Origin of the sequence: Bacillus sp. FSL K6-1003 (assembly GCF_037964945.1) — a bacterium.
GTDB classification, from domain to species: Bacteria; Bacillota; Bacilli; order Bacillales; family Bacillaceae; genus Bacillus; species Bacillus mojavensis.
In genome coordinates, this window is sequence record NZ_CP150176.1 from 3910783 (window position 1) to 4026125 (window position 115343).

General features: G+C 41.8%; 111 protein-coding genes, 4 tRNA genes and 5 pseudogenes (2 of these 120 only partly in view). 44 read left to right on the forward strand and 76 right to left on the reverse strand.

What is annotated here, in order from left to right:
- Nucleotides 1-244, forward strand: the end of a protein-coding gene (locus NSU16_RS19930) for an aldehyde dehydrogenase family protein (protein WP_168749231.1). It extends 1094 nt beyond the left edge of the window; only the last 244 of its 1338 coding nucleotides appear in the window; its start codon lies beyond the left edge, outside the window; the stop codon is at nucleotides 242-244.
- A gap of 123 nt (nucleotides 245-367) precedes the next feature.
- Here NSU16_RS19930 and NSU16_RS19935 read toward each other — a convergent pair whose 3' ends face one another.
- Nucleotides 368-793, reverse strand: a complete 426-nt coding sequence (locus NSU16_RS19935) for a DUF5391 family protein (protein WP_326331377.1) — start codon at nucleotides 791-793, stop codon at nucleotides 368-370.
- 212 nt (nucleotides 794-1005) lie between these two features.
- Nucleotides 1006-1179 carry a MerR family DNA-binding transcriptional regulator gene (locus tag NSU16_RS19940; RefSeq protein WP_339191797.1) on the reverse strand — a complete coding sequence of 58 codons (174 nt, stop codon included), beginning with the start codon at nucleotides 1177-1179 and terminating at the stop codon, nucleotides 1006-1008.
- 157 nt (nucleotides 1180-1336) lie between these two features.
- On the opposite strand from NSU16_RS19940, the gene NSU16_RS19945 reads away from it, so the two are divergent.
- Nucleotides 1337-1792, forward strand: a complete 456-nt coding sequence (locus NSU16_RS19945) for an RDD family protein (RefSeq protein WP_010332551.1) — start codon at nucleotides 1337-1339, stop codon at nucleotides 1790-1792.
- 48 nt (nucleotides 1793-1840) lie between these two features.
- Here NSU16_RS19945 and NSU16_RS19950 read toward each other — a convergent pair whose 3' ends face one another.
- The 3 genes from NSU16_RS19950 to yxaF all read right to left on the reverse strand — a co-directional run bounded on the left by NSU16_RS19950 (nucleotide 1841) and on the right by yxaF (nucleotide 4873).
- Nucleotides 1841-3046 carry a DUF418 domain-containing protein gene (locus NSU16_RS19950; protein ID WP_339191798.1) on the reverse strand — a complete coding sequence of 402 codons (1206 nt, stop codon included), beginning with the start codon at nucleotides 3044-3046 and terminating at the stop codon, nucleotides 1841-1843.
- Nucleotides 3047-3194: 148 nt separating this feature from the next.
- On the reverse strand, nucleotides 3195-4208 hold the full coding sequence (locus NSU16_RS19955) for a quercetin 2,3-dioxygenase (RefSeq protein WP_339191799.1): 1014 nt from the start codon (nucleotides 4206-4208) through the stop codon (nucleotides 3195-3197).
- A gap of 89 nt (nucleotides 4209-4297) precedes the next feature.
- A complete protein-coding gene (yxaF, locus tag NSU16_RS19960) occupies nucleotides 4298-4873 on the reverse strand; it encodes a transcriptional regulator YxaF (protein ID WP_168749239.1) in 576 nt (191 codons plus the stop codon).
- A 131-nt stretch (nucleotides 4874-5004) separates the two neighbouring features.
- On the opposite strand from yxaF, the gene NSU16_RS19965 reads away from it, so the two are divergent.
- Nucleotides 5005-6072 (forward strand): SDR family oxidoreductase, encoded by a 1068-nt coding sequence (locus NSU16_RS19965; protein WP_339191800.1) that lies wholly within the window; start codon nucleotides 5005-5007, stop codon nucleotides 6070-6072.
- A gap of 37 nt (nucleotides 6073-6109) precedes the next feature.
- Here NSU16_RS19965 and NSU16_RS19970 read toward each other — a convergent pair whose 3' ends face one another.
- Nucleotides 6110-6628, reverse strand: a complete 519-nt coding sequence (locus NSU16_RS19970; RefSeq protein WP_326219503.1) for a DUF1433 domain-containing protein — start codon at nucleotides 6626-6628, stop codon at nucleotides 6110-6112.
- A 59-nt stretch (nucleotides 6629-6687) separates the two neighbouring features.
- Between NSU16_RS19970 and NSU16_RS19975 the strand changes: the two genes are divergently transcribed.
- Together NSU16_RS19975 and NSU16_RS19980 are read left to right on the forward strand one after the other, a co-directional pair.
- Nucleotides 6688-8160 carry a lipase gene (locus tag NSU16_RS19975; RefSeq protein ID WP_339191803.1) on the forward strand — a complete coding sequence of 491 codons (1473 nt, stop codon included), beginning with the start codon at nucleotides 6688-6690 and terminating at the stop codon, nucleotides 8158-8160.
- A 14-nt stretch (nucleotides 8161-8174) separates the two neighbouring features.
- Nucleotides 8175-8585: a hypothetical protein gene (locus NSU16_RS19980; RefSeq protein WP_010332560.1), complete on the forward strand. Its 411-nt coding sequence runs from the start codon at nucleotides 8175-8177 to the stop codon at nucleotides 8583-8585.
- Between the two features lie 148 nt (nucleotides 8586-8733).
- On the opposite strand, the gene NSU16_RS19985 is transcribed toward NSU16_RS19980, so the two are convergent.
- Together NSU16_RS19985 and NSU16_RS19990 are read right to left on the reverse strand one after the other, a co-directional pair.
- Nucleotides 8734-9765, reverse strand: a complete 1032-nt coding sequence (locus NSU16_RS19985) for a polysaccharide pyruvyl transferase family protein (RefSeq protein WP_286059222.1) — start codon at nucleotides 9763-9765, stop codon at nucleotides 8734-8736.
- Between the two features lie 88 nt (nucleotides 9766-9853).
- Entirely contained in the window at nucleotides 9854-11002 is a 1149-nt protein-coding gene (locus tag NSU16_RS19990; protein WP_339191804.1) for a glycerate kinase, read from the reverse strand.
- 193 nt (nucleotides 11003-11195) lie between these two features.
- Here NSU16_RS19990 and gntR point away from each other — a divergent pair, with 193 nt between their 5' ends.
- From gntR to ahpF, 6 genes are all read left to right on the forward strand, one after another.
- Nucleotides 11196-11927 (forward strand): gluconate operon transcriptional repressor GntR, encoded by a 732-nt coding sequence (gene gntR, locus NSU16_RS19995; RefSeq protein WP_339191805.1) that lies wholly within the window; start codon nucleotides 11196-11198, stop codon nucleotides 11925-11927.
- On the forward strand, nucleotides 11920-13461 hold the full coding sequence (gene gntK, locus NSU16_RS20000) for a gluconokinase (RefSeq protein WP_339191806.1): 1542 nt from the start codon (nucleotides 11920-11922) through the stop codon (nucleotides 13459-13461). Before gntR ends, gntK begins: the two co-directional genes overlap by 8 nt.
- A gap of 28 nt (nucleotides 13462-13489) precedes the next feature.
- A complete protein-coding gene (gntP, locus tag NSU16_RS20005) occupies nucleotides 13490-14836 on the forward strand; it encodes a gluconate permease GntP (protein ID WP_168749245.1) in 1347 nt (448 codons plus the stop codon).
- A 23-nt stretch (nucleotides 14837-14859) separates the two neighbouring features.
- Nucleotides 14860-16272, forward strand: a complete 1413-nt coding sequence (gnd, locus tag NSU16_RS20010) for a decarboxylating NADP(+)-dependent phosphogluconate dehydrogenase (protein WP_326330095.1) — start codon at nucleotides 14860-14862, stop codon at nucleotides 16270-16272.
- Between the two features lie 289 nt (nucleotides 16273-16561).
- A complete protein-coding gene (gene ahpC / locus NSU16_RS20015) occupies nucleotides 16562-17125 on the forward strand; it encodes an alkyl hydroperoxide reductase subunit C (protein ID WP_010332567.1) in 564 nt (187 codons plus the stop codon).
- Nucleotides 17126-17138: 13 nt separating this feature from the next.
- Nucleotides 17139-18668: an alkyl hydroperoxide reductase subunit F gene (gene ahpF / locus NSU16_RS20020; protein ID WP_151174649.1), complete on the forward strand. Its 1530-nt coding sequence runs from the start codon at nucleotides 17139-17141 to the stop codon at nucleotides 18666-18668.
- 105 nt (nucleotides 18669-18773) lie between these two features.
- Here the strand turns inward: ahpF and bglA are convergent, their stop codons facing one another.
- Nucleotides 18774-20213, reverse strand: a complete 1440-nt coding sequence (gene bglA, locus NSU16_RS20025) for a 6-phospho-beta-glucosidase BglA (protein ID WP_326334094.1) — start codon at nucleotides 20211-20213, stop codon at nucleotides 18774-18776.
- A gap of 13 nt (nucleotides 20214-20226) precedes the next feature.
- On the reverse strand, nucleotides 20227-22095 hold the full coding sequence (locus tag NSU16_RS20030) for a beta-glucoside-specific PTS transporter subunit IIABC (RefSeq protein WP_339191807.1): 1869 nt from the start codon (nucleotides 22093-22095) through the stop codon (nucleotides 20227-20229).
- 157 nt (nucleotides 22096-22252) lie between these two features.
- Here NSU16_RS20030 and NSU16_RS20035 point away from each other — a divergent pair, with 157 nt between their 5' ends.
- The 3 genes from NSU16_RS20035 to fbp all read left to right on the forward strand — a co-directional run bounded on the left by NSU16_RS20035 (nucleotide 22253) and on the right by fbp (nucleotide 25357).
- Nucleotides 22253-22963, forward strand: coding sequence for a GntR family transcriptional regulator (locus tag NSU16_RS20035; protein WP_339191809.1), 711 nt, complete (start codon nucleotides 22253-22255; stop codon nucleotides 22961-22963).
- Nucleotides 22964-23032: 69 nt separating this feature from the next.
- Nucleotides 23033-23194 carry a hypothetical protein gene (locus NSU16_RS20040; protein WP_019259985.1) on the forward strand — a complete coding sequence of 54 codons (162 nt, stop codon included), beginning with the start codon at nucleotides 23033-23035 and terminating at the stop codon, nucleotides 23192-23194.
- Between the two features lie 237 nt (nucleotides 23195-23431).
- A complete protein-coding gene (fbp, locus tag NSU16_RS20045; RefSeq protein ID WP_268370108.1) occupies nucleotides 23432-25357 on the forward strand; it encodes a fructose-1,6-bisphosphatase in 1926 nt (641 codons plus the stop codon).
- A gap of 1174 nt (nucleotides 25358-26531) precedes the next feature.
- On the opposite strand, the gene NSU16_RS20050 is transcribed toward fbp, so the two are convergent.
- The 7 genes from NSU16_RS20050 to NSU16_RS20080 form a co-directional block, all read right to left on the reverse strand.
- Nucleotides 26532-27680, reverse strand: coding sequence for a lantibiotic dehydratase C-terminal domain-containing protein (locus NSU16_RS20050; protein ID WP_339191810.1), 1149 nt, complete (start codon nucleotides 27678-27680; stop codon nucleotides 26532-26534).
- Between the two features lie 44 nt (nucleotides 27681-27724).
- Complete coding sequence (locus NSU16_RS20055; RefSeq protein WP_339191811.1) at nucleotides 27725-28654, reverse strand: thiopeptide-type bacteriocin biosynthesis protein; 930 nt, start codon at nucleotides 28652-28654, stop codon at nucleotides 27725-27727.
- Between the two features lie 5 nt (nucleotides 28655-28659).
- Nucleotides 28660-31374 (reverse strand): lantibiotic dehydratase, encoded by a 2715-nt coding sequence (locus NSU16_RS20060; protein WP_339191812.1) that lies wholly within the window; start codon nucleotides 31372-31374, stop codon nucleotides 28660-28662.
- Entirely contained in the window at nucleotides 31364-32950 is a 1587-nt protein-coding gene (locus NSU16_RS20065) for a hypothetical protein (RefSeq protein ID WP_339191814.1), read from the reverse strand. Before NSU16_RS20065 ends, NSU16_RS20060 begins: the two co-directional genes overlap by 11 nt.
- A 69-nt stretch (nucleotides 32951-33019) precedes the next feature.
- The gene (locus NSU16_RS20070; RefSeq protein WP_339191815.1) at nucleotides 33020-34963 is read right to left on the reverse strand and encodes a YcaO-like family protein; all 1944 of its coding nucleotides are present in this window, start codon (nucleotides 34961-34963) and stop codon (nucleotides 33020-33022) included.
- A 123-nt stretch (nucleotides 34964-35086) separates the two neighbouring features.
- Nucleotides 35087-35254 (reverse strand): thiopeptide-type bacteriocin, encoded by a 168-nt coding sequence (locus tag NSU16_RS20075; RefSeq protein WP_326191335.1) that lies wholly within the window; start codon nucleotides 35252-35254, stop codon nucleotides 35087-35089.
- A 169-nt stretch (nucleotides 35255-35423) separates the two neighbouring features.
- Nucleotides 35424-37181: a hypothetical protein gene (locus NSU16_RS20080; RefSeq protein ID WP_339191816.1), complete on the reverse strand. Its 1758-nt coding sequence runs from the start codon at nucleotides 37179-37181 to the stop codon at nucleotides 35424-35426.
- A gap of 314 nt (nucleotides 37182-37495) precedes the next feature.
- On the opposite strand from NSU16_RS20080, the gene NSU16_RS20085 reads away from it, so the two are divergent.
- Nucleotides 37496-38095, forward strand: coding sequence for a response regulator transcription factor (locus tag NSU16_RS20085; RefSeq protein ID WP_326191333.1), 600 nt, complete (start codon nucleotides 37496-37498; stop codon nucleotides 38093-38095).
- A gap of 822 nt (nucleotides 38096-38917) precedes the next feature.
- Here NSU16_RS20085 and rlmH read toward each other — a convergent pair.
- Nucleotides 38918-39397: a 23S rRNA (pseudouridine(1915)-N(3))-methyltransferase RlmH gene (rlmH, locus tag NSU16_RS20090; RefSeq protein ID WP_106021845.1), complete on the reverse strand. Its 480-nt coding sequence runs from the start codon at nucleotides 39395-39397 to the stop codon at nucleotides 38918-38920.
- 80 nt (nucleotides 39398-39477) lie between these two features.
- Nucleotides 39478-39648 carry a CxxH/CxxC protein gene (locus NSU16_RS20095; RefSeq protein ID WP_003236479.1) on the reverse strand — a complete coding sequence of 57 codons (171 nt, stop codon included), beginning with the start codon at nucleotides 39646-39648 and terminating at the stop codon, nucleotides 39478-39480.
- Between the two features lie 184 nt (nucleotides 39649-39832).
- On the opposite strand from NSU16_RS20095, the gene NSU16_RS20100 reads away from it, so the two are divergent.
- Nucleotides 39833-40246 carry a hypothetical protein gene (locus tag NSU16_RS20100; RefSeq protein ID WP_326331364.1) on the forward strand — a complete coding sequence of 138 codons (414 nt, stop codon included), beginning with the start codon at nucleotides 39833-39835 and terminating at the stop codon, nucleotides 40244-40246.
- A 32-nt stretch (nucleotides 40247-40278) separates the two neighbouring features.
- Here the strand turns inward: NSU16_RS20100 and fdhA are convergent, their stop codons facing one another.
- The 6 genes from fdhA to NSU16_RS20130 all read right to left on the reverse strand — a co-directional run bounded on the left by fdhA (nucleotide 40279) and on the right by NSU16_RS20130 (nucleotide 44731).
- Nucleotides 40279-41505, reverse strand: a complete 1227-nt coding sequence (gene fdhA, locus NSU16_RS20105) for a formaldehyde dehydrogenase, glutathione-independent (protein ID WP_326331363.1) — start codon at nucleotides 41503-41505, stop codon at nucleotides 40279-40281.
- Nucleotides 41506-41567: 62 nt separating this feature from the next.
- The gene (locus NSU16_RS20110; RefSeq protein ID WP_010332581.1) at nucleotides 41568-41738 is read right to left on the reverse strand and encodes a hypothetical protein; all 171 of its coding nucleotides are present in this window, start codon (nucleotides 41736-41738) and stop codon (nucleotides 41568-41570) included.
- 195 nt (nucleotides 41739-41933) lie between these two features.
- A complete protein-coding gene (locus NSU16_RS20115) occupies nucleotides 41934-42182 on the reverse strand; it encodes a DUF2651 family protein (protein ID WP_326331362.1) in 249 nt (82 codons plus the stop codon).
- Nucleotides 42183-42200: 18 nt separating this feature from the next.
- Entirely contained in the window at nucleotides 42201-43364 is a 1164-nt protein-coding gene (locus NSU16_RS20120) for a hypothetical protein (RefSeq protein WP_339191817.1), read from the reverse strand.
- A gap of 10 nt (nucleotides 43365-43374) precedes the next feature.
- Complete coding sequence (locus NSU16_RS20125) at nucleotides 43375-44112, reverse strand: YiiX/YebB-like N1pC/P60 family cysteine hydrolase (protein ID WP_229148257.1); 738 nt, start codon at nucleotides 44110-44112, stop codon at nucleotides 43375-43377.
- A gap of 148 nt (nucleotides 44113-44260) precedes the next feature.
- Nucleotides 44261-44731: a GNAT family N-acetyltransferase gene (locus tag NSU16_RS20130; RefSeq protein ID WP_268445065.1), complete on the reverse strand. Its 471-nt coding sequence runs from the start codon at nucleotides 44729-44731 to the stop codon at nucleotides 44261-44263.
- Between the two features lie 109 nt (nucleotides 44732-44840).
- On the opposite strand from NSU16_RS20130, the gene NSU16_RS20135 reads away from it, so the two are divergent.
- Nucleotides 44841-45938: a Rap family tetratricopeptide repeat protein gene (locus NSU16_RS20135; RefSeq protein ID WP_339191818.1), complete on the forward strand. Its 1098-nt coding sequence runs from the start codon at nucleotides 44841-44843 to the stop codon at nucleotides 45936-45938.
- Complete coding sequence (locus NSU16_RS20140) at nucleotides 45939-46055, forward strand: Phr family secreted Rap phosphatase inhibitor (protein ID WP_339191819.1); 117 nt, start codon at nucleotides 45939-45941, stop codon at nucleotides 46053-46055.
- 38 nt (nucleotides 46056-46093) lie between these two features.
- Here NSU16_RS20140 and rocF read toward each other — a convergent pair whose 3' ends face one another.
- The 3 genes from rocF to rocD all read right to left on the reverse strand — a co-directional run bounded on the left by rocF (nucleotide 46094) and on the right by rocD (nucleotide 49890).
- A complete protein-coding gene (gene rocF / locus NSU16_RS20145; protein ID WP_339191820.1) occupies nucleotides 46094-46984 on the reverse strand; it encodes an arginase in 891 nt (296 codons plus the stop codon).
- Nucleotides 46985-47057: 73 nt separating this feature from the next.
- On the reverse strand, nucleotides 47058-48461 hold the full coding sequence (locus NSU16_RS20150) for an amino acid permease (protein WP_168749264.1): 1404 nt from the start codon (nucleotides 48459-48461) through the stop codon (nucleotides 47058-47060).
- A gap of 223 nt (nucleotides 48462-48684) precedes the next feature.
- On the reverse strand, nucleotides 48685-49890 hold the full coding sequence (gene rocD, locus NSU16_RS20155) for an ornithine aminotransferase (protein WP_024123511.1): 1206 nt from the start codon (nucleotides 49888-49890) through the stop codon (nucleotides 48685-48687).
- A gap of 241 nt (nucleotides 49891-50131) precedes the next feature.
- On the opposite strand from rocD, the gene rocR reads away from it, so the two are divergent.
- Nucleotides 50132-51514, forward strand: a complete 1383-nt coding sequence (rocR, locus tag NSU16_RS20160; protein ID WP_168749266.1) for an arginine utilization regulatory protein RocR — start codon at nucleotides 50132-50134, stop codon at nucleotides 51512-51514.
- 163 nt (nucleotides 51515-51677) lie between these two features.
- On the opposite strand, the gene NSU16_RS20165 is transcribed toward rocR, so the two are convergent.
- The 13 genes from NSU16_RS20165 to dnaB form a co-directional block, all read right to left on the reverse strand.
- Entirely contained in the window at nucleotides 51678-52874 is a 1197-nt protein-coding gene (locus tag NSU16_RS20165) for a S1C family serine protease (RefSeq protein ID WP_268449230.1), read from the reverse strand.
- 81 nt (nucleotides 52875-52955) lie between these two features.
- Nucleotides 52956-53750: an MBL fold metallo-hydrolase gene (locus tag NSU16_RS20170; RefSeq protein ID WP_010332595.1), complete on the reverse strand. Its 795-nt coding sequence runs from the start codon at nucleotides 53748-53750 to the stop codon at nucleotides 52956-52958.
- A gap of 14 nt (nucleotides 53751-53764) precedes the next feature.
- Complete coding sequence (gene yycI, locus NSU16_RS20175) at nucleotides 53765-54610, reverse strand: two-component system regulatory protein YycI (protein WP_010332596.1); 846 nt, start codon at nucleotides 54608-54610, stop codon at nucleotides 53765-53767.
- Nucleotides 54597-55964 carry a two-component system activity regulator YycH gene (gene yycH, locus NSU16_RS20180; protein ID WP_268449227.1) on the reverse strand — a complete coding sequence of 456 codons (1368 nt, stop codon included), beginning with the start codon at nucleotides 55962-55964 and terminating at the stop codon, nucleotides 54597-54599. Before yycH ends, yycI begins: the two co-directional genes overlap by 14 nt.
- The gene (walK, locus tag NSU16_RS20185) at nucleotides 55954-57789 is read right to left on the reverse strand and encodes a cell wall metabolism sensor histidine kinase WalK (RefSeq protein WP_010332598.1); all 1836 of its coding nucleotides are present in this window, start codon (nucleotides 57787-57789) and stop codon (nucleotides 55954-55956) included. The genes yycH and walK overlap by 11 nt, the downstream gene beginning before the upstream one ends.
- Nucleotides 57790-57795: 6 nt before the next feature.
- A complete protein-coding gene (gene walR / locus NSU16_RS20190; RefSeq protein WP_010332599.1) occupies nucleotides 57796-58503 on the reverse strand; it encodes a cell wall metabolism DNA-binding response regulator WalR in 708 nt (235 codons plus the stop codon).
- 384 nt (nucleotides 58504-58887) lie between these two features.
- Nucleotides 58888-58960: transfer RNA gene (locus tag NSU16_RS20195), tRNA-Phe, on the reverse strand.
- A 35-nt stretch (nucleotides 58961-58995) separates the two neighbouring features.
- Nucleotides 58996-59072 (reverse strand) — tRNA-Asp (locus NSU16_RS20200).
- An 82-nt stretch (nucleotides 59073-59154) separates the two neighbouring features.
- Nucleotides 59155-59226: transfer RNA gene (locus tag NSU16_RS20205), tRNA-Glu, on the reverse strand.
- Nucleotides 59227-59236: 10 nt separating this feature from the next.
- A tRNA-Lys gene (locus NSU16_RS20210) sits at nucleotides 59237-59312 on the reverse strand.
- Between the two features lie 221 nt (nucleotides 59313-59533).
- Nucleotides 59534-60826 carry an adenylosuccinate synthase gene (gene purA, locus NSU16_RS20215; protein ID WP_010332600.1) on the reverse strand — a complete coding sequence of 431 codons (1293 nt, stop codon included), beginning with the start codon at nucleotides 60824-60826 and terminating at the stop codon, nucleotides 59534-59536.
- A gap of 206 nt (nucleotides 60827-61032) precedes the next feature.
- Nucleotides 61033-61452 carry a VOC family protein gene (locus tag NSU16_RS20220; protein WP_339191821.1) on the reverse strand — a complete coding sequence of 140 codons (420 nt, stop codon included), beginning with the start codon at nucleotides 61450-61452 and terminating at the stop codon, nucleotides 61033-61035.
- 119 nt (nucleotides 61453-61571) lie between these two features.
- The gene (dnaB, locus tag NSU16_RS20225; protein ID WP_010332602.1) at nucleotides 61572-62936 is read right to left on the reverse strand and encodes a replicative DNA helicase; all 1365 of its coding nucleotides are present in this window, start codon (nucleotides 62934-62936) and stop codon (nucleotides 61572-61574) included.
- A gap of 170 nt (nucleotides 62937-63106) precedes the next feature.
- Here dnaB and NSU16_RS20230 point away from each other — a divergent pair, with 170 nt between their 5' ends.
- Nucleotides 63107-63307 carry a DUF2188 domain-containing protein gene (locus NSU16_RS20230; RefSeq protein ID WP_339191822.1) on the forward strand — a complete coding sequence of 67 codons (201 nt, stop codon included), beginning with the start codon at nucleotides 63107-63109 and terminating at the stop codon, nucleotides 63305-63307.
- Between the two features lie 51 nt (nucleotides 63308-63358).
- Here the strand turns inward: NSU16_RS20230 and NSU16_RS20235 are convergent, their stop codons facing one another.
- Nucleotides 63359-63562: a hypothetical protein gene (locus tag NSU16_RS20235; RefSeq protein ID WP_010332605.1), complete on the reverse strand. Its 204-nt coding sequence runs from the start codon at nucleotides 63560-63562 to the stop codon at nucleotides 63359-63361.
- Between the two features lie 120 nt (nucleotides 63563-63682).
- On the opposite strand from NSU16_RS20235, the gene NSU16_RS20240 reads away from it, so the two are divergent.
- From NSU16_RS20240 to NSU16_RS20250, 3 genes are all read left to right on the forward strand, one after another.
- Nucleotides 63683-63823, forward strand: coding sequence for a YycC family protein (locus tag NSU16_RS20240; protein ID WP_003242786.1), 141 nt, complete (start codon nucleotides 63683-63685; stop codon nucleotides 63821-63823).
- A gap of 72 nt (nucleotides 63824-63895) precedes the next feature.
- The gene (locus NSU16_RS20245; protein ID WP_339191823.1) at nucleotides 63896-65092 is read left to right on the forward strand and encodes an MFS transporter; all 1197 of its coding nucleotides are present in this window, start codon (nucleotides 63896-63898) and stop codon (nucleotides 65090-65092) included.
- A 147-nt stretch (nucleotides 65093-65239) separates the two neighbouring features.
- Nucleotides 65240-67339, forward strand: a complete 2100-nt coding sequence (locus NSU16_RS20250; RefSeq protein ID WP_339191824.1) for a glycosyltransferase family 39 protein — start codon at nucleotides 65240-65242, stop codon at nucleotides 67337-67339.
- Between the two features lie 37 nt (nucleotides 67340-67376).
- Here NSU16_RS20250 and rplI read toward each other — a convergent pair whose 3' ends face one another.
- The 4 genes from rplI to NSU16_RS20270 form a co-directional block, all read right to left on the reverse strand.
- Nucleotides 67377-67826 carry a 50S ribosomal protein L9 gene (gene rplI, locus NSU16_RS20255; protein ID WP_010332608.1) on the reverse strand — a complete coding sequence of 150 codons (450 nt, stop codon included), beginning with the start codon at nucleotides 67824-67826 and terminating at the stop codon, nucleotides 67377-67379.
- Nucleotides 67823-69802 carry a cyclic-di-AMP phosphodiesterase GdpP gene (gene gdpP, locus NSU16_RS20260; RefSeq protein ID WP_010332609.1) on the reverse strand — a complete coding sequence of 660 codons (1980 nt, stop codon included), beginning with the start codon at nucleotides 69800-69802 and terminating at the stop codon, nucleotides 67823-67825. The genes rplI and gdpP overlap by 4 nt, the downstream gene beginning before the upstream one ends.
- Nucleotides 69803-69838: 36 nt before the next feature.
- Entirely contained in the window at nucleotides 69839-70768 is a 930-nt protein-coding gene (locus NSU16_RS20265) for a YybS family protein (RefSeq protein ID WP_339191825.1), read from the reverse strand.
- A 224-nt stretch (nucleotides 70769-70992) separates the two neighbouring features.
- Nucleotides 70993-71142 carry a hypothetical protein gene (locus NSU16_RS20270; protein ID WP_010332611.1) on the reverse strand — a complete coding sequence of 50 codons (150 nt, stop codon included), beginning with the start codon at nucleotides 71140-71142 and terminating at the stop codon, nucleotides 70993-70995.
- 144 nt (nucleotides 71143-71286) lie between these two features.
- Between NSU16_RS20270 and NSU16_RS20275 the strand changes: the two genes are divergently transcribed.
- On the forward strand, nucleotides 71287-71772 hold the full coding sequence (locus NSU16_RS20275; RefSeq protein ID WP_010332612.1) for a spore coat protein: 486 nt from the start codon (nucleotides 71287-71289) through the stop codon (nucleotides 71770-71772).
- Nucleotides 71773-71800: 28 nt separating this feature from the next.
- On the opposite strand, the gene NSU16_RS20280 is transcribed toward NSU16_RS20275, so the two are convergent.
- Nucleotides 71801-72178 carry a winged helix-turn-helix transcriptional regulator gene (locus NSU16_RS20280; protein ID WP_010332613.1) on the reverse strand — a complete coding sequence of 126 codons (378 nt, stop codon included), beginning with the start codon at nucleotides 72176-72178 and terminating at the stop codon, nucleotides 71801-71803.
- Nucleotides 72179-72387: 209 nt separating this feature from the next.
- Between NSU16_RS20280 and NSU16_RS20285 the strand changes: the two genes are divergently transcribed.
- A complete protein-coding gene (locus tag NSU16_RS20285) occupies nucleotides 72388-73317 on the forward strand; it encodes a manganese-dependent inorganic pyrophosphatase (protein ID WP_010332614.1) in 930 nt (309 codons plus the stop codon).
- 33 nt (nucleotides 73318-73350) lie between these two features.
- Here NSU16_RS20285 and NSU16_RS20290 read toward each other — a convergent pair whose 3' ends face one another.
- Nucleotides 73351-73800 (reverse strand): DUF6376 family protein, encoded by a 450-nt coding sequence (locus tag NSU16_RS20290; RefSeq protein WP_339191826.1) that lies wholly within the window; start codon nucleotides 73798-73800, stop codon nucleotides 73351-73353.
- A gap of 11 nt (nucleotides 73801-73811) precedes the next feature.
- Nucleotides 73812-74132 (reverse strand): hypothetical protein, encoded by a 321-nt coding sequence (locus tag NSU16_RS20295; protein WP_339191827.1) that lies wholly within the window; start codon nucleotides 74130-74132, stop codon nucleotides 73812-73814.
- Nucleotides 74133-74236: 104 nt separating this feature from the next.
- Here NSU16_RS20295 and NSU16_RS20300 point away from each other — a divergent pair, with 104 nt between their 5' ends.
- Both NSU16_RS20300 and NSU16_RS20305 read left to right on the forward strand, forming a co-directional pair.
- A complete protein-coding gene (locus tag NSU16_RS20300) occupies nucleotides 74237-75547 on the forward strand; it encodes an MFS transporter (protein WP_168749532.1) in 1311 nt (436 codons plus the stop codon).
- 58 nt (nucleotides 75548-75605) lie between these two features.
- Nucleotides 75606-75824: pseudogene (locus NSU16_RS20305) on the forward strand (MerR family transcriptional regulator); the annotation flags it as partial.
- A gap of 33 nt (nucleotides 75825-75857) precedes the next feature.
- Here the strand turns inward: NSU16_RS20305 and NSU16_RS20310 are convergent.
- Together NSU16_RS20310 and NSU16_RS20315 are read right to left on the reverse strand one after the other, a co-directional pair.
- Entirely contained in the window at nucleotides 75858-76652 is a 795-nt protein-coding gene (locus NSU16_RS20310) for a hypothetical protein (protein ID WP_339191828.1), read from the reverse strand.
- Between the two features lie 345 nt (nucleotides 76653-76997).
- Nucleotides 76998-78196, reverse strand: a pseudogene (locus NSU16_RS20315) (MFS transporter).
- A gap of 189 nt (nucleotides 78197-78385) precedes the next feature.
- On the opposite strand from NSU16_RS20315, the pseudogene NSU16_RS20320 reads away from it, so the two are divergent.
- From NSU16_RS20320 to NSU16_RS20330, 3 genes and pseudogenes are all read left to right on the forward strand, one after another.
- Nucleotides 78386-79287: pseudogene (locus NSU16_RS20320) on the forward strand (LysR family transcriptional regulator).
- On the forward strand, nucleotides 79284-79727 hold the full coding sequence (locus NSU16_RS20325; protein WP_326191307.1) for a GNAT family N-acetyltransferase: 444 nt from the start codon (nucleotides 79284-79286) through the stop codon (nucleotides 79725-79727). Before NSU16_RS20320 ends, NSU16_RS20325 begins: the two are co-directional and overlap by 4 nt.
- 82 nt (nucleotides 79728-79809) lie before the next feature.
- Nucleotides 79810-80289, forward strand: coding sequence for a DUF2798 domain-containing protein (locus NSU16_RS20330; RefSeq protein WP_168749282.1), 480 nt, complete (start codon nucleotides 79810-79812; stop codon nucleotides 80287-80289).
- 45 nt (nucleotides 80290-80334) lie between these two features.
- Here the strand turns inward: NSU16_RS20330 and NSU16_RS20335 are convergent, their stop codons facing one another.
- The gene (locus NSU16_RS20335; RefSeq protein ID WP_339191829.1) at nucleotides 80335-81222 is read right to left on the reverse strand and encodes a LysR family transcriptional regulator; all 888 of its coding nucleotides are present in this window, start codon (nucleotides 81220-81222) and stop codon (nucleotides 80335-80337) included.
- Nucleotides 81223-81342: 120 nt separating this feature from the next.
- Here NSU16_RS20335 and NSU16_RS20340 point away from each other — a divergent pair, with 120 nt between their 5' ends.
- The gene (locus tag NSU16_RS20340; RefSeq protein ID WP_339192729.1) at nucleotides 81343-81921 is read left to right on the forward strand and encodes a LysE family transporter; all 579 of its coding nucleotides are present in this window, start codon (nucleotides 81343-81345) and stop codon (nucleotides 81919-81921) included.
- Between the two features lie 81 nt (nucleotides 81922-82002).
- A pseudogene (locus NSU16_RS20345) lies at nucleotides 82003-82119 on the forward strand (VOC family protein); the annotation flags it as partial.
- A 142-nt stretch (nucleotides 82120-82261) separates the two neighbouring features.
- On the opposite strand, the gene NSU16_RS20350 reads toward NSU16_RS20345, so the two are convergent.
- Nucleotides 82262-82942, reverse strand: a complete 681-nt coding sequence (locus NSU16_RS20350) for a winged helix-turn-helix domain-containing protein (RefSeq protein WP_339192730.1) — start codon at nucleotides 82940-82942, stop codon at nucleotides 82262-82264.
- An 88-nt stretch (nucleotides 82943-83030) separates the two neighbouring features.
- Between NSU16_RS20350 and NSU16_RS20355 the strand changes: the two genes are divergently transcribed.
- Nucleotides 83031-83654: a flavin reductase family protein gene (locus NSU16_RS20355; RefSeq protein WP_339191830.1), complete on the forward strand. Its 624-nt coding sequence runs from the start codon at nucleotides 83031-83033 to the stop codon at nucleotides 83652-83654.
- A 188-nt stretch (nucleotides 83655-83842) separates the two neighbouring features.
- Entirely contained in the window at nucleotides 83843-84136 is a 294-nt protein-coding gene (locus NSU16_RS20360; RefSeq protein ID WP_339191831.1) for a hypothetical protein, read from the forward strand.
- A gap of 481 nt (nucleotides 84137-84617) precedes the next feature.
- Here NSU16_RS20360 and NSU16_RS20365 read toward each other — a convergent pair whose 3' ends face one another.
- The 6 genes from NSU16_RS20365 to NSU16_RS20390 form a co-directional block, all read right to left on the reverse strand.
- Entirely contained in the window at nucleotides 84618-85631 is a 1014-nt protein-coding gene (locus NSU16_RS20365; protein ID WP_339191832.1) for an NADP-dependent oxidoreductase, read from the reverse strand.
- Between the two features lie 265 nt (nucleotides 85632-85896).
- On the reverse strand, nucleotides 85897-86646 hold the full coding sequence (locus tag NSU16_RS20370; RefSeq protein WP_339191833.1) for an SDR family NAD(P)-dependent oxidoreductase: 750 nt from the start codon (nucleotides 86644-86646) through the stop codon (nucleotides 85897-85899).
- Between the two features lie 58 nt (nucleotides 86647-86704).
- Nucleotides 86705-87280, reverse strand: coding sequence for a TetR/AcrR family transcriptional regulator (locus tag NSU16_RS20375; RefSeq protein ID WP_024123547.1), 576 nt, complete (start codon nucleotides 87278-87280; stop codon nucleotides 86705-86707).
- A 574-nt stretch (nucleotides 87281-87854) separates the two neighbouring features.
- Entirely contained in the window at nucleotides 87855-90029 is a 2175-nt protein-coding gene (locus NSU16_RS20380) for an MMPL family transporter (RefSeq protein ID WP_339192731.1), read from the reverse strand.
- Nucleotides 90030-90145: 116 nt separating this feature from the next.
- The gene (locus NSU16_RS20385) at nucleotides 90146-90787 is read right to left on the reverse strand and encodes a response regulator transcription factor (RefSeq protein ID WP_268504155.1); all 642 of its coding nucleotides are present in this window, start codon (nucleotides 90785-90787) and stop codon (nucleotides 90146-90148) included.
- Entirely contained in the window at nucleotides 90780-92000 is a 1221-nt protein-coding gene (locus NSU16_RS20390; RefSeq protein WP_339191834.1) for a sensor histidine kinase, read from the reverse strand. The genes NSU16_RS20385 and NSU16_RS20390 overlap by 8 nt, the downstream gene beginning before the upstream one ends.
- Before the next feature lie 444 nt (nucleotides 92001-92444).
- Between NSU16_RS20390 and NSU16_RS20395 the strand changes: the two genes are divergently transcribed.
- From NSU16_RS20395 to NSU16_RS20415, 5 genes and pseudogenes are all read left to right on the forward strand, one after another.
- A complete protein-coding gene (locus NSU16_RS20395; RefSeq protein ID WP_081720807.1) occupies nucleotides 92445-92615 on the forward strand; it encodes a hypothetical protein in 171 nt (56 codons plus the stop codon).
- A gap of 160 nt (nucleotides 92616-92775) precedes the next feature.
- A pseudogene (locus NSU16_RS20400) lies at nucleotides 92776-92883 on the forward strand (DUF255 domain-containing protein); the annotation flags it as partial.
- A 117-nt stretch (nucleotides 92884-93000) separates the two neighbouring features.
- Nucleotides 93001-93357, forward strand: coding sequence for an MmcQ/YjbR family DNA-binding protein (locus NSU16_RS20405; protein WP_010332635.1), 357 nt, complete (start codon nucleotides 93001-93003; stop codon nucleotides 93355-93357).
- Between the two features lie 159 nt (nucleotides 93358-93516).
- On the forward strand, nucleotides 93517-94083 hold the full coding sequence (locus NSU16_RS20410) for a dihydrofolate reductase family protein (RefSeq protein ID WP_268471999.1): 567 nt from the start codon (nucleotides 93517-93519) through the stop codon (nucleotides 94081-94083).
- Between the two features lie 323 nt (nucleotides 94084-94406).
- Complete coding sequence (locus NSU16_RS20415; protein WP_339191835.1) at nucleotides 94407-94568, forward strand: DUF255 domain-containing protein; 162 nt, start codon at nucleotides 94407-94409, stop codon at nucleotides 94566-94568.
- Nucleotides 94569-94752: 184 nt separating this feature from the next.
- On the opposite strand, the gene NSU16_RS20420 is transcribed toward NSU16_RS20415, so the two are convergent.
- A complete protein-coding gene (locus tag NSU16_RS20420; RefSeq protein ID WP_010332646.1) occupies nucleotides 94753-95589 on the reverse strand; it encodes a helix-turn-helix transcriptional regulator in 837 nt (278 codons plus the stop codon).
- A 103-nt stretch (nucleotides 95590-95692) separates the two neighbouring features.
- Here NSU16_RS20420 and fabF point away from each other — a divergent pair, with 103 nt between their 5' ends.
- Nucleotides 95693-96925, forward strand: coding sequence for a beta-ketoacyl-ACP synthase II (gene fabF / locus NSU16_RS20425; RefSeq protein ID WP_339191836.1), 1233 nt, complete (start codon nucleotides 95693-95695; stop codon nucleotides 96923-96925).
- Between the two features lie 171 nt (nucleotides 96926-97096).
- Nucleotides 97097-99166, forward strand: a complete 2070-nt coding sequence (locus NSU16_RS20430) for a thioredoxin domain-containing protein (protein WP_339191837.1) — start codon at nucleotides 97097-97099, stop codon at nucleotides 99164-99166.
- Here the strand turns inward: NSU16_RS20430 and NSU16_RS20435 are convergent.
- Nucleotides 99163-100062: a type II CAAX endopeptidase family protein gene (locus NSU16_RS20435; protein WP_339191838.1), complete on the reverse strand. Its 900-nt coding sequence runs from the start codon at nucleotides 100060-100062 to the stop codon at nucleotides 99163-99165. The genes NSU16_RS20430 and NSU16_RS20435 overlap by 4 nt on opposite strands.
- Nucleotides 100063-100290: 228 nt before the next feature.
- On the opposite strand from NSU16_RS20435, the gene NSU16_RS20440 reads away from it, so the two are divergent.
- Nucleotides 100291-101643 carry an MFS transporter gene (locus NSU16_RS20440; protein ID WP_326330133.1) on the forward strand — a complete coding sequence of 451 codons (1353 nt, stop codon included), beginning with the start codon at nucleotides 100291-100293 and terminating at the stop codon, nucleotides 101641-101643.
- A gap of 31 nt (nucleotides 101644-101674) precedes the next feature.
- On the opposite strand, the gene NSU16_RS20445 is transcribed toward NSU16_RS20440, so the two are convergent.
- From NSU16_RS20445 to NSU16_RS20495, 11 genes are all read right to left on the reverse strand, one after another.
- On the reverse strand, nucleotides 101675-102229 hold the full coding sequence (locus NSU16_RS20445) for a maltose acetyltransferase domain-containing protein (protein WP_339191839.1): 555 nt from the start codon (nucleotides 102227-102229) through the stop codon (nucleotides 101675-101677).
- An 18-nt stretch (nucleotides 102230-102247) separates the two neighbouring features.
- Nucleotides 102248-102628, reverse strand: coding sequence for a VOC family protein (locus NSU16_RS20450; protein ID WP_326218755.1), 381 nt, complete (start codon nucleotides 102626-102628; stop codon nucleotides 102248-102250).
- 51 nt (nucleotides 102629-102679) lie between these two features.
- Nucleotides 102680-103621: a LacI family DNA-binding transcriptional regulator gene (locus tag NSU16_RS20455; RefSeq protein ID WP_339191842.1), complete on the reverse strand. Its 942-nt coding sequence runs from the start codon at nucleotides 103619-103621 to the stop codon at nucleotides 102680-102682.
- Between the two features lie 58 nt (nucleotides 103622-103679).
- Complete coding sequence (xth, locus tag NSU16_RS20460; RefSeq protein ID WP_010332655.1) at nucleotides 103680-104438, reverse strand: exodeoxyribonuclease III; 759 nt, start codon at nucleotides 104436-104438, stop codon at nucleotides 103680-103682.
- A 60-nt stretch (nucleotides 104439-104498) separates the two neighbouring features.
- Nucleotides 104499-104738, reverse strand: coding sequence for a 30S ribosomal protein S18 (gene rpsR, locus NSU16_RS20465; RefSeq protein WP_010332656.1), 240 nt, complete (start codon nucleotides 104736-104738; stop codon nucleotides 104499-104501).
- Nucleotides 104739-104780: 42 nt separating this feature from the next.
- A complete protein-coding gene (ssbA, locus tag NSU16_RS20470; RefSeq protein ID WP_010332657.1) occupies nucleotides 104781-105299 on the reverse strand; it encodes a single-stranded DNA-binding protein SsbA in 519 nt (172 codons plus the stop codon).
- Nucleotides 105300-105337: 38 nt separating this feature from the next.
- Nucleotides 105338-105625, reverse strand: coding sequence for a 30S ribosomal protein S6 (rpsF, locus tag NSU16_RS20475; RefSeq protein WP_010332658.1), 288 nt, complete (start codon nucleotides 105623-105625; stop codon nucleotides 105338-105340).
- 110 nt (nucleotides 105626-105735) lie between these two features.
- On the reverse strand, nucleotides 105736-106836 hold the full coding sequence (gene ychF, locus NSU16_RS20480) for a redox-regulated ATPase YchF (protein WP_326130499.1): 1101 nt from the start codon (nucleotides 106834-106836) through the stop codon (nucleotides 105736-105738).
- Between the two features lie 126 nt (nucleotides 106837-106962).
- On the reverse strand, nucleotides 106963-108966 hold the full coding sequence (locus NSU16_RS20485; protein WP_339191843.1) for a molybdopterin-dependent oxidoreductase: 2004 nt from the start codon (nucleotides 108964-108966) through the stop codon (nucleotides 106963-106965).
- A 50-nt stretch (nucleotides 108967-109016) separates the two neighbouring features.
- Complete coding sequence (locus NSU16_RS20490) at nucleotides 109017-109223, reverse strand: DUF951 domain-containing protein (protein ID WP_010332661.1); 207 nt, start codon at nucleotides 109221-109223, stop codon at nucleotides 109017-109019.
- Nucleotides 109224-109316: 93 nt separating this feature from the next.
- Nucleotides 109317-110333, reverse strand: a complete 1017-nt coding sequence (locus tag NSU16_RS20495) for a membrane protein (protein WP_032731139.1) — start codon at nucleotides 110331-110333, stop codon at nucleotides 109317-109319.
- Nucleotides 110334-110888: 555 nt separating this feature from the next.
- Between NSU16_RS20495 and yyaC the strand changes: the two genes are divergently transcribed.
- The gene (yyaC, locus tag NSU16_RS20500; RefSeq protein WP_268504137.1) at nucleotides 110889-111506 is read left to right on the forward strand and encodes a spore protease YyaC; all 618 of its coding nucleotides are present in this window, start codon (nucleotides 110889-110891) and stop codon (nucleotides 111504-111506) included.
- A 38-nt stretch (nucleotides 111507-111544) separates the two neighbouring features.
- Here the strand turns inward: yyaC and spo0J are convergent, their stop codons facing one another.
- Together spo0J and soj are read right to left on the reverse strand one after the other, a co-directional pair.
- On the reverse strand, nucleotides 111545-112393 hold the full coding sequence (gene spo0J, locus NSU16_RS20505) for a stage 0 sporulation protein Spo0J (protein WP_168749326.1): 849 nt from the start codon (nucleotides 112391-112393) through the stop codon (nucleotides 111545-111547).
- Nucleotides 112386-113147, reverse strand: a complete 762-nt coding sequence (gene soj, locus NSU16_RS20510; protein ID WP_010332665.1) for a sporulation initiation inhibitor protein Soj — start codon at nucleotides 113145-113147, stop codon at nucleotides 112386-112388. Before soj ends, spo0J begins: the two co-directional genes overlap by 8 nt.
- 248 nt (nucleotides 113148-113395) lie before the next feature.
- On the opposite strand from soj, the gene NSU16_RS20515 reads away from it, so the two are divergent.
- The gene (locus NSU16_RS20515; RefSeq protein ID WP_326191284.1) at nucleotides 113396-113836 is read left to right on the forward strand and encodes a PH domain-containing protein; all 441 of its coding nucleotides are present in this window, start codon (nucleotides 113396-113398) and stop codon (nucleotides 113834-113836) included.
- 43 nt (nucleotides 113837-113879) lie between these two features.
- On the opposite strand, the gene noc is transcribed toward NSU16_RS20515, so the two are convergent.
- Both noc and rsmG read right to left on the reverse strand, forming a co-directional pair.
- The gene (gene noc / locus NSU16_RS20520; protein WP_003219249.1) at nucleotides 113880-114731 is read right to left on the reverse strand and encodes a nucleoid occlusion protein; all 852 of its coding nucleotides are present in this window, start codon (nucleotides 114729-114731) and stop codon (nucleotides 113880-113882) included.
- Nucleotides 114732-114852: 121 nt separating this feature from the next.
- Nucleotides 114853-115343: the 3' portion of a 16S rRNA (guanine(527)-N(7))-methyltransferase RsmG gene (gene rsmG / locus NSU16_RS20525; protein WP_010332667.1), read on the reverse strand. Its footprint extends 229 nt past the window's final position; 491 of the gene's 720 nt are visible here — the last part of the coding sequence; the start codon falls outside the window, past its right edge; its stop codon occupies nucleotides 114853-114855.

Here is a 115343-nt window from a genome sequence, read left to right on the forward strand (position 1 = left end):
CGTAAATGACCGCGATAAACCGCTCGCGCTTTATGTATTCAGCCACAACCAAGACCTGATCGACAATGTCCTTCAGCACACCACATCAGGAAATGCAGCCATCAATGATGTCGTCGTTCATTTCAGTGACGTCAACCTGCCATTCGGCGGCGTGAATACAAGCGGAATCGGCTCTTACCATGGGGTATACGGATTTAAAGAGTTCTCCCATGAAAAAGGTGTGTTTATTCAAGCAGCTAAATAAACATGGTTCAGAGAATCTGCATCCCTTGCAGATTCTCTTTTTCTATCATCCCCAGTTCAGTCATTTCCAGTTTGTGAATAAATGTAGTTCACAGAAAAATCATGCATCAACAAAAATAGAAAACTATGTAAAATCCCTTGTGGCAGGTTTCTTTGACGAAGAACGAAAAGCGGCAAAAAACCAAATGATGTTTACAGCCGCTGAAGCGATACAGAGCCCCATCACAGTAATCACATCAGAAAGCGGATGGTCACCGAATATACTCACCATCAGCACAATGGCAGCAGTAGATAAGTGAATCAGCAAACCCATGCCGCAAAGCGCCGCCATCACAAATCTCATTGCATCCACACCCAGCATGTACATGAGGATAGGAATGAAATAGAAAACAAGTATCATACCAATTGCCGACCACATACCGATAGAGTTGAACTGATTGGCTGAGGACCCCGTGTCTGCCAGCGGAGAAAGTGAAGCCGCAGCAATCATAGCGCAAAAAAGGAATGCAGAAATCACAGTCAAGATCACCACGCGATTTTTTCTGGACATGATCAATTGACACCTCCTAAAATAGAAATATTAACCTTTATTATCATAAAGGAAAAACTAATAGAAATCGATGGTGTTTCTACCTTAATTTCAGTGTTGTGTTCTATGCCAAAACCTGGTGTAAATACCCAGTATGCGAGGGTCCAAACCCTTCCTCGCTCTCCAGATTCGCTTCAATTAGCTCCCATACCTGCTTGCAGCTCGTGCTCATATCATCCAACCCGTCTGTCGATCAACAGCAGACGTTTCTTGTCGTCCTCACTAAACACCCGATGACCGTTCGCCTTTCGTTTAACCGGCGGAAGCAAGTCGATTTTCTCATCATAACGAACTGCATCCTCAGTCATTTGGCACTGCTTTATGGCTTCTAATAATGTATAAGACATGCTTTTTAATGATCTCTGGTATATTTATATAGTAGAAAAGAAAGGATAAAAGACTCATTTTTTAGTAATATCAGGATTTTATCACCATATCATATTGCAAAAGCTTTTTTTACAAAGTATACTGTTCCAGATTAATTCAAAGGAGAGAGAAATATACATGGAAAAACCGGCAGGATTTTGGATTCGTGTTTTAGCTTATTTGATTGATGGCATTATTGTATCTGTTCCTAGCTATATTATTCTATTTATTATCAATTCTGTATTTATCGCTGGATCCATCGCAACAGACCCATACATGACAAAAGACGAATATATGGTGAAATACTTAACGCTTGCCTTTTTGCCAACCATGCTGATCATGATCGTCATCAGTGTGTTATATTACGGGCTGCTTACAGCTTCTAAAATGCAAGGCACGCTCGGCAAAAAAATTCTCGGGCTGAAAGTAGTCAATGAACAAGGCGGACGCGTGTCTATCGGGCAGGCAATCGGCCGTTACTTTGCGTACATATTATCTGGAATTATCTTTTATATCGGTTTTATCATGGTGGCATTCGGAGAGAAAAAAGGCCTGCATGACATCATTTGCCGCACACGGGTTGTATATAAATAATTGAAAACATGAAAAAGTCTAGACTCCAATATGAGTCTAGACTTTTATTTATCTTGATTTCTTCAAGATCGGCTGCCATTTCATATACGTAAGGCTCCTCCAAAGCCACTCAAACGGCCCCATTCGGAATGCCCGAAGCCAAAGATGGCTGAAAATCATTTGAAGAGCACATACCGCGATCGTGATCAGCACGCCCGCAGCCGGATACACTTTGCCGTATAACCCCAACCCGTAATGATAGAAAATCAACGTACAGATGATCGATTGCATGAGATAGTTGGTAAATGCCATTCTCCCGACTGCGGAAAAGTATTGCAGCGGCTTAGCCAGTCTTGTCTTATGATATAGATACACAATCGTAGTGACGTAGAAAAACATAAGAAAAGGCGCTCCAACCAGCAAACATACTTCTTTTTCGGTCACACTGTACAATATATGAGCGCTGATGCCAATGACCAGACCAGACAGCCATACTCTTTTTAACGCTTTGCGGTGCTTTTCCGGCTGATGCAGCAATCTTGATTTTGCCGCCGCGGCGCCCAGCAAAAACATACTGAAATATGGGATGGAGGCAAAAAAGAAATTCAGCGGATTATAGGTCAGCATGCCATTCATTGACATATAAACGAGACGGTCGTGGATTCGCTGTTCCGCAATGTCTTTCAGGCTGCCGTTTCCGTAAGCATGCAGCGCCTGCTTCGCCTGCTGAATGGCCGCTTGTGCCCATTCTTGACCGTTTGCTTGATGAAAGCTTGCCAAAATGAACGGAAGCGAAAACAGGAGATACAAAGAGACTGCCCATATCAACAGTGTTTTCGGCTTTGCTTTTCTGAACAAAAGGAAAACCAAACCAAGCAGGGCGTATTCCGTTAAGATATCCCCGTCCCATATCAAAAAAGCATGAATGGTGCCAAAGATGAAGAGTGCCAATAATCTTCTGATATAAAGCGGGACAAAACGTTTTCCTTTGCTTAACGCTCTCTCCATCATCACCACCATGCCAAACCCAAATAAAAATGAAAACAGTAAAATACATTTGGTTTGAATCAAAAATTTCAATATGTCTGCTGCAGCAAAATCTGCATCAGACCACTTTTCCGTGAAAAAATTATCCTTTCCAAGCATAGACAAATACATATCCGGATAACTGAAGTGCGCCAAATTCACAAATAGGATGCCGAAAATGGCAATTCCTCTTAACACGTCAAGCACACCAATCCGCTCATTTGACAGAGTCGGCTGTAATGAAGCCATATGAATCACGCTCCTTTTTTTCTATACCTCAAGCGTATGAAAAATAGAAGCGAAGAAACATCGATTTAGATGGCAACACAAAGGAAAAACCTTACAATCCTGTCACCTTCACAATAAAAAGCCAGGCTTCATAGGAAGCCCGGAGATATTATGGTTTCATGACCTTTAAATCTAATGTGTCGATATTCTGCAAGACACGGTCGAATCGCAAAGCTTGAGGTTCACTCGGGAAGATATGCCCCTCATACGGATCTCCTAACGTGCGGAAAAACGGCTCGAATAAGCCCGGAACCAATACCCCCACCATTTTTGTATAGTGAGAATCCAAGCGATAGGAGTGTACAGTGTTGGCAGGAACATGCAGAAAATCTCCTGGATTAAGCTGAATTTCTTCACCATCGGCCCACATCGTCATTTGCCCTTCAAGGCAATAGAAAGTTTCTGTATGATGCTCATGGTAATGATCAACGATGCGATCGCCTTTAGGGCCTTCAGATGATACAACGATAAATTGCCCGTCTGTATTCTTTTGCGCAGCCACTATCCGGTGTAGCTGATCGCCCGTCAACAAACGGTCTCCTTCTCCAGACTCAAGCACATATGGAACAACGCCATCCGGAAGTTCTGTTTTCTCCACTAGTGTTGGAGCACCGGCAGGGTTTTCATCCTCCGCAAACATAATGTCCGCCACCTCAGCCGCTTTTTCAAAACGCTCTTTTGACACTTCTTCGCTTGCGTGCGGCGGATGTTCAGCGTGATCATATGGCGTTCCAAGCACGGAATACATATGTGCGACATTTCCTTTCATTGTGTAAGACACCAGCCGTGTTCTGTGGCTCTGCATCCGGTAGCTGTGCGGCGTTCCGGCCGGAATATTCGCATAATCACCAGCTACTAAAAGATAATGTTCACCATCAAGCGTCAGTTCAAGCTTACCGTCCAGAACAAGAAGCCCTTCATGTGTATTTTTGTGAATATGAAGCGGAAAGGCATCCCCTTTCCCCCCAGAAAGCAGCACGATCTCGAACAAGTCTCCCGTGCTCTTTCCGTTTGCCATCACTGTCGCGACCTGTCTGCCGAACAAGTAGCGCTCTCCCTCTCCGCTGCGGAGCAAGTAAGGCACTTTTTCTTTGGGCAGTGAATGTTTACTTAACGTTTTCATGTTGTTTCCTCCAATTTAGACCAGTCTATATATTTTAGGTTTCTGACTAGACCGTTCTATATAATTGTAGGGGAAAGGATAACAAATTGCTACCCTTTTTTCCTCACCAATACTGGAATTTGTTCGGCAATGAGAAGAAGGGGCGTTTTGTCTTTATTCGTTAACGAAAGCATAATACCGCCTTCAATCATCGAATTGATCAGCATCCCAAGCTGATTTGCTTCTTCTTCTGCAAATCCGTTTTCCATTAATTTTCTGGCGAAAACCGCTTCCCAGCTTTTAAACACCTTCATGCAAACCGTGCGCAGCGGCTCGCTGATTAACGCCGTTTCACTCGCCAGCAAGCCGACTGGAATCCCTTGAATGCTTTCCGTATTGTCAAACTGGCTGGCGGTTTTTTTGATAAAATGCTGAATCGCTTCTGTTGGATCAGAGGATTCATCCATACTTTGCTGTATCACATGTTCAACGATCTTTCCTGTATATGAAACCGCTTCAATCGCTAATTCTTCTTTGCCATTCGGAAAAAAGTGATAAAGCGATCCCTTAGGAGCACCGCTTTCTTTCACAATCTGGTTTAAGCCCGTCGCGTGATATCCTTGCAGCTGGAACAGACGTGACGCTGTGTGAAGGATTTTTTCACGTGAATCTCCTCTGCTAGTCATTGAAACATTCCCTCCTAGGTATGGTAGAGCGACTTATATAATATAAAAAAGAACCTTGGGATTGTCAAAAAGGGGTAGTGGCCTGCCGGTTGGGGTAAATGTAGACAAACATGTCTAGGAGGGGATTCTCGATGCCAAATGATGATACGGTCACCAATACTGAACAGCTTGAAAAACAGCAAAACCCGAAAACGAAGCTCAAACTGAAAAAAGTAAAGGATCAAGTCATCGTCATTACCGGTGCTACAAGCGGAATCGGCCTCGTCACCGCGAGAATGGCAGCCGAAAAAGGAGCAAAAGTCGTCGCAGCAGCCCGAAATGAAGAGGCCCTTCAGGAGCTCGTTGGCGAAGTAAAGAAAAAAGGGCACGAAGCCATCTATGTAAAAGCGGATGTGGGGAAAGAAGAAGACGTCAACCGCATCGCAGAAACCGCGATCAGCACATTCGGCCATTTTGACACATGGGTTAACAACGCTGCTGTTTCGGTTTTCGGACACGCCATGGATGTGACCACCGAAGACATGAAGCGCGTGTTTGACACCAATTTCTGGGGTCCGGTCTATGGAACAAGGGCAGCCGTCAAACACTTTACAAGCAGAGGCGGTTCGGGTGCTCTCATCAATGTAGGAAGCCTATTCGGCGACAGAGGAACCGTCATTCAATCCACCTACGCGTCTGCGAAATTCGCGCTTCACGGATGGACAGAAAGCATTCGAATGGAGCTTGAAAAAGAACAGGCACCCGTCTCGGTCACACTCATCCATCCAGGCAGAATCGACACACCCTACAACGAACACGCCAGAAGCTACCTGGACAAACAGCCGGCTCATTCCCGCTCTATGATCTATCCGCCGGAAGCTGCAGCCGAAGCCATCCTGTTTGCCGCTGAACACCCGAAACGCGACATATACATCGGCTCGCAGGCAAAAGCCATCGCCATGCTGGGTGCACTCTTTCCCCGGCTGACCGACAGGCTGATGGAAAAAATCATGTACTACAGCCAGCATGCGGAAAGACCGTCCAAACCGCGTGAAGAAAGCGCGCTTTACCATGCGGGCTACGGCATGCATGACAGGGGGACAAATAAAGGGTGGCTTCGGTCAAGAAGCTATTATGCAAAGGCCACAAAGCGCTCGGCGGTAACTGCGGCAGTTATTGCCGGACTGGCGGCTTGGGGGATAATGAAGCGAAGGAAGTAAGCCGGTCTCGAAAAAATAAACAGGTATTTTGGCCTGTTTATTTTAATTCTCCTATGTCTTTTAAGTATTGTTCACGCTCTTTTTTATCAGGATATGCGGTTTTGATGTATTCTTCTTTTTCTTTCTTGCTGTATTTGCTCCAGTCAGTAAAACGGTCTCCCACTTCTTTAGAATATCCAATTGAATCTACTTCATTCGATTTATAATATAAAGAGGCATCAAATGTGAACTTTTCCGGCTCATTATTTATATAACCAGTAACTTCAATCATTCCCATTGGACTTATCGTAACTTTCTCATTAAACTTAATATCCTTTATAAAATGGTGTATGTCTTCTTTCTTTAGTTCTTCTTTTATTTTAGGTTTCATTTTTTCAGCGTATGCTTCAGCTTTTTCTTGCTCACTTTTTTCATCCAAATTCATAGTTTGCTTGCCCCCAGACCTTTGCGATGATTGGTCAACTGTATTAGTGTTCTTATGATTCAAATAAAAAATGCCTACTCCGATTACTAATACAATCGCTCCGCAAATTAGTATTTTTTTGGTAAATGACATGGTATTTCATCCTTTTTTATTTTATTATACTAGATATGTAAAGTTTAGGAGTGATGAGTTTGCCTCGAAATAACAACTCTTTGAAATTATCTGATAAGGATTTTAATTTACTTTCCAACAACGCTTACAAAATAAGCAAATATGAAATTGGCGAAATCATAAAAGTAAGCAATGGCCAAATTTTGTATGTTGTGGATTATACAAAAACTGAAAAAGGTCTCAATGCTTTAACTCTTGTCACTGAGGAGGATTACAAACTTTCTAATCATGGCAAACACCCTGAAAAAATCCAAAACGCCATCATCGCATACCGCGGATCGGAACCTATCAGCACTAACCAATTAAAAGAAACGATTAAGGAAACAAACCAGCGTGGAAAAAGAGAAGAGCTCATTAAAGAACTTGAGAAAAAAGGGATCAATATCCCAGCTGATGAAGATGGGTCTTCTTTTGACTCAGTAACAGGTTTCTCTGAATATGCAAATGAAATCATCCAAGATTGGCTTCACATGGATACTAGTTATCTAGTTGGCAAAAAGCCGTTTGATGATGGAACAGATAATCAGGCCATTCAGGCAGATCAATATGCAAAAACAATACATCAAAATTTTAAAAATGCTGACATTCAAGTAACGGGTCACTCATTAGGCGGTTCTAATGCAGGCTATGTCGTAGTGATGAATGACTTTATAGAACGCGGTGTCACTTTCGAGAATCCTAACATATATGAAAACCTGCCTGAGGATGTAAAAGCCCGAGCGTTAAAGGGAGAGTTTCGCAGCCGTTTAACAGAATATATTAATTTAAATGATGGATTATCCTTGCTGAATCGGGATGCTGCTGAAGTAGGCAAAGTAAAAGTGATGTATGACGAAGCTTTGCCGAATGGTGTACAGAATAATAGCCTCCCTGATGAAGTGAAAATGCTGGGCCTTGGACTTAAACATTATGGCAATCAATCTCTTGATATTACACTATTTGCTGAAGCCTTGATGGGAAGTCACGGCTTGGATCGATACAACTTCCATTCAGATGGCTCTGTCCAAACTGTGGATGATGTTTTAAAGAACAACCCTGACTTTGCATTAGCGATGCTTAAGCAAATGAAATCAACGAATGTGAAGGCCAATACAGGTGTTTCGATACTGATCAAATCACATGTATTAATGAATACAAGTACTCAGTTGAAGCATATTGCCGAAACGGAATGGTCAAAAATGATACGCCAGATTGAAAGAATTGATGACAAAGTAAAGGATTCAATTGAGGATGTCAGGAATATGCATGCACGAATGGTTGGTTTTGGCGCCTATGATGAATTATCAGTTTCCGATGTCGATGATCTGATCAATAAGATCAAAATGAACAAACCGCACCACCTTTTTTACTCAAAAGAAAAATATGATCAGGCAGTAGATGCAGCGCTCAATCTGCAACACTTTCTACAGATGATTGCAGATGATCTCGGACATATGGGACATGCGTATCATGATGCAGATCTGGCAGCGGCCAGTCGAATGGGGATTTCATAAGGAGAGAAAGAAACATGGATTTTATGAATAAGAAACCAACAGACGCTGACCGTTTTATGCAAAGAATGACGAGTCAGCATTCAAGCACTTCGATTTTTTCAAATGCTGGTGTAAATACCTCTGAAATGACACCTGAACAATTGGCTGCGTTCAAAGAGAGGAAGAGACAAGAACAAAAATTGGCGTTAATGAATTCAATCAAAAAACAATTAAGCTATGCATTCCAGGAAGACCGTAAGAATTTGTCTTCGATCCTTGAAAACATTACAGATGCCGAGCAGGCTATAAAGACAAAACGAGAAATCCTCAACCATCATATGTCTGGAAAAGCAATAGATAGTGTCACTGATAAAATGAAAGATCACCTTTCATTTGATAAAGTTCATTCTGATGTTTCGAGTGTAATCAATTCCATTGGCTTATAAGGTAGAGAGTCCATATAGCTTAAAATAAGGAAGATATTATCTCCGACAAAGTGGCGCAGCGAGAACGAATCACGAATGAAACTGTGCGTCTGGAAAACGATCATTAGCACAGAAAAAAAGCAGACTGTTCCCAGTCTGCTTTTTTCCATTACGATCTAAAGAAATCAACCAGCGGCTGAAAATCCTTAGACAAATCAACATCATTCGGCTCTGCTTGAAGCAGGCGGTCAATCATTTGCTCTAATTCCTCAATATCATTTTTATCTGTGTATTCAATGAAGTTTAAGCTTTCAAGCCAATCCCGGTAGGAATGTTTAGCTTTGCCGTAGCTATTTCCAAAGACGAGGCATGGTGTTTTGGTGATAATCGAGAAAATCATTGCGTGAAGGCGGTCGGTAATGACCAATTTACTTGAACCGATGCGGTCAAGCATCTCCATAAAATGCTTTTCCCGATCCTCGTAATCAATCATATCGACCGTATCAAGCACCGTGTCTGTACGCTCCGCGTAGGTTGTTTTTTCTGCCCATTTCATCATGTGTGAAATAAAATCTTCATCGGTTACCTTCTCCTTGTCCGCTCTTAAAATAAAAAGAACGCCGTCCCGTTCAAGCTCTTTCGGTACGATATCCAAAGACAGCACCATATCTGGTGTAAAGATCACATTTGAATTGAAGGTTTCTTTCACAACATCGAGCGTCTGCGTCTCCCGCGCGGCAATCGTTAAATGTGGATTTTGGTGGTACGCATCCTGTGTTTTTTTCTTTTCTTTGTTTCCGTCCTCTGTATCTTCAAAATAAACGGATTGAGGAAGAGAAATGGATTTATAGTCTTTAAACGCTGCAAAGACCTTCCTTCTGTCCTCTTCAATATCGAGATAAAGATTGCCTAAATTTCCTCCGCCGGTAAAGCAGACAATATCGTCTTCACGGATGATTTCCTTCACCAATTCGATGCCTTCATCCGTCGCATAGTCCATAATTTCAATATATTCATAGTACGGAAAACGATTTTTAATAAATTTCTCTTCCGCATACGCAATCGCTTGGTCTCCGATGTTTGTGTAACTCGGGGAACCAAACAAAAATACTTTTCGTTTATCATTTAATAAGGCTTCGGGTTTTACATTCGGCGCGATCCCTTTACCTAGTTTTTTGCCTTTGATTTCTTGTACAGTCATGTCTGCGTCCTCCTTCTAGGTTGTGCTTGTTACCTGTCTGTACCCAGAAAGGAGGGTGAATATGCACGGGCATGTGCTTGCCCCGGCTTTATATCAGATACATCGTTTTCGCCAGTTTTAAGGATGCCGCAATGTTTCTTGCCGTTCTTTCCATATTCTCGGCTGCATGCCCAAGTGCGTCTGCAAGGGGCACGGCTCCCGGCACGATGCTAAAAAGGGCATCCATCCCGTGTGCATAGACTGCATCACTGTCTCGCGAAACGGATCCCGCAAGTCCAATGACAGGCACATCGTATGCCTTAGCCGCTTTGGCCACGCCAATCGGCGTCTTTCCGTAAACTGTCTGGCTGTCAATCCGCCCTTCGCCGGTAATCACAAGATCTGCATCCTGAACCTCGCTTTCAAACTGGACCGCATCGAGGACGATGTCAATGCCTCTCTTCAAATCAGCACGGAGAAAAGCAAGAAGACTCCATCCGAGACCGCCTGCTGCACCGGCGCCCTCTGTTTCCCTGAAGCTTGTTTCAAGCGTTTTCTCTGCCACATCCGCAAAGCGGGACAGATTCTGGTCAAGGATACGCACCATGTCAGGCGTGGCGCCTTTTTGAGGACCGAAAACAGCGGAAGCCCCTTTTGGCCCTGTTAACGGGTTATCCACGTCGCAGGCGACTTCGATTTTTACATTTCGTAATCTGGGATCAAGTCCTGCCAAATCTATTGAAGAAAGCTGAGAAAGCGCACCGCCTCCGGTTCCAATTTCATGGCCTGATTCATCAAGAAGCCTCCCGCCCAGCGCCTGAACCATCCCGGCTCCGCCATCGTTTGTGGCGCTTCCGCCGATTCCGATGATCAAATGCTCTGCACCCGCATCAAGAGCGGCTCCGATTAATTCTCCCGTTCCTTTAGTAGATGTGGCAAACGGATTTCTCTTCTCTGCGGGCACAAGGTGCAATCCCGATGCGGCAGCCATCTCAATCACAGCCGTTTTTCCGTCTCCCATTAGGCCAAAAAACGCTTTTACTGGTTCCCCGAGCGGACCCGTAACCATCTGCTCTTTTATGATTCCGCCTGTGGCATCGATTAATGACTGTACCGTTCCCTCACCGCCGTCCGCCATCGGCAGCTTCCGATATTCAGCATTCGGGAAAACTGTTTTGAAGCCTCTTTCTATGGCGTGAGCCGCCTCCAACGCTGATAAGCTTTCCTTAAAAGAATCTGGTGCAATAATGATTTTCATCCAATCGCCTCTTTCAAAAAGTGATGATTTACAGTGTCTTTTCTTCAATTTACCATAATTACATTTGGCGATATATACCAATTTACAAGGAAAAATTTTATTAAAAATTAGAAATGAAAGTGTTTGCATTAATAAAACATTCACGTTATCATACTTGTATACAAGTATACTCCTTAGTGAAGAAGGTGAGCGTATGCTAGACTCCAAGGACCTGTTATATCCCGCAAAATGGCTTTCAAAAGCGTCAACCGGCGTTCGCGTTGCATGCGAGCTGAGAATGCGAATTATTTCAGGCATGATTGAAAGCGGTACCATTCTATCAGAAAATACAATCGCGGCTGAGTTTTCAGTAAGCCGTTCGCCGGTTCGCGAAGCGTTAAAAATACTGGCTTCCGAAAAAATCATTCGTTTAGAACGAATGGGAGCGGTTGTGATTGGGTTAACTGAAAAGGAAATCGCAGAAATATACGACGTGCGTTTATTATTAGAAACGTTTGTCTTTGAACGGCTTGTCAAAATCGACGTTGAGCCTTTAGTCAAAGATCTCAGCAAGATTCTAGAAATCATGAAAGTCTCCATCAAATACGAGGACGCGGACGAGTTTTCATTTCAGGATGTGTTATTCCATGAAACGATTATCCGCGCCATTGAGCACTCATACATTCAGATGATCTGGAACAATCTAAAACCCGTAATGGAAAGCTTTATTCTTTTATCAATGCGGGTACGGTTAAAGGAAAAGTACGAAGATTTCTCAAGGATTCTGGACAACCATGAGCTATATATTCAAGCGATCAAAACAAAGGACAGGGCGCTGATGGTTCAGTCTCTGCACCAGAATTTTGACGATGTGCAAGAAAAAGTAGAGGACCTCTGGCTCTCACAACAAATGCTGGCAAAAGGAGCTGAACACCAAAATGACTAGTTATATGTTAGGAATCGATATCGGTACGACCAGCACAAAAGCTGTATTATTCACTGAAAACGGAGAAGTGGTACAGAAAGAAAGCATCGGCTACCCGCTCCATACACCGGACATCTCAACAGCTGAACAAAATCCGGAAGAGATTTTTCAGGCTGTCATCCATACAACTGCAAAAATCACGAAACAGCACCCGGAAAAACAAATCTCATTTATTTCCTTCAGCAGCGCCATGCACAGCGTCATTGCCATGGACGAAAATGATCAGCCGCTGACGCCATGCATCACGTGGGCAGACAACCGAAGCGAAGGCTGGGCGCATAAGATTAAAGATGAGCTCAATGGGCATGAGGTTTACAAACGAACAGGAACACCCATTCATCCGATGTCACCGTTAAGCAAAATTACATGGATCACAAACGAACGAAAAGAAATTGCTTCTAAAGCCAAAAAATATATCGGCATCAAAGAGTACATTTTTAAACAGCTATTTAATGAGTATGTAATCGATTACTCATTGGCATCAGCGACAGGGATGATGAACCTGAAAAGCTTGGATTGGGACGAGGAAGCACTGACGATCGCAGGCATTACGCCGGATCACTTATCCAAACTCGTGCCGACAACCCAGATCTTTCAGCACTGCAGCCCGAAATTAGCGATACAGATGGGAATCAATCCGGACACACCTTTTGTCATCGGCGCAAGCGACGGCGTACTGTCCAATCTCGGTGTGAATGCCATTAAAAAAGGAGAAATCGCCGTTACGATCGGTACGAGCGGCGCTATCCGAACCATTATCGACCAGCCGCAAACCGACGAAAAGGGGAGAATTTTCTGCTACGCGTTAACGGACAAGCATTGGGTCATCGGCGGTCCGGTGAACAATGGGGGCATCGTTCTTCGCTGGATCAGAGATGAATTTGCTTCATCAGAAATCGAAACAGCGACAAGACTGGGAATTGACCCGTATGACGTGCTGACAAAGATTGCTGAACGCGTCAGACCGGGTTCTGACGGCCTGCTGTTCCATCCGTATCTCGCCGGGGAACGCGCTCCCTTATGGAACTCGGATGTACGCGGCTCATTTTTCGGCCTGACCATGTCACATAAAAAAGAACATATGATACGTGCAGCATTAGAAGGGGTCATTTACAACCTGTACACTGTGTTCCTGGCACTAACAGAATGCATGGACGGACCGGTCACCCGAATTCAAGCGACTGGCGGCTTTGCAAGATCAGAGGTTTGGCGGCAAATGATGTCGGATATCTTTGAATCAGAGGTTGTCGTTCCGGAAAGCTATGAAAGTTCATGTCTCGGCGCCTGCATTTTAGGCCTGTATGCGACAGGGACAATCGATTCGTTCGATGCCGTGTCCGACATGGTCGGCAGCACGTACAGACATACGCCAATTGAAGATTCGGCCAAAGAATATAGAACATTAATGCCAATTTTCATTAATCTATCAAGATCATTAGAAAATCAATATACCCAAATTGCAAATTATCAAAGAAGCCTAATTACACACAAATAGCACATGACATGAAGGGGAGGGCATTACCATGCCGTTAATCATTGTTGCACTTGGGATCCTAGCTTTACTGATTTTGATTATGGGCTTAAAATTAAACACATTTATCTCATTACTGATCGTATCATTCGGCGTGGCACTGGCACTTGGGATGCCGTTTGATAAAGTTGTCAGTTCCATTGAAGAAGGTATAGGGGGGACACTTGGCCACATCGCACTCATCTTCGGACTCGGTGCGATGCTGGGCAAGCTGATTGCTGATTCAGGCGGCGCACAGCGTATAGCAATGACGCTCGTCAACAAATTCGGCGAGAAAAATATACAGTGGGCTGTTGTGATTGCTTCATTTATTATCGGAATCGCGTTGTTCTTTGAGGTAGGATTGGTTCTCTTAATCCCGATTGTATTTGCGATTTCTAGAGAATTGAAGATTTCTATTTTATATCTCGGTATTCCGATGGTCGCAGCATTATCCGTCACACACGGTTTCCTGCCGCCGCACCCGGGACCGACAGCGATTGCCGGGGAATACGGCGCAAACATCGGTGAAGTGCTGCTGTACGGCTTCATTGTTGCTGTTCCGACAGTTCTGATTGCAGGGCCAATATTTACAAAGTTAGCGAAAAAAATCGTTCCTGCATCATTTGCGAAAAACGGGAATATTTCGTCACTCGGCACACAAAAAACATTCAAGCTTGAAGAAACACCAGGCTTTGGAATCAGTGTATTTACAGCAATGCTTCCGATTATCATCATGTCGATCGCTACCATCATTGATTTGCTTCAGGAAACAATAGGATTTGCGGATAACAGTTTCCTGGCTTTCATCCGTTTAATCGGAAATGCATCGACTGCCATGATCATCTCACTGCTCGTTGCTGTTTACACAATGGGAATCGCACGCAACATTCCAATCAAAACCGTCATGGACTCTTGTTCTACAGCCATCTCGCAAATTGGCATGATGCTGTTGATCATCGGGGGAGGCGGCGCCTTTAAACAAGTGTTAATCAACGGCGGTGTCGGCGACTACGTAGCAGATTTATTCAAAGAAACGGCATTATCACCGATTCTGCTGGCATGGCTCATTGCAGCGATCCTGCGCATCTCCTTAGGATCAGCAACCGTTGCCGCATTAAGCACGACGGGGCTCGTCATTCCATTGCTGGGACAGTCCGATGCCAACCTTGCATTAGTGGTGCTCGCAACTGGCGCGGGAAGCGTCATCGCTTCACACGTCAACGATGCCGGCTTCTGGATGTTCAAAGAATATTTTGGATTAAGCATGAAAGAAACATTTTCCACATGGACCTTACTGGAAACAATTATCTCCGTTGCTGGACTAGGATTTATTTTATTGTTAAGTTTAGTTGTATGAAATTATTGAAGGAGATGTAACACATGTTCAATACAATTGGTGTCATAGGCTTAGGCGTAATGGGAAGCAATATCGCCTTAAACATGGCAAATAAAGGCGAAAAAGTCGCCGTCTATAATTACACCAGGGATTTAACGGACCAGCTTGTGAAAAAGCTGGATGGACAATCGTTAAGCCCGTACTACGAGCTTCAAGATTTTGTTCAATCACTAGAAACACCAAGAAAAATCTTTCTGATGGTCACAGCGGGAAAACCGGTCGATTCCGTCATCCATTCGTTAATGCCTTTGCTTGAAGAAGGAGACGTCATTATGGACGGAGGCAACTCCCACTACGAAGACACAGAAAGAAGATATGACGAGCTGAAGGAAAAAGGAATCGGCTACTTAGGAATCGGCATTTCCGGCGGGGAAGTCGGCGCATTACAAGGGCCTTCCATCATGCCGGGCGGAGATCGAGACGTCTATGAAAAAGCCGCTCCGATCCTGACCAAAATCGCAGCGCAAGTCGGAGAAGACCCTTGCTGTGTCTACATCGGGCCAAAAGGGGCAGGGCACTTTACAAAAATGGTGCACAACGGCATTGAGTATGCAGATATGCAGCTGATTGCAGAAGCCTATACATTTCTTAGAGAAACGCTTCGTCTGCCGCTCGAAGAAATTGCCAGCATCTTTGAAACATGGAATCAAGGTGAGCTGAAAAGCTATTTAATAGAGATTACAGCGGAGATTTTACGGAAAAAGGACGAACATACAGGTCAGCCGCTGATCGATGTCATTCTTGATAAAACCGGCCAGAAAGGCACAGGAAAATGGACAAGCATGCAAGCCATTGATAACGGCATTCCATCCGCTATTATCACCGAGTCCTTGTTCGCCCGCTACCTGTCGTCCTTAAAAGAAGAACGTATGGCGGCTGAACCATTGTTAGCCGGTCCGGAAACAGAGGAAAAACATTACGATAAGGACCTCTGGATTGAATACGTCAGACAAGCCTTATACATGGGAAAAGTATGCGCCTACGCACAAGGCTTTGCTCAATATAAAATGTCATCTGAGCTTTACGGATGGAACCTGCCGCTGAAAGACATCGCTTTGATTTTCCGCGGCGGCTGCATCATCCGCGCGGATTTCCTAAATGTCATCAGTGAGGCATTCCAAGAGCAGCCAGATCTCTCAAACCTGCTGATTGCACCTTATTTTTCAGAAAAATTGAAAGCCTATCAGACAGGCATGCGAAAAGTCGTTTGCGAGGGCATCAGCGCCGGCAGCGCGTTCCCATGCTTAAGCACCGCGCTCTCTTACTACGACGGCTACCGTACAGGGCGTTCCAACGCCAACCTATTACAGGCGCAGCGCGATTATTTCGGCGCCCATACGTACGAGCGGACAGATATGGATGGCGTTTTCCATACCAATTGGTCTGATGCAAACTAATAGATAAAGCTGACAGCTGGAGCTTTTATACCAGCTGCCAGCTTTTTTTATAGGATAAACTCACATATCACAACTAATTGAGAATCAAACATATAAAATTTAATATGTGTCAAAGTGCAATTTATGCTGATCACACCAGCACTTTCCTTCACGATGAGTGGAAAAAGAGAAAATAATTAAGGGGTTTTGTCTTGACAAAAAATATATATTAATTAATAATTCATATATAATTAGAATTATTATTGAAAGCACTATTGCTTTCTAAACCATTTTTAGGAGGAATAACATTATGTCTTTAATCGGTAAAGAAGTACAACCATTCGAAGCAAAAGCATTCAAAAACGGTGAATTCATCGATGTAACAAACGAATCTCTAAAAGGTCAATGGAGCGTATTCTGCTTCTACCCAGCAGATTTCTCTTTCGTATGCCCAACTGAGCTTGAAGATCTTCAAAACCAATACGCTGCACTTAAAGAATTAGGTGTTGAAGTGTACTCTATCTCTACAGATACTCACTTCGTACACAAAGGCTGGCATGACAGCTCTGAAAAAATCGGCAAAATCACTTACGCAATGATCGGTGACCCATCTCAAACGATCTCTCGCAACTTCGATGTGCTTGACGAAGAAACTGGTCTTGCTGACCGCGGAACATTCATCATCGATCCAGATGGCGTGATCCAAACTGTTGAAATCAATGCAGGCGGTATCGGCCGTGACGCAAGCAACCTGATCAGCAAAGTAAAAGCAGCACAATACGTTCGTCAAAATCCAGGTGAAGTTTGCCCGGCTAAATGGGAAGAAGGCGGCGAAACGCTTACACCTAGCCTTGATCTAGTAGGTAAAATCTAAGGAGTGCATTCAATTGGTACTTGATCCAAATATCAAAGCACAATTAAATCAATACATGCAGCTAATTGAGAACGACATTGTTCTCAAAGTGAGTGCAGGTGAAGATGACACTTCTAAGGACATGCTGGCTCTCGTTGATGAGCTGGCTTCCATGTCATCTAAAATCACTGTTGAAAAAGCTGAATTGAACAGAACGCCAAGCTTCAGTGTGAACCGCGTCGGAGAAGACACTGGCGTCACTTTCGCCGGTATTCCTCTTGGACACGAATTCACTTCTTTAGTGTTGGCATTGCTGCAAGTGAGCGGCAGACCGCCTAAGGTAGATCAAAAAGTCATTGATCAGGTGAAGAAGATCAGCGGTGAATACCACTTTGAATCTTATATCAGCCTGACATGCCATAACTGTCCTGACGTTGTACAAGCTTTAAACATGATGAGCGTGCTGAACCCGAACATCACTCACACCATGATTGACGGTGCGGCATACAAATCAGAAGTTGAAAGCAAAAACATTATGGCAGTGCCAACGGTTTATCTAAACGGCGAATCCTTCGGAAGCGGCCGTATGACCCTCGAAGAGATTCTTGCGAAAATGGGCAGCGGCGCAGATGCATCTGAGTTTGCTGACAAAGATCCTTACGACGTTCTTGTTGTCGGCGGCGGACCTGCCGGCGCAAGTGCAGCCATTTATACGGCGCGTAAAGGAATCCGCACAGGTGTTGTCGCTGAACGCTTCGGCGGACAGGTTCTCGACACACTGAGCATCGAAAACTTCATCAGCGTAAAAGCAACTGAAGGACCGAAGCTTGCTGCAAGTCTTGAAGAGCACGTGAAGGAATATGATATTGATGTCATGAACCTTCAGCGCGCAAAACGACTTGAGAAAAAAGATCTGTTCGAACTTGAACTCGAAAACGGTGCTGTCCTGAAAAGTAAAACAGTCATCCTTTCAACAGGTGCCCGCTGGCGCAATGTCAACGTACCTGGTGAACAAGAGTTCAAAAACAAAGGTGTCGCATACTGCCCGCACTGTGATGGCCCATTGTTTGAAGGCAAAGACGTAGCCGTTATCGGCGGCGGAAACTCTGGTATCGAAGCAGCGATTGATCTTGCAGGTATTGTCAATCACGTCACTGTGCTAGAGTTCGCGCCGGAACTGAAGGCAGACGAAGTCTTGCAAAAACGTCTCTACAGCCTGCCAAACGTCACTGTACTCAAAAATGCACAAACAAAAGAAATCACAGGCGATCAGAGCGTAAACGGCATCACATACGTAGACCGCGAAACAGGCGAAGAAAAACACGTTGAACTCCAAGGTGTATTCGTCCAAATCGGTCTCGTGCCAAACACTGAATGGTTAGACGAAACCGTTGAACGCAACCGCATCGGCGAAATCGTAGTCGACAAACATGGCGCTACAAGCGTCCCAGGCTTATTCGCTGCCGGCGACTGCACAGACGGCCCTTACAACCAAATCATTATTTCAATGGGATCAGGAGCAACTGCCGCTTTAGGCGCGTTTGATTACCTTATCCGTAACTAATATGAAAAGCCGCTATGCTGCTCGAGCTGCAGTATAGCGGCTTTTTTGCCCATCAAAAACCCGAACCAGGCACTTCGGTTAAGTGCTCGATTCGGGTCATCTGCTTTATAATTCCTCACCATTCGTTTGAATGACGTTTTTGTACCACTCAAATGAATCCTTCTTATACCGCTTCATGGATCCGTTTCCTTCGTTGTCACGATCAACATAGATCATGCCGTAGCGTTTTTTCATTTCGCCTGTTGTAAAGGAAACGATATCAATAATGCCCCACGGCGTGTAGCCGATTAAATCTACACCGTCATAAGTGACCGCTTTTTCCAGTGCTTCAATATGTGATTTCAAATATTGAATACGATCCGGATCATGGATAGTACCGTCCTCTTCAAGAGTATCAACCGCCCCAAAGCCGTTTTCAACGATGAATAATGGAATTTGGTATCGATCATAGAGACGATTTAATGTGTATCTTAAACCAGTCGGATCAATTGCCCAGCCCCAGTCACTGGATGTGATGTACGGATTTTCAACACTATTCGGCAATCCGCCGTTTACGACATCTCCCGTATTGTCATTTTCGACATCGCTTTTCACAGTTGTCGACATATAATAACTGAAGCCCAAATAATCGACTGTCCCATTTCTCAAAATCTCGTCATCGCCATCTTCGAACGTGATATTGTATCCTTCTCTTTCAAACTCTTTTAACGCATACTTTGGATAATAACCGCGAACCTGCACATCCGGGAAGAAATAACGCTGTCTCATTTCTTCTTCAGCAAGCATCACATCTTCCGGATTAGAGGAGTAAGGATAAATCGGCACATGTGACACCATGGCCCCAATTTGGAACTCAGGGTTGATTTCCTTTCCTTTTGCCACTGCCAATGCGCTTGCAAGTAACTCATGGTGCGCCGTTTGGTACATGACTTCCTTGGCATTTTCATTTTCTCCGACCACAACTCCTGAGTTCGTCCATAGGAACAGAGGGTTGTTCACATCCATCTGGTTGTTGATCTCGTTAAACGTCATCCAATACTTCACTTTATCTTTATATCGGTTGAAGCAAACCTCAGCAAATTTGACGAAAAAGTCTGCGACTTTTCGATTTCTGAAGCCGCCGTATTCTCTTGCAAGATGCAGCGGCAGTTCAAAATGAGACAGGGTAATCACCGGCTCGATTCCATGCTTCAGCAATTCATCAAATACATTATCGTAGAACTGCAAGCCTTCTTCGTTCGGTTCAGCCTCATCGCCTTTCGGGAAAATCCGGCTCCAGCCGATGGACGTCCGCAAGCATTTTAATCCCATTTCCGCAAACAAAGCGATATCTTCCTTGTATCTGTGATAAAAATCAATGGCTTCATGGTTTGGATAAAATTCGTTCTCTTCAATGGACTCCGTGATTTTTCTCGGTACGCCGTGCGCACCCGCTGTCATCACATCGACGACACTTGGCCCTTTACCGCCCTGATTCCATCCTCCTTCAAATTGGTGGGCAGCTAAAGCGCCGCCCCATAAGAAATCCTTCGGCATTTTTTCCATGTTATATTCCTCCCTAGCTTACGACTGTAAATAATTTTTGATTTAACGCACTTACTTCAAGATCCTCGATGAGAATTTCCTGATACGCATGTGAATTCGTGATGATGACTGGGGTAATCGTTGTTAACCCTTTCTGTTCAATGAGTGCTTTATCAAATTCGGCAAGCACCTCGCCTTTTTTGATTGCATCTCCCTCTTTCACCTTTAAGGCAAAAGGAGTTCCGTCTAACGTCACTGTATCCAGCCCGATGTGCACAAGCAATTCGACGCCAGACGCCGAACGAAGGCCGATCGCATGCTTTGTAGGCGCGACCATGACGACGGTTCCGTCAAACGGAGCATAGAGCTTATTATCGGTTGGCTCGATCGCCAAGCCTTGTCCCATGGCACCTGAGCTGAATACCTCATCAGGCACCTTAGAAAGCGGAATGACCTTGCCGCTAAACGGAGCATATACGGTTTCTTCATTTGCCTGTGCCGTTTGAAGACTTTCCTTTTCCGGCTGTGCAGCTGTATCTTCACCATAGCCAAAGATCTGAATCAGCACAACAGGAAGAACCACCGCAATCGCAGCACCGATTAAAATACCCCAGATGGACGTCGGGAATTGTTCATTGATGCCATTCACCATCGTTAGAGGTCCCGGAAGTCCGGCATATGCAAAGTAATACGGATTAAAGAAACTGGCCGTGATGGCACCAACCGCCCCGGAAATACAGCCAAAGATAAACGGCTTCTTAAATCTCAAGGTCACACCGTAGATCGCCGGCTCAGTAATGCCAAACAGTCCGGTGACCCCAGCTGACACACTGACTTTTCTCGTTTCCTTATTTCTCGCCTTTAAGATAACGCCAAGCACTGCGCCAACCTGTGCAACCACCGCAATCGTTTGATACGCCTGGAATGAATCCCGTCCGTATAGATCATAGTTCGCCAATACCATAGGCGTAATGCCCCAATGTACACCAAAGATCACGATGACCTGCCAGAATGCGCCGATGATGGCTCCAGCCAAAGCCGGCACGTTTTCCGCCAAGAAGTTGTAACCGTTTGCAATTCCATTTGCGCCCAATGTTGTCACAGGGCCAATGAGGACAATTGTTACTGGCACCATAATGACCATACATAGGAAAGGAACAAATAACGGTCTGATCACTTCGTTCATTCTCTGATTCAAGAATCGTTCAAGGTAAGACAAAATCCATACTAAAAATAATGGCGGCAGCACGGAAGACGTGTATGTCGTTTGCGATAAAGCAATCCCTAAGAAGGAAATGCTCTTTCCGTCTGCGATTTGAGTCGCCATCTCCGCCCATGTCGGGCTGACTAACGCGGCACAGCACGCCACAGCTATATACATGTTGGTTTTAAAATGGTTTGATGCCGTAATCGCGATAAAAATAGGCAAAAACGTAAACGGCGCCCAAGATATAAAACTAAAAACCTGATAAGTTCCCGTTTTCTCAAAGCCATCAAACAATAAATTAATAAGAATTAATGCACCTTGCAAAATACCGGCCGCAGCCAAAATGTACACAAATGGCGCGAATACCGCTGACATGGTCGCGATAACACGGTTCAGGATCGTTCCTTTATTTTCGCTCTGGTCACCAGACAGATCAATATTGACCAGCTTCGAAAACGCTTCGAAAACGTCCCCTACATGCTGTCCAATGACAATCTGAAATTGCCCGCTGTTCTCTATGACCGTAATCACGCCGGGCATGGATTTAACGATATCTTTCGCTTGCGGCTTAGACCGCTTCAGCACCAAACGAAGCCTGGTTGCGCAGCGAGAAGCCCCTATCACATTCTCTTCCCCGCCTACCGCCTCCAAAATGTCTTTTGCTAGTCTCGTATAATCTCTCACTTTCCCCGACATTTTCACCCACCCCTTTGTTTTGGTTACGCTTTCATTATAATTGTACCGGTATAATTTATCAATACTCTAACAAAGTATTTATACCTTTATCAAATCTGTAAGCGGTTTATGCTATAATTTTGACAAGTGAAACTAAACGAATGAATGAGGAATGCGTATGTTAAAGTACCAGCAAATCGCAGAGGAAATTGAAAAGTATATAGAAGAACACGAGCTTAAACAGGGAGATAAGCTGCCAGTGCTAGAAACCCTCATGGCCCAGTTTGAGGTCAGCAAAAGCACAATCACAAAGTCTCTGGATCTACTGGAACAAAAAGGCGCGATCTTTCAGCTCAGAGGAAGCGGCATTTTCGTCCGAAAGCATAAACGAAAAGGCTACATCAGCCTCCTGTCGAATCAAGGATTTAAAAAAGACCTCGAGGATTTCAATGTCACCTCAAAGGTCATTGAACTAGACGTGAGAAAGCCGACACCGGAAGCGGCAGAAAATCTCAACATCGGACTTGATGAAGACGTCTACTATGTCAAAAGGGTCCGCTATATCAACGGCCAAACCCTATGCTTCGAAGAATCCTATTACAACAAATCCATCGTGACGTACTTGAACAAGGAAATTGTGTCTCACTCAATCTTTCATTACATCCGGGAAGGATTGGGACTGAAGATTGGCTTTTCTGATTTGTTTCTTCACGTGGGCCAGCTTAATGAGGAAGAAGCGGAGTACTTGGGGCTGGAGGCAGGACTTCCGAAGCTTTATATAGAGAGTATTTTTCATCTGACAAATGGGCAGCCGTTTGATTTCTCGAAAATCTCTTATCATTATGAGCAGTCGCAGTTTGTGGTGCAGGCGAATAGTTTTTTGTTGTAGGGCAGCTGCACCTTGCTTCTAATGAAGAAACACCCCTCTTCTATCAATCAACTATGGAAGGTGGTCGACATGTACAAAATCATCATTCCTGCCATACTAGCCATCTTCGTGCTCTGGATACTATTACAGATTTCACTAGAGATGAGCATCTTTAAGAATCCAATGAATTACTTTATCGTATTCATTATCTTCTTTCTCTTTATAAAGATGGTGAAAGAAAAACAACAATAGTTTCCTTTTGAACGACTATAAGAAACCAGATTTGTATTGAATCTGGTTTTTTTGTGTTTCATTTTATCCTCACTCATTTCGCCACCCTCTTTCCCTCATTTTCATTGTCTCTAAAAGGAGTTATGCGTTACTATCGTATAAGGATCCAATGTTTAAAAATAATGACATACTTTTAAATTAACCTGATATGCACATGCTCATAAATAGGGGTTTATTCTAAAAAGGGGATGGACGGTTTTGGAAAGCAAGTACTTAGATTTACTCGCACAAAAATACGATTGTGAAGAAAAAGTGGTAACGGAAATCATTAATTTGAAAGCGATACTGAACCTGCCAAAAGGCACCGAGCATTTTGTCAGTGATTTGCACGGGGAGTATCAGGCCTTCCAGCACGTGCTGCGTAATGGTTCAGGACGAGTAAAAGAGAAGATACGCGACATTTTCAGCGGTGTCATTTACGATAGAGAAATTGATGAATTAGCAGCGTTGGTGTATTACCCGGAAGACAAGCTGAAGTTAATCAAACATGAATTTGATGCGAAAGATGCGTTAAACGAGTGGTATAAAGAAACGATTAACCGAATGATTAGGCTTGTTTCTTATTGCTCCTCGAAGTATACCCGCTCCAAACTGCGTAAAGCACTGCCTGCCCAGTTTGCTTATATTACGGAGGAGCTGCTATACAAAACAGAACAAGCTGGCAACAAGGAGCAATATTACTCCGAAATCATAGACCAGATCATTGAACTTGGCCAAGCCGATAAGCTGATCACCGGCCTTGCTTACAGCGTTCAGCGATTGGTGGTCGACCATCTGCATGTGGTCGGCGATATTTACGACCGCGGACCGCAGCCGGATCGGATTATGGAGGAGCTAATCAATTATCATTCTGTCGATATTCAGTGGGGAAATCACGATGTCCTTTGGATCGGTGCCTACTCCGGTTCCAAAGTGTGCCTGGCCAATATTATCCGCATCTGTGCCCGCTATGACAACCTGGACATTATTGAAGACGTGTACGGCATCAATTTAAGACCGCTGATGAACTTGGCCGAAAAATACTATGACGATAATCCAGCGTTCCGTCCAAAAGCAGACGACAACAGGCCAGAGGATGAGATTAAGCAAATCACAAAAATCCATCAAGCGATTGCCATGATCCAATTCAAGCTTGAGAGCCCGATTATCAAGAGACGGCCGAACTTTAATATGGAAGAACGCTTGTTACTAGAGAAAATTGATTACGATAAAAATGAAATCACGCTGCACGGAAAAACATATCAGCTGGAAAACACCTGCTTTGCGACAATTAATCCCGAACAGCCAGATCAGCTATTAGAAGAAGAAGCAGAAGTCATAGACAAGCTGCTATTCTCTGTCCAGCATTCCGAAAAGCTGGGCCGTCATATGAATTTTATGATGAAAAAAGGCAGCCTTTATTTAAAATATAACGGCAACCTGTTAATCCATGGCTGTATTCCTGTCGATGAAAACGGCAATATGGAAACGATGATGATTGAGGATAAACCGTATGCGGGCCGTGAGCTGCTCGATGTATTTGAGCGGTTCTTACGGGAAGCGTTTGCCCACCCGGAAGAAACCGATGACCTGGCGACAGATATGGCTTGGTATTTATGGACAGGCGAGTACTCCTCCCTCTTCGGAAAACGCGCCATGACGACATTTGAGCGGTATTTCATCAAAGAAAAGGAAACGCATAAAGAAAAGAAAAACCCGTATTACTATTTACGTGAGGACGAGGCAACCTGCCGAAACATCCTGGCAGAATTCGGCCTCAATCCAGATCATGGCCATATCATCAACGGCCATACGCCGGTAAAAGAAATCGAAGGAGAAGACCCAATCAAAGCAAACGGAAAAATGATCGTCATCGACGGCGGCTTCTCCAAAGCCTACCAATCCACAACAGGCATCGCCGGCTACACGCTGCTATACAACTCCTACGGCATGCAGCTCGTCGCCCATAAACACTTCAACTCCAAGGCAGAAGTCCTAAGCACCGGAACCGATGTCTTAACGGTGAAACGATTAGTGGACAAGGAGCTTGAACGGAAGAAAGTGAAGGAAACGAATGTGGGTGAGGAACTGCTGCAGGAAGTTGCGATTTTGGAGAGTTTGCGGGAGTATCGGTATATGAAGTGAGGGATATGGGGTTCAGAGATAGCTTTCTCTGGGCTCTTTTTTTAGTTTTTCATTTAGCACAGGCTAACAGGGTCTGTTTATTTGCTCATTATAATATTCTCAACATTTAAATTCGTAAATATGTAAATAATACAATTGCAAATATTGAAAGTCAGCTATTTTGCAAAATAAAAACAAAAAAATTGAATTATCCGAGTATCAAATCACCCAAAAAAGATTATATGAGGTAACATGAAAAATAAGGACAGGTATCGCTACAGACGTGTTGAAAGGGAGCTCTTATTTCTGTAGTAGGGTCTACGATATACTTTTCGAGTATGTTTATCCATTTGCCGGTTACCCCCATAAGCCGATGCATACTTTTTTGCATTTATACAATGATGTTCAAAGCTTACCTGTTCCGAACAAAAAAAACTACCTTATTAAACTATTTTCCCCCTACTTATGGTACGATTCATCGTGGTGTATTAAAATAAAATTCTAACAGAATTCATTCCCCTTCTGTTTGGTTTCCTCGCATTAAATTTTTCTCAATATTTCTAAATTAAACATAAACAAGTTTAAAAGTTTTGTATGACTTTAACTATTAAATAATCTATATGTATCTAGCATTGGTTTCGTCAATCCTTTAATTAATTCCATTGATATGGTATTCATCTTTTTTATTCATAAACTATCCATGAATCTGGTTCTGCAATTTCAACATTACACCACCCATACAATCTGAAAATAACCTTATGTTGAGAAATTAATTTTGATGCAGCATGAATTTTATTGAAGACAGTTTATACTGTTCTCTTCCTTTATCTCTATTTATTTTATTTTTTATTTGACCAAAAATTCCGGATTATATCCTCAACGATACCTTTTTGAAAGACTTCTCAAAAGCTCTGATAATAAAAAAGTTATGCCCCGGGTAACTATTCACATTAATTAGTACTTCGCTCAAGACTGGCAGTGGGTACAAATAAAAAACAATCATGTATGAAAACAAATACGGAAAAAGCTGATAACAAATGAAATATAAAAAAACCTGTATAATTACAGGAATTTTAAAAAAGTCAAGAAACTGATCTCTAATTTTTATATTATATTAAAGATTATTATAATTTGCATCTGTGACTTATATATAAATAAGTTATTGAAAAGACAGTCATATTCGATAGATGTCAAATTAATGTTCTTTCTTCTTAGGATAATGTTGACCAGATAAAGTACCTTGAATTTCATTATCCACATATTGTATCTTTGCATCTGCTGTCTCTTTTAAAATCATTTCCCAACTTTTACCAGTAACGATTCCAATAGATTCAGCTGCAAAGTAACATAAATAAGATCTTTTGAGTGGTGTAACTCCCATCACGTTAAAAATATTATACATAAAACTAAACAAAAAGCGTTGAGCTTGAAAAACACTTGTACTTGAAAAATCTTGTACAATCTGATTACTATAAGCATTCTGATGAAAATCACTTATCCTAGAAAAGCTTTTTGAATCCGGCTGAAATGGCAATAACCCCAATTGAACTTCTTTCAAAATTAATTTATGGTATTCAGTAACGATTTCTACCCATTTATTTATTAAGTCATCATTCAAGAGTTTACCAGACTGAATTTCCTCAACTTTTTGAAAAGTATCTTTTACAAGTGATAAATACCAATCTTTTTTACTCTCATATGCCATACTTACCTTCTCTTTAATTTTATCTTTATTTGTAAGAACATTCATATGACCTTCAAAATGTGATCTATAGCTAATATAAAAGTTAATATGTGTACAATAGACTAAAGCTGCCATCATTTGAATGAACAAATTTATCCTGTCATTAGGTTTATTAATTGAGTATGAAACTAAATCACAAACTATATCGGTTGTATCAGAATAAAAGTTCTCTGCTAATTGAGCTCCTTTTTCACCACCATACATTGAGGACCGAATGCTATATTCATCGATTTCCCAAAAATTATCAGGGTGTAACTTAGTCTCATTTTCATGTGCTTTCTGCTGTTCAAGTTTCAACAAAGCGGTTGTATATTTATCCCAATTCTTATTCACCAAGGTAGACTTAGAAGGATACTCCACTAAAAATCGTTCTATTTGGCACGAGATAATTTTATAAAGACTTTCCCAGTTCTTATCGTCATTTAGTTCGAAATTCAAACGTATATGTGGCCCACCAATCCAGTGGCGAGTAAAATAAAACCGTTCTATTTGGTCAGGAATTGCTCGAAAAACAGATGAATTTGGCAATAGCTTAGGGATCAATTTACTAATAAGATGATCATAATTGTCATAATAATATATCCGTATTGATTTCCACATACTACTTCACCTCTCAAATGCAGTTGATTTATTACATTTCAAAATTAGTACATCCCTTCGAGCAATAAAGACAAATATGCTTCTTGTGCAGGGTATACCCCTAGTCGGTTATTATGCATATGCATGTAACTTCCTATAATCCTTCCACTCGAAGTATTTTTTAAATCAATAAGGGATACTGATTTTATAAGTTGTTCTATTGATGACATCATACCAAGTAAGTTTTCACTTTTTAATCCCCTATATACTCCATTAAGATTAAATTGATTCCACATGGTTTCGAGATTTACTTTTAATTGTTTCCCCAACTTCTTGACTTGCATTTCAGCTTTTGATCTGATTTTCTCTGCATACTCAACGCTTTCCCAATCTAACCATCCATTTGCGTACTGGTTCCAAAAACCCTCGTATTCTTTCATCTTTAAATCATCTTCACAAAATTTGAAAATTATATACATTATATCTAGAGCTACTGCCATTCTGTTTATATTTAAGTACTGGTCTTGTAAGGTTTCCCTTACAAATTCACTTGAGTAACAGAAGAACTCCTCAGCTATTTGAATTCCTACTTTCCCACCGTAACGCTCAATTTCCGGAATATATGATACTTTTTGCACTGAGTTGTTAGGAAACCAAGGTAAGGATGGAATTACATTTTTACTCTTCCCCTCAAGAGAATGCGATTGGTAGAAAGTCTCTTTCTTCAGCTCGATTGAACTGGGATGCTTCAAAAGATAATCAGTCCAACTATCAGTTAAGCGTTCTGTAAACTCTTCTGTATCGATACCTTCCTGAACAATATAACGAATCCTAAGGTGGGGTCCCCCTTCCCAATATCTTATAAAGAAATATTTTTTTATTTCTTTATTTATTATACCGCTTTGAAGTGAAGGCCAAATTAAACGATTCAATACAGTTTCAACATTTGAAAAATCGTGAAAAAAAACATGCAAACTACACCATCTATCAATCATAAATATCAATATGCCTCCTTTTCTTGAGAAAATTGGTGAATTTCTATCACTATTTCATTTACTCGTTTCTCTTCAAATACAGGATATACAGATTTATGGTTTGGCAACATTTCTTCAATTTCCAATGCATCATGGCCTCTACTCAGATAACGTTCGAATTCCCTAATTAACAAGTGTATACGTAAATCTATATATTGAGGTTTACGTTCCGCATCCTTATAGTTTCCATTATGAAACACATCATTAACATTTTCTGTATATCTTGCTACTCTGACAAAAAAGTAAGGAGGGATCCCAAGCTTACTTCTCCATTGATCCAAGTAATCCATATATTCAATATCTGTCATAGAAGACTTCGGAAGGGGAAATTGTTCTCTCGAAATCATCCATGTTTTTCTGGAAATCACAACTGATCCTACACTAAATCTAGGTATCACCAGTATTCCTTCTGCAACAAATTTCTCTTTCATCTCAGCATCAAATAACTCTAAAGGGTGTTGTATAATACGATTTGTAGATTCCATCAAAGACAAAAACATACCAAAGTTAGGGAGTAAAAAAGGATTATAAAATCCTAAAAATCGTGGGGAAATATAACACTCTTGTTTATTAGACCAGATTTTCAATCTATCTTTCCGTGAGTCATGCCGTAATTCAATATCCATTATTGTGTTTTGACCTTCGGTATTTTCAAACCGAGTTGACCCTGGATACAATATGTATGATTTTGTCAAATCAGGACGAATATCTGCAGGAAACCCGTAATAACCAATAATATCAGAGATAATTCCATCTTGATAATTATTGTCATTCTCAATTTTGATATTTTCAATAACACCTTTTGTTTCAGTGTTATTTGGATACAAAAATCGACTATACATATGTCCCCAACCATCATATGTCTTATTAACAACAAATCTTTCTTTTCCATCCTGGATAAAAAGCTGTCCCATAAAATCCAATGACTTATTTCCTTGGTTATTTGGAATCAACTCTGATAAAGATGCTAGCACTTCTTTTAAATCAACCTCATTAATGGGAGAATTTGAATGCGTGAAAATGAACTCTTTCAATTTGTTATGTGCAAATTGCCACTTTTTTACCTTATCAAGGTTAAAAGGATTCCAAGATAGCATATATTTTGTGATCTGGGCTGGATCTCTTGGTAAATCTCGTGAAGCAAAATTAGACCATTCTTTAAAAAATTCAATGATGTTTTTACACACTCCGTCTTGACCATATTTACGTATAAAGAACTCTTTCATAGTCTGCTTGTAACTAAAAAGTACATCATTTAAATCAATGGTTTTTGTGATAAACCCTAAATTTTCACGAATTGTTGATAAATTATTCAAGTTGAGTTTGATGTTTAAATTTTGATAATATGCATCCTCTAAAATTGGAAATGGAGGTTTATCAATACTTTCTCCGCATATATCAAACAGTTGAACAACCAAACTTGAAATTTGTTCAAGAATGGATACTCTCTCTCTTGGTTTTGCTTCTTCATATAAATTAGTTGCGACTTTAATATCTTCCAAGATCCTAATCGTCTCAGCTAATAATGGATCAGACCTCAAATTCAACTTTTCAACTACTTTAACAAAACTTGGGATAATATCTTGCTCATAATCATCTAATAAGAAACCTATCTGAAAAAAATTAATATTGCTCAGTTTAGTAATGATTTGGCGTGTTTGCTGTTCACCAATATTCAGAGAATTCATTAAGATTTCGATTAATTCTTTCTGTGTTGTAATTGCATCACTTAAATGTTGAAATAAGTAGTCAAGTGTTGGTTGTCGTTTTATTTTCACAAAACTTTGTGTAAATCGATCAAGTAAAGTACTTAAAGAAACAAAGTCCACTGAAGGTATATAGTAGTTCTCTTCATCCAATTGTATACTAGGATTTAATGCTATATATAATTTATCTTGTAGCTTCGCTTCTAATAACCTTATTATACGCTTAATAATATTAGGATTAATGTAACAAAAGCTTTTCAATTTTTCTTGGGTATTTTTAACATTTATAAATTGTTCCTCTTCAGAAACTGATGCAAACGAAATGGGAGTAAATGTACTAAAAGGACTTGTTTTAAATAAAGTTCTAGTTATATAACGAATTAAAGAACTTTCAAACTTTCTATGAGAACTAGTTTGTGGCTTAATTTCCTTTTTTAAATAGCTATTCAGCTTCTCATATAAAGGTCTGCTGGATAAGAGTAATCCATTTTGCATTACATCTGTTTTGATCAATTTAGTAATAAACTCTGTTGCCCTATGATAGTCAGCCGTTAGATACTCTTCTTCTTTTTCCTTTAAACGTACTAGCTGATCAAATTCTGACATATATTTAAATATTAATTCCTTATTAACATTTTGAACAGAATAGGGCAAAGCAAGTACACTTTTTAATTTATCCCATTGCGGAATCTTTTTTTTTTCAAAGTATTTTTTAACTTTCAACAAATCTTTCTTTATATTTTTATCCGGACATGCACTTACTGCTCTGTAAAATTGTTCAGTTAAACAAACTGCTTGTTCAGCAATACTATTTTCTAATTTTTTCTTTTCCTCTAGATATTTCAAAGAATTTTCAGAAATAAATTCTGCATAATCAGATAATCCCAAGCCCGCTATACGAAATAAGAGATACGGAGCAATCTTAGTATTATCCTTTAACTTATTAGAGTTGGTGATCATTACTTTACTTTTCATAAAGATTTCCTTTCCTCCAATTTGGAAACGTCATGATTTGCCAGCCTTTATATCGATTTGTTCCAATAAGGATATGTTCCAAAATGATTTCATCATCATAGTTTATATTTAAAAGTTTTTCATAGATCAAGTCATCAAATGCCATGATTGGTCTTGCAAACATCCCTAAATGCCCTGCAGCTAATAAAATTTTTTGAGAAATAATACCTCCCATAAGGTGGGCAATCCGGTATCCGCGGCTTCCATAAGTATTTAAATATTTTTCAATATCTGCTGTTATAAACCAATGTACAGGCAGATTATTGAAATTAATTGAACCACCTAAATAACCTTCTCTCATTATGTCAACGGAAACATTAGAGTTAACAAGGGTGGGTATTAAATCTTCTCCAATTTGGTAGACCCCTTGTTGGAAACCTTCCATTTGTAGAGGAACCATGTATATATTAGGTCGAATATGACAATCTACTATTGAATTCATATCATTGAGTGCATGTTGCAAATATAAAAAAAACAACTTGCTCTCTTCTTTACTAACTAATCTTTTAGGCCCATTTATGCCAAAAGGACCTCTCCCCGAATGTCTCTGATTTATATCAGAAATCCTGTTTTTTAGGGTGCTGTTTCGCCTGAAATCATAACTGTTGTTTCCTCGTAATGAACCTTCATCACTTAACTTTCCACGAATGGATTTTAATTCTGCTAAGCTAAAAATTCTAGATTTTTCCTCTAAATCTGCTATTCCTTTACAATTCCCAGTTATCTCTTGCCACTTACATTCCATACTTTCTAACTTTTGTTTGGAGTGATTATTATAATGAACCCCATCATGTTTAAACTTATATATCTTTTCACTGTCACTATTGTTTTGAGAGAAAAAGGAAAAGACTGAAAATGAAGGTTCTTGTTTCATATCAATACCAATAAAACTTGCCAATAGATGATCTACAAAAAGGAATTGTCCCTTTGCTTCCCAACCATAATATCGAGAGAGATCAATTAGATTTTCTATTGCGTGACCTGCCTCTAAGAGGATAAGTCTATAAGCAAAATCACTGTATTTACATCCCATCCTCCATACATTAGAATTTATCATCATAAAAAACTCTACATTCAATATATTTTGATCTGATAATCCACAAGCAATCTTCACTTTTTCTTGAGGAATTTCATTTTTCGCTAATTCAAGGCGGTGGTGCGTAGGACTATATCGATATGAGTTCCAAGTCTTATCTTCCTCATTTGTTGAACGAAACAACAAATAAAATTCAGTTGCATAAATAGAACGCGGGGATGGAAAACTTCGGTGGTCTACGTAAGGATGATTCCATTCCTTCCGTAATATCCCAGCAGTCCAAAACAGAAAATGCCCTAGCTTAGTCCAAAGTTCATGTTTTTCTATTGTCTTTATGTCATCTGGCAATGTTAAGGGATAATATGTTCCAGATAAAAGTTTTTTATAAGGTAATGACATTTCGACATCTGGGTTATATCTTTGTTGTTTCAATTTATCTATCGAATGCTTGATTGTATACCATCTGGCACTCAATAGTGATTGAGTTTCTACATAACTCACAAAAAACATCCTTTCATCACATCAGTTTGTAAGAAAGTGTATTCCCTTAAATCGAACTAAAGCCTTTTTCTAAGGAAAAGGGTGTACTTTTGGGCGTTGCAAATTACTAAAAGGTACACGTTTGCTACCTGCAAGTCGATACATATTAGAACCAAACGTCATTGGTAACATGCCTGGTATCAATACCTTAACAGTCACGAACCCTAACTCTTTTATATCAATGGGCGTTGTGTCAACAATTAATACCTCAAATCCTATTTTCTGAATTCGTTCTAGAACAATTTGTAATAGTTGCGATTCAGAAATGGAATTGTAAGTTCGCGATTGTGCCATTCGTTCAAGTATCTCAGTTCTAGTAATTTCACGAGATTGTTCAAGTAAAAAATCAAATCTGTCTCTAAATTCTTTATTCATATAAATTAAAGCGTGGTCATCCATTGACTCTACTCTTCGTTCATCTTCCGCCAACCAACGAATTCGTTCTTGTTTGCTTTTAAACATTGGGATAAATTCAGGTAATATCGAAGAAAGCTCAATTAGTGCCGATCTTATAGCAAGAATGGGGTCTAAATTGCAGCCTGCAGCAGAAATTGTGGCAGGTAAATCTATACCATTTCCCAGGGCAATAGCCCAAATACAAGGTATTCCATGCTCTATAGATATATCAAATAATCTAACTTTAAAACCCATTTGTTCCACCGATAAGTACATTAGAGATAACTCTGTATTCTCGTATACTAAATTTGTTACATCTAGTCCTGGCTTTTCATTGTACCAAGAATATAAAAAAGCATCCCGCTCACAAACTTCAAATAAACCATTCAAAATTGCACCGGCGTAAGTATCTCGAATTGCAAAACCATTAGAGGACTCATAAGCATATTGTCTTCGTATCGAATCATTTAAACAGAATGAACTGGCCACATTTTCTTCAGTTAGGTATCTTAACCTGTAATATACATTCCTTTCAGGAATTAAAGTCGCCTTGCATTTAGTTAATGATACTCCCCACACCCAACTAATAGGCTCATCCTCAACAAAAGGTATATACGGGAAATCTTGTTCGGAATACTGATCATCTGTATGAAGCAAGAACTGTGCAGGGTGAATTGCGTATTTCTTCACTTTTTGATAATTTCCAATTACTGTTGTTTTTTTGCCCAGTGGGGCTTGTCCAGCATAACGCTCACAGGCTTCAAAAAAAGCCACTTTGTGATTATTATCACTTCTCCAAGAGCGCCCAACACCTGGTTCAAAGTCGCCCTTCTTCAAAAACTCTACAAATTTGAAAGAAACTGGTATTGTATTTGGAGAATCTTTAACAATTTCTCCTTTCACAATTCCTGATAGTGGATCAAACAGTGTTGATGATAATTGGGACAATGTCCAATCTGCTTTTTTGGAAGTACTCTCATCTTTTACTTTATGAATTAACAAAGATGCAGCTGATTTACTATCTCTTTCTATGGTTGAACAAACAGGACAAAGTGGATGAGGAAGAAAAGAATGTTTATTAATTTTCAAACTGCCTTTTTCATTAATCATAATGCAAATATAAGTACCATTTTCCCAGCGTGAAGATAAGATTTCTTGCAAATAACTTCGGAAAATTGGCAAAAACCAATGAAATTCCTCTAGCTGGATTTTGATACTTGAACGATTCAAAAACATAGCATAAGGGTTGGGAACGGAGTTTCCAAAAGAACCTAGTCTTAATTTAAGACAATGCAAACATATAGGATTGTTACTTGTATGTAGTACCGGACCCAACCAAATTCCATAAGGAGTAAATAACGCAAAAAGCAAATATGCAGAATTTTTTTTGCAGAGTATAGAAATTTTTTCCCATTTATCGGTATTTAAAGACGATTGAGCAAAAAGTATAATGTCATTACTCTTTAACAAAGAATACTCGTTAAGTCTAAGTATTTTTAAATCTTTTATATATTTGTTATCTAAAAGAGACATGATGGCTGTATCACTATCTTCATGTAACCAGATTTGTTGGCTCACCCTGATAAACCTCTCTTATATTCTTTAAAATTTGAAGACTTTCAGTCGAATATGCATGGAGACATGTAATGAATCCCAAAAATGGGATCACTACATGTCAATTATTCTTACCATTTAATTGTCTTAACTACAACAACTGCTGCTTGAAGAGCTTGAACAACACAGCCAGCCACTGACATTTGAAGCTCCGGTTTCAGGCATAGCAAGAGAACCTTCAATATCAAGCACTTGAATATCATCTAATTCTAGAAAATCAAGTGAATTTGATTTAATTTCCATATCCTTGTTCATTCCTATCACCTCCTTTAAAGTTATAACATTTAGTAATAAATTTAGATAATTATCCAGTCATCAGTTAGTTTAACAATTTCCTTCAGGACAAGCACTTCAATTGAAGTACTTGTAAAATTCTAACTCAAATTAAAATATTTTATAACAGACATCGTAGTTTTAGTGGCATTTAATAGTTATTCAAATCAATCCAGCCAATAGTTAAGTCTGTGAATTTATTTAAATTGGGTTTATACCCCATTTCATTTATATCATTCAGAACCTGTTCATAATCTTTCTTATTATTAAAATTTCTCCATTCAGTTGCTAAAGAAATAGTTAGATCAATATCAAAACTATTCTGAGAGAAAGCTTGCAAAAATGACATTCCGTATAATAGAGACATAAACATTGCTTCTTCAATTGTTGATCCGCTACCAATTAATATTTGATTATTGATCTGTGTCGGAAAAGTTGTCGCACCATTGCCCTTTGGAATAAACCTTGTCCCTACTGTGAAGAAATGCTTTGTCCATTTTTGGTAACCGACCATCTCAACAGAATAACCGAATCCCACTGAGAGTATCTTCATTAGACGGCTCCATTCTCCAACCTGAAGGGATTGTATATCTAATCTATTTAATATTTTATTTTGAAAATAAAAAGTCAAAAACAGTTCCTTCCCTAATTGATTCCGTAAATTCTTTGCTACAGTCTGACGATCTCTATTTACTATAATAATGTTTCTATTCCCAGTTACATTTATATTTAATTTATGTAATTTATCAAAATCATGCTTGATAGCCATTTCTATCGACTTAAAGTAGGAAGCCTCTTTTGCCGCATCAATTGATTCACCACATCCTAATACAATCGATGATGGTTTGAGATAATGCAACATATGTAAACGCAGTGGCAACTGGACCATTGTTTGAGTATCTGTTTCTTCTACTAGACCAACATAAGGATTTGTTATCCAATTTAACAAACGGTCGTAACTAATTTTGCATAGTATATCTAGAAATGATAAGTGTCCTTCTCCACAATCAGGATGAACTTCAACAGGAACAATATCAAATTCAAGTGTATTAGTATTCAAAACTGCTGCATTTTCAACTATTTCACATTCATCATCTGAATGGCCATAGTCACTTGCAATATAACGAATAATTTGAAATGCAAGATACGAACCAACTAAACACATATGTAATGGAGATACATCATATTCTTCAGTTCTTTTAAATAAGGACATTTTCCGGTTAGTTTCTTTGTTTTTTTTAATTAAGCAAGAGAGACAAGCAGACTCTCTGTATTGAATAGGGCCTGCAACAACAAAATCACCGCAAATACCCATTGTAGCCAAAGGAATATTTAATTTTTTACAGTAAAGTGAAAGATCTTCATTTATTTTTGTATTCAATTCTTCAAATGTATAAACTACGATTCCATTATCCTGTACACCCTCTTTTAAAATTAACTTTTTAAACTCCTGAACGTCCTCAAACTCACTAATCTCAACTTGGTATGAGATAAGACTTTCTCGAAATGACTTAGAAAGATGATTTTTACCTAGTAAATAAAATCTGGTTTTTTTTATTGATATAAATTTTTCGTTCGGGTTATCATAATAATCTGACAATAAATCCAGTAAATGACGTTCAGCAACACATGTTGTAGCTTCCCAAGAAATTTTGTTTAAGATCTGGACTATATTCTTATTTATTAATTGATTTATTATACTCTCTATAACAGGTTGTTGATGGGCTCCAAATTTACTTACAATCTCTTTCATTGTTTTGGTTCCATTCATTATTGGAAAGAGTACTTCAATTAGCTTATATGAATTAATACCGTTAATTTGGATTGACTGATCACCATGGGTAATAATAGTACCCCCATTTAGAATTCCATAATGGGCAGCACTCCTAATTTTTATATATTCTTTCATAATATATCTACTCCGAACTGTGAATTTATTCCTAATTAAATTCTATAATCTTCAAATTCCTAAATCTAGTTATATTTATAACTTATTTTAGATTATTTATCTTATTTACACGGGTCATATCCTCCTACAAAACCATCGATTATGTTAATTATTAGCATATTATTGATGATTAAATATTAGAATATATTTAAAAAGTCTATTGGTCATAAAACGTCAAAAAGATTCAATATATTTACAAGGTAAACATTTGAAATAAAAGCTGTATAATGATATATTTTTTTATAACTTAATAAAACCTATTGGAGGTCAGTCGAATGAAAATATTCCTCCTAGAATCTCAGATTATGATTCTTGACGCCTTGAAACAACTATTAAGTTTACAAAAAGGAATTGAAATTGTTGGTTCTGGTACAGATGGAGAACAAGCTATCGAAAAGATTTACCTAACACATCCGGAAATTGTACTATCCGAAATAAAGCTAGATGGTATTAATGGAATAAAGCTAGCAAAGGCAATACAAAAAGAAAAATTGGGGTGCAAAGTTGTTTTAATATCTTCAAATTTCCCTTATAACTTTTATCAAGAAGCTTCTAAGTTGAAAATTGACGGATTCCTACTTAAAAACATCACTATTGATAAATTAGTTTTCTCCTTAAGATCTATTTATGGTGGAAATAAAATATTTTCGCCAGAAGTGAAAAGAAATTCACAGTTGTTCACAACTTCTTTAACAACTAGAGAGATTGATGTAATCCAACTATTACATGCAGGCAAAAATACGAAAGAAATTGCTAATACCCTTTACTTGTCTGATCGAACAATAAGAAACTATATCTATCTTATTAAGAATAAGTTAAATGTTAAAACACGTATTGATATTATTAATAGAGCTTCTAAACTAGGGGTCATCTAGCTTGTTAATGTTTATATGTAATTATCGTAAATTAATATACTATTTTGGAAGCTAAATTAGATAACATCATATCTGTTGGTTAGCATAAGTGAATTTCAGTTTTAAGCTGACACAGATGGAGGGGCAATCAATGAGTTTGTATATTTTTATTATAATTATTTTTATTTTTGGTTTGGTTGTTTGGAGGAGAAGTGTGGCAATAAAAAATCCAATCAAAGGAACTGGAATTCGAATTTTACTTCCAGTTATATATATGCTGCCAGGGTTCTCAATGTTGTTAAACCCCAATTTACAATTAACTAGATTGGAGCTCCTAACAGCTCTATGTCTGGGAGTATTTTTTTCTATTCCTATGATTTTGACGACTAATTTTGAAATCAGGCACCATAAAAACATTTACACTAAACCAAATAGAGCATTTTTTTTGTCTCTAATTGTACTTCTAGTAATACGCTTATTATTGAGTTTATATCTTAAAGGTATACCTACCTATTCACTTTCATTTATATTTTTTTTAGTTGCCTTTACTTACCTTTTGATTTGGCGTTTTACTACCTTCATTAAATATAGAAAGTTATTAAATAAAATTAATTCAGAATCCTCCTAACATAAGGAGTAATGAGATAAACATGCAAAAAATAACGGCTCAAAAGTCTCTTTTGGAGCCGTTCTCTAATTTATTTATTTTTATATTAGATTTACTTTGTTATACTTCTTCAAAAAGTTATTGGAGATCTTCCGACACTTACAATTCCTTATATTTGTAACAAATCGATTTCCATCACAACTCCAAAATTCTGCCTCTTTAAGAAATTCTCGCTTTTATTTATGATAAGGCTCCCCACGATTAATCCGAAAAGCCCGATAAACCTGCTCCACTAAAATCAACCGCATCAACTGATGAGGAAACGTCATTTTCGAGAACGACAGCTTGTCGTCCGCTCGCTTCATCACCGCGTCACTCAACCCAAGTGATCCGCCGATGACGAAGGTGACTTTGCTTTTTCCATAAGTAGCCAGCTTATCTATTGTATCGGCTAGTTCTTCGGATGTTTTCATTTTTCCTTCGATGGCGAGGGCGATGACGTGGGCGTCGGGGCTGATTTTTGATAGGATGCGGTCGCCTTCTTTGTCTTTTATGATTTTCATGTCCTGGTCGCTTAGGTTTTCCGGCGCTTTTTCGTCCGGGAGTTCGATGATGTCGATTTTTGCGTAGGCCGAAAGTCGTTTGGTGTATTCTTCAATGCCTTGCTTGAGGTATTTTTCTTTTAGTTTTCCGATTGTCACAATATTGATATTCACAGGTCATCCCCACTTTAGAAACAAGTTATTCATATATGTTGTCCACAATTGTGGATATCTTTTCTGTATTTTGTGTAAGATCATTCGTTCCCCACTATATATACTGCGGGGTCTCCACATAATTCACAGGCTGTGGATAAACTGTTAGTATGTTCGATTTTTCTGATTTCGGGCGGCAGTTCGTGGTCGTCTATGTACATATCCAGCACGGTTTCGATGTGTTCTTCACAGGAATAATACGTTTGTTTCATGTTCAAATCCTCCGATGGTTTCTTGCATTTTTGCAAATATTCTCTTCCCAATATAACCTATTTATTCACATGTTAGTAGTGCTTCGGGCTGAGTTTTATCCACAAATCGACAAACAAGCTGTTGATGACTCTATTTCGCTCGTATGTTAGTTTGGATGTAACCGATGTTTGGGGAGGTCTGCATGTGCGCTTCAGATGGGTTTGGCTTTTTGTGATCATGTTGTTGCTTGCTGGGTGTCAGTCGTCTTATTGGGTGTTAGAGAAGGATCGGATCGGTGAAGGCAGTTCCGAGCTAGAATTATACGCAAATTACCTTCAAACACATGATGACGTAAAAGGGTATCAAGTCTTCACCATTTTAGAAGGTAGAAAGATGGTTATTGTGTCTCTCGGAAGCAGCGATAAGGATAAGAAGCTTGAGGTGTCAGACGTCAAATACTCACCTAAAGAAACGATTGTAACTGTGAAACGAAAGCCGGCTCGCGAGGAAAATGAGAAAAACCCTTATATTCTGATTGGACTGGACAAAATCGAAGGGGATTTAATTGTCCAAGACGAATCAGGAGATCGCTTTGAAGAAACCGATTATCAGCAATAAAGCCGGCGTTCGATTGAACGGCCGGCTTTTTTTTATTGCAATGTTCCATGCGGATCAATCACAAATTTCTTCGCCGCTCCTTTGTCAAAGTCGCTGTATCCTTTTGGCGCGTCGTCCAGAGAAATGACAGTGGCGTTGACGGCTTTTGCGATTTGCGCCCTGCCGCTCAGGATCGCTTTCATCAAATTGCGGTTGTATGTCATAGCGGGTGTTTGTCCGGTAACGAAGGTGTGGGCTTTGGCCCAGCCGAGTCCGAAGCGGATTTTTAAAGAGCCTGTTTTGGCGTCCGCATCCTTTGCACCGGGATCTTCGGTCACGTATAAGCCTGGAATACCGAGACTTCCGCCGACCTGGGTGACATCCATAATCGAGTTCAGCACGGCGGCAGGCGCTTCTCCTTGGCTGCCGTGCCCGGATGCTTCAAAGCCGACACAGTCCACTGCGGCATCAACGGTTGGTTCACCTAGTATTTGTTCAATTTGCTCGCCGAGGCGGTCGTGTTTTTGCACGTTGACCGTTTCACAGCCAAAGCTTCTCGCCTGTGCCAGTCTGTCCTCGTTCAAATCCCCGACAATGACTGTAGAAGCGCCAAGCAGCTGGGCGGAGTGCGCAGCGGCTAAGCCGACAGGTCCCGCTCCTGCGATATAGACGGTCGACCCTGTTTGCACACCCGCTGTATATGCACCGTGAAATCCTGTCGGAAAAATGTCGGACAGCATCGTCAAATCGAGAATCTTTTCTAACGCCTGTTCTTTATCCGGGAAGACCAACAGCTGAAAATCGGCGTACGGCACCATGACGTATTCCGACTGCCCGCCGACCCAGCCGCCCATATCGACGTAACCGTAAGCCGATCCCGGCCGGTCCGGATTGACATTCAGGCACACGTGCGTTTTCTGCGTTTTGCACATCACACAGCGTCCGCAGGCAATGTTAAAGGGAACGGATACGATGTCGCCTTTTTTGATAAATTCAACGTCCCGACCCGTTTCAATGACTTCTCCCGTAATTTCATGCCCGAGCACTAAGCCATCAGGCGCCGTCGTGCGGCCTCTGACCATGTGCTGGTCGCTTCCGCAAATGTTTGTGGTAATCACCTTCAAAATCACCCCGTGCTCACATTTCCGATTCACATTCGCCTTCGGAACGCCGGGCCCGTCCTTCAAGATTAACTCCGGATAGCCGATATCCTCCACCGCCACGTTTCCTTTGCCTTTGTACACAACCGCTTTGTTTCCTGTCAACGCCATTCCTCCCATTCATGTGTTTGGACTTTGCGTCCTTGAACATGACTTCGGTTCGGCATGACCCTTTCCCTTTTTCACGCCTGCTTTTTCTGTATTCTTACAACAACAAATATGCCAAGAAAGCAGCCGATAATGATTCCGATGATGTCGAACCAATCTGCTTTACCTCCGTTTAACAGGAACATCGTAGCCGCCGAAATCAGACTGATGATAACAGCCAGAAGAATGACCCGTTTGGTGCGCATATGCTTCCTCCTTTATCTGCATCCATTTTATATTTTCATTTTACAGTAATTAACACCTGTTTGCTTGAAAAGGCCATTCGAGCTTTATAGTTTTGAACCATGTTTAGATGGAGGCTGGACAACGTTCTATCATTGGTATGTATCAAATTGCGTAACAGAAAAAAGAGACTTCACAAGTCTCTTCATAAACAGTGGTCAGTTGAATAATAATTTCCTGAGAAATAATGTGACAACACTGGCTGCTAACGCAATTGCAGTATAAAGCACAACCCAAAACATGAATGAACTGTTGCCAGAGGCTAACGTAAACAACAATATCAAACTCGCAATAAGCACGATGAGCGGACCAATCCAAACTTTCTTCCATATGAAATAACCCGCTGCACCAATTACGCCTGACATCATCGGAAAAACAAAAACGATGAGCAGTATAACGGCTCCCAAGTCGGAACCCCCTTCACCTTAAAAATCCTTCATCACCTCAAAATCATACAGCTTCAAATGACTCTTCGGCTTCACAATCTCCTTTACCTTCCCAATCTCTTTTTCCTTCACTTTCTTTCCGGTTTTCAGGCTGTATTGTTCAATGTATGCAGGCTGGTTGTAGGTATATGTGAAGAAATAGAGGCTGCTGCCTTTTTGTGTAATTTCTTTGAAATCGGCCTTCATTTTTTCTGGGAAAAGGGCGAAGGCAATCCGGCTTTTTCCTGTCTTTGCATCGATCTTGTATACCTTTCCGAAGCCGTCAATGAAATACAGGGACCCGTGATACGAGAAAAAGCTTTTTTTAAAGCTGAATGGCATAGAGCTGTATATTGTTTGCTCGTCGTTTTTGTATTCGGCGATATCGTAAAGCTCCACCTTGCCGTTTTTCTTATTGATTTTCACCATTTGATAGAGATTGCTGGCTTTTTGCCCCCGAACCATCACATATACAGCTTGATCGTCCGCAGCAAGCTGAGACTCGATTGAGGCTCCTTCCCGATACTGCCATTCCGTGATGGCGTGATAGGTAAGCTTCTTTTGATCGGCCTGAACCTGAAGGAGCTGATAGCCTTTCTCGTCGTCTGTCGGGACAAGTGCGTAAATGGCGCCACCGTGAAAACCGGAGGCTCGGATGTAGTAGGGGATGACGTCTTTTTTCCACTCCCCGTCCAACTGGCGGTACAGCTCTGAGCGGTACCCGTCTCCCTTTTTGTTGTAGCCGGAATTGTAGAGGGTGTAAAAGCCGTCCGGTTTTTGCAGAAATCCTGCGCTATCGCCTGTATGCTGATAGGCTCTTTTATGGGATTGCAAGCCGTTTTTGATCGTGAAAATCGTGTGTTTGTCCTCCAGCATCACACTGTCGTCATGAACCTTGGCGGAACCCAGCTCAAGGCCCTTCATCTGAAATGAAGACAGCGACCTGTCTTGGCTGATAAACAGGGCATAGCTTTTCCCGCCGCCGAATGCATCTTGATCCGCTGAGGTTGAGAAATACAGCAGGACTTCTTTGTCGTTCAGAAAATCAGGGTTTCGGAGATCCTGCTGACTCACGGCTTTATGGCTTTTGAGAGGAGAAACGAAGACAAATAGTGCGATTCCTGCGAGAATCAGCATGACAATGGTGATCATCCACTTTTTCATAACCGTCTCCCTAATTGATCGTCATGACGGTTGTCGTATAGGAAGAACTTGTGATGTCGCGCGGGTAAACGCCTAATCCTTTATTGCTGTCGATATCAATGCCGGCTTTCAGTAAAAATGCAGACCATAGGAGCTTCGAACAGTTTTTGGCGCCGTCATGGCCGGTATTTCTGTTATTGACGAAGTTAAATGAGTATGGGTCGCCGACTCTTGATACCGCCCAGTCGGCAGCGGATGTTTTTTTAGATGAGGTGACGTTGACTGTTTGTACGATGGAGTTGTCTTCCACGTCTCTGGCATTATAAGCGATCTGCCTGACGCCGTCGCTTGGAACCGATTCAACAATCTTGTCAGCGGCGGAGTACATACCGACGTGGCCATGGTTGTAGTAGGCTGTGTAGGAGTTGGTGTAGTAGATGTTTCCTTTCGTGCTAGTGGGAAGTTTTTTCGTACCGGATGAGCCGCCCATCACGGAAATGCCGCTTTCCTTGGCGAGCTGGTCACCTTCTGCTTTATCGTCGGTGATTTCCTTGTAAAACTGTTTGAGAATCACATCGGTCTTTACGTGCTGCTGTTTGGCAATCTGGCTGGCGGATTTTGTGATTTCTTCTGCGGTCGTGCCTGGCTGAAGCGCTGCGATTTCTTCAGCATAGTTCGTGGTCCTCGCAGCTTTTGCGGGAGAAACAAACAGGCCGACGCACATTGTAAGCGCTACCAAAATAATTGATACCTTTTTCTTCATACTCATGACATCTCCTCTTTTCATGTGTGTAGGAAAGATGCTTTCCTTTATCAACATTATATTAGGGAAATGTGGAAGGTAACTAGGTGATTTACAGAATTTTTAGAAATCATTTACAGGAAGGTTGTCTCACAAAAAAAGGCCTTCCCCAGGCCTAAAGCTTCTTACTCATGATCACATCAGTCTCCTGAAATCCGGTTTGCTCATACAGCCGCCTTGCCGTCTCATTGTGAGCGAATACGTGGAGAGACAGCTTTCGAATGCCCATGTTTCCCGCCATCTCATCCAGTGCGTTCAAGGCTTGCTTCGCAAAACCTTTTCCCCGATATGATTCATACAATCCGAAATCGTAAATAAACGCTTCCTGCTGCGGGTGTTCCGGTTCTGCGTGAATCCAGAGCCAGCCAGCCGTTTCCTTTCCGTTCAGGATGATACTCCACAAATGGTGATGATGCGTGTGCAGCCCATTCGGCAGCAAATCAGAAAAAGTCTGTTTGGACAAAAGCATGGCCTCTTCAGGGAGCCACGATCCTGCCTTTATCTTTTCTTTTGCATAATGCTTAGTCGTGTATGTCAGATAGGATCGAAATTCCTCGGCTTGCATAGGTGTCAGCGTAATGGTCATATCGCCTCTCCTTTATTTATTGACTAGAGGATTTTACATAAAATAGAAGGAGGTGTTACTATCATGATAAGCAATGAGATTGATAAATGAATAGAGAAGGGAGTTTCAAATGAATAAGATTGCACCTGCAGAAATCGCTAACATGCTCAACGATTGGTACCTTGCGATCAAGAAACATGAAGTTGAAGAGTCCGCCCGTATCTTTGAAGAAGTGAAGCCTTTATTGGATGATATGGAAGAGGATCAGGAGGTGCTTGCCTACTTCTCCTTATTAGAACTGCGACATAAAGTATTGCTTCATGAAGCGAGAGGGCTGGGCTTTCAGCATGAGGAGTCTCCTCATATGAATGCTACGTCAGACATGCTGAAATATTACTTTTTTCTGTTTGAAGGCATGTATGAAGCCTATAAAAATCATTACGAAATTGCCATCGGGCTCTATAAAGAAGCGGAGCAGTATCTCAGCAACATCCCCGATCCGATCGAAAAGGCCGAATTTCATCTGAAGGTTGGAAAGCTCTATTATAAGCTGGGACAAAATATTGTGTCTCTCAACCATACACGGCAAGCGGTCAAAACGTTCAGAGAAGAAACGGACTACAAAAAGAAACTCGCCTCCGCGTTAATTACGATGTCAGGCAATTTTACCGAGATGAACCAGTTTGAAGAGGCGGAAAGCTATTTGGATGAAGCCATTCATATGACGAGAGAATTAGAGGACCATTTTTTTGAAGCCCAGCTTTTACATAACTTTGGACTTCTCCATGCCCAAAGCGGCAAATCAGACGAGGCGATCTCAAAATTAGAAGAGGCGTTACAGAACGAAGAATACGCCCGATCTGCCTATTACTATCATTCTGTTTACTTGCTGATACGAGAGCTGTTTAAGACGGAAAAGAAAGAACAGGCCCTAGCTTATTACCAAAAATTGAAGGAAAAATTAAATACTGAGCCGAATAAGGTATGTGAGGCAAAAATTGATATTTTATATGCCATTTACGCAGAAGGAGGTCATGCGGAAACGTTTCACTTATGCAAAGAACATATGGATGTGTTGATGTCGGAGAGAGAATACGACAGTGTAAGAGAACTTTCCATTTTGGCTGGCGAACGGTATAGGGAAAACGAGCTTTACAAAGAAGCTGCCCACTTTTTTTATGAAGCATTACAGATTGAGGAACTCATTAAACAAACGGAGGTTATGTAAATGAAAAAGTTTCTAATTGGCGCAGGCGTTGCAGCAGTGTTTTTATCCGGCTGGTTTATTGCAGATCATCAATCCCACTCACAAGAGATGAAAGTCGCTGAGAAAATGATTGGATAATAAAAAACCCCCGCTGGGATGCGGGGGTTTTCACATGTCTACAGCAACTTCTTCCCTAGCAGGGATTCTACGAGCTCTACTGCTGTTTGGCCAGTCTTGTTTTCATGATCAAGGATCGGGTTGACCTCAACGAATTCAGCTGAGGTGATGATGCCTGCGTCATACAGCATTTCCATAGCCAGGTGGCTTTCGCGGTAGCTGATGCCGCCGACGACAGGGGTTCCGACACCCGGTGCGTCGTTTGGATCAAGTCCGTCCAGATCAAGACTGAGATGGACGCCGTCGCAGTCTGATAAATACTCGAGGGTTTCTTCGATCACCTTTGTCATGCCGAGACGGTCGATTTCATGCATGGTGTACACCTTCATGCCGCTTTCCTTAATATACTGGCGCTCTCCTTCATCAAGTGACCGGGCGCCGATAATGACGACATGTTCCGGTTTGATTTTAGGCGCGTAGCCTTCAAGGTTAACCAGTGACTCGTGCCCGATGCCGAGGCTGACCGCAAGCGGCATGCCGTGAATATTGCCTGAAGGTGATGTTTCAAGCGTATTCAGGTCACCGTGCGCGTCATACCAGATGACGCCGAGCTTATCGTAATGCTTCGCTGTACCTGCGAGCGTGCCGATCGCGATACTGTGATCGCCGCCCAGAACAAGCGGGAATTTTTTCTCTTCAATCACGGTGTTCACCTTTTGAGCGAGCTTTTCGTTTCCTGCCAGTACAGAATTTAGGTTTTTCAGTTCTTCATCGTTTTTAATCTTTTCACGGCTGATCGGAATGTCCCCGAGATCTTCAACCGTATAACCCATTTCTGACAGCCTCTCAATCAGATGGGCATACCGGATGGCACTTGGCCCCATGTCCACTCCGCGTCGTGCTTGTCCTAAATCCATTGGCATTCCAATAACCGAAATCGTTTTATCCATCTGTGATTCCACCTCAACATATAAGATAATGTCCTATGCGGGTTATAACAAAGATGACTTGCGGACAAGGTTTTTAAAGCTCTAGCTGACGATTTGCCTGCTTGCGTTTTTTAATGACGACATGATAAATGATGTAGCAAATGACCATAAACGGTACTCCGCAATACAGCGCGATACGCTGCTCCGGATCAAACGCGAGACTGATGAGAACGACTGTATTTAACGTTAGGCCGATCAGAGGAAGCACCGGATATAGCGGTGTTTTAAATTTCAAATCTTCCGTCTTGCCGCCTTCACGGATATATTTGCGTCTAAACATGATTTGGGAAAGCGAAATCGTAATCCAGCCGACCTGTGCGCTCATGCCCGCCAAGGATAGAAGCACCATATATACGGTTTCAGCCTGCGCAAATTTTGTCAGAAGTGACAGGCAGGCAACAGCCATCGTTACGATTAACGCGTTCATCGGCACACCGCGTTTATTTGTCTTGCCAATCGCTTTGAAGGCCTGTCCTTCATTCGCCATCGCGAACAGGATACGTGTCGATGCGTATAGTCCTGAGTTTGCAACGGATAACAGCGCGATTAAAATCACAAAGTTCATGATGTCAGCAGCGTATGGAATTCCGATTTGCTCAAATACGACAACAAACGGACTCTCCACGACTCCCGCCTGTTTCCACGGAATCATGCCGGCAATGACAACGATTGATAGAACAAAGAAGACCAGTGTTCTCCAAACCGTCTGTCTGATTGACCGCGGAATCGTTTTTTCAGGGTTTTCACTTTCTCCCGCAGCAACCCCAATCAGCTCTGTTCCCTGGAACGCGAAGTTCACAGTAATCATTGTGATCAGCATTGCTTTTATGCCGTTCGGGAATAACCCATCTTCATAAAAATGCGTCAGAAACGGTGCTTGCTCTCCGCCTTTTAGGTCAATGAAGCCGAACATAGCGGCTCCGCCGAGAATAATAAATAAAAGGATAATCAATATTTTAATGCCCGAAAACCAAAATTCAGATTCTGCAAAGGCTTTCGCGGTTATCGCATTTAAGGTAAACATGAGGGCCGCAAAGACCAGACACCAGATCCAGACCTCCACATGCGGAAACCAGCGCTGCATCAGCTGTCCCGCTGATAAAAATTCAATAGCGCATGTAACCGCCCAGCCGAGCCAGTACAGCCAGCCGAACGCAAACCCGAAGGCCGGGCTGATAAATTTTGTCGCATAGGTCTGGAAGGACCCCGACACAGGAAAGGCGACCGCAAGCTCCCCTAAGCAAAGCATGGTCAAAAACATGATAAAGCCGCCCACTAAATAAGACAGAACCGCACCGAGCGGCCCCGCTTGGTTAATGGTAAACCCGGTTCCCAGGAAGAAACCGGTTCCGATCACTCCGCCCAATGAAATCATAAACAAGTGGCGAGATTTCATTGTCCGCTGGAGCTGATTTCCGTTATCTTGGTTCGTATTCACATTCTGCACCCCTTCAGCAACTTGTATTGGATCTAAGCTGGAACATCTACATGGTGCGTATCCCAGTTTGCTGTCCAAAGAGTCTCTATCTATTTAATATAAAATTCACTTCTTCTCATAAAGATACATTATACTAAAATACTGTAGCTGAGCAAATAGGGAGTGCTAATTTTTATGTTGTAAATTTATACAAACGAAGTGAATATCCCGCCATGATGCGGATTTATGCCTTTTGCAGCACATGCTTAATTTTTTCAATCGCCCAATCCAAATCCTTTTTGGAAATGATTAATGGAGGGGCAAAACGAATGACGGTATCATGCGTTTCCTTGCATAAAAGTCCTTCATCTTTTAAACGCTCACAATACGGACGCGCCGCTTCCGTCAGTTCCACACCGATAAACAGCCCTCTGCCGCGGACTTCTTTAATGATAGGGTTATCAATGCTCTCCAGCTCTTGTTTAAAATACTCGCCAAGCTCAAGAGAACGCTCCGCCAGCTTTTCATCTTCCAGCACTTCCAGTGAGGCGATGGACACCGCACACGCCAGCGGATTTCCGCCAAATGTGGAGCCGTGTGAGCCCGGGTTAAACACGCCTAAAACGTCCCGGTCCGCCGCAATGCATGAGATCGGGAACACACCGCCGCCAAGCGCTTTCCCCAAAATGTACATATCAGGATCAATGCCATCCCAGTCACAAGCGAATGTCTTGCCTGTACGTCCGAGACCCGTCTGAATTTCATCGGCAATCAACAGCACATTTTCTTCCTTACAAATCGCCGCCGCTTCCTGCAAAAACCCTTCAGGCGGAATCACAATGCCCGCTTCGCCTTGAATCGGTTCAAATAAGAATGCCGCTGTGTTTGGCGTAATCGCCTGGCGCAGCGCTTCCGCATCTCCGTAAGGGATTAGTTTGATTCCCGGAAGCATCGGACCGAATCCTCTTTTATACTCTTCTTCAGAAGAAAGAGAAACCGCAAGCATCGTCCGGCCATGGAAGTTCCCGACACATGCGATAATTTCCGCTTGATTGTCGGCTACGCCTTTCACTTCATAAGCCCAGCGTCTCGCTGCTTTTACCGCAGACTCAACCGCTTCAGCCCCCGTATTCATCGGCAGAATCATCTCTTTACCCGTCAGCTTAGCCGCCTTTTCGTAAAACGGTCCGAGCTGATCGTTGTGAAACGCGCGAGACGTCAGTGTAATTTTATCAGCCTGATCCTTTAATGCCTGAATGATCTTCGGATGTCTGTGCCCCTGATTCACCGCAGAATAAGCACTCAGCATATCCATATATTCATTGCCTTCCGGGTCCTTTACCCAAGCACCCAGCGCTTCAGAAATAACAATCGGCAGTGGATGATAATTGTTGGCACCGTAATGAGACGTCTGATCAATAATTTCTTTGGATTTTGATAAAGCTGGCATATTTGAATTCCCCCTTGTTTTCTGTTTCAACACTATATCCTGCTTTCCCTTTTTATAAATGCAAGTTTCGTGCCAACCTCGCACATTCGTGTATTTTCTACAATATTCGAGGCATGGGTGCAAAAATATTCAGATATTTCGCGCGAAATTTTCATAAAGTGCAAAATTCTTTTGCATATCCTCTCCATTCTTTTATAAAATAGAAGCAATATTAAGAAAATAAATGAGGGAGGTTTATACTTTGGTCAAAGACAGCGAATTCCTCACATTAGTGTTTCAGAGCATTTTGGATGAAATTGATGTCGGCCTGCACGTGGTGGACGAGCATGGAAACACCATTGTTTATAACAACAAAATGATGCAGATTGAAGATATGGAGAAGCAGGACGTCTTAAATAAAAACCTGATGGATGTGTTTATGTTTTCGAAGCAGCAGGACAGCACGCTTGTGCAAGCCCTTCAGGAAGGCAAAACGATCAACAATGTAAAGCAAAGCTATTTCAATAATAAAGGCCAGGAAATCACGACGATCAATCATACATATCCGATTGTCCAAGACGGCGAAATCAAAGGCGCTGTCGAAATTGCCAAGGATGTGACAAAGCTTGAACGCCTGATCAGAGAGAATATGAATAAAAAAGGAAACGCGACGTACACATTTGACAGTATTCTCGGCACCAGTCCGGCGATTCAGGATGTCATTGAAAACGCCAAGCGGGCGACCCGAACATCTTCATCGGTGCTTCTCGCAGGTGAAACCGGCACGGGAAAAGAGCTGTTCGCACAAAGTATCCATAACGGCAGCGACCGATCAAGCGGCCCGTTTATTTCTCAAAACTGTGCGGCTCTGCCTGACAGCCTGGTGGAAAGCATCCTGTTCGGGACGAAAAAAGGTGCGTTTACAGGTGCCGTTGACCAGCCTGGCCTGTTTGAGCAAGCCCATGGCGGCACACTTCTGTTAGATGAAATCAACTCGCTGAATTTGAGCTTGCAGGCAAAATTGCTGCGTGCCCTGCAAGAACGGAAAATCAGACGCATTGGTTCGACCAAGGATACACCGATTGACGTGCGCATTATCGCCACGATGAATGAAGACCCGATTGATGCCATTGCGGGAGAACGAATGCGGAAGGACTTGTATTACAGGCTGAGCGTCGTGACACTGATCATCCCGCCTCTTCGGGAGCGCAAAGAGGACATTTTGCTTCTCGCGTCGGAGTTCATCCAGAAAAACAACCATCTATTTCAAATGAATGTCGAACAGATCAGTGAAGATGTGAAGCAATTTTTCTTATCCTATGATTGGCCGGGCAATATTCGCGAACTTGAGCATATGATCGAGGGTGCGATGAATTTCATGACAGATGAACAAATGATTACGGCTAACCATCTGCCATATCAATACCGCATGAAAATCAAGCCGGCTGACACATCGGAGCCAGAAACCGTAGGGCACCAGCCAACAGCTGATTTAAAAGAAAAAATGGAGAGCTTCGAAAAATATGTGATCGAGAACATTCTAAGAAAACACGGCCATAACATTTCAAAAACCGCCCAGGAGCTCGGCATCAGCAGACAAAGCCTGCAATACCGGCTGAAGAAGTTTTCTCTGCACGCAAAATAACAACCAGTAATCATACATAAAATAAACGCTGAAAATGGAAAGCTGACAAGCCCTTACACACTGTTTCACGTGTAACATCCATGTATTTTCTATGGAACGGGCGTGACCCCGTTCCGCTTTTTTACATAAAAAACAGCCTGGCATTGGTGCCAGACTGCTTCTATTATCTTCCTAACTGATCTGCGGAGGACAGTTTCACTTCAACGGACTTTTCTTTTCCGCCTCGGTAAAACGTCACCTTCACCCGATCACCGACACGTTTTTGATAAAGACGCTTCCGAAGATCCACAATATCATTTACTTTTTGCCCGTCAAATTCAGTGATGACATCCAGTTCCTTGAGTCCCGCTTTTCCGGCAGGTGAAAAGGCATCTACACCCATTATCACCGCTCCGTTGGTCACATGTTTAGGAAGCTTCAGCGTTTCATCCCAATGGTAGCTTGCGATATCATTTAACGATTTCATTTCAATGCCAAGGAACGGGCGCTTCACTTCGCCATATTTCTCCAAATCCTCTATCACCGGGATCACAAGTTTAGATGGAATAGACAGGCCAATCCCTTCAACCGCTGACTCCGCGATTTTCATTGAATTGATGCCGATGACTTTTCCGTCCATATTTAACAAAGCGCCGCCGCTGTTCCCCGGGTTAATGGCCGCATCGGTTTGCAGCACCTCTGCATTCCAGTCAGGCTGACCGTCATCATTGGAATCAACCGGAATCGCTCTCTCTGTTCCCGAAATGACGCCCTGTGTGACAGAGCCTGCAAATTCAAGGCCTAACGGATTGCCGATCGCAATTACCGGTTCGCCTGATTTCACTTTATCTGAATTGCCAAAATCAGCGACGGCTTTGATTTTATCGCTTTTCACCCGCAAGACGGCAAGATCCATCAGCTGGTCGCTGCCGACAAGCTCAGCAGACACGCGCGAACCGTCTTTTAAACTGATTTCAATTTGGGAAGCGCCCTCGATCACATGATGGTTGGTCACGACATAAGCTGAGTTGTCATTTTTCTTGTAGATGACGCCTGAGCCGCTCCCAGCCTCACCGCTTTCTCCCCAAATATCTGTTTTTTGAATGTTTACGACACCGACAACAGCTGGCGACACATTGCTGACAATCTTAGTGACAGCGTTGTTCACACTGACATTCACTGTTCGAATTGGTTCCTGCCTGTTGTTCAGCTGTTGATCTGCCTCACCTGTATCTAACCCCTCATTTGAAAGGTATGGCATTAGAAACGCCATCAATACAGCGCCGACAATCACCCCGATCAGACTTGAAAGAAAATAACCTTTTTTGCTTCTCTTCGGCTGTTCAGGAGTATTATGTTCCTCACGCTCGTAATCCACCATATTCCATCCTTTCAGAGAACGTTGATATGGTTATATTGTGGATTAGAAACTCCTATAATAGTCATGTTACACAAGAAAAAATTATACAGCGCAAAGCGGAGTAGCCTTTTTCGGGTCGGTATCAAACAAATCAAATGTCTCGCCTGCCACAAACCCTTTAGAAGCCAAGGTCTGCTGAACAGACATTCTGGCCAGCTCTTTCATATTGTTGTCTTGACTCAAATGGGCGAGGTAGATACGAGATGTCTCATCGCCGATGACATCAGTCATCGCCAAAGCAGCATCTTCATTTGAAACGTGCCCGACGTCACTTAAAATGCGCCGCTTAATACTCCAAGGGTATCTTCCCATTTGAAGCATGCCAACATCATGATTGCTTTCAAAAACGAACACATTCGCCGAACGGATAATGCCCTTCATCCGGTCGCTGACATATCCTGTGTCTGTCATTAACGCGAGCTTGCGCCCATTACAATGAAACACATAAAACATGGGCTCAGCCGCATCGTGAGAGACGCCAAACGATTCTACATCAAGTCCGCCAAACGACTTCACCGTCTCCATCGGAAACTCAAACTTTTGATCGGTATCAATTTTGCCGATCTGGTTCTCCATCGCCTTCCACGTCTTCTCGTTCGCATAGATCGGAAGCTTGTACTTTCTGGCGATGACGCCGAGGCCTTTAATATGGTCACTATGCTCATGCGTCACAAAAATGCCGTCCACATCATCCAGCTTACGTCCGATTTGCGCCATTAATCCATCCATGGCTTTCCCGCTCAAACCGGCGTCCACTAAAAACGCGTGATCCTCTGTTTCCAGGTAAAACGCATTTCCCGTACTCCCGCTCGCAAGTACGCTAAATTGCAAGCTCATTTCAGTTCACTCCATTATTTTGATTGATCTGTATCTAAAATCGTACTCTCCAAAGCATTCACAGTAAAATACTCTTGCACTTTCTTTTTCTCGCCGTTCACTTTTTTATCATACTCCACCGTAACTCTCCATACCGGCGCCAGTACCTGCGTACTTGTCAGCGGATATTGCGCCACATAGCCGAATTTCACACTCTTTATGGTGCAGTATTCTTTTAACTGATTTTGATAGTACAATAATTCAACCGCATCAAGCTCAGTAATTAAGCTTTCTTTCTGAATCTGCTTAAAGGTCTCAAGGGTCGACTGCTCGTATGACACAACCTCGTTTTTATCGTTTAAATGCAAAATCACTTGTCCGATCATATTAGAGGAGTTATCAGTCTTCTGATAAATGTAATGGCCTTCATACGTTTGGAAGTAAATGATTTCTTTTTTAGATTTATCCACCTTCCAAAGCTTATATTTTTCACCATCTTGAATTTTAGAAGACACAAGCGCCTGTGCATCGCCCTCTATGTTTTTCTTGGAAAGGCCAATCGGGCTCGTAAACTTCATCTTTAGGTTCGTTACTTTATGATCATCACTAGGCATATCCATCATAGGCTTTTGATCCTTGAGTGATTCGATATCATCCTTCGTGAAGACCTTTTGATTCGCCGTGATCCGATAGCCTTCTATCGCTTCCTTATCCAGACCTTCATACGTGATATGATCTGCCTTCATGTCATGCTCTACATCGTTTTTAATGACTTCATATTCTTTACTGATCGATCGCTTCTCAAAAAACTGATAGCCTAAGAAAATATCTAAAATGAGGAAGGCAACGATGAAGATTGTTTTTGTCTTATTCCACTCCATTGTCTGCCCCCTCCTTCGTCAATAATTCCTTCGTAATCGGCACCATTTTTCCGTTTATTTTCATAGCCCAAACCGGTTCAAGCTCAACAAGAGGATCATCGTTAGTTGATGTTGACACCAACTGATACGCAGGGAAAATCTGATCAATTTTGTCCGTATCATACGCCGTTTGTTTGGATAGAAGAGCCCTCACTTCACTGCCGCTCATCAGCTCTGTTTCACTTGTTTTAATCGGATTCGTTCCAAGACTGTAGTTCGGCCGTTTATAGCTGAGAATATCGTCATTGGCCCATTGCACGGTGATCGCCGAAGTGCCGCCAAACGGTTTAGACATGCTGTTAATGACCGGGAGCTGGTCCATAAAGATATAGAAACTCAGCTGCTGGCTGTCATTGATATTAAAAAATTGATAGTGATCCGTCCAGCTTCCTGTATCCTCTAGGTATTTCTGACTCTTTTTGATTAACTCACCTGTTTGATACGAGGTGCTCTGCACTAAATTACGTTGCTGAAATTGAACCTGCCGCTGAGTCAGGCTGACATCTAAACGGCTGATGCCATCCGTCAGTACATTTCTGTTATTATAATTTGAATCTTCTCTTACGATGCTCGGATCGCTGAACAGTGCCTGTTTAAAAGTGTTTGTCTTAATTGATTCCGTGACAAATTCCTTTTTATCCATCGTAAGCGATTTGTTCGGAAGCAAGAACTCTTTCTTTGTTCCGATCGAAAACAAGCTGTACGCAGGCATGTTTGATTTTTTGTTTTGTAAATCATTCATGATATTCCGGTAGTTTGCTGATTCAACCGTCACTTCCAGAATAAGCTGCTTGCTGTATGATACCAAATAAATCTTCTTATTCGTTTTTGTTTCTTCGAATGGGATCATAATATGATCAAACGAGCTGTATTCAAACGATTGATTGGACCATTTAAGCAGCGTTTGAATAATATCAATAGGTATCGTGTCACTGAATTGCAGATCAAGCTTGGCAGCAGAACCGCCTCTTCCATAAAACCAGCTCTTGAATCCGGCCTTATCATATTGATCCGATATATCTTTAATGCCTTTTACATCCCAATGCGGCAAATCTGACCAGACTTCATCATAAAGTGTTTCATCATCGACCTTATAATGAGCACCGTCATCATGAATAAACATTTCCCGCGGTTTTACCGTTTCAGACAGTTTTTGGGTATTTTTCTCAATTTTATGTTTCTCACGCACCATAGACTCCGCTGATGACGAGCCTTCAGAAAAATTAGGCTGAAATGTCCATATGCTCCATGTAAAAACAAGACTGATGACGACAAGTACCGTAAGTAATATTGTTTTTATATTTTCACGCTTCATCCCAATCATCCTCTTGTTCTTCTTTATATGGAAGAGTAAACGTTATCGTTGTGCCTTTTCCTTCTACACTGTCTGCCCAAATATCTCCGCCGTGCGCCTGAACCATTTCCCTCGCAATGGCAAGTCCCAGACCGGTACCGCCGAGCTTTCTCGTTCTCGCTTTATCGACCCTGTAGAAGCGGTCAAAGACTTTTTCGACATCCTTTTTCGGAATCCCAATCCCTTCATCCTTAACACTGATATAGAGAAGTTCTTCCTCTTCATTTACGTCAATCGAGAAGGTGACATGTCCGCCTTCAGGAGAATATTTTAAAGCGTTGGAAATAATATTATCGAGTACCTGCGTAATTTTATCCTGGTCAATCTCTACATACAGGTTTCTGTCCGGCAGATTGCGGATAAATTCCACATGCTGTTCCTTCGTCATTTCAAAGCGATCAATAATGAGGGACATAAATCGGACGATTTGAATCCACTCACGATTAAATTGATAATCCTTGCTGTCAAATTTAGAAAGCTGAAGCAAATCGTTTACAAGCCGAATCATCCGCTCTGTTTCATTCTGCGTCACCATTAAGAAACGCGGTGCAATGTCTTTGTTTTCCCACGCACCTTCAGCTAACGCCTCTAAATAACTGCGCATTGTCGTAAGCGGCGTCCGCAGCTCGTGTGATACATTCGCCACAAACTCTCTGCGTTCCTGATCAATTTTCTCCTGCTCGGTTACATCGTAAATGACCGCAATTAAGCCGTCGATTTTGCCATGCTCCCTTTGAATCACGGAGAAATTGACGCGAAGCACTGTCAGTTCATCGTCCCGCTCAATTTCGAGCAGCATAGAGTCCTGCTGTTCAACTAAATCTTCAAATGTATAATTCTCTTGAATCCCCAGCAAGCTTGTAATCGGCATTTCCAAAGCTGTTTCACGTGAAACGTTCAGCAGCTCCAGCGCCGGGCTGTTCAAGAGGATAATTGCTCCGTTTCGGTTTGTGGCAATAACGCCGTCCGTCATATAAGCAATAACAGAGGAAAGCTTTCTGCGTTCACCCTCTGTCATGGCCTGTGCATCTTCAAGCTCTCTCGTTAAGTGATTAAACGTTGTGGCGAGCTGTCCAATTTCATCATGACCATACTTTCTAACCTTCCTGGAGAAATTCCCTTTCGCAAGCTCCATTGCCTGTTTCCTCATATCTGAAAGCGGGTGGGTAATGGTTCTGGCTAGAAAAATACCGAGAAGGGCTGTCAAAACGAGGGCCAAACCAGTGCCGGAGGCCAGTATTGTGTTGATGGTCTTCATTTGGCCAAAGACATCTTCCATGCTCGCTACCACATAAATCGCTCCGACAACCTCTTGGTTTTCAGTGGTAACGGGCTTTGCGGAAATGAGGACTCTTATTTTGCTTTTCGGGTCATAATATTTTCTAGAATAAGACTGTTTAGTAGAAAAAATTCTTTTGAAAATGAGATCCGTCGTTTGTTTCCCTGCAACTTCTTCTCCATATGGCCTTGAAGAGCCAACCACTTCATAGCTTTTATCAACAAAAGTAATTTCCCGAATCTCATCACTCTTCGTGAAGTCATTCAAAATACGGCTGACATCATCCTTAATGACGGTGCTGTCATTATCACTCTTATATTCCTGCTCAATATAATAAGAAAGGTTGTCGATTCGCTGATTAAGCGATTGTTCATAAGATGTAATCAGCGACTTCTCTACCTGATTGACAAAATACACACCAATGACTTGCATCGCGATGATAATCAAAAGCACATAAATCAAGGTAATCTTAAATTGGATCGACCGAAAAAAACCAACCTTATTCATTGGGCATTAGTCCTGTTCTGGGTTTCTCAAGTAATAACCGACGCCGCGGCGTGTGACAATCCAATTTGGATGGCTTGGGTTATCCTCAATTTTTTCACGAAGGCGGCGCACTGTTACGTCAACCGTTCTGACATCCCCAAAGTAATCGTAGCCCCAGACTGTTTGCAGCAAGTGCTCACGTGTCATGACTTGACCGATGTGTTTTGCCAGGTAATGCAGCAATTCGAACTCACGATGGGTCAATTCGATCGTTTCATCTCTTTTAGACACTACATACGCGTCAGGGAAGATCACGAGGGAGCCGATATGAATGTCGTTGGAAGATGATTCTTCCTCCGCTGGCGCTGTTGTCAGCTGGCGGCGCAGGTTCGCTTTCACACGGGCCAAAAGCTCACGTGTGCTGAATGGTTTCGTAACATAGTCATCAGCGCCGATTTCAAGCCCGATGACCTTATCAATTTCTGAATCCTTAGCCGTCAGCATAATGATAGGCATATCGTATTTCTTTCTGACTTCACGGCATACTTCAACGCCGTCTTTATTTGGAAGCATAATATCTAAAAGAATTAAATCAGGCTGAAGCTCTTCCACCATTTCGACGGCTTCATTTCCGTCATAGGCGCAATGCACTTCATAGCCCTCTTTTCTTAAGTTAAATTCCAATATATCTGCAATCGGTTTTTCATCATCTACTACAAGGATCTTTTTATCCATCATTTTTAATTTTCCTCCTGCCGAATGGTCTTCATTTCATCTATATCACATTCGTTACATCACTTATGGCCCAAATAGAACAATGGGTCCTTGTCTATTATAACGGTTTAAGGTCAAAAGATAAAAAAAATAAAGGTTTAGAAAAAAACACATTTTTAACCTTCATCCACCAGTTGTCTATCTTTTGTCATGTTTTTCAACTTTTCTTAAAAAAGATAATTTAAATGAAACCTCCGCTCACCTGCGTGCGTCTTTTCATTGACGTCTTCTTCTTTGAACCGGCCGCAGGGCCGGTTCTCCCTTTTTCTTCTATTATAACACTCCGCATGTCTATCTTTTCTTAAAAGAAAAAACGCACCTACGATTGCAGATGCGTTTGGTAAGTGGCTCGGGACGGAATCGAACCGCCGACACACGGATTTTCAGTCCGTTGCTCTACCAACTGAGCTACCGAGCCAAATGATTTATTTTTCTCTACTAAGTAAAGTAAAATGGCGGTCCGGACGGGACTCGAACCCGCGACCTCCTGCGTGACAGGCAGGCATTCTAACCAACTGAACTACCGGACCTTACAGTAATTTGTCTGGAGAGCTGTCGTGTCAGCTCTCGCAGACAAATAAGGAATTTAGCAATAACGCTAAAGTAAATCAATGACCCGTACGGGATTCGAACCCGTGTTACCGCCGTGAAAGGGCGGTGTCTTAACCGCTTGACCAACGGGCCTTCACAAAAATGGTGAGCCATGAAGGACTCGAACCTTCGACCCTCTGATTAAAAGTCAGATGCTCTACCAACTGAGCTAATGGCTCCTAAGATGCCGGATTTTTCATAGAGCAAACGACTTGGATCAAGTTCTTATCTTGTACTCTATTGAAGTAGTTTCCGTAACAACGAGATTTATAATATCACGAACAAATAGAAGTGGCAATAACTTTTTTGGTTTTTTTTCATATTTTTTTCTCAGACCAACTTATATGCAGTTTTCAAACAAAAAAAAGCCCCTGAAAACAGGGGCTTACGGGTATTCTGCTTAGTTCGCACGATACACGCTGCGAAGGACATTTGTTTGTGAACGGTCTGGGCCGACAGAGAAAATAGAAAGCGGAATGCCTGTCAGCTGAGACACGCGCTCAAGATAGTGACGCGCATTTTCAGGAAGCTCGCTCAAGCTTTTCGCACCTGTAATATCCTCAGTCCAGCCCGGCATTTCTTCATATACCGGCTCACATTCAGCAAGTGCTTTAAGGCTTGCAGGGAATTCTTCGATGATTTCGCCTTTATAGCGGTACGCCACACAGATTTTCAGCGTTTCAATTCCTGTTAGGACGTCAATTGAGTTCAGAGAAAGATCTGTAATTCCGCTGACACGGCGGGCGTGGCGGACAACGACACTGTCAAACCAGCCGACACGGCGTGGGCGGCCTGTTGTTGTTCCATATTCACGTCCGACTTCACGGATTTGATCTCCGATTTCGTCTTTCAGCTCAGTCGGGAAAGGACCGTCGCCGACACGAGTCGTATAGGCTTTTGAGACGCCGACTACGTGCTTTATTTTTGTCGGGCCGACACCTGAACCGATGGTTACACCGCCGGCAACCGGGTTAGATGACGTAACAAACGGGTATGTTCCTTGGTCGATATCAAGCATAACCCCTTGCGCGCCTTCAAATAACACGCGGCGGCCTTCATCAAGCGCATCATTTAAAACAACTGATGTATCGCAGACATATTTCTTAATCTGCTGTCCGTATTCATAATACTCATCTAAGATATCTTCTATTTTAAATCCTTCTGTCTCGTACATTTTCTCAAGCAGACGGTTTTTTTCTTCAAGATTGCGTTCAAGTTTCTCCGCAAACGCGTCACGATCCAACAAGTCTGCGATACGAATGCCGATTCGGGCTGCTTTATCCATATAAGCAGGGCCGATTCCTTTTTTCGTTGTGCCGATCTTGTTTGCTCCTTTTCGCTCTTCTTCCACTTCATCCAACTTCAAATGATACGGCAGAATCACGTGAGCTCTGTTGCTGATTCTCAGGTTATCTGTACTGACGTTGCGCTCATGAAGATACGCAAGCTCTGTGACTAATGCTTTTGGATCTACAACCATTCCGTTTCCAATCACACACGTCTTATCTTTATAGAAAATTCCAGACGGGATTAAGTGAAGCTTGTATGTGACTCCGTCAAACTTGATGGTGTGCCCTGCGTTATTTCCGCCTTGATAACGGGCGATCACTTCTGCATTTTCTGATAGGAAATCTGTGATTTTGCCTTTTCCTTCATCGCCCCATTGCGTACCTACTACAACTACTGAAGACATGTCCGTGCACCTCCGTTAACCTTTCAAAAACGATTCTATTCAAACAAATCAAGTTTATCAGTGAAGAAACAGAAAGTCAATTGCAAATCCGAACATTAAATTCTTGTAAATCCTCATTCGTTCGCTTTAATTGATATTAGAAGCGTTTTCTTAAAGCTTTTCCTCGAAAAGCTCATGAAACTTTCATCCTTTAGTGGGGGAAAGAATTACTTGTCTGAAACCCCTTTTGTGTTCATGAACACGATTCGCCAGCCGTCTGGATCCTCTATTGTCACCCCTCCATGACTCCAGTACGGGTTCTCAGGTTCCGCCTCCTGATAGCCCATTCTTTTTAATTTTGCAGTGATAGCTTTGATTTCTTCTTCGTTCGGCACATAAAAGACGAGCAGGCTGTCTGGATGGGGAACGTGCGCTATACTTTCCCCTTCATGCTGGGTGAATTCCAAGTGGTAATCGGTGTGGGGGAGGCCAAACATGACACCGTCATACCCATTATGCTGATGAAATTCACCAAGTCGTTTTAAGCCCAGCCCTTCTTCATAAAACCGAATGATCTGATCAAGCCGGCCCGTGGGTCTCGCTATCCGAATTTGTGCGGCATGAAATTGTGAAAAACGATTCCTCATTGTTACCCTCTCCTTTTTGCCTCATTTTATTAAACCGCTTTCATTATTACATCCGCTAAGCGGCTGGTTTCTCTTCCGTCTTTTGGATGAAAAAAACCCCAAGAAGAAGCTCTTGGGGTTTACGCACCGGGCGGAACACCTGCGTCGTCAAAACGCCGTTCCAGGTTGACGAATTTATTGTATTCTTTTACGAACGCAAGAGACACGGTTCCTACCGGGCCGTTACGCTGTTTGGCAATAATGATTTCGATAATGTTTTTGTTCTCAGTTTCTTTGTCATAGTAGTCATCACGATAAAGGAACGCAACAATATCTGCATCCTGCTCAATACTTCCTGATTCACGGATATCAGACATCATCGGACGTTTATCCTGACGCTGCTCAACGCCACGCGAAAGCTGAGAAAGCGCGATAACAGGGACTTGAAGCTCTCTGGCGATCGATTTCAGTTCACGGGAAATTTCTGATACTTCCTGCTGACGGTTATCCTTTGAACGTCCGCTTCCCTGAATCAATTGCAGGTAATCGATCAAAATCATCCCAAGACCGCTTTCCTGCTTCAAACGGCGGCATTTGGCACGGATTTCACTGACACGGATACCTGGTGTGTCATCGATATAAATTCCGCTGTTGGACAGGCTTCCCATCGCCATCGTCAGCTTGCCCCAATCCTCTTCTGTCAGATTTCCTGTACGAAGGTTTTGGGCATTGATATTTCCCTCGGCACAAAGCATACGCATAACGAGCTGCTCGGCACCCATCTCAAGACTGAAAATGGCTACACTCTCGTCGGTCTTTGTCGCTACGTTTTGCGCGATATTCAGGGCAAAGGCCGTTTTCCCTACTGACGGACGGGCAGCCACAATAATCAAGTCATTGCGCTGGAATCCGGCAGTCATCCGGTCAAGCTCAGAAAACCCTGTTGGAATCCCGGTAATATCACCTTTTCGATTGTGAAGCTGTTCGATGTTGTCATACGTCTGAACAAGGACATCCTTGATATTTTGGAAGGCGCTTGTATTTTTGCGCTGCGCCACTTCCATAATCGTTTTTTCCGCTTCACTGAGTAAATCTTCAACCTCGTCCTCGCGGGTATATCCGTCCTGAGCGATTGTTGTCGCTGTTCTGATTAACCGGCGAAGAATTGATTTTTCCTCAACGATTTTTGCGTAATATTCTATGTTAGCCGCTGTCGGCACCGAGTTTGCGATATCAGTCAGATACGATATGCCTCCCACTTCTTCCAGCAGGTCCGTGTTGGCAAGCTCTGACGTCACCGTAACTAAATCAACCGGTTCACCGCGGTCTCCGAGCACCAGCATCGCATTATAAATTTTTTGGTGGGACATTCTATAGAAATCATCTGGAATCAATACCTCTGAAGCCAGTGTTAAAGCAGACGGCTGTAAAAAAATAGCGCCTAACACGGCTTGTTCGGCTTCTATATTTTGCGGCGGCAGCCGATCATTCAGAAGGTCTGTCATGCTAAGCACCGTCCTCTCATTAAAAAATCTCCAAACTCCATTTTACCATTTATCCAGAAAAAAAATAGAAAAATTCTTTGTTTCCTATTTTTTTCAGTCAGCAGATTGGATAGTTTCGGACAGTGTCAGCCTGGGGAAAAAAACTGATAAAACTTGAGGGAGGAATAAATATGCTGAAAAAATACGCCGTAACACCCAACGTCGATGTGGACGGCTGGTTTATCACAGTGGATAATGTGGCGCCTACAGCTTTATACACCTCTAAAGACGCCGCAATTGAAAAAGCGAAGCAGGTAGCCAAAGAGAACAGCCCGGCAAAGCTTGTGATTTATGACCGGCATAAAAATGTGGAAGAGGAACTCTCTTTCTAACAAACTGAAAGCCTTCGCTGCCGCGGGGCTTTTTTTAACGGGTAAGACACGCTATTCCATCCATTTGAATCCGGTACGCATCATGATATCCGCCGCCTTTTGATACAGCTCCCACTCTTCAAATGAAGCAAATTTCCCCATCAGCTCCTGAAGCTTATGCCGCAAAGCGATATATTCTTCCAATGTGACAGCTCTCTCAGTGTCGATCTGATGCTCATACAGCATTTGTTTTAATAATGATAACGGTTTATTCATGCTGAACCCTCCTTATCTCTTTTATAAGGGGCATTTTCGGAATGCACCATTCCTTTGTGATATCTTCTTACGTTTCACATCTGATTCTTGTACAATGGACAAAAGAGAGGAGGGATCTTTGTGAGACCTTTGCAAATTTCTGCTGAAACTGCACAAAAGCTTGCAGAGTCTTTGAATCTGCCGCTTGAACAGATCATGCATATGCCTCAGCATATCCTGCTTGCCAAAATGGCTGAATTGCAGAAAGAGGACAAATCATAACCCGCACTCGCATACTTGCTTACATGTATCGGAATGATATTAAGTATATGTTAGAAAAGAGGAGTAACTGCTTTGCCACATCCACAAAATAAAAAAATCCAATCGTTTTGGCTGATTGCCGGTATTATCTTTATCGCGTTTAACTTAAGACCTGCAATCACTTCAGTTGGGCCGGTCATCAGCTCCATCAGGACAGAGCTGCACATGTCCAATGGAGCTGCCGGGTTTTTGACCGCTCTGCCGCTGCTTTCGTTTGCCGTTCTTTCTCCGCTCGCGCCTAAGCTAGGACGTCGTCTTGGAAATGAGCGAACCTTATGGCTTGGTCTCCTGGTACTGTTTATCGGTGTTTTGATTCGCTCTGCCGGCTATACTGCCGCTTTGTTTTTCGGAACGGCACTTATCGGAATCGGAATTGCGATCGGAAACGTACTTTTGCCAAGCTTAATCAAACATAAATACCCTGAAAAGCCAGGACTCATGATCAGCCTGTATACGACATCAATGAATATATTCGCTGCTTTAGCATCAGGTATCAGCGTACCTTTAGCGGCCCAGTTGGATGGCGGATGGAAACAGGGATTTCTCTTATGGGGAGGCTTGGCATGTCTAGCCTTGCTGATTTGGATACCCCAGCTTCGCCATCGGGATGTGTCCAACCAGACGCCGCAGCTTCAAACAAGTCCGATTTGGGCTTCCAAAATGGCATGGTTCGTCACCATCTTCATGGGCCTGCAATCCTTTTTATTTTACAGCAGTATCGCCTGGTTTCCTGAGATTCTCCGTTCACACGGAATTGATACGTCAACCGCCGGATGGCTGGTATCACTCATGCAATTTGCGAGTCTGCCTTCCACTTTTCTGACACCGGTTTTAGCTGACCGCGTGAAACATCAGCGCGGGATCGTTGCAGCGCTGACCGCAGTCTATCTGATCGGTCTATGCGGATTATTAACAGGCGGCAGCCACGCTATGCTTGCCATCTGGATGGTGATTATCGGTATCGGACAAGGCTCCAGCATTAGTCTGGCACTTACTCTCATTGGGCTCCGAAGTGAAAATGCGTATCAGGCTGCAGCGCTGTCGGGCATGTCCCAGTCATTTGGCTACCTTCTTGCTGCTGTCGGGCCGATCTTTGTCGGGTTTCTCTTTGACCAGACACATTCATGGACAATGCCGATTGTGCTTCTTATTGCTGCTCTAATCGTCATGGGAACAGCAGGACTCGGGGCAGGACGCGATCGATACGTCCTTCAGACAGAGAGAAAGTGAAATTCAGCATAGAAAATGGGCGGTGAACTTGTCTCCGCCTCTTTTTTATGAAAAAAACTGCAAGACATTCTTTGAATCTTTATGGTTTATTCATAAGTTTTTCATATTTGTTTTTTACAATTAGACATCATAAAGAGGTGAAAAACGATGAGAACCAAACGTTTCGACACAGTCCTTATTTTTATTTTGCTTGCAGCGGCTTTTCTCAACATATATCACATTTGGCAGGATGACGCTGCGAACCAATATTATCTGGCAGCGGTGAAAAGCATGACGCAAAGCTTCCACAATTTCTTCTATGCGTCATTTGACCCTTCCGGATTTGTAACAGTTGATAAACCGCCTGTTGTTTTATGGATTCAAACCCTCTTCGCGCTGATCTTTGGTGTTCATACGTGGAGTGTCATCATTCCTCAGGCTCTCGCTGGGGTTGGTTCGGTAATCCTCCTGCACAGAATGATCAAACCGACTTTCGGCATTGGAGCGGCCCGCATCGCCGCGCTTGTCATGGCGCTGACACCGATCGCAGTCGCTGTCAGCCGGACAAACAACATTGACAGCATGCTTGTCTTTACCTTATTGCTCGGTTCATCATGCCTGCTTCGGGCGGTCAAACAAGGCAAGCTGGTTTGGCTCCTGACGGCATTTGGCCTAATCGGCCTTGCATTTAATATGAAAATGATGCAAGCCTTTATGGTATTGCCTGCATTTATGTTATTCTGCCTGATTGCTTCTCGGGTATCGCTAAAGAAGAAAATAGGATCGCTGCTTCTGTCTCTTATCCTCCTAACCGGTATATCGCTCTCATGGGCGGTTATTGTGGATTCAACCTCCTCCTCCAGCCGGCCTTATATCGGAAGCAGCCAGACAAACTCTGTGTTGGAACTCGCCTTCGGATATAACGGCACAGAGCGGCTGCTCGGGCAAACTACCGGCCTTGCACGCGGTGATATGAATGCCGCAGGCGGCGATAATATGCAGAATACTGGCAAAAGGCAAGCACCAAATCACAATGAATTTTCTGATGGAACCTCTTCATCTGAGAACGGAAACAGCAAGGCAGATGAAAATCAAAACAGCAACGGTTCCATCAGGGACAATGCACAGGCTCCTCAGCCGCCTTCTGGCCAAATCGGCACTTCCAATGGAAGGGGAGGCGCACCTCCAACAGGCGGACCAAACGGCGGAAATGGAGGACCCGGCGGTGGGGGCGGAAAAAGCATGAACATGTTCGGCACAGGTGATGCAGGACCGCTTCGTCTCTTCCAATCGGCTCTTTCCGGCCAAATCAGCTGGATGCTTCCATTCGCATTGATCGGATTACTTGGTGTAATTGTCAGCTGGTGCCGTGATCGCCGCGGTCAAGCGGCGGAAATGAAAGAAACGATATTCTGGGCAGCATGGCTCGTGCCTGTAGCAGGTTTCTTCAGCATCGCAGGATTCTTCCACCAGTATTACTTGATTATGCTGGCTCCGCCGATTGCCGCCCTTTCCGGTATCGGATGGTATACAATGTATCGCTTATACAAAAACAATAAAGATTGGGCCAGCTACCTGCTGCCGGCAGCCGTTCTGATCACAGCCGCGTTCCAGGTGTATATGCTGAGTGCTTATACAAGCCAAATCGGCAATGTATGGATGTACGTCCTGGGACTCTTGGGACTCGGCAGCACCCTTGTGCTACTGATGCTTAAACGCAGTCATCCCTTCAGCAAGCAGCTGACCATCATCAGCTTGTGCGTTCTATTGCTTACACCAATCTACTGGTCAGCAACGCCGCTCCTATACGGAGGCAACAGCGTGCTTCCTGAATCCGGGCCGCAGCTCAAAAGCTCAGCAAACGGCGGGAACATGTTCTCCTCAGAGGTTGATACCGGACTCTTGTCCTATCTGAGAAAGCATAATACCGGCGAAGAGTATCTATTTGCTGCTTTGACAACCGTAACGGCTGCGCCATATATCATCAATACAGATGAATCTGTCATGGCACTCGGCGGCTTCAACGGCACAGATCCGATCCTGACTGTCTCTGATCTGAAAAAACTAGTCAAAGAGGGAAAAGTAAAATACTTCCTTCTGCCAGAAAAGAACTCAGGCAACACTGAACTCGTTTCTTGGATCAAGAAAAACGGCCAAGAAATATCTTCTGACAAGTACAGCAGTTCCTCGATCAGCACAAGCAGCCAGCAAAGCATGAAAGGTGGACCTGGCGGAGAAAGCCAGCAAACCCTTTATCTCGTAGAATAAAAAAAAGAGGCTTGGATCAACCCAAGCCTCTTTTCTATTAAGCTTCTTCTTTCACATGCACCTTTAACACAGCCTGCACCTCAGGATGCAATTTCACAGGAACGTTTGTATAACCTAACGCACGAATGCCGTCCGGCAGTTCCAGCTTCCGCTTATCCACTTTAATGTTATGGTCTTTTTGAAGCTGTTCAGTAATTTGCTTGCTTGTCACAGAGCCGAACAAACGGCCGCCTTCACCTGATTTCGCGCTGAGCTCAACAGTCAGTTTTTCTAATGTCTCTTTTAAGCTCTTTGCCTGTTCAAGCTCTGCGATGGCTTCTTTTTTCTCTTTCTGCTTTTGACCGTTTAGTACACTGATGTTTGACGCGTTCGCTTCAACCGCGAGGCCTTTTTTAATCAGAAAGTTATGCGCATAACCATCTGCTACGTTTTTCACTTCGCCTTTTTTTCCTTTTCCTTTTACATCTTGTAAGAAAATAACCTTCATCTTTGTACGCCTCCCTCAAAATACTCATCTATGGCGCCCTTCAGCCGCTCCAGTGCTTCTGTTACTGAAATGCCGGATAACTGAGTCGCCGCATTTGTTAAATGTCCTCCGCCTTCCAGCGCCTCCATGATGATCTGAACATTCACATCGCCAAGAGACCGTGCACTGATACAAACAGTTTGTTCATCACGTCTTGCTACCGCAAATGAAGCCTCAACCTCGCTCATCGACAGCAGAGAATCCGCAGCCTGCGCAATCAGCACTTGATCGAAATATTCATCCTCATTCTCAGGCAGTGATGCAATCGCGATGTTCTCTTTATAGAGGGCCGTATGCTGGATTAGCTTCGCTCGTTTAATATAGGAATCAACGGTTTCTTTGAGGAACTTCTGCACAAGCACCGTATCGGCGCCTTTTGCTCTTAAATATGAAGCCGCATCAAAGGTCCGCGAGCCAGTGCGGAGTGAAAAGCTCTTTGTATCCACTATTATACCAGCTAATAGGGCCGTTGCTTCAATCATATTGATTTTTAAGCGCTTCGGCTGATACTCAAGCAGCTCTGTCACCAATTCCGCTGTTGATGAAGCGTACGGCTCCATATAGACGAGCAGCGGGTCTCTGATAAATTCTTCGCCTCTGCGGTGATGGTCGATGACCACAATATGCTCAATTTTGTTTACCAGCCGTTCTTCTATAACAAGCGACGGCTTATGCGTATCCACGATGACAAGCAGCGTGTCGTCATTGGCAATTTCCATTGCTTCTTCGGGCGTGATGAACCTTGACCACAGCTCTTCATATTTTTTAATTTCCTCAATCAAGCGCTGCACACTTGAACCGATTTGGTTCGGATCAATCACAATAAATCCATCTTTGTTATTTGCCTGTGACACCTTTAATATCCCGATCGCCGCACCGATAGAATCCATATCGGGAAATTTGTGTCCCATGATAATCACATTGCTGCTTTCAGAAACAATTTCCTTTAAAGCATGAGAAATCACGCGGGCGCGCACCCTTGTTCGCTTCTCCATCGGGTTCGTTTTACCGCCATAAAACTTCACTTTTCCGTTTGGCAGCTTAATGGCTACCTGGTCTCCGCCGCGGCCCAGCGCTAAGTCCAGACTGGATTGCGCCAAATCGCCAAGCTCCTTCAGCGATGAGACGGAAGCTCCGACACCGACGCTTAAGGTCAGCGCAACGCCGTCAAATGAGGTTTTTTCCCGTACCTCATCCAGAATCGAAAACTTCGAATTTTCAAGTTCGGTTAAAATATTCTCATTAAGCACAGCGATAAAACGTTCTGACGATGTCCTTTTTAGGAATATTCCATACTCCTGCGCCCAAGCGTTGAGCAAAGAGGTCACTTGGCTGTTCATCGTGCTTCTCGTCTGGTCGTCTAATCCTTGCGTCACATCATCGTAGTTATCAAGGAAAATATAGGCCAGCACAGTTCTTTCATTTTCATATTGCTTTTCAATCTGTATCTGTTCCGTCACATCGAAGAAATAAAGCAGACGCTCATCCCGTTTGATGACCACTTTAAATTTTCGGTCATTCAATGTAACCGTTTCCGATTCTACCTCTTGTTTGATGAGCGGCACAACGGATTCACAAGTATCATAAAGTGATCTCCCCACTAATGTACTTTCATTAAAGCAAGAAGAGAGAAACGGATTTGCCCATTCTATATAGTATTGATCATTAAAAAGCATGATACCGATCGGCATTTCCATCAATGCCTCTTCCCCGACTTTTTTCAACCTGTAGGATAACGTAGAAATATAAGCGTCAATCTCTTTTCGAATAAGAGAATCCGCGCGTTTTATAAAAAACAGTATAACTGCCAGCAGCAACACTTCAACGGTTCCTATGATCCAGTTAAAATAAAAGCTGATGAGGATTGTAATGATTGACAAAGCAATCAATGCATAGATGGGATACCGAAACAACGGTTTTTCATAAAAGCTTGGCATTTCTATCACTCCCCACCATGTGAGTAAAACTCATTTTCACTTCACCTTATTCCTTATGTTAAAGCCCATGTCTATAACGCCTAAAATGCGAATGGCTGCCATAAAAATCGGTTGCAGCAGACCAAGAATGACTGCAATGACGGCCACTGCCTTTGGATATTTTTTCTTATGGCAATAGAAAAAGATAAATGATAAACCTTGGATAAAAATAAGAAACCCGAGTATAAACTCCCCATTTAAAGCGATAGAGTACAGCATTTGGCCTTTTTCTAAAGGCAGAAATGAAAGCATGACAATCAACAAATACAGTACTACAACACTTTGCGGAAACTTCAACTCTCTAAAAGGCTTTAGACTAGGAATATCGGGGGAGAATCGCCTTAAGAGCGGCTTAGCGATAAGGTAACTGAGGAAAGATAAAATGGCTCCTACCATCACGATAGCTGTTGGAAAAAGATATTGAACCGTACTCAATTGATCTTCCATCAGTTTCATTTGTTTCTCAAGTTCTTCAGCATTACCCGATTGTTTCAAAACGGATTCAACGATATCGAGTGATTGCCGATATTGTGTCATTGCTTCATCAATGATATTGATACCCAAAAACTGAATGCTTATCACAAAATAGAACACGATACAAAGCATATAAATAAGGGCACCCGAAATAATAGCATGGCCGGGTTCTCTTTTTTTGAAAAAATGCCCCATGGCTATGCCCGCACAAGCTGACATAAAAGCTACAATCAGTCCGTTAAAGGACCCGACAATAAAGACAACAGGAAGACTGACAGCGCCCATCCATAATCCTAATTTCAATCCGTGTCTGATCGTATAAAGGATCATAGGCAGCGGCAGTGCAAATAACAGAATGGTTCCAATCAATGGAACATAAACGACCAGCAGTGTGATGATCGCAAACAAACTGATTAAAATAGCACCTTCCATTAATGCTCTTGTTTGTTTCACTTAGTCACCTCGTATCATACTGAACATACGAATAGAAAAGAGCAGCATAAACGACTGCTCTTTTTTTCATCGCCGCAACATGTTTTGCACCAATGTTTTCATATCATCTCTAAAATTACTTTTATATTTTAACATAAGTCCAAATCGCAAGTAAAATGACGCCAATGTTTCATGTGAAACATTGCAAACGAAAAGACATTCTTTAAAAGAATGCCCATCACTTCTTATTCTTTATCATCCATAAAACCAGAAGATTCTTTGTTTTTCTTCTTCGTTTTTCTGACATATACAAATATTAAAATCACAAGTAAAAGGGTTGTTGCTTGCAGAACGCCGCTGCTAAACAAGAAAAAGTTCTTTATCATGTCCCACATCGTGTTTCACCTCTTTTTGGATGTTCTCAACCCGTATCCTATATAAGGTGGATTCCCTTTTTAAAAACTTCAAAACATCATGAACAACATTGAACGTTGGGCATATGCTGATACAGAATCTGATTGATAAAGGAGATTTGTTACATGGATGAACGAAGAACGTTGGCTTGGCATGAAACATTAGAGATGCACGAGCTGGTTGCTTTTCAGTCAAACGGGCTCATTAAACTGAAGAAAATGATTAGAGAAGTTAGAGACCCTCAGCTCAGACAGCTTTATAGCGTTTCCATTCAGGCCGTTGAGCAGAATTTAAGAGAGCTTCTCCCATTCTTCCCTCAGGCGCCGATGCCTCGCGATGATGAAGAAGAAGAGCGTGCGGATAACCCATTTTTCAGCGGTGACCTGCTCGGCTTTGCCAAAACATCTGTCCGCAACTATGCTATCGCAATTACAGAAACAGCAACACCTCAATTAAGAACCGTACTTGTCAAACAGCTGAACGCTGCCATTAAGTTGCATGCGCAAGTTTATCAATACATGTATCAGCATGGATACTACCCATCTTACAATCTTTCTGACCTGTTAAAAAATGACGTCAGAAACGCCAATAAAGCCATTTCGATGAAATAAAAGAAGCAGCAAAGGCTTCCCTTTGCTGCTACTTCTGCTGTTCTTTTAATAAACTGTTTGAACGACGCGCCTCCAGTGCTTCTCGGTTGGCGTCGCCCCATTCTTTCATTTGCAATACAATCGGCTCAAGCGTTCGTCCGAATTCTGTCAGAGAATATTCAACCTTGGGAGGCACCTGGTGATAAACCTCGCGATGAACAATGCCATCCGCTTCAAGCTCTCGAAGCTGCAGAGTCAGCATTCTTTGGGTAATACTCGGGCAGATCTTGCGAAACTCATTAAACCGTTTCTTGCCATCTATCATGTGATAAAAAAGGATTCCTTTCCACTTTCCGCCAATGACATCTAGTGTAAATTCAACCGGACAGCCTTCTTTGTTCGGATAAATATTATTTTTCCGGCTCATGTTCGACCCTCCAATAGTACCTTTTTTGATACTACAGATCATTCTGCAACTGACCTACCCAGCATTTTACACACCTTTCCTCTTTCACTCAAAAAAAATGCTTTATATTCACATCAATTTTTAAGGGTTTGCATGATTACACCCGCAGCAAGACGTGTTAAACTATAAAAAGAATGTTTACACTACTTAAAAAAGGATAAGGAGTTATCATGGAAAAAATACTTATTTTCGGACACCAAAATCCAGACACAGATACGATCTGCTCTGCTATTGCTTACGCTGATTTAAAAAACAAACTCGGTTTCAACGCTGAGCCTGTCAGACTTGGACAAGTCAACGGCGAAACACAATATGCACTTGATTACTTCAAACAAGAAAGCCCTCGTCTTGTAGAAACAGCTGCAAACGAAGTGAACGGCGTTATCCTTGTTGACCACAACGAACGCCAGCAAAGCATCAAGGATATTGAAGACGTTCAAGTTCTTGAAGTCATCGACCACCACAGAATCGCAAACTTCGAAACAGCTGAGCCGCTTTACTATCGTGCTGAGCCCGTCGGCTGTACAGCTACAATCTTAAACAAAATGTACAAAGAAAATAACGTAACAATCGAGAAAGAAATTGCCGGCCTTATGCTGTCTGCTATCATTTCTGACTCTCTGTTATTCAAATCTCCAACTTGCACGGACCAAGACGTAGCGGCAGCAAAAGAACTTGCTGAAATCGCTGGCGTAGATGCTGAAGAATACGGCTTAAACATGCTGAAAGCAGGCGCTGACCTAAGCAAAAAAACAGTTGAAGAGCTAATTTCTCTTGATGCAAAAGAATTCACACTCGGCAGCAAAAAAGTCGAAATCGCACAAGTCAACACAGTGGATATCGAAGATGTGAGAAAACGCCAAGCTGAGTTAGAAGCAGTGATTTCTAAAGTTGTGGCTGAGAAGAACCTTGATCTGTTCCTTCTTGTCATCACAGACATCTTAGAAAACGATTCACTTGCACTTGCAATCGGTAACGAAGCGGACAAAGTGGAAAAAGCATTCAACGTCACATTAGAAAACAACACAGCCCTTCTTAAAGGCGTTGTTTCTCGTAAAAAACAAGTCGTTCCTGTATTAACAGACGCGATTGCAGAATAATAAAAAAGCATCCCGCTCCCGGGATGCTTTTTCTTATTCGCCAAGCTTTTCAATTTGCCCCATCACATCAGTAATTTGCTTAGCGTTTTGGACCAATTCGGATTGCTCCAATTCCTCAAGCGATACCTTTCCTTCTTCCACTTGCTGCAAGACGTCTTCCGCACTTTTTTGCAATGTGTCGTTATGCTCCTGTAGGGTGCTGTGAAGCTCCGCTGCGGCATCAGGCGGTGTTAATTCATTAAAAGAAGCCGCTGCCTTTTGAATAGACTCAAGCTGTGTCTCTAGTTTTTCTTTCGCCTCAGTGTCATTTACAGCTTCCTCAGCCAATGCAGGCGCTTCCTCTGCAAACGTCTTCACCTTTTCCACATAAGCTGACGCTTCATTTGTATAATCCAGCCCGTCATTCACCTGATCCAGTATTCCGCATCCGCCTGCCCCTAAAAGACCCACGCCGGCCAAAACCATCAGAACCATTTTCTTCATTGTTTGCCCCCTTATCGTTTCTTCTTCATTTTTTCTTTCAAGATCGGAATCAATTTCTCTTTCGCTAATGGCAGCCCCTTCTTCACCAATTCACGTTTCAGCCATTTCTTCAGCTTAGACATAGTGAATCTCCTCTCCCTTTTTTGATAAAAATGAAAAAACTCCACCGATTTGGTGAAGTTCAGAAACAAAAAGACCTTCACCAAATCAGATTTGGCAAAGGTCTCGCTAACAATCAAATTGCCAGCAAAGCCGAGGACACCTAGTCCCGGAATGACGACTTTACTGTGATAGCTACTCCCCTTTGGAGTGTTCATTTTTATTACTTTCATTCTAAAGCAATAGGCTTTTCCAGTCAAATTCCTGCTGTTCGTTTACATAAAAGATAGGTGTGGTATTTAAAATTTGAATGGTATTTACATCCGGAGATCATGCTATAACAGAGGAGGTTTTCATCATGAGTCAAGAGCGCGTGAAACGGCCCGGGCATACCAGGTGGTACATATCTTCGTTACTGAGCGGCATTATCATTCTTAATTATTTTGATCGAGTGGCCATTTCTGTAGCTGCCCCGGCGATACAAGATTCGTTTCACCTCACAGCAACTGAACTCGGCATTGTGTTTTCGATTTACACCTATTCGTATACACTGATGCAGCTGCCCGTCGGAAGTTTATTGGACAGGTTTGGCGTGGCCTGGGTCACTAGAATCGGAATGACGGTTTGGAGCTTTTTAACGATCATTCTCGCTTTTTTACAAGGAAAACTGCTCTTATATGTGTTCCGCTTTCTCATTGGGCTGACGAGTGCATCGGCGTTCCCCGCCGCTTCCAAAGCAACCGCTCTATGGTTTCCCCCAAGCGAACGGGGTCTGGCGAACTCGCTGTTTGATTCAGCCGCCAAATTTTCAAACGTGATCGGTGCGCCGCTGGTCGCCTTTCTCGTCACAACATTTGACTGGCGGGTCGCCTTTTTAACAATCGGATGCATCAATGTGCTGTTTACCATCTTTTTCTGGCAATACTATGAGCAGCCCGAACGGCACAAACGCATTTCCAAAAGCGAATTAAACTATATTCAGAAACACAATACAATCACAACAGAACAAATCCCTTACAAAACGGGTCCGCTTTTAAAAAAGCTTTTCACTAATCGTAAAGTATGGGGCTTAATGATCGGATTTACGGGGTACGGCTATACATTCAACCTGCTGCTTACATGGCTTCCGACTTTCTTTAAGCATACATACGGAATGGATCTCATGTCATCCGGCTTATTCACCGCCGTGCCGTGGCTGATCTCTACCATTTCCGGCATTGTGGTCGGCGGCTGGCTCGTCGATTATCTTATCAAGAAAGGCTATTCCAACACCAAGGTGTATCGAACCGTAATTATAGTAGGGATGAGCTTCGGCTTTTTCTTTTTAGGCTCCATTCTGACGAATAATATCACCGTTGCGATTATCTGTATTTCAATCGGCCTCGCTGGCGTTTCTGCAACGGCTCCGGTCGGCTGGTCCATCTCCGCAGAACTGGCCCCGATTGGCTCCGTTTCCATGCTGAGTTCCATGGTAAACCTGGCAAATAACCTATTCGGAGGCATAATTGCCGCTTCACTCACGGGATATTTGTTTGATGTGACAGGTTCCTTTACGCTCAGCTTTCTGGTTGCAGGTTTTGTATTGCTGCTCGGACTGATTTTTTACGTGTTTGTGTTAGGGGATGTGAAAAGAATTAAGTTGGAGTAAAGAGTGCTTGTGTGAAAGCACTCTTTTTCTTTGATCATAAAAAAAGAGCCGCCAGCCTGATTTTTTAAGAAGCGGTGTGACGTATCATGCCCCTGCCGTACAAGAGCATGTCATGAATCATATTACGTTCCTGAATCAAAACGGACATCCCACAAGCAAAGAAGATTACGTAAAACAAACGCGATTTTTTATGCAGGATGATTTTCATCGAGGAATGTTAGAAGAGCAGCAAACCGGTTTATCTTATTATCTGACCGTCGTTGCAGAACACCTGTAGCGTGAGTCTTTGCCACTAACGCATTCTCTCTGCTCAAGTTGCGGCACCGCCAACAATCGATACATTCTGCCGGTCAACGCCGAAATTCCGCCCGTTCCATTTCAATACGGTTTGAACATATCCCAATGAGTCGGCGTTATACCTTCCGGCGATCCGCTGATACGCCAGCAATTCGTATACGCCGTCTCTGTTGAAATCAACCGGATACAAGCCGGATAAAGGATTCACCCAGCCTTCTATCGGCGCTTTTAAAACACCCTGATTCGTATAGATCTCATTCAAATAGTCTCTGCCTTTGTAAGTAAGATCCAGTATATATTGGTCATGCTGGCGTTGACTGATCACGCTCGCTTTATATTGATTTTGATAGCTCACACTGTACTTGAATTCATCATTAAACGAATCAGAATTGAAAATCTGCCTGAACTGCCGGTTCATATAAGCAAACACATACGCATATATAGAGCCTCCACTTCCCCCGGTATCAATTACAACAGCCACATCTTCCGTTTTATTGCCTGTCACATCAGCCAGAAATAGTGAAGGATTGTACCCGATATTGTTATGAAGCTGAATTTGCCGTTCCTGATGTGTCTTGCCGTCACGTATCACCAAAGTGATATTTCTCCATAGCGGACTGCCTGACGTTTGATTGCCAGTAAGGAAGACTTCATCAGCGACTCCATCTCCCGTCACATCACCCCGCGCTGAAGTAATAATCGCGCGCGAGAAAACGGGCTGCCTATATCCATATGGATACTGGTAAAGCGTTGATTCTCCACCATGATAAACCCAATAAGGTGCCATTCTGCTGTTGTATGGATTCAATTGAATTCACCCTTTCCTATTCACCTTCATGAATCATTATATGCAGGAAAAGGACACAGCAGATCACATGCAGCCCGTCTTGTTTCAGAATGTCTAAACACTATAAACTACATTAATACGTGTTTATTTTCAAAAAGACATCGAAACGATCACGCTTATGAAATGCTTTTGAAAAACTGGACTATCAATAAAGGAAATGAAAGAATTTATTCAAGGCAGAAGTTTGGCCCTTGCTCATATTTCGCCTATAAGTGAAGAATACCTATCTTCAGTCCAGAAAAAGATAGGCATTCTTTCGTGTCAACGAAAAATAAAATCAATTCATATCAGAACATTTTAAATTAGTCATAGCGCGCTGCCCGACACCTTTTCACTCCTTGCCAGAAATACCGACAACACGAAAGCAAACAGCAGCATGAACGTGATCATTCCGACGACACCCAGCCATTGAAAAGCAGACCAAAACACGCCGCCGACTGTTCCGCAGATACTTGAACCTGCGTAATAAAAGAACAAATAAAGCGATGAGGCCTGCGCTTTGTTGTGCAGGGCCCTCCGTCCAACCCAGCTGCTGGCGACTGAATGCCCTCCAAAGAACCCGAAGGTGAAAAGGGCCATCCCCAAAATTTTTACTGCTAATACGCCGTTTAACGTTAATAATGCACCTGCGATGACGATAAAAATATTCATCATCAGTATTTTATGATACCCGTATTGATCGACCATTCTTCCAATAAAAGACGAGCTGAAAATCCCGACAATCATCACAATAAATATCCAGCTGACAATCGCTTTGTTAAAGGAATACGGCGGCGCTAACAGCACATATGCAATGTAATTGAACAATGCAACATTACTTCCGAGAAGCAAAAACCAATGAGGAACAAACTTAACAGTTTCCGGTCCTTCAAGTGACTGATTAAAGACATTCCCAACTGCCCGATCTCGAGTTTTCTCGGCGTAAAATGGGTCGATTGAGGCAAATTCATAAAAAATATCATACTCGCTATCAAACTAATCACACCAATTGACCCCATCGCTATATGCCAAGTAAAGTACTCACTCAAGAGCCCTGAAACAATCCTTCCAAAAACGGCGCCGATTGCGTTTCCGCTGATATACAGCCCCATCGCCGACCCAAGGCTTCCAGGTTCAATTTCTTCTCCAAGATAAGCCATCGCAATCGAAGGGAGACCAGCGAGCGCAATCCCTTGAATGGTTCTCAATACGAGCAGCGTATGAAAATTCGGGCTGAAGGCCGATGCCAGACAGAGAACGGATGCGGCCAGCATGGATACAGCCATAATCGGCTTACGTCCCCATACCTCTGACAACGAGCCGAAAACAAGCATGCTGACAGCTAAGAGCATCGTTGTAACAGATAAAGAGAGACTCGCTGTTGTAGGTGTCACATGAAATTCTCGCGTGAACTCCTCCATGAGCGGCTGTACACAATACAGAATGGCAAATGTATTAAAACCTGCGGCAAAGAAAGCAAACGTAATTTTACGAAAAACTGGTGTGCCTTTTTGAATGTATGTCATCGGGACTTTATCTGCCCCTCACCATTTTGTTGAATACTGCACTCCATAAACATCCATCCTTTATTTTTTGCGATTTCAAACATCCTCGAGTCTGTTTATACATTTATCTTAGCACTGTGGATATATGTTGTATAATGCATAATAAATATCCATTTCATGCTTATATGTAATGTAGGAGGTGTTGATGATTTGGAATGGGAACAACTTGAATATTTTCAAACACTGGCCCGGATGCAGCACGTCACGAAGGCGGCACATAGCCTGTCGATCACACAGCACAGCCTGCGCTTTCACGCTCAATCGCCAGACTCGAAAACCATGTAGGCGTCCCGCTATTCGACAGGCAAGGACGTTCGATTAAACTAAACAAATACGGAGAAATATTTTTAAGCCACGTCCATGCCATGATGAAGGAATATACCGAAGGGAAAGAAGAAATCCAGGCTTTGTTGCAGCCTGACCAAGGTGAAGTGTCTCTCGGTTTTTTACATACATTAGGAACTACGCTGGTTCCCGATTTAATTGGCAGCTTTCAGCAGAAATATCCCGACATTACCTTCCAGCTGAAGCAAAACCATTCATATTGGCTGCTTGAACGATTAAAATCCGGAGATCTGGATCTCTGTCTCCTTGCCTCCATCAAGCCTGAAAAGCTGATCCGATGGATACAATTATGGAGCGAAGAACTGTTTGTATTTGTGCCAAACAACCATCCGTTATCTCATCGCGAAAGCATTTCACTGACTGAAGTTGCGGATGAGCGTTTCATTTTATTGAAAAAAGGATATGCGCTGCGCATGACGGTTGATGAATTGTTTGAGAAAGCGGACATTCAACCGAACATTATGTTTGAGGGTGAAGAAGCAGCCACCGCAGCAGGCTTTGTGGCAGCCGGTCTTGGCATATCCATTCTGCCCGATCTGAAAGGGTTAGACCAAAGCAAAATCAAAAAAATTCGTGTCAGCTGGCCGGAATGTCAGCGCGTCATAGGAATCGCCTGGATAGAAGGCAGATTTTTATCCCCGGTGGCAGAGACCTATAAACAGTATGTCATCAGCCATTTTTCTGATAAAGAGGAGGATCAATCATGAATGTGAAGAGAATAACGACAGAACATGATTTACATACAGCGTTTGACATCAGAAAGACAGTATTTGTTGAGGAACAAGGCTGTCCAGTTTCCGACGAGTTCGATAAGTTCGATACACTCCATGGAGATTGCCAGCATATTCTGGTTTACCATGAACATCAGCCGGTTGGCACAGCGCGTGTTCGTATCGTTGATCACGCAGGCAAACTGGAAAGAATCTGTATTCTGAAGCCCTATCGCAAATTCGGATTGGGGAAAGTGATTGTCGATGAGTTAGAGCGTATTGTGAAAGAAAAAAGGATTGATACATGTAAACTTTACGGTCAGACACAGGCAGCAGGCTTTTATGAAAAACTCGGCTATCAGACAGCATCAGAAGAATTTATATTGGATGGCATTCCGCATGTGCTGATGACAAAAGGAGACGTTTCCGGACAATAAATAGTTCACAAATTTGTCACTTATGAGCATGTGTGATTCATTGGTATACTAATCACCGATTATGGAGAGAAGGATTGATTGGATGCCAGCAAATAAAAAAGAAGGCCTTATCTTCGGCGTGATGATGTGCTTTGGGATGGTCTGCGTCATGTCGATTTACAATGCAGTGATCAACGGAGCCATACATGATTTTTCGTGGGTTACAGCTTTTGAGATGATCATAGGATTCATTGTAGCGTTACTGTTAGATTTACTGTTAGTCGGACCGCTCGCAAGAAAAATGACATTCAAACTTCCGTTCGACAAGTCTAAGAAATTATATGTCGTCCTTGCCATGTCGACTTGTATGGTGGTTGGTATGGTACTTTGTATGTCTGTTTTCGGATTAATCACGGCAACTTTATCGAATGGACTTAACGAGAACAGCCTATTCAGTGCGTACCTTATGATCGTTCTGAAAAACTTTATTTTAGCCTACCCCTTGCAATTACTGATTATGGGTCCATTAGTCAGAGGGATTTTTATGAAATTTGTAAAACCAAAGCTCGCAGCTGCTGTTTAAATAAAAAAGGAGTGAGTGTAACGCTCACTCCTTTTGTCATTGATTTCAGCACTCCGCCTCACGAATCGAATGTAAAACAAGCTTCGCAAACGCCTCTGCGGCGGGCAGCTGCCATTTTTTCTTTTTGATTAGCATATGAGAGTAAAGCGGCTCAAAGCTTTCAGCATGATGAAGGATTTTCAGCTTACCCGCCTCCACTTCTTCTTTCACTGTCACATAAGGCAGTACAGAAAATCCAAGTCCGCTCATAACCGTTTGTTTAATCGCCTCGATACTCCACAGCTCCATTGTTTGAAAGCTGCGAATGTCATGCTTCACTAGATATGTTTCAAACATGGTCCGATAACTGCAACCCTCTTCATTTGTAATAAAGAAATGACTGCTATTTTCTTGTTTATAGTCATCAAAATGGTCCGGTCCGTCATGACTGCCCACAAGGACAATCTTCTCCTCGGTTAACGTGTGATGAATGCATTTTTCAATATTAATTTCCGGATAGACCATTAACGCGAGATCTACCCGTCCGCTTAATACATCCACCTGGTTTTCCCCGCATGTCCCGTTGCTTAAGATGATTTTCACATGAGGATATGTCAGTGAAAATTCCCTTATGATCGGCCCTAGTCTGGAAATGGTTAAAGACTCAGGTGCGGCTACCTTTAATACTCCCTTGATTTCATGAACACTCTTCATATTCTTGATCTGGTCGTGGGCAGAAAGTAAATCTTCTGCCAAAGGGATTAACTCTCTGCCTAAATGAGTCAGCTTTAGATTTCTTTTTTCATACGAAAATAAAGCGCCGCCGATCTCCTGCTCAAGCGCTTGGATATGAGTGGTGATCGTGGATTGCGTATAACCCAGCTTAGCAGCAGCTCCCGTGTAACTTCCCATTTCTACAATGGCCTGGAACGTGACAAGATGTCTGATCTCCATACGTTTTCCCCTTCTATCGAAAAAAATGATAATGCTTTTTTATATTTCAATTTTATTTATAGATATCACTATCATACAATAAAAACTGCCCAATATGACTTAGCAAATGAAGGTGATTCAATGAGTATCATAGCTTTTCTATCGTATGTGATTTTGACATCCATTACGCCTGGCCCAAGTAACATCCTAATAATGAACGAAGCGCGAAGGTTTGGCTTTATAGGTTCGTGGCGTTTCAATAGCGGCATCTTATCAGGTTTTGCAGCACTCGGGATTCTCTGCGGTATATTTACAATAGGTTTGTACAATTGGATTCCTCTTGTTGAGCCCTACTTCAAAATAGCTGGTGCGGTCTATTTGCTCTATTTGGCCTGGCAGATCGGTTTCGCCAAAGGCTCAAAGAAGGATTCCAAGGATACGCACTCTTCTTTTTTATCCGGTCTCATCTTCCAGATCATCAATATGAAAAGCATTTTGTTCTTCTTAACATTAATGAGTGCTTTTATACTGCCGTTTCAGCATTCAATGACATCAATTATTTTTTATCTCTCATTGGCCATTTCCCTGGGCTGGTTCGCCCTGCTGCTATGGTCAGGGTTCGGCTCTGTTTTTAAAAAGCTTTTTGAAAAACATGATAAGGCATTTCGAGTCATCATGTGTTTGCTGCTTATTTATTCTGCGGTAAGTATCTTTCTTTAGTTGGTCTCATCTGATACGAAAGCAGCTAGGCGGATTAATAATCATTTAGTGGAATGGTTTACTTTGCAGGAGGGATCATGAATGATAAAACGACTTGATCATTTGGTTTTAACGGTGAATAGTATTCAGGAGACAATCCGCTTCTACACATCTGTTTTGGGAATGCAGGAAGAAACGTTTGGCTCAGGGAGAAAAGCATTTATTAGACATATGTGAAATTGATTTGCATGGGGAAAAGCAGGTTTCAAACCCTGCTTTTTATTTGTCTGCAAAAAAATAAGTGGGTTGCTCATGTTTTTATTGTTTGAGCCCTTCAACGGTGACATTTTCTATTCAAATCTTAGATACTCAACTTAAAGTATTTCTCAAATGCAGCTTTTCCGCTTTGTGTAACCTTAATAGCTCTAGTTTTAGGCATACGCACAATCCATTGTTGTTCTAGCATCCTGTCTAATAATGCATGTCCCAAAGCTCCCGCTAAGTGATGCTGCCGCTCGCTCCAATCTAAACAGCAAGGCGCAAAAGCTCTCCTCTTTTTTCTTTGTTTTTCTTCGTTGACTCCAAAATCCTTTAAAAACAAAGAGCCTTCTGAAGTCACCTCATATTGTAAATTCGCTTTTCGTAAGAAGCCTTGCTCGACTAATGAATGTGTCACTTGCACGCCGATATAACCGGCCAGATGATCATAACAGGTACGGGCAAAGTGTAAATCACTTTTTTCTTTTGAATCATTGAAAGACTTCACTTTTGAATCAGGCGAAATACTAAGCAATTGTTCTATCACTTTTGCAGCATCGGCGCTTGCCAATTTATAGTACCGATGTCTTCCATGCTTCTCTACACTGATGAGCTGTGCTTCAAGTAATTTATGTAGGTGGAAACTGGCAGTTTGAGGCTTGATTTTAGCGAAATATGCAAGCTCTCCAGCAGGGTGTATTCTTCCATCCATAAGGCTCAAAAGAATAGAAGAACGCGTGGGGTCAGATAGTAACGAAGCAACCTTTGCAATATTAGGATTCATCATTCTCCTCCTTACATTCATATTTCGATGATAGTTGAAATGTTAAACCTTTACAATATGAATAAATAATGATTAGGAGGCATAATCGTTGAACAGTGAAAAACAAGACACTCTCCATTTTAAAGAAATCAAACCAAGCATTATGTACTATGGCACGTCCACATTCCTTCTTTCCACTTTGAATGAAGATGGAACCACCAATATCAGTCCGATGTCTTCCTCATGGGCGCTTGGAAACTATATTGTTCTGGGAGTAGGCTTAGGAGGAAAAGCGATTGAAAATTTAAGTAGTCACAAAGAATGTGTCATTAACTTGCCCAGCCCGGATTTATGGAAAAACGTTGAAAAAATTTCGTCTTTTAGCGGAAAAAAGAATATCCCGCCTTTGAAGAAACAGCTCGGGTTTACGTACAAAAAAGAGAAATACGAAGCGGCAGGGTTAACACCTTTACCATCAATGACAGTAGCACCAACACGAATTAAAGAATGCCCTATCCAAATAGAAGCAGAAGTGAAGCATATTCGGATACCAGATTACGAACCATCATTTGCGATTGTGGAAACACAAGCTTTACATTTCCATGCCGAGGAAAAGATCATATTGAACGACAACCACATTGACCCTTCAAAATGGAGTCCGCTTATTTATAATTTCAGACACTATTTTGGTTTAGGAAAAGAAATAGGAAAGACCTTCCGTTCGGAAACATGACTCAAAATAAAGCTTTTTTAATGGGAAATTGCGTATTATACCCCTTCTATGTTTCAATGGAAATCGTTAGTAACAGCTTAAAGATAAAAACGGAGATACGTTTATTGAGATTAAGAGATTTTGAATTCTTTCAGGTAGAATGAAACGATGATGAGAGATGTGCTTTTTTATTATACGTTGATGAAAGATTGCCAGACTCTGAAGAAGGTAACAAAATTAATGTTTATTTGATTTCTCACTTTGAGCTACCTGATTCATCATATCAAGATGTGCTACATTTTAATGATGATCTATTGGGTATGAAACATAATTGTTCATATGTAATGGACACTTTAGCTGTTACAGAGGAATTTGATTTCGATTTCCCATTTGATATGCTAGCTATTCGTGAATATGTTCAAGAGTTATTGTCCGCTTTAAAAATTGACAAAAAACTTCCTGAATTTGAAGAAACGGATTTCAATTATTTATCTCAAGAATAGTAAAGGTTACGTTAGATGAAAAATAAACATTTAAGTTTAGTTTTGATTTGTCTTTTACTAATAGTTGTTTGTCTGGGATAGTTTTAAATTTTCTCAGTGTTGTAATTTCGATCTTATCTATCACTCTATCGAATAATTTGATATTATGATCAAAACAGCAGATTCCTGAAGAAGTCTGCTGTTTTTGTTATGTTAAATTTCTCAGTAGTGGCTACGTGTATTAACGTGTCATTGGTGATATGTCTGTTAGAGTAAGCACCTGTCTCAATTTCATTCCAACATTTTTTATAAGAAACAATTGAAATGGCTAGTTCTCCATGTCTTACCATTACTGAGACAGGACTCCGGCTTGCTGAAGTTTTTCTATGATCTGACCTGGCTTTTTATCTTTTCCATTTTTTAATCGGCAGAACTCGCGGTTTGTTTCAAAATCCTTTACATAAATGATCTCAACTTTTTGACTGCTTTCCTTATATTCCCCTTAAAATTGAATAATCACTTTCCCTTTTGGTCGTCCATTTGCGACTAGTTCTAGCGCTTCATTTACGTTTTCTATGGTAAATCGTGTTGGATGAATTGCTGGGACAATGTTGTTTTCTTCAATGATTTTGGTAATCTCTTCAAGTTGTGCGCCATCAGAACGAACGAAGATAAAATGGTATTTCACGTTTTGTTTCTTGGCTTTGCGGTCAAACTTTGCACCAGCAAGGGAAAATAGCATTTGTTTCCACGATGGGAAATTTCGGTCTTTTCCAAAACGTTTATTTGGTCCTGTACGGAGAGAGAGCAATCTTCCGCCCGGTTTGATGATACTCAATTCACTGTCAAATTCTTTAGGTCCCAGTGTATCCATCACGTAATCCACATTCGACAACAAGTCAACATAGTTTTCTATTGTATAATCCAAATATTGGTCTGCACCCACTTCCAAAGTGCGTTCACGCGCTTCTGAGCTGCCACTAACAATGACATTTAGGCCCATTGCCTTTGCAATTGGTACAGCCATTTGGCCAAAGCTGCCTGATCCACCTGGAATGAAAACAGATTTACCTGACTGTGCCTCAAGTTCTTCATGCAGACCTTGATACGCTGTGAGTCCAGCCAGTGGTGCAGCAGCGGCTTCCACGTAAGACAAATTTTTTGGCATGGGTGCAATTGCAGCAGCGTCAATTGCGGCATATTCCGCAAAAGCACCAATTTTTTCGAGCGGGAGACGTGTATAGATGGCATCTCCTACGTGAAATTCTGTCACATTTGTTCCGACTTTTTCGACAACTCCTGTCAATTCATTACCAAGCGTTAGTGGGAATTCATAATCTTGAATCAGTTTCACGCTGCCTGTAATAATTAACACTTCCAGTGGATTGACCGCCGCAGCTTTGACCTTTACCAAAACTTCATTTTCACCGATTTTTGGAATTGGAATGTCATTGATTTGGGCATAGAGATTTTTTGAGTACTTGGTGATCTGAGCTGCTTTCATGAGTGTTTTCATTTTTTATCAGCATCCTCTATCATATTACATGTATTGAGTTTTCACCTTTTTGTATAATCGTTTAGGCGGAGGGGAATCTTATTCCTATTTTAACCCGCCACCTAAACCATAAAGAGTTCACTACATTTCCTATTTTTTTTTAACATTAGTCATTTTTAGAACGATCATTCTCAAATGCTTAAATTTTTTAGAAGCGCTTCTGTAAATAAATGTTTCTCATCCTTTAAGTGGCAGTGATATAGAGTATCGTTATATAGGTTAAATATTACATCTCTAGAATCGGATAGATTTGATCTCTTAATTTAAATTCAAAGTTTTCGTCTACAATACCTACTGCTTGATTACGATCATAAAGCTCCATCATAAAACTCGCCACTTGCTCAACTGTGTGGTACATCGGGATATTTGCTTTGTAATCAAATTCTTTCGTATCAGATGCATTTTTCATGAATTCTGTTTCCGTGATTGCTGGTGCTAAAACTTTCACCTTCATTTTCGCACCTTTGCGTTCCAGTTCTTTTGCAAGTCCTTCTGTAAATGCACTAACAAAGTATTTAGATGCAGAATACGTAATACTGCCAACAGCAATTGCATACCCGAGTGCTGATGATACGTTAATTAACTGAGTTCCTTCTACATCAGAATAATCACGTACAAATAGTGTAGAAAGAATCGTTAAGGATTCTACGTTGACACGTAACATGGTTTCCACTTTATCTAAATTCTGATCTGTGACAGAAGAGGATTCACCAAGCCCGGCATTATTAATCCAAGTCTCAATTTGATATTCCTTTAAATTGTCATACAGTGTATATGCCTGATCTGTGACAGATAAGTCACTTGTACGAATAACAACATCCAAATCAGGATTAATATTGTGAATTGTTGATTTAAGCTCTTCTAATTTATCTAATCTTCTAGCTACAATAATTAAGTTTTTGCCGCGAGCAGCAAACGCTAATGCTGTCTCATATCCTATGCCTGAGCTTGCTCCTGTAATAACTGTGTACTTCATATGATTCTCTCCTCAAAAACATATTTTTTTATTAATTCTCCATATCACAAAATATATCTCAGTCTAGCGTTGACAAAGTCAAATCAATAATGGCTTCAAATTTTTCCTTATCATTTGTCGTTTTTGCTAATACTCGTACCCCTACGAGTGAATTATGAATGAATTGAGAAAGCCCTTTGATGTTATAGTGTTTAGGAATTTCTCCTTTTTCTTGACCATGTTTTAGCAGATCAAATAATAAGGCTTCCGTATTTATAAAAATCTCTTTAATTTTCTTAGCTACTTCTTCATCTAGCAAGGATAATTCAACTGCTGTATTAACAGCTAAACATCCTTTTGGCAGATTTTCTTCTGGATCAATAACCATTTCAAATATTTTTCTTATAGTCTGCTTAACCGTTAAATCAGCTTTCACCTCATTCTTCATTCTCATTTCCATTACTTCTACAAAGTGACTTAAAGCTCTCATAAATAAAGTATGTTTGTCACCAAAAGTATCATAGATACTTCTGCGGTGAACCCCCATATGGTCCACCAAATCTTGCATGGATGTTTTTTCATAACCCTGTTCCCAGAAAAGCTCCATCGCTTTTATTAATGCTAATTTTTCATCAAATTCTTTATTTCTAGCCATGTAATCCCACCTTATAACGTATCATCTATTAACACTGATAAAGTACTGAGAATCATTGATGCACTAGGGCAAAATAACTTTATATCATTCATCTCTCCCTATTCTTAAATAATTAAAGAACGATCATTCTCATTTGAGAAAAAACAGTTAGACCTAACATGTGTTAAGTATATCAAATTTAAGAACGATCGGTAAAGAATTTAGAATTCATCCTGTGTTTTATATATTTTTTAAGACCAAGGGCAAAAACTTTAAAATTGTCTAGGTGTGCTATTACCTGAATTTTAACGAATATCACTTCTTCTTATTTCTACTCAAATCAGTTCTGTAACCGCCATGCACTTGGTGCCATGTCTATTAGAATAACCATTTCTTCATTCAGATGACGGAATGAAAAAAGAGTAGACCTTTCAGTCCACTCTTAAATAAAGGATTTTTTTCTCTCACATTCTATATATTCTTCTTTTGTTAATTATTGCCTATAACCTTTAACCTCTAATACTTTGCCATTAGTTATATTGCTTTAAAAAAAGGAAGTTGCATTCTTACATGTTATTAGAGCGAGCCTATATTGCTACATACTGATTCGGTGTTTTTGTTCATTCTCTATCTCGGGCTGTATCTCCTTTGTTAGTTGATGACCCTCTATATCTACATTCGGAATGATTTTGTCTAACCACTTTGGTAAATACCAAGCTGCATTCCCCATCAACTTCATAATACTTGGAATGAGTGTCATTCTTACAATAAATGCGTCAAATAATACACCAAAGGAAAGAGCTAATCCATTTGCTTTGATAGAAGCTTCACCAGCAAAGATAAACCCTGCAAAGACGAATATCATGATTAGTCCGGCTGCGGTGACAACAGGTCCACTGTGTTTTAATCCAGCTTGAATCGCTTGTACTGGATTCTTTGTTTTTACATATTCTTCACGCATTCTGCTTACAAGGAATACTTGATAATCCATCGCTAAGCCAAAAAGAATACCAATCGTTAAAATAGGCAAAAACGCGAGTATCGGCCCTTTTTCAGGTATATTGAACAAGTCAATTAAGTTTCCATCCTGTAACACAAATACACAAATCCCAAGAGTTGCTGTCATTGTTAATATGAAACCTGCTACAGCAACAAGAGGTACTAGCAGCGAACGGAATACGATTGTCAGTAATATAAACGCAAAACCAACAATGAGTAAAGCAAATACTGGTATTGCATCATTAAGGCGATCTGAAATATCTATATTCACTGCCGTGGATCCAGTTACGAGCAAATCTACCCCGTTTTGATCTGCTAAACTGCGCACATCTTGTACCAAATCCTTAGTAGCTTTATCGTTTGGACCTGTTGTAGGAACAACCGTAATAATAGCAAAATTGCCTTTTGCATTAGGCATTGCAGGAGTAACACTTGCTACATGGTCTAAATCCTTAATTTCTTTTACTGCATCTGCGAATGCATCAGTCTTATTTTCTGTAACACTTGTGGCATCCGCCACTATCGTTAATTTGCCATTAAATCCTTCTCCAAACCCTTCGGCAAGCAAGTCATAAGCTCGGCGCTCGGGATTATCCTTAGCTTTCATTCCTGCATCAGGTAAACCTAGCTCCAAATGCATAGATGGGATACTAATGACTAGCAAGATGAGAATACTAAATACACTTAGAAGAATAGGGTTCTTTGTGACAAAGCGTCCCCAGAAATTTGTTTCAGCGCTTTGTATTTCTTTTTTCTTGTTTGCTTTCGGAATCATGCGTTTCCCTGCTATTGATAAAACGGCAGGCACTAATGTAATTGAAGCTAATACAGCCATGAGCACACTGAGCCCTGCTGTTAGCCCCATTGCAGACATAAAAGGAATATTAACGACAGTCAATCCGCAAAGTGCGACAATAACTGTGAGCCCGGCAAAAACGACAGCACTCCCAGCTGTTCCCGTAGCTCTCGCAATTGATTCATTTTTTTGTATACCTTCTCCTAAAAACTGGCGGTGTTTCGAAAAAATAAACAAAGCATAATCAATACCAACTGCAAGGCCAATCATTCCGGCTAATGAAAGACTGACGGAGGCAATATCAAACACTTGTGTTCCAATCAAAGTCAGCCCAATGCTTACACCTAAACCTATAAGTGCTGTTAAAATCGGTAAGCCTGCTATTAATAATGAGCCAAATGTAATAGCTAGAACAACAAAAGCCAAGACAATACCGACTATCTCTGATACACCGCCTATCTCCATCTCGGCTCCTGGTATATCTCCGCTTAACTCCGTTTGTAATCCTTCATCATCAGCAATGGACAAACTATCTTTCACATGTTTTATAGAGTAATCTTTTATATCATCTGCTGATGATTTGTATTTGATATCAGCATAAGCTACTGTCCCATCTTTTGCGATCGTTCCTGCATGAAAAGGACTTGCAATCGAATCAATGGTATCGTCTTTATTCATTTCCTTTAATGTATTCTCTATTGCTTCTTTTGCTGATTTTGCAGTAAGTTTCTCCCCATCGTTAGCACCGAATATGACCCGTATGCTCCCTTTATCAGGACCGTGAGGAAATTCTTTATTGATCACCTTCATTGCTTTTTCCGAAGGCGTGTCAGGTATTGACATATCCTCAGAAAAACTAGGTTTTAATATGCCGGCTGCCCCTATCGTTGCAATCAACACAACGATCCACGCACATAGTACTTTAATGCGATGGCGAGCGACCCACCCGCCTAATTTATATAACATTCTTGACATCATAATCTCCTTTCAACACATTGCTTGATAACATTCCCCCTAATTGTAGTTCATAAGGAAATGAAAAAAACGTACATGCGGGCATGTACGTTTGGGCAACTTTTAAATAACCTGTGTTATAAATCTAAAGTTAAAATACCTCTCTGCATGGCAATTGTAACTGCTTCCGTTCTAGAATCCGCTCCCAATTTATTATAAATGGACGTTAGTCTTGACTTCACAGTTCTCTCTGAGATTCCTAAATCAAAGGCTATCGCTTTGCTTTTGAGACCTTTTGCAATCGCCTTTAGAACAACTATTTCCTTTTCCGTTAACTGAGTATCGCTGCTTGGTTTCTTCATTCTTTCAAATTGAACTTCTTGAAAACGTTTAAGAATATCAGGCTGCAGCAGCACTTCTCCTCTTAATGCTGCATCCATTGTATGAAATAGGGTTTCTGAGCTCGTATCCTTCAACAGATATCCTTTCGCCCCTAATTCAATTCCCTCAATCATCAAGTGATCTTCATTATAAGTAGTCAAAATAATAATGGGTATGTTGTGTTTTTCTTTTATTTTTTTAATCGCTTCTAACCCACTCATTTTTGGCATGTATAAATCCATAAGAATGATATCTGGCTTTAATTCATCTGTAAGATGGACCGCCTTTTTTCCATTTTCCGCCTCTCCGATTATTGTGTAGTTATCATTCGTCTCAATTAACAGCTTGAGACCTTCTCTCACAACTAGATGATCATCAACGATTAAAACCTTATTCATCTTCAATCTCTCCCTGATTTGACAAGATTATCTCGATTTGTGTGCCTATTGTTTTTGTACTCTTTATATCGAATTGGCCTTTCATTGCTCTGACGCGTTCTTGTATACCAAGAAGTCCATAATGACCTCTCTTTTTCCTGCCTCTTTCAACATCAAATCCTTTTCCATTGTCTCTGACGGTTAAATGGATGTTTTCTTTCTCATCCCAAACTGATACCCATATGGATTCTGCTTCAGCATGTTTTGCTGCATTTGTAAGACATTCTCCTATGATGTAATAACAATTTTCAGCAGTACGAACATCAGGCAATTGAGTTAATCTGTAGTCTAAAAAACAAGACAGACCTGTTGCATCTTTAAAATGATCCATTTGTAAGGTAATTCTTTCTTTTAAAGAACCGATTTCTTCTGATTTGCTGCGAAGATTGTCAATAGCTGAACGTGCATCAGCTAATGTGCTTTTCACTCTATTCATAGATTGTTGAATGATTTCTTTTGCCCTATCTGTGTTACCTTTCGATATATGAACATTAATAGCATCCAACTGCATATTTAAACTAACCAATCCTTGTGCAAGGGTGTCATGTAAATCCCGAGCCATACGCTGTCTTTCGTTTTGCAACGTCAGCTGTTCTACTTGTTGATGAGCAAGCTCCAGCCTTTCAAGAGTCAGCTGCGCTTTTATTTTTTCATCAACTTGCGCAAAAAATGTTGCAGCATAAGTGATAATGACAACCATGATAGGTACAGCGATAACAAGAAAATGCAAAAACTCGCCTTTGTGAATCTGATATATCGCATTGGCTGATATCAGAAGTAATAGATATACAATGAGGAACGCTCTTCTTCTATCTGCCATTCCTATAATCTGCCCAATCAAAAATGCATAAAGGCCAATGATGACCAGCATTAAGAAGCCCGTCATGACATTAGCAAGTGCATAAGTAATCAAACCTTGCAGTACAAAATATAGAATGACCTTATTCTTAACCCATCGATATGAGTGCCAATGCAGCAGAGTAAAAATAGCGATTAATATTGTAAACACATGAAGCAATAAAATAGACCAGCTCCCAGAAACAAACTGCAGCACGATAGAGGCTATATAGATCATGAGAATAAAAGCTAAGCCTGGTACTCTGAGAGCAAGCATATTTAATGCCCGCCTATCTCGTGAAAAGTAGTTTTTATCAAAAGGTTTTCTTCGAAACATATTGCTTCACTTCCTTTCCTTTGACAGTATAATCACAAAGGATCCACAATAAAAATAGGGACAATCCGGTCATATTTGTCATCTTATCATAAGAGCCGTCAGGCATTTCATTTATCACCCAGCAAGGCAAGAAGGAAAACCCAACAAGATGCGGACTTATCTAGTATGCAAGATGTGCCTCAACGTACATAAGGATATGCCCTTATGTACGTTTTCTATATTCAATTTTAAAATTAAAATATATGGAGAGTGCTTTCATATGAGAGGATTGAAATGTATTGAAACCAATTGATCTCATAATTATAAGCCTACAAAGAAAAGGAATCAGAGCTGAAAAAACATTTGAAAAACGGTCCAAAATCCTCAAAGAAGTAAAGCAGAAGGGCTCTACAAAATGACCCATTAAAGAATAAAGAAACCTTATAGGGAAAAGAGGAACAAGGTATGTATTGGTTTTTTGGTGTTTTATTGTACCTTCTCATCGGTACTTGTATATTCATAGGAGTCATCAAAGACACTCAATCAGGTTCTTGGTTACTACTTGCATTAGCAGCTCCACTCATCATCTTTGGCTATCCTTACTTTTGTTCAAAGCAGCTTCTTTCCAAAAGATAAAGATATATATTGTGATTACAGAGTTATTGAAAACGATTAAAAGGTTTGAACATAATGTTAAAATAACATATCAAACTCAAACACATTTACCTTCAAGAGTGCCATTTTCGTTAGAATAACCAAACAAGTAATTTTGCAGTCCGCACTTTATGAAATAATTATTGATTGGTTCCTTTGGTGAAGAAAGAAAGCATTTGAAAAAGCAAAACGTGAAAACAAGCTGGTTCTGGTCAGCATCAGCTATTCGACTTGTCATTGGTGCCATGTCTATTAAAGTAACCAAATAGACAAGCCAAGGATCGTAGACTACAAATCCCGTGATTTTTTCAAAAGTGACATTAGAGAGAAGAAATTAACCGTAAGTAGTTGGAGGGATGATTGAAGTATGTTAACAAGAGAAGATATCTTTAAACACGTCAAAGAAAAGTACGGTTCATCGCCTGATTATCCGTGGGAGGAATACCCAAACTATGCTTCTTTGAGACATACATCAAACAAAAAATGGTACGGTCTTATCATGAATGTTCTCCCAGAAAAATTAGGCTTGGAAGGACATGGCGAAATAGATATTCTGAATTTAAAATGCCCCCCTGACATAAGTGATGGCTTAAGAAATGGGGAAAATATCTTACCCGGATATCATATGGATAAGGAACATTGGATTTCAATTGTTTTAGAACGGACAGATCCAGAAAGCGAAATCTATAACTTAATCGAACAGAGCTTTCATTTAACCAAGTGAAGATAAAGAGTGTTCCTGCTAATCGAGCTGCAAAGAGTAGTGGGCACTTTCATTTTAGGATATTGTTCTTCACTCTGTCCACAAACGCAACTTAATCCATCTGGTGTGTGAATAGAAGAAGAATTTCTACCAACTTCTTATGTAAAAGGATGAATAGTTATGACAAATAACTTAAAACAGAGAAGAATAATTTTAGATTTAGCAGTTACTCTAGATGGTTTTATTGAAGGGAAAAATGGAGAAGTTGATTGGTGTATTATGGACCCTGATATGGGGTTTACTGATTTCTTAAATCAAATTGATACTATTTTATATGGTAGAAAAAGCTACGATTTATGGGGACAGTATATCCCCAAAAAAGAAGACCCTGATACGGAAAAGGAAATTTGGAAATTGGTTCATAGTAAAAAGAAATATGTTTTTTCCAGAACACAACATGAGATTGATAATCAAGCAATATTTATAAATGATAATATTCTTGAAGAAGTAAATAAATTAAAGAAAAAGCCTGGTAAAGACATCTGGCTATATGGTGGAGCGAGTCTCATTACAACTTTTATAAATTTGGGGCTTGTTGATGAATTTAGATTATCTATTCACCCTGTTGTTTTGGGAGAAGGAAAACCGTTGTTTATTGATTTAAAACAGAGGATAAATTTAAAAATGCTGAATACAAGAACATTTTCCTCTGGCGTTGTGCAAATCGTTTATCATTGGAATGGCTAAAAACCTTTCAGTCCAAAGTATATATTGTTAGGTAACACTCGACAGTAATTTTTCTTATTGAACTAAAGGGGCGTCCATAAATAATGGGTTCCCCTTAATACTATGGAATGATCAACATCAAATTTAACAGAGCTAAAAATATCCATTCTCCTGTAATAAAAGAAAAGAAAACTGAAAAGGACGGTGTCTTCCTTCATTAACATAATTAAACATTATATTATTTTCCTTCTCCCTCTTTTAAGTAAATCGGCTAAGCTTTGTATTTATTTATAATTATTGTGGTAGCCTAAATGTAATTAAAATAAAAGAAAGAAGGTGATCCCATGCCCACTAACAGTAAACCCAATAGATTAATCGCTGTGAAGTCTCCTTATTTACTTCAACATGCTCATAACCCTGTGGACTGGTTCCCTTGGGGAGAAGAAGCATTTGAAAAAGCGAAACGCGAAAACAAGCCTGTTCTCGTACCTATTGGGTATAGCTAACCTTGGCTAATCTAAAGAACATGCCATTGGTGGCATAGGATCTTTTTTATATTAAATGTACACAACAACTTCACCCAAATACAAAAACGAATGGGAACTATATACCAGTTGTTGTTTTTTTATTTACAGTCTAAACAAAGTAAAGGAAGTATTACTTGAATAACTTCTACTCTCCAAAGGGTAGCTAGCCTTCAATTAAACGTTTTAACTTAAGCTCAGTTTCAGTATCCTCAACTGGAGTATAGACGCTGCATCTTAAATCAGTATCCCCATGCACTTGTAATGAAGTAAGATTAAACAACATTTTACCTACCTTAGCATGACGAAACTCAATTAATACTTCAGGAGCAGAGCTTATCTCATTTTCATTCCAAATTTTACGAAACTCAGGATATGCCTGTTCCATTTCTTGTATAAATTGCTCATACCAGTCATCAGCCACATACTGGCCATAATACGTTCTAAATATTGCGATATATCCTCTAACAAAATGCTCCCAATTCACAGCTAAACTTTTAAATTCCTTTCTTGCGAATAGTAAACGTATTATATTCCTTTCTGCCGGGTTGATTTGTTCAAAATCCAAAAATACATTAGCTGCTGCTTGATTCCACCCAACAATCTGACTTCTTCTATCTGATATAATCGTTGGGCAATAACGAAGTTCCTGCAACATTTTTACTAAAGCCGGACTGATTTCCTTCTCCTTCTCATTTATAAAGGGTTGTTTCACTCCTTCCTCTAACGCTAGAGCATACAAATATCTCCTTTCATCGTTATTTAATTGTAATGCTCGCGAAATAGCATCTAATACCGAAGTAGATACTTTTATATCTCTGCCTTGTTCTAACCATGTATACCAAGTAAGACTTACACCGGCTAGTTGAGCCACTTCTTCTCTTCTTAGTCCTGGTGTTCTTCTGCGGGTTCCTACAGGTAAACCAACCATTTGGGGAGTGATTTTCGAACGTTGGTTCTTTAGAAATTCTGATAAAGCTTGAAGTCTTGTTTCAGGTTTCATTAAAATCTCCCTTTAAAATAGTATTAATTATACTAGGATAAACAACAACTTGTAATAGGATAACACAATAGCTAAAGTTAATAAAAACGAGGAGGGAATGATCATGAAAAGAGTTGTCATTACTGGAATGGGAGTTATTTCTCCACTAGGAAATGATGTAAACAGCTTTTGGAATCAACTAGTTAAAGGACACTCGGGAATATCTCTCATTGATTCTTTTGATACTGCTGATTATAAAACAAAGATAGCTGGAATCGTTCGTGATTTCGATGCAGATGATATATTGGGGAGAAAAGAAGCAAAACGATTAGATCGTTTTAGTCAGTTTGCCTTAGCAGCAGCCGAACAAGCATTAGAACATTCACAATTACAGTTAGATCATGTTGATCTTGAACGTTTAGGGGTATATGTTGGTTCAGGAATCGGAGGCATACAATCACTTGTTGATAATGTGAATGTATTAAATAAACGAGGTCCCGCGAGAGTAAGCCCCAGCCTTGTACCAATGATGATTTCAAATGCAGCTGCGGCCCAAATAAGCATAAGATTAGGAGCACAAGGACCATCATTATCACCAGTCACAGCCTGTTCAATCGGGAATACCTCTATTGGTGAAGCTTTCAATGCTATCCAAAATGATGAAGCAGATATTATATTTGCCGGTGGAGCAGAAGCTGCAATCACACAGATATCTTTGGCTAGTTTTGGAAACGCCCATGCACTATCTACAAGAAACCAAAATCCAAGTCGAGCCAGCCGTCCGTTCGATACAGATAGAGATGGCTTTGTTATGAGTGAAGGCGCAGGTATCTTAGTATTAGAATCATTAGAAAACGCTATTCTCAGAGATGCGCCGATATTATGTGAAGTAGTGGGGTACGGAGCTAGTTCAGATGCTCATCATATGGTAGCATCACACCCAGAAGGTAAGGGTGCCTACTTAGCCATGAAAAAGGCATTGAGAAGTGCAAATATATCAACAGGTGAAATTGATGTTATTAGTGCTCATGCAACAAGTACACAAGTAGGTGATCGTTCAGAAGTTCTAGCTATTAAGAAATTATTTGGGGAACATTCACGTGACATTCCAACAACTGCAAACAAGTCAATGACTGGGCACATGCTTGGTGCTGCTGGCGGAGTAGAAGCAATTGCTTTAGTGGAAAGTTTGAGACGAGGAATTATTCCACCAACTATTAATGTAGAGAAGCAAGATCCAGATTGCGACTTAGATGTTGTATCAGAAGCGAGACACCTTCCATTGAAATATGGGCTATCAAATTCTTTTGGTTTCGGAGGACATAATTCAGCAATCGTGTTAAAGCATTACGATTGAAGACCCATCTTTATAGGTCAAAAGTGAAATAATGAATCTATCAAGGGTTTATAACCCTTGATTTTCATTATGAAATACCTCACAGACAAATGATGACGGGCCTCAGCTATCTGGTATATTAAATAGAGGAAAGAGAATACTTAAAAAAACATTTAGAAAGAAGGTGATCCCATGCCCACTAACAATAAACCCAATAGATTAATCGCTGAGAAGTCCCCATATTTACTTCAACATGCTCATAACCCTGTAAACTGGTACCCCTGGGGAGAAGAAGCCTTCGAAAAAGCAAAACGGGAAAACAAGCCAGTTCTGGTCAGCATCGGTTATTCGACATGCCATTGGTGCCACGTCATGGCTCATGAAAGCTTCGAGGACGAGGAAATTGCCCGCCTTCTTAACGAACGTTTTGTTGCGATTAAGGTGGATCGGGAAGAGCGCCCTGATGTCGATTCTGTTTATATGAGAATCTGCCAGCTGATGACCGGACAGGGCGGCTGGCCACTGAATGTGTTTATCACGCCTGATCAGAAGCCGTTTTACGCGGGTACATATTTTCCGAAGACGAGTAAATATAATCGTCCGGGTTTTGTTGACGTGCTTGAGCATCTTTCAGAAACGTTTGCGAACGATCGTGAGCATGTCGAGGATATTGCAGAAAACGCTGCTAACCATTTACAGACAAAAACAGCAGCTAAAACAAGCGAGGGGTTGAGCGAATCAGCGATCCACCGGACATTCCAGCAGCTTGCCAATGGTATCGATACAATCTACGGCGGCTTCGGACAGGCGCCGAAATTTCCTATGCCTCATATGCTCATGTATTTTCTTCGTTATTATCACACGACGGGGCAGGAAAACGCTTTGTACAACGTCACGAAAACACTGGACAGCATGGCAAATGGAGGCATCTATGACCATATCGGCTATGGGTTTGCCCGCTATTCGACCGATGATGAGTGGCTCGTCCCTCACTTTGAAAAAATGCTGTATGACAATGCGCTGCTGCTGACAGCTTATACTGAAGCTTATCAAGTCACGCAAAACAGCCGGTACAAAGACATTTGTGAGCAGATTATTACGTTCATTCAACGGGAAATGACCCATGAAGACGGAAGCTTTTTCTCTGCTTTAGACGCGGATACAGAAGGCGAAGAAGGAAAGTACTACGTGTGGTCAAAAGAAGAGATCTTGAAGACGCTCGGAGAGGATCTCGGCACGCTGTATTGCAGCGTGTATGACATCACAGAAAAAGGCAACTTTGAGGGCAAAAACATTCCCAACCTCATTCATACCAAGCGGGAACAAATCAAAGCAGATGGCGGATTAACCGAAGAAGAGCTCAGCCGCAAGCTTGAAGATGCAAGACTAAAGCTGTTAAAGACACGTGAAGAAAGAACGTATCCGCATGTCGATGATAAGGTGCTGACGTCATGGAACGCCCTGATGATTGCGGGTCTTGCTAAAGCGGCAAAGGTATTCCAGGAACCCCAATACCTCAGCTTGGCTGAAGACGCTATCACCTTTATTGAAAACAATGTAATCATCGACGGCCGGGTGATGGTTCGGTATCGTGACGGCGAAGTGAAAAACAAAGGATTTATCGACGATTATGCCTTTCTCTTATGGGCTTATCTCGACCTCTATGAAGCCTCGTTTGATCTATCATATTTAGAAAAAGCGAAGAAGCTGTCAGACGATATGATCGATTTGTTTTGGGACGAGGAGCATGGGGGATTCTACTTTACCGGACATGATGCAGAAGCATTAATTGTCAGAGAAAAAGAAGTGTACGATGGCGCCATGCCTTCAGGAAACAGCGTGGCAGCCGTTCAGCTCCTGCGCCTCGGACAAGCCACAGGCGATTTGTCGCTGATTGAAAAAGCCGAAACGATGTTTTCCGTGTTCAAGCCTGAAATTGAAGCATACCCGAGCGGCCACTCTTTCTTTATGCAAAGTGTGTTAAAACATATGACGCCTAAAAAGGAAATTGTGATTTTCGGGCGCCCGGACGATCCAGACAGAAAACAGATCACAAGCGCGCTTCAAAAGGCCTTTAATCCAAACGATTCCATCCTGGTGGCAGAACATCCCGACCAGTGCAAAGGCATTGTGCCATTCGCGGCTGAGTATCACATCATAGACGATCAAACAACCGTGTATGTTTGTGAAAATTTTGCCTGCCAGCAGCCGACAACAGACATCGAAGAAGCCTTACAAACATTAAAAAGCAGCAGGGATTAAACACCTTGCTGCTTTCTTTTTGATCTCTTATGGTATTGTACAACGATAAATGCAAATAAAAGATTAATGACAACCGTAAAGAAAGTCTCCCACATCGGATTTCCCCGTGTGATGGCAAATAATGAAGGAATATCTCCATATACACTGTTTTTTTCAGTAATAAAAAGACATAAAAACATATTATTCGCGGCATGCACACCAAGTGAAATCTCAAGGCTGCCTGTTTTGACCGTATAATATGTTAAAAGAATCCCAATCGTTACATACTCAATGCCTGCCCAAAAAACGCCATTATTCATTTCAGGATTGCCAAAGTGTACAGCCCCAAATAGACCGCCGACAATCAGCGTCAATACAAAAGGATTCTTTATTACTTTTCCAAAAGCCTGCAATAAAAATCCCCTAAAAAACAGTTCTTCCGCAGAAGTCTGGAGCGGCACCAATAACAGAGATGCCACAAGCAGCCACAGAAAACGAGAGGCGTCAAAATCCTGAAAAGTGTATTTCGCCGGATGAATCGCATAATCAATCCCTTGAACCACAGCCATCAGCAAGAAATAAGCGATAAAGCCAAAGAAAATGCTGCGCCAGCTGATTTTTGCATGCGGTGTAATGACTGACCGAAACGGACGTTTCAGGATAAAGCGCACCGCCAGCCAAACCCCTGGGATTGCAAATACATAAACGATATGAGTTAAAAACAAATCAGCCAAAGAATCGGTTAACATACCTGTATCCACATCAAACGCGATATTTGGACTTAAAAGTGCAGTCAATAGCATCATAAAGACATAAACAATGCTTCCAAAAAAGAATAAGCCAACCATCACCAAAAAGGAGAAAAAATATCTCCACAATGTATTGTTTCCTTCTAGAGGACGGATAAATGAATTCATTCCTTTTATGACTCTTCCTTTCCATGAGAATATTACTATACATTTGCATAATTTGGTCTATTAATCTACTGTTTTGGAAATCTTTTAAGCAAAATTAAGGCGAAAAGTGTGAATTTAGTTCTTCCATCTAGTGATTTGAACACTGTTCCCAATGATTCCAGGTACTTATAATAATGCCAAGAGGAGAATGTTCAGTCTTTCTCCCTCTATTAATAAAGGGGGTATTTTATGAATACGGGCGTCAAACCGAAACATACACATCCTTTTTCAAACGCGGCAAACCGTTTAGACCGCCTCCCGATTTCACGTGTCCACTTCCAAGTATTAACCGCTCTCGGCATTGTTTACTTCTTTGATCTTGCGGATTTATTTACCCTCAGCAATGTAGCGCCGGCGCTGATCGAGCATTGGGGCATCCAGCTTTCAACCATAGCCAATGTAACGGCTGCTTCGTTTCTAGGCATGTTTTTGGGAGCATCACTTGGGGGACGGCTTTCAGATCGAATCGGCCGAAAAAAAGCCTTGAATCTATTTGTCTTCGTTTTTTCAATCGCATCGCTATGTAACGCCGCGGCTTGGGACATCCCATCCTTAATGGCGTTTCGTTTCCTCACTGGATTTGGCGTCGCAGCTGCCATGGTCATCACCAATAGCTATTTAGCAGAATTTTTCCCTTCAAGTGTTCGCGGAAAATATATTTCTTTCTGTGCCATGATCGGATTGATCGGCGTTCCGATCACCAATATCGTATCAGCCTTTGTCATTCCGCTCGGCTCTTGGGGATGGAGACTTGTCTTTGTATGGGGCGCTGTTGGTCTTATTTATTTTTTCTTTATTCGGCGGCTGGAGGAATCACCCCGCTGGCATGAAAATCGCGGTGAATATGAAAAGGCCGATGCCATCCTGAAAAGGATTGAAGCAAGCGTTGAAAAAGAAAAAGGCCCGCTTCCTGCTCCGGTGCCGCAGACCGCAAGCGGACAAGTACAACATGCGGGTTACGCAGGATTGTTAAAGGGGAGAAACCTGAAAATAACCATTGTGTTATCCGCGGTATGGATTTTCGAAACCTTTGGATTCTATGGCTTTGCCTCTTGGGTCCCCAGCCTGCTAAAAAGCAACGGGGTCACAATGGAAAATACATTATGGTATAACGTATTGCACTCGGTCGGCGCTCCGCTCGGCGCGTTGCTGGGTTCAATGATTTCCGAAAAATTCCAGAGAAAATGGATATTGGCCGCCAGTGCGTTTCTGACTGCCATCGCAGGTCTTTTATATGGCATGACCTTCATTCCCATCATGATTATCGTGTTTGGTTTCATCGTTAATATTACGGAGCGGGTTTTCACATCAAACTTATATGCGTATACATCTGAGCCTTTCCCAACAGAGTATCGCTCGTCAGGCAGCGGTTTAGCCTATGGTCTCGGCCGCTTCTCGAACATCTTCGGATCATTGCTCGTCGGTTTTATCGCCGTTCAGCTCGGCTATGTCAGTGTCTTTTTCTTTATAGGCGGCTGCTGGCTCGCATGCTCCATTTTGTTAATCTGCTTTGGTCCCAATACGAATGCCAAGCAGATATAAAAAGTCAGTGCGGCGTTTAACCGCACTGATTTCAATTCAATTCCTTCAGCTTTCTCGCAGGGTTTCCTCCTACAACCGTATTCGCAGGCACATCCTTTGTCACTACGGAACCCGAAGCAATCACCGCGTTATCGCCGATCGTCACTCCCGGGTTTATCACTGCCCGCCCGCCAATCCAAACATTATCCCCAATTGTAACAGGCTTACCGAATTCCTTCCCCGACTTCCTAACAAGCGGGTCGAGAGGGTGACCAGCCGTGTAGATATGCACCCCTGGAGCAATCAAACAATCACATCCTATACGAACTTCACAAACATCAAGAATGACACAGTCAAAATTAACAAATGTACGATCCCCCATATGAATGTGATAGCCGTAATCACAGCGGAATGTCGGCAAAATGATGACTTGATCACCGATCGAACCAAGCAGATTTTTCAAAAGCTCCGTTCGCGCTGACTCGTCTTCTGGTGATTCGTTATATTGTTTAATCAGATTTCTCGCATGTTTACGCTCTAGTGATAATTCACGGTCTTCCGAGTTGTATAATTCTCCGGCTGCCATTTTTTCTTTTTCTGTCAGCATTCAATTCACTCCAAGATGTTAAATTGTAATCTCTATTAGATTTCCTTCCTCATCTTCAATTACACTTTCATAGTAGCCGTCCCCTGTCGTCCTTGGACCGCTTACTACAGCGAATCCGTCCTGCTTTAACCTTTCTGTCAGTTCATCAACATTCTTTTTGCTTCCAGTCGAAAAAGCGATATGCGCCCAGCCGGTCATCGTTTGTGACGGCTGATCAGTCACATCTCCTTTTTTCATGATTTCCAGCCTTGCTCCGGAATCAAACGTCATAAAATACGACTTAAAATCTTTCTTCTCATTATGATAAAGAGAATTGGCTTTGCCATTAAAATACGTTTCATAAAAAGCCTTCATTCGCTCTAAATCTCTGACCCAGATGGCCGTGTGCTCAATATGCATGTCTTCCTCCTCCTTTGTCTTTCAATGAAGTTATAAGGGATGAAATGCATTTCAGTTCAAGCTTTTTTTCATGAATTGATGCTGAATTTTTATATCTATGGGATGTTCCTGCAAAAATAACGAAAATGCTGCGGTGCCCAGCTGCTCAAGATTCAGGTCAAGCGATGGGAAACAGAGGGCACGGCTGATAGAGGAATGTCCTTCTCCAAGGATCTCAACATCCCAGTCTTTCTTTTTGGCAAATACATAAATTCCCGCTGCCACTTCATCACTGTTTGCATAAATAGCTGTTGGAACCCGGCCGCTTGTATAGAAATACGCACCCGCCTGCTCTCCGTCGTCCATATGATTGCAGCCGGTCAGCATATGGCGGTCCTCCAGGCTGCCATAGACGGCCTGATAAGCCGCTGCTTTATCCGCCGTACTCGGACTCTTGTCGGCGCTTCTCACGCAAGTAAAAGCGATATTCTCATGTCCGCGATTCTTTAGATATCGAAAGCTTTCTATGTAGGCTGCTTTTCTGTCATTGTAAGCGCAAGGAATATCCATGTCTCCAGTATCTTCACAAGCGATAATCGGTCCATATTCTTGATAGGCTATTATACTGTCCCAGTGATTGGCTCGTGATGTAATAATGAGGCCATCTATTTTTTTCATTCTTAACAGCTCTAAATATTTGATTTCAATGTCGGGGTTATAGTTGGTAGGGAGGAGGGTTGTTGCATATTCATGTCTAAATGCCGCCTTTGTGATGCCGTTTACGATTTTATCAAAGCAAGGGTGATCGCTGTAAGGCAGGATTACACCGATGGTTTGAGTCTTGCCGCGAATGAGATCGATCGCAGTTCGATTCGGTGTGTAGTCTAATTCCTCCATGACTTGATGCACCAGCTTCCTTTTTTCTTCAGACACATACGGATGATGATTCAGTACGCGTGACACAGTCGAAACAGATACATTCGCCAGCCTTGCAATCTCTTTTATGTTTGCCATCTCTTTCTCCTTTTTCATCATAAAAAAGCAGTAAGGATCAATCCTTACTGCTATCACATCATATATTGATCGTAAGTTCAACAGGACAATGGTCGGAGCCCAAGACTTGTGCTGATATCTTGGCATCTTCAATCTGCCCCTTAAGCCGCTCAGAAACAACAAAGTAATCCAGACGCCAGCCAATATTTCTGTCCCGGGCCCCCGCACGATACGACCACCAGGAATATGCACCTTCCAGATCAGGGTATAAATAACGGAATGAGTCGATAAAGCCGGCTTCCAAGAAACGAGTGAATGCTCCTCTTTCTTGATCAGAAAAACCCGCGTTATTCCGGTTTGCTTTTGGATTCTTCAAATCAATTTCCTGATGAGCCACATTTAAATCACCGCACAGGATAACGGGTTTTTTCTTGTCCAATTCGAGAATAAACGCTAATAAAGCCTCTTCCCACTGCAAACGGTAATCGATGCGTTCCAGTCCTCTTTTTGCATTAGGCGTGTAAACGGTCATCACATACATGTTTTCAAATTCCAGCGTAATCACTCTGCCCTCTTGATCATGCTCTTCTATTCCAATGCCATACATGACGTTCAGCGGCTTTTGTTTTGAAAAAACAGCCGTGCCGGAATATCCTTTTTTCTCTGCATAGTTCCAATATACGTGGTAGCCTTCTGGCTCAAGATCCACTTGGCCGTCCTGAATCTTTGTCTCCTGCAGACATACAATATCGGCATCCTCGTCTTTCAAGTAAGAGAGGAAATCCATTTTTCTCATGACAGCCCGCAGGCCATTCACATTCCAAGAAATGAGCTTCATTTTTTATCCCCCTATAAAAAAGAGCAAGAACCCGAAGGTCCTTGCTCTTTACGTATCAGCTTACTCACCAGTTACGTATGGAAGTAAAGCCATTTGACGAGCGCGTTTGATCGCTGCAGTCAATTTACGTTGGTATTTAGCGTTTGTTCCAGTTACACGACGTGGTAAAATTTTACCGCGCTCAGAAACAAACTTTCTAAGAAGATCTACATCTTTGTAGTCGATGTGCGTGATACCGTTAGAAGTGAAATAACACACTTTACGGCGCTTCGCACGACCGCCTCTGCGTCCTCCTGCCATTGTCATTTCCCTCCTTTCTTTGTCAATTTAGCGATATTCTCATTAGAATGGAAGATCATCATCCGAGATGTCAATCGGCTTGCCGTCGTTGGCAAATGGGTCATCATTAAAGCTGTTCCCCTGATTGCGTCTCTGGTTGTTTTGATTTCCCCCGAATGGATTATCATTTTGGCCTCCGCCAAAGTACTGGCCTCCGCCGCTGTTTCCTTCGTTGTATCCACCTGAACCAGAACCGCCGCCGCTTTTCGGCTCAAGAAATTGAACACTTTCAGCTTGGACCTCGGTCACGAAGACACGCTGCCCTTGCTGGTTTTCATAGTTTCTTGTTTGTAAACGGCCATCTACGCCTGCAAGGCTTCCTTTTTTCAGGAAGTTTGCAACGTTTTCGGCTTGTCTTCTCCAAGTGACACAATTAATGAAATCGGCCTCACGTTCTCCAGACTGGTTCGTAAATGTACGATTCACAGCAAGAGTAAACGTGGCAACAGCCGCACCGTTTGGCGTATAACGAAGCTCTGGGTCTTTTGTCAGTCTTCCGACTAATACAACTCGGTTAAGCATAAGAAAGACCACCTTTTACCATTATATTTCAAAATTGCTTATTCTTCTTCTTTAACAACAATGTGGCGAATGATATCGTCACTGATCTTAGCTAGACGGTCAAATTCTTGAACTGCCGCAGCATCAGCTTGAACGTTTACGATTTGGTAGAAACCGTCGCGGAAATCGTTGATTTCGTAAGCAAGACGACGTTTACCCCAATCCTTTGTTCCAGTGATCTCCGCACCGTTAGAAGTCAGAACGTTGCTGAAACGCTCGATAACTGCTTTTTTAGACTCATCGTCAATGTTTGGGCGGATAATGTACATAACTTCGTACTTTCTCATCTGTTTGCACCTCCTTTTGGACTAAGCGGCCCGTAATGGGCAAGGAGCAATAATTCTATTACTCACAATTTTATATTATACCAAAGCTCTTGTCCCTTTACAACTGCATCCTATACATTAAATCGGAAATGAATTACATCTCCGTCTTTTACCACGTAATCTTTACCTTCAAGACGGACTTTTCCGGCTTCCTTCGCTCCTGCCATGCCGCCGCCCGCAAGAAGATCCTCATAAGCAACCGTTTCAGCGCGAATGAAGCCGCGCTCAAAGTCACTATGAATAATTCCAGCGCATTCAGGGGCCTTCATGCCTTTTTTGAATGTCCAAGCTCTGACTTCCTGTTCACCAGCTGTGAAATATGTTGCCAGCCCAAGCAGGGAGTAAGATGCTTTAATCAGCTGATCAAGACCTGATTCTTCAATACCCAGCTCTTCAAGGAACATTTGCTTTTCATCGCCTTCAAGCTCAGCGATTTCGGATTCAATCTTCGCACAAACGACGATGACTTCTGCGTTTTCACCGGCAGCGTATTCACGAATCTTCGCAACATATTCATTGCCAGACGGATCAGCCACTTCCTCTTCACTTACGTTCGCAACATACAAAATAGGCTTTGACGTCAGCAAATGAAGCTGCTTTACAAGCTTTTGCTGCTCTTCAGTAAACTCAACAGAACGAGCAGGCTTTTCATTCTCAAACGCTTCTTTCAATTTAGACAAAATGTCAAACTCAAACACAGCCTCTTTATCTTTTTGCTTTGCAAGCTTGCTGACACGTGTAATCCGCTTCTCGACTGTTTCCATATCAGCGAGAATCAGCTCAAGATTGATCGTTTCGATATCATCAATCGGATCAACTTTACCGGAAACGTGTGTAATATTATCATCAGAAAAAGCACGGACAACGTGGCAGATCGCGTCAACTTGGCGAATATGAGAAAGGAATTTGTTACCGAGACCTTCTCCTTTTGACGCACCTTTTACGATTCCTGCAATATCAGTGAATTCAAAAGCAGTCGGCACAGTCTTCTTTGGTTGGACAAGCTCAGTCAGCTTTTGCAGACGATCGTCCGGTACTTCTACAATTCCCACGTTCGGATCAATTGTACAGAACGGGTAGTTGGCTGATTCGGCACCGGCCTGTGTAATTGCGTTAAATAATGTTGATTTCCCGACGTTCGGCAAACCGACAATTCCAGCTGTTAAAGCCATTCTTTCATCTCCTCTATATAAAACCGTCATTGCATTAACGTATTTTGAACCTAGAGCAATTATAAGGAGGTTCACTGGAAAAGACAAGCTGACAAAAAAGCATCTTCAGCCTGCTGAACCCTCTCATTATGCTTTTTTCAAGCCCACTAAACAGTCAAAAAGCGTACTTCCCATTCCATTATCAGAATTTGTATCATTTGTCAGCGTATTGACGGAGCCGCCAAAAGCCGCCCACATGCCTTCATCTATATTTATCGTCTTCGGATGAGCCTGTTTCATCACTTTAACTTTGCCATTCAAACGGCCCCGATCATTGAAAATGACAACCTCGTCTCCATCCTGAAGATTCTGCTCAGCCGCTATGTCTGAAGAAATATCGACGTGTATGTGCTGAAGCTTCTCGATGAACGGAATATGCTGTGAATGATTAGAGCGCTGCGGATGAATAGACAAAAGCGTGTATGGGTATTTTTCGGCAAGTTCTTCGTTATGGTAAACAGACTCCTCAGGCACTTCCAATTGAAGTGCACCGCTAAATCCTTTTTCTTCAGCTAAAGACGAGGTAAACTCAAATTTTCCGCTTGGCGTCAGAAATTTAAAGTCATCCCAAGGCACCTGTTTAACCGGAAGCGGGAGATGGCCTTTTTCTTTTAGGCGCTCAAGCGTTACACCGTCTGCCTCCAATGAAGAAAGCCCCATCTTCAGAAGTTCTTCAGTACTGTGTTCAAAAAGCTCTCCAAACCCAAGGCGTTTTGCAAGCTCTGCCCATATCCATCTGTCCGGCTTCGCTTCGCCCTGCGGTTCCAACAGCTTCTTCCCATACTGAACATAATGATGGTACATACTAGAATAGTAAATATCTTCTTCTTCAAAAACAGTGGCAGTCGGCAAAACATAGTCGCACAGCTGTGCCGTATCGGTCATGATGGAATCAATCGCTACGGTCACCGGAACCTTTTCAAATGCTTTTCTTACTTTATTTGTGTTTGGCACCTGAGTCAGCGGGTTCCCGCATGTCACGATAATCATCTCGATCGCAGGATCAGCAGCGGTTAATACCTCTTCAGCCTGTGTCATCATTGAAAAAGAACGTGATGTCGTTTTTAATTCCGGCAGTGTCAGCTTGGTTTTTGCAAAGCTTTCACCAACCTGGACATTGCCAAAATTTGCGCCGCCGCCTTTAATACCAACGTTTCCGCTTGCCGCAACAAGCGCATCAATCCAGCGAATCGTCCCGCCGCCATTTTTGTACCGCTGCATACCAAGCCCCATAAAAGTAGACACAGGGCCATCGGCATACAGACCAGCAAGAAACTCCAGCTCTTCCATCGTTGTCTCTGTTTTCTCAGTAAATTCTTCTAAAGAAACGGTACTCAAAAGCTCTTTTACATCATCAAACCCGACAGAATGCTGAGAAATAAAATCCTCATCCGTTCTTCCCGTCTCGATCAGAACCTTCAAAACAGCCGCGGCAAGCCAGCCATCCATTCCCGGCTTTACAGAAATATAACGGTCGGCCAGTTTTGCAGTCGGATTAAAAATCGGATCAATCACCGTCAGTGTTGCGCCCTTTTTCTTTACCTGCTGCAAATGGTGATAAAGGTGCATATTTGTCCTTGATACATTTCTGCCCCACACAACGACGTGTTTGCTGTTGTAAATATCAAGCGGCCCGTGCCCATACGACCGGCCGAAATCCCAGCTTTGCGCCTCTATACCAGAGCCCCAGCAAATGCTTCCGACAATCTCTGTCACACCGCCATACGCATTAAAAAAACGCTGATCTAGCGCTTTTAACAAACCGTTATTGGCGTAATCATGGCTGTGCAAAACTGCTGTTGTTTCTGACGTCTCCTTAATGTCCCGAAGTTTATCGGCAATTTCATCAAGAGCCTGCTTCCAGGAAATCCGCACAAACTCGCCATTTTGTTTCTTCATCGGATAGCGAAGCCGATCAGGCGAGTTTGTTTTCGTCTCTAGCATTCTGCCGCGGCCGCAGATTTTTCCTTCTGTAATCGGATGGGTTGGATCTCCGTCCACTTTTGTTACCTTTCCGTCATCAACAGTCACCACAAAACCGCAGCTGTCCCAGCAATTCAGAGGGCATGCTGACTGATGCACTTTGCTCATCGCCGTCTTCTCCTTACCTTCTATATGAAAAAGCATGAGTGTCAGCCTTTTTATGAAGTAGGCTCCTCATGCTTGACCAGTACTTTTTTTACTTTTCTTTCAAATTCTTTTCTCGGAATCATCACACTGTGAGAGCAACCCTCACACTTAATCCGAATATCCATTCCCATACGTATGATTTTCCATCTGTTTGCTCCGCATGGGTGCGGTTTCTTCATTTCTACAATATCTTTCAGGCCAAAGTCTTTATCCGCCAAGACCCTTCACCTCTCTTCATAAACTGCTGAATCTATTGTACAAAAAAACTGATCATTAGAGCAATCATCATACCCAAAAAGAAGAACATCCTCTTATTTCCATTTACTTAAAATAGGGTATAACAGCAAACAAACTAATAGATAGAGATTCAGCATTCCATAAATGGGATACAGAAAAGCGATTAAATCTGAAAAACCGAAAGAAGTAAAAGGCACCATCAACACTAACAGAATCAATACAATCATCCATCTCGGCATGTGAAGAAATGCCATGAGCCGACTGGACAATCCGAATAAACCAGCCACTGTCGTCGTATATATCGCAAGGCACAGCACCGCAGTCATACATAAAAAAAGAAAATAAGGGGCGCCTTCCAGAACGGCAAACAGCGGAATTTCAAATTGAGAAAGGGAGCCCGCCAGCTCCACTAATGTTTCATTATAAACAAAAGAGATCACGCCAAAAATAAGACCGCTGGCCACACTGGCGATTTTAGCTTCCCCCAGCCCTTTCATTTCTTTCCCGACAGATGATAGTATCGCGACCACCGAAAGAATATTTAAAGAAGTAAACGTAATGCTGGCAGGCCAGTTATACTGCCGGCTCAAATCTATCGTCCACGTATGGTGATGAGTGCTCTGAAATGAAAATAACGCGTACAGCAGACCCGCTACTAAAATAGGAATTAAAATGGCATTCACAGATAAAATCCCATTCACATCCCAAAAAAACAAACAAACCGTCACGATGCACAGCAGCGCAATCCCCCACCAAAAAGGGAGCTTGTACATCTGCAGTGTCACTCCGCCTCCTGCGATCATCACCATGGTTGTAGAAAATAAATAAAAGACAATCAGAATATCATAAATTTTCGCCAGCCACGGTCCCATTAAATGTTCAAGAACCGGCAGAAAGTGAGTGGATTGAACCTTAAAACTGATTTTCATCACAATATAAGACGAGAAAATGAACATTACTGTAAACAGCACAATAGCCAGTCCGCTTTCTGCGCCAAAAAACTGCCATATCTCCTGACCGCTTGCATATCCGGCGCCGATCAGACTGCCCAATATAAGGAGCATCCACCTCATTCCGGCTCTCCACAACATTATCACCTCATAGGTACAGAGTTCAGTTTGTTTCCGTTATTGTTACTATATAAAACGCTAATAACAAAAATGCCTATTTTCATAGAAAAACAAAAAATAATGACTGGAGTGAAATTATCATACAAAATACACATAAAAAAAGACCACCTAAACAGGCAGTCAAAACACAGAATTCCATTCTCCACTTTCTTCACCAAGCTATCCTGATACTTCCTAAAATAAATGTTCGACGGGCTCAATGCCAAAAATTCAAAAATTCCGGTATTAAAAGTCAATTTCAATCCTTCGATCATTGTAAACTTCATTAGGCGTTCCGTATTCACATGATTGCTTCATTACCAGAACCAAATTAGACAGCAGACCAAATCTTGCGTCATCTGAAGCGCTGCGACACAATACTTGTAAACAACCTCTATCATCTCCTCTCTGTATTCAAAAATCCGTAAACAGACACAAAGCATAAAAAACCTAACTGCTGGATATAATGTAAACAACCTTACATACCAAAAAAACACATCCCTAGCAATTCCGATACCTAACAAGGAAGTGAAACCTATGAATCGAAAAGGCGGGCTTTTTTCTTCTCAGGAACGAGTAAAGCAATATGTTTCACATACAGATACAGCTGCAGCAAAACAAATACAAACGATTCTTTCTTCATCCTTACGTAAAGCTGCCGGCAGACCAATTGTTGTGGTTTGTATCGGAACAGACCGTTCAACTGGTGACTCATTAGGCCCGCTCGTAGGAATGAAACTCAAACAGATGCAGCTCACCAGATTCCACGTCTACGGCACCCTGTCTGATCCCGTGCATGCTGTAAACATGAAGGATAAATTAATGGAAATTCAAAAATTACATAAAAACCCATTTATTATAGCGGTGGATGCATGCTTAGGGCGTGTGAAAAGCGTAGGTTCATTCCAAATCGGAGAGGGTCCTTTAAAGCCTGGGGCCGGTGTACAGAAGGATCTTCCTGAGGTAGGAGATCTCCATGTGAACGGAATTGTAAATGTGAGCGGCTTCATGGAGTACTTTGTTTTACAAAATACAAGGCTTCACTTGGTCATGAGTATGGCAAATGTTCTTGCTGAAGGACTAAGTTTAACAGATCGAACAGAGTGGAGGCAGGAACGGCTTAGTCCGCTGCAAAGACTCACAGGACGATTATAAAACAAAAAACCATCTTCAATAGAGATGGTTTTCTTTCATTACGACTCTCGTTCTGATAAAAGCTCTAAGATCCGTTCAAGATCCTCGTTGGAGAAAAACTCAATTTCGATTTTACCTTTTTTCTTTTGTCTCTTAATATTTACTGTTGTACCAAAATAATTTTGGAGATACGATTCCCGTTCTTTGATAATCGCATCCTTCACAGGTTCTTTTTTCTTTGTTTCACGTGGAACATTCTCATTTAATTGCTGAATCAGCTGCTCAAGCTGACGAACGTTAAGCTGTTCTGCAATCACTTTTTGCACAAGCGGTTCAAGCTTGTTTTTATTTTTCAAACCAAGAAGTGTGCGGCCATGGCCCATAGAGAGCGTGCCTTCCGCAATCAGTTGCTGAATGTTCTCAGGCAGTGTCAGCAATCTTAAATGGTTGGCAATATGCGGCCTGCTTTTACCTAGACGTTTTGCAAGCTGCTCTTGCGTAACATCTAAGTGCTTAAGCAATGAGTCATAAGCCTGAGCCTCTTCCAGCGGTGATAAATCCTCACGCTGAAGGTTTTCCAGTAAAGCAATTTCTCTCATTAACGCCTCTGATAATTCACGGACAATCGCTGGAACAGTTTCTAATCCTGCAAGCTTTGCCGCCCGAAAGCGCCGTTCACCCGCAACGATATCATAGCCTTTTAAAGATTTTCTGACGATAAGCGGCTGGAGAATGCCATGCTGCAGCACAGATTCCTTTAGCTCAGCTAGCGCTTCGTTGTCAAAGTGTTTTCTTGGCTGATAAGGATTAGGGCGTAAATCGGTAACTTTGATTTCCTCAACTGTCTCTTCAGACAAATCAACCTGATTAAACAACGCATTAATCCCTTTTCCAAGGCCTTTAGCCATTCGCAGCCACTTCCTTTGCTAAATCTAAATATACTTCCGCTCCTCTTGATCGCGGATCGTATAAAATGATGGGTTTACCGTGACTCGGTGCCTCGCTCAAACGGACATTACGCGGAATAACAGTCTGATATACTTTATCTCTAAAGTATTTTTTCACCTCTTCAATCACTTGAATGCCAAGATTTGTCCGGGCATCAAGCATCGTCAGCAATACACCTTCAATCATTAAATCAGTATTCAAATGCTTTTGCACTAGACGTACTGTATTTAATAATTGGCTCAGTCCCTCTAAGGCATAGTATTCGCACTGTACAGGTATGACAACTGAATCTGAAGCAGTCAACGCGTTAATTGTCAGCAATCCCAATGACGGAGGACAATCAATAATAATATAATCATAATTCTGCTTCACTGCTTCAAGCGCTCTCTTAAGTCTCACTTCTCTTGAAATTGTCGGAACCAGCTCGATCTCAGCTCCTGCAAGCTGTATCGTCGCAGGAATCACATCCAAATTCTCTACTGAAGTTGCTTTAATAATATCTATTACATCTGCATCATCTACTAAAATATCGTACACACACTGATCTACATCGGCTTTTTCAATCCCCAATCCGCTCGTTGCATTCCCTTGCGGATCAATATCTACCAGCAGAACCCTTTTCCCTATGTAAGCTAAGCATGCTCCAAGGTTGACAGACGTCGTTGTTTTTCCGACTCCGCCTTTTTGGTTCGTAATTGCTATGATTTTTCCCACGATGTCACCTACTTTCACATGAACATGTACTGTCATGTTTCTATTTTATCAAAAAAAGATTAAAGCGTTTCACTTTTTTCATCATTTTGTCTTTTATCAGAAGGGAATATTTGAAAATTCAATCAGCGCTTTATTGCTTTCTCTTATAAATTCTAATCCTTATATGTTTTTTTGACTTAAAAAAGGGATTTTAAATAGAAAAAAAGAAGAAGTTACAAGACAGAAAGTACAAACAGGACGGTGATCATATGGTTTACAAAACAAAAAGAGATGCACCCGTTTCTCTTATGATTGTGTTTCTCATATTACTGATACAAGCAGATGCCATAGTTCCTTTTGTGCTGGGAAATATGAGGATATCCGGCTCGATCATTTTTGTTCTTCTGACTCTCTTAAATGTGCTCATCATTTGGAGTTTCATTGATCTGAAATATGTATTGAAGGAGCACCGTTTGATCATTAAAGCCGGATTGATCAAACATCAAATTCCTTATGAAAAAATCGACAAAGTGATTCAACAAAAGAAGCTGTGGTCAGGTTTTCGGCTTATTGGCTCACGACATGCGATTACAATTTATTATCGGGGAGGCTGGGGACATGCAGTCATTTCTCCAAAAGACACGGAAGAATTTATCCAGCAGCTCAAAGAAAAGAATTCTAATATAATAATTGCAACTAAAAGTAATTAATTTCCTTTTAGCGAAAAAGCTCTCCTGGACAGCAGGAGAGCTTTTATTTTGGTATGCGAATCGTCAGTTGAATATATTCTTCAAATTCTTCTTCTTCCGTATTCAATTTTACACCGCTGTCTTCGACCATTGACAGTGACTGGCGAATCGTGTTCATTGCAATTCTAGTATCCCTGCTGAACGCTTTGCGTCTAGGCTTTGGTTTTCTCTGGCCTTGCTCCAGCATTTTAACCACGCGGTCTTCTGTCTGCTTTACATTTAAGCTTTTCTCGATTATCTCTGTGAGCAGTGTGACTTGGAGCTCAGGCTGTTTCAGGGGAATCAGCGCTCTGGCATGACGCTCAGTGATTTTCTTCTCCATGATTGCGTCTTGAACCGGCTGAGGCAGCTTTAATAGCCGCAGCTTATTCGCAATCGTTGACTGTCCTTTTCCTAAACGCTGCGCCAGTGCTTCCTGTGTTAAATCATGAAGCTCAAGGAGCCTTGCGTAGGCATGCGCTTCCTCAATCGAAGACAATTCCTCCCGCTGCAAATTTTCAATTAACGCCACAGAAGCGGTTTCCGTGTCGGAAAAATCCTTAATAATGGCCGGAATCTTTTCCCACTCGAGCGATTGCACCGCTCTCCAGCGTCTTTCACCTGCAATGAGTTCGTATTGGCCTTCTTCTTCTGTATGCCTGACAACAATCGGCTGAATAATGCCGTGTGTATGAATGGTCATTGCTAACTCTTTGATTTTTTCATCTGAGAAAATGGTGCGTGGCTGAAAACGGTTGGGAACGATAGCATTTACCGGTATTTCAAGAATCTCTTCTTTGTTTGTCTCATGTTCAGCAATCTCCGGTTCCTGTTCCTTCTCACCAAGCCCGAAGAAACGAGAGAATGAATGCTTCATGTACCTACACCACCTTTAAAAACTGCCATTTTTATAATTCTATTTTCTCATGGTTTTTCCTGCTGTACCGTCATTAATTTTGAAGAAAATATGATGGTATTGTCATATCAGGCTGTCTAAATTACCCTTCAATTGGCGATTTATTAGGAGTTCCCGGTTTTCTTGGATACTTCTTAGGTGTATTTTTAATCTTGCGTATCACCATAATATTACGATCGCTTTCTTCAATAGGCAGCTTAAAGGAATAGGTATTCTCCAGTTCTCCTCCAAGCGTTGTGATTGCTTTTTTCCCCGCATTTAATTCTTCTTCAGCAGATGCGGCTTTTAAAGCAACAAATAAACCGTTTTTCTTCACCAGAGGCAGACAAAGCTCGCTTAAAACAGATAGTCTCGCAACCGCTCGCGCTGTCACGATATCATAGCTTTCCCGTATGTCCTTCCGTTGCCCGAATGTTTCAGCTCTATCATGGCAAAATGTCGTATTCTCCAATTGTAAAGCTTCAGACAGCTTTTCTAAAAATGTTATTCGTTTGTTTAATGAATCTACGATTGTGACATGAAGGTGCGGAAAACATATTTTAATCGGCAGACTCGGAAAACCCGCTCCCGCTC

What these genes read in the sequence shown, in the direction of transcription:
- NSU16_RS20295 (WP_339191827.1), bottom strand. Translation starts at nt 74,132, where the DNA reads ATGAAAGTAATAAAAATGAACACTCCAAAGGGGAGTAGCTATCACAGT.
- NSU16_RS20085 (WP_326191333.1), top strand. Translation starts at nt 37,496, where the DNA reads ATGAAAATATTCCTCCTAGAATCTCAGATTATGATTCTTGACGCCTTG.
- NSU16_RS19935 (WP_326331377.1), bottom strand. Translation starts at nt 793, where the DNA reads ATGTCCAGAAAAAATCGCGTGGTGATCTTGACTGTGATTTCTGCATTC.
- gnd (WP_326330095.1), top strand. Translation starts at nt 14,860, where the DNA reads ATGTTCAATACAATTGGTGTCATAGGCTTAGGCGTAATGGGAAGCAAT.
- rocF (WP_339191820.1), bottom strand. Translation starts at nt 46,984, where the DNA reads ATGGATAAAACGATTTCGGTTATTGGAATGCCAATGGATTTAGGACAA.
- NSU16_RS20365 (WP_339191832.1), bottom strand. Translation starts at nt 85,631, where the DNA reads ATGAAAACACTCATGAAAGCAGCTCAGATCACCAAGTACTCAAAAAAT.
- NSU16_RS20095 (WP_003236479.1), bottom strand. Translation starts at nt 39,648, where the DNA reads ATGAAACAAACGTATTATTCCTGTGAAGAACACATCGAAACCGTGCTG.
- purA (WP_010332600.1), bottom strand. Translation starts at nt 60,826, where the DNA reads ATGTCTTCAGTAGTTGTAGTAGGTACGCAATGGGGCGATGAAGGAAAA.
- gntK (WP_339191806.1), top strand. Translation starts at nt 11,920, where the DNA reads ATGACTAGTTATATGTTAGGAATCGATATCGGTACGACCAGCACAAAA.
- gntP (WP_168749245.1), top strand. Translation starts at nt 13,490, where the DNA reads ATGCCGTTAATCATTGTTGCACTTGGGATCCTAGCTTTACTGATTTTG.
- NSU16_RS20075 (WP_326191335.1), bottom strand. Translation starts at nt 35,254, where the DNA reads ATGAACAAGGATATGGAAATTAAATCAAATTCACTTGATTTTCTAGAA.
- yxaF (WP_168749239.1), bottom strand. Translation starts at nt 4,873, where the DNA reads ATGACTAGCAGAGGAGATTCACGTGAAAAAATCCTTCACACAGCGTCA.
- NSU16_RS20330 (WP_168749282.1), top strand. Translation starts at nt 79,810, where the DNA reads ATGCCAGCAAATAAAAAAGAAGGCCTTATCTTCGGCGTGATGATGTGC.
- NSU16_RS20395 (WP_081720807.1), top strand. Translation starts at nt 92,445, where the DNA reads ATGTATTGGTTTTTTGGTGTTTTATTGTACCTTCTCATCGGTACTTGT.
- gntR (WP_339191805.1), top strand. Translation starts at nt 11,196, where the DNA reads ATGCTAGACTCCAAGGACCTGTTATATCCCGCAAAATGGCTTTCAAAA.
- NSU16_RS20040 (WP_019259985.1), top strand. Translation starts at nt 23,033, where the DNA reads ATGTACAAAATCATCATTCCTGCCATACTAGCCATCTTCGTGCTCTGG.
- ssbA (WP_010332657.1), bottom strand. Translation starts at nt 105,299, where the DNA reads ATGCTTAACCGAGTTGTATTAGTCGGAAGACTGACAAAAGACCCAGAG.
- NSU16_RS20050 (WP_339191810.1), bottom strand. Translation starts at nt 27,680, where the DNA reads ATGTGGAAATCAATACGGATATATTATTATGACAATTATGATCATCTT.
- NSU16_RS20410 (WP_268471999.1), top strand. Translation starts at nt 93,517, where the DNA reads ATGACAAATAACTTAAAACAGAGAAGAATAATTTTAGATTTAGCAGTT.
- NSU16_RS20440 (WP_326330133.1), top strand. Translation starts at nt 100,291, where the DNA reads ATGAATACGGGCGTCAAACCGAAACATACACATCCTTTTTCAAACGCG.
- NSU16_RS20445 (WP_339191839.1), bottom strand. Translation starts at nt 102,229, where the DNA reads ATGCTGACAGAAAAAGAAAAAATGGCAGCCGGAGAATTATACAACTCG.
- NSU16_RS20270 (WP_010332611.1), bottom strand. Translation starts at nt 71,142, where the DNA reads ATGTGGGACATGATAAAGAACTTTTTCTTGTTTAGCAGCGGCGTTCTG.
- NSU16_RS20350 (WP_339192730.1), bottom strand. Translation starts at nt 82,942, where the DNA reads ATGAATCCTAATATTGCAAAGGTTGCTTCGTTACTATCTGACCCCACG.
- NSU16_RS20485 (WP_339191843.1), bottom strand. Translation starts at nt 108,966, where the DNA reads ATGAGCAAAGTGCATCAGTCAGCATGCCCTCTGAATTGCTGGGACAGC.
- NSU16_RS20390 (WP_339191834.1), bottom strand. Translation starts at nt 92,000, where the DNA reads ATGTTTCGAAGAAAACCTTTTGATAAAAACTACTTTTCACGAGATAGG.
- NSU16_RS20110 (WP_010332581.1), bottom strand. Translation starts at nt 41,738, where the DNA reads ATGCGCACCAAACGGGTCATTCTTCTGGCTGTTATCATCAGTCTGATT.
- NSU16_RS19950 (WP_339191798.1), bottom strand. Translation starts at nt 3,046, where the DNA reads ATGGCTTCATTACAGCCGACTCTGTCAAATGAGCGGATTGGTGTGCTT.
- yycH (WP_268449227.1), bottom strand. Translation starts at nt 55,964, where the DNA reads ATGAAGCGTGAAAATATAAAAACAATATTACTTACGGTACTTGTCGTC.
- NSU16_RS20290 (WP_339191826.1), bottom strand. Translation starts at nt 73,800, where the DNA reads ATGAAGAAAATGGTTCTGATGGTTTTGGCCGGCGTGGGTCTTTTAGGG.
- NSU16_RS20405 (WP_010332635.1), top strand. Translation starts at nt 93,001, where the DNA reads ATGTTAACAAGAGAAGATATCTTTAAACACGTCAAAGAAAAGTACGGT.
- NSU16_RS20455 (WP_339191842.1), bottom strand. Translation starts at nt 103,621, where the DNA reads ATGGCAAACATAAAAGAGATTGCAAGGCTGGCGAATGTATCTGTTTCG.
- NSU16_RS20420 (WP_010332646.1), bottom strand. Translation starts at nt 95,589, where the DNA reads ATGAAACCTGAAACAAGACTTCAAGCTTTATCAGAATTTCTAAAGAAC.
- xth (WP_010332655.1), bottom strand. Translation starts at nt 104,438, where the DNA reads ATGAAGCTCATTTCTTGGAATGTGAATGGCCTGCGGGCTGTCATGAGA.
- NSU16_RS20450 (WP_326218755.1), bottom strand. Translation starts at nt 102,628, where the DNA reads ATGCATATTGAGCACACGGCCATCTGGGTCAGAGATTTAGAGCGAATG.
- NSU16_RS20275 (WP_010332612.1), top strand. Translation starts at nt 71,287, where the DNA reads ATGGATGAACGAAGAACGTTGGCTTGGCATGAAACATTAGAGATGCAC.
- NSU16_RS20055 (WP_339191811.1), bottom strand. Translation starts at nt 28,654, where the DNA reads ATGATTGATAGATGGTGTAGTTTGCATGTTTTTTTTCACGATTTTTCA.
- rplI (WP_010332608.1), bottom strand. Translation starts at nt 67,826, where the DNA reads ATGAAGGTTATTTTCTTACAAGATGTAAAAGGAAAAGGAAAAAAAGGC.
- ahpC (WP_010332567.1), top strand. Translation starts at nt 16,562, where the DNA reads ATGTCTTTAATCGGTAAAGAAGTACAACCATTCGAAGCAAAAGCATTC.
- NSU16_RS20285 (WP_010332614.1), top strand. Translation starts at nt 72,388, where the DNA reads ATGGAAAAAATACTTATTTTCGGACACCAAAATCCAGACACAGATACG.
- noc (WP_003219249.1), bottom strand. Translation starts at nt 114,731, where the DNA reads ATGAAGCATTCATTCTCTCGTTTCTTCGGGCTTGGTGAGAAGGAACAG.
- walK (WP_010332598.1), bottom strand. Translation starts at nt 57,789, where the DNA reads ATGAATAAGGTTGGTTTTTTTCGGTCGATCCAATTTAAGATTACCTTG.
- NSU16_RS20280 (WP_010332613.1), bottom strand. Translation starts at nt 72,178, where the DNA reads ATGAGCCGGAAAAATAATATTTATCCGAACAAAGAAGGCTGTCCGGTT.
- NSU16_RS20340 (WP_339192729.1), top strand. Translation starts at nt 81,343, where the DNA reads ATGAGTATCATAGCTTTTCTATCGTATGTGATTTTGACATCCATTACG.
- NSU16_RS20080 (WP_339191816.1), bottom strand. Translation starts at nt 37,181, where the DNA reads ATGAAAGAATATATAAAAATTAGGAGTGCTGCCCATTATGGAATTCTA.
- NSU16_RS20125 (WP_229148257.1), bottom strand. Translation starts at nt 44,112, where the DNA reads ATGAGTATGAAGAAAAAGGTATCAATTATTTTGGTAGCGCTTACAATG.
- fabF (WP_339191836.1), top strand. Translation starts at nt 95,693, where the DNA reads ATGAAAAGAGTTGTCATTACTGGAATGGGAGTTATTTCTCCACTAGGA.
- NSU16_RS20515 (WP_326191284.1), top strand. Translation starts at nt 113,396, where the DNA reads ATGGTTTACAAAACAAAAAGAGATGCACCCGTTTCTCTTATGATTGTG.
- NSU16_RS19970 (WP_326219503.1), bottom strand. Translation starts at nt 6,628, where the DNA reads ATGTCATTTACCAAAAAAATACTAATTTGCGGAGCGATTGTATTAGTA.
- NSU16_RS19945 (WP_010332551.1), top strand. Translation starts at nt 1,337, where the DNA reads ATGGAAAAACCGGCAGGATTTTGGATTCGTGTTTTAGCTTATTTGATT.
- NSU16_RS20130 (WP_268445065.1), bottom strand. Translation starts at nt 44,731, where the DNA reads ATGACCATTACGCTGACACCTATGCAAGCCGAGGAATTTCGATCCTAT.
- spo0J (WP_168749326.1), bottom strand. Translation starts at nt 112,393, where the DNA reads ATGGCTAAAGGCCTTGGAAAAGGGATTAATGCGTTGTTTAATCAGGTT.
- NSU16_RS20060 (WP_339191812.1), bottom strand. Translation starts at nt 31,374, where the DNA reads ATGAAAAGTAAAGTAATGATCACCAACTCTAATAAGTTAAAGGATAAT.
- NSU16_RS20235 (WP_010332605.1), bottom strand. Translation starts at nt 63,562, where the DNA reads ATGAATAAACCGTTATCATTATTAAAACAAATGCTGTATGAGCATCAG.
- NSU16_RS19940 (WP_339191797.1), bottom strand. Translation starts at nt 1,179, where the DNA reads ATGTCTTATACATTATTAGAAGCCATAAAGCAGTGCCAAATGACTGAG.
- rocD (WP_024123511.1), bottom strand. Translation starts at nt 49,890, where the DNA reads ATGCCAGCTTTATCAAAATCCAAAGAAATTATTGATCAGACGTCTCAT.
- yyaC (WP_268504137.1), top strand. Translation starts at nt 110,889, where the DNA reads ATGAATCGAAAAGGCGGGCTTTTTTCTTCTCAGGAACGAGTAAAGCAA.
- NSU16_RS20495 (WP_032731139.1), bottom strand. Translation starts at nt 110,333, where the DNA reads ATGTTGTGGAGAGCCGGAATGAGGTGGATGCTCCTTATATTGGGCAGT.
- ychF (WP_326130499.1), bottom strand. Translation starts at nt 106,836, where the DNA reads ATGGCTTTAACAGCTGGAATTGTCGGTTTGCCGAACGTCGGGAAATCA.
- rpsR (WP_010332656.1), bottom strand. Translation starts at nt 104,738, where the DNA reads ATGGCAGGAGGACGCAGAGGCGGTCGTGCGAAGCGCCGTAAAGTGTGT.
- NSU16_RS19980 (WP_010332560.1), top strand. Translation starts at nt 8,175, where the DNA reads ATGGATTTTATGAATAAGAAACCAACAGACGCTGACCGTTTTATGCAA.
- gdpP (WP_010332609.1), bottom strand. Translation starts at nt 69,802, where the DNA reads ATGCCAAGCTTTTATGAAAAACCGTTGTTTCGGTATCCCATCTATGCA.
- walR (WP_010332599.1), bottom strand. Translation starts at nt 58,503, where the DNA reads ATGGATAAAAAGATCCTTGTAGTAGATGATGAAAAACCGATTGCAGAT.
- NSU16_RS20135 (WP_339191818.1), top strand. Translation starts at nt 44,841, where the DNA reads ATGAATAAGATTGCACCTGCAGAAATCGCTAACATGCTCAACGATTGG.
- NSU16_RS19990 (WP_339191804.1), bottom strand. Translation starts at nt 11,002, where the DNA reads ATGAAAATCATTATTGCACCAGATTCTTTTAAGGAAAGCTTATCAGCG.
- NSU16_RS20385 (WP_268504155.1), bottom strand. Translation starts at nt 90,787, where the DNA reads ATGAATAAGGTTTTAATCGTTGATGATCATCTAGTTGTGAGAGAAGGT.
- NSU16_RS20120 (WP_339191817.1), bottom strand. Translation starts at nt 43,364, where the DNA reads ATGAAAAAGTGGATGATCACCATTGTCATGCTGATTCTCGCAGGAATC.
- bglA (WP_326334094.1), bottom strand. Translation starts at nt 20,213, where the DNA reads ATGGAAAAAATGCCGAAGGATTTCTTATGGGGCGGCGCTTTAGCTGCC.
- rpsF (WP_010332658.1), bottom strand. Translation starts at nt 105,625, where the DNA reads ATGAGAAAGTACGAAGTTATGTACATTATCCGCCCAAACATTGACGAT.
- NSU16_RS20430 (WP_339191837.1), top strand. Translation starts at nt 97,097, where the DNA reads ATGCCCACTAACAATAAACCCAATAGATTAATCGCTGAGAAGTCCCCA.
- NSU16_RS20140 (WP_339191819.1), top strand. Translation starts at nt 45,939, where the DNA reads ATGAAAAAGTTTCTAATTGGCGCAGGCGTTGCAGCAGTGTTTTTATCC.
- NSU16_RS20335 (WP_339191829.1), bottom strand. Translation starts at nt 81,222, where the DNA reads ATGGAGATCAGACATCTTGTCACGTTCCAGGCCATTGTAGAAATGGGA.
- NSU16_RS20375 (WP_024123547.1), bottom strand. Translation starts at nt 87,280, where the DNA reads ATGGCTAGAAATAAAGAATTTGATGAAAAATTAGCATTAATAAAAGCG.
- NSU16_RS19955 (WP_339191799.1), bottom strand. Translation starts at nt 4,208, where the DNA reads ATGAAAACGTTAAGTAAACATTCACTGCCCAAAGAAAAAGTGCCTTAC.
- NSU16_RS20435 (WP_339191838.1), bottom strand. Translation starts at nt 100,062, where the DNA reads ATGAATTCATTTATCCGTCCTCTAGAAGGAAACAATACATTGTGGAGA.
- NSU16_RS20220 (WP_339191821.1), bottom strand. Translation starts at nt 61,452, where the DNA reads ATGAGGAATCGTTTTTCACAATTTCATGCCGCACAAATTCGGATAGCG.
- NSU16_RS20325 (WP_326191307.1), top strand. Translation starts at nt 79,284, where the DNA reads ATGAATGTGAAGAGAATAACGACAGAACATGATTTACATACAGCGTTT.
- NSU16_RS19985 (WP_286059222.1), bottom strand. Translation starts at nt 9,765, where the DNA reads ATGACTGTACAAGAAATCAAAGGCAAAAAACTAGGTAAAGGGATCGCG.
- NSU16_RS20230 (WP_339191822.1), top strand. Translation starts at nt 63,107, where the DNA reads ATGCTGAAAAAATACGCCGTAACACCCAACGTCGATGTGGACGGCTGG.
- NSU16_RS20250 (WP_339191824.1), top strand. Translation starts at nt 65,240, where the DNA reads ATGAGAACCAAACGTTTCGACACAGTCCTTATTTTTATTTTGCTTGCA.
- NSU16_RS20170 (WP_010332595.1), bottom strand. Translation starts at nt 53,750, where the DNA reads ATGAGCTTGCAATTTAGCGTACTTGCGAGCGGGAGTACGGGAAATGCG.
- fdhA (WP_326331363.1), bottom strand. Translation starts at nt 41,505, where the DNA reads ATGGGAGGAATGGCGTTGACAGGAAACAAAGCGGTTGTGTACAAAGGC.
- yycI (WP_010332596.1), bottom strand. Translation starts at nt 54,610, where the DNA reads ATGGAGTGGAATAAGACAAAAACAATCTTCATCGTTGCCTTCCTCATT.
- NSU16_RS19965 (WP_339191800.1), top strand. Translation starts at nt 5,005, where the DNA reads ATGCCAAATGATGATACGGTCACCAATACTGAACAGCTTGAAAAACAG.
- NSU16_RS20370 (WP_339191833.1), bottom strand. Translation starts at nt 86,646, where the DNA reads ATGAAGTACACAGTTATTACAGGAGCAAGCTCAGGCATAGGATATGAG.
- NSU16_RS20165 (WP_268449230.1), bottom strand. Translation starts at nt 52,874, where the DNA reads ATGGTGGATTACGAGCGTGAGGAACATAATACTCCTGAACAGCCGAAG.
- NSU16_RS20035 (WP_339191809.1), top strand. Translation starts at nt 22,253, where the DNA reads ATGTTAAAGTACCAGCAAATCGCAGAGGAAATTGAAAAGTATATAGAA.
- NSU16_RS20030 (WP_339191807.1), bottom strand. Translation starts at nt 22,095, where the DNA reads ATGTCGGGGAAAGTGAGAGATTATACGAGACTAGCAAAAGACATTTTG.
- dnaB (WP_010332602.1), bottom strand. Translation starts at nt 62,936, where the DNA reads ATGACAGACCTTCTGAATGATCGGCTGCCGCCGCAAAATATAGAAGCC.
- NSU16_RS20415 (WP_339191835.1), top strand. Translation starts at nt 94,407, where the DNA reads ATGCCCACTAACAGTAAACCCAATAGATTAATCGCTGTGAAGTCTCCT.
- NSU16_RS20380 (WP_339192731.1), bottom strand. Translation starts at nt 90,029, where the DNA reads ATGTCAAGAATGTTATATAAATTAGGCGGGTGGGTCGCTCGCCATCGC.